At 63.0% G+C, this 111,068-nt stretch carries 113 protein-coding genes, 1 other RNA gene and 2 pseudogenes (2 of these 116 only partly in view); 54 read left to right on the top strand and 62 right to left on the bottom strand.

Annotated elements, in window-relative coordinates:
- The 5 genes from QM694_RS14710 to QM694_RS14690 form a co-directional block, all read right to left on the bottom strand.
- Positions 1–545, bottom strand: the 5' portion of a protein-coding gene (locus tag QM694_RS14710) for an ornithine cyclodeaminase family protein (protein WP_415007672.1). The gene continues 463 nt to the left of window position 1, outside the view; the window shows 545 of its 1,008 coding nt (coding positions 1–545); its start codon is at positions 543–545; its stop codon lies off the left edge, out of view.
- Positions 545–1,546 carry an SIS domain-containing protein gene (locus QM694_RS14705; RefSeq protein WP_415007671.1) on the bottom strand — a complete coding sequence of 334 codons (1,002 nt, stop codon included), beginning with the start codon at positions 1,544–1,546 and terminating at the stop codon, positions 545–547. Before QM694_RS14705 ends, QM694_RS14710 begins: the two co-directional genes overlap by 1 nt.
- Positions 1,543–2,535 (bottom strand): LLM class flavin-dependent oxidoreductase, encoded by a 993-nt coding sequence (locus QM694_RS14700; protein WP_415007670.1) that lies wholly within the window; start codon positions 2,533–2,535, stop codon positions 1,543–1,545. The genes QM694_RS14705 and QM694_RS14700 overlap by 4 nt, the downstream gene beginning before the upstream one ends.
- Positions 2,536–2,583: 48 nt before the next feature.
- Positions 2,584–4,035, bottom strand: a complete 1,452-nt coding sequence (locus QM694_RS14695; RefSeq protein WP_415007669.1) for an MDR family MFS transporter — start codon at positions 4,033–4,035, stop codon at positions 2,584–2,586.
- A gap of 82 nt (positions 4,036–4,117) precedes the next feature.
- Positions 4,118–4,759: a TetR/AcrR family transcriptional regulator gene (locus QM694_RS14690; RefSeq protein ID WP_415007668.1), complete on the bottom strand. Its 642-nt coding sequence runs from the start codon at positions 4,757–4,759 to the stop codon at positions 4,118–4,120.
- Between the two features lie 167 nt (positions 4,760–4,926).
- Here QM694_RS14690 and QM694_RS14685 point away from each other — a divergent pair, with 167 nt between their 5' ends.
- The 7 genes from QM694_RS14685 to QM694_RS14655 are packed head-to-tail and all read left to right on the top strand — an operon-like array spanning position 4,927 to position 11,562.
- Positions 4,927–6,090, top strand: a complete 1,164-nt coding sequence (locus QM694_RS14685; RefSeq protein ID WP_415007667.1) for an aromatic ring-hydroxylating oxygenase subunit alpha — start codon at positions 4,927–4,929, stop codon at positions 6,088–6,090.
- A complete protein-coding gene (locus QM694_RS14680; protein WP_415007666.1) occupies positions 6,087–7,292 on the top strand; it encodes an aromatic ring-hydroxylating oxygenase subunit alpha in 1,206 nt (401 codons plus the stop codon). Before QM694_RS14685 ends, QM694_RS14680 begins: the two co-directional genes overlap by 4 nt.
- Before the next feature lie 53 nt (positions 7,293–7,345).
- Positions 7,346–8,452, top strand: a complete 1,107-nt coding sequence (locus QM694_RS14675; RefSeq protein ID WP_415007665.1) for a polyamine ABC transporter substrate-binding protein — start codon at positions 7,346–7,348, stop codon at positions 8,450–8,452.
- A gap of 6 nt (positions 8,453–8,458) precedes the next feature.
- Entirely contained in the window at positions 8,459–9,568 is a 1,110-nt protein-coding gene (locus tag QM694_RS14670; RefSeq protein ID WP_415007664.1) for an ABC transporter ATP-binding protein, read from the top strand.
- 4 nt (positions 9,569–9,572) lie between these two features.
- A complete protein-coding gene (locus tag QM694_RS14665) occupies positions 9,573–10,508 on the top strand; it encodes an ABC transporter permease (protein WP_415007663.1) in 936 nt (311 codons plus the stop codon).
- Complete coding sequence (locus QM694_RS14660; RefSeq protein WP_415007662.1) at positions 10,505–11,344, top strand: ABC transporter permease subunit; 840 nt, start codon at positions 10,505–10,507, stop codon at positions 11,342–11,344. The genes QM694_RS14665 and QM694_RS14660 overlap by 4 nt, the downstream gene beginning before the upstream one ends.
- Positions 11,341–11,562: a hypothetical protein gene (locus tag QM694_RS14655; RefSeq protein WP_415007661.1), complete on the top strand. Its 222-nt coding sequence runs from the start codon at positions 11,341–11,343 to the stop codon at positions 11,560–11,562. Before QM694_RS14660 ends, QM694_RS14655 begins: the two co-directional genes overlap by 4 nt.
- Here QM694_RS14655 and QM694_RS14650 read toward each other — a convergent pair.
- Positions 11,551–12,834, bottom strand: coding sequence for an NAD(P)/FAD-dependent oxidoreductase (locus tag QM694_RS14650; RefSeq protein WP_415007660.1), 1,284 nt, complete (start codon positions 12,832–12,834; stop codon positions 11,551–11,553). The genes QM694_RS14655 and QM694_RS14650 overlap by 12 nt on opposite strands.
- 109 nt (positions 12,835–12,943) lie before the next feature.
- On the opposite strand from QM694_RS14650, the gene QM694_RS14645 reads away from it, so the two are divergent.
- Positions 12,944–13,825, top strand: a complete 882-nt coding sequence (locus QM694_RS14645; RefSeq protein ID WP_415007659.1) for a DMT family transporter — start codon at positions 12,944–12,946, stop codon at positions 13,823–13,825.
- The gene (locus tag QM694_RS14640) at positions 13,822–14,589 is read left to right on the top strand and encodes a protein dehydratase (RefSeq protein ID WP_415007658.1); all 768 of its coding nucleotides are present in this window, start codon (positions 13,822–13,824) and stop codon (positions 14,587–14,589) included. The genes QM694_RS14645 and QM694_RS14640 overlap by 4 nt, the downstream gene beginning before the upstream one ends.
- On the opposite strand, the gene QM694_RS14635 is transcribed toward QM694_RS14640, so the two are convergent.
- The 10 genes from QM694_RS14635 to QM694_RS14590 form a co-directional block, all read right to left on the bottom strand.
- Positions 14,567–15,160: an NUDIX domain-containing protein gene (locus QM694_RS14635; RefSeq protein WP_415007657.1), complete on the bottom strand. Its 594-nt coding sequence runs from the start codon at positions 15,158–15,160 to the stop codon at positions 14,567–14,569. The genes QM694_RS14640 and QM694_RS14635 overlap by 23 nt on opposite strands.
- Positions 15,157–18,954, bottom strand: coding sequence for a glycogen debranching protein GlgX (gene glgX / locus QM694_RS14630; RefSeq protein WP_415007656.1), 3,798 nt, complete (start codon positions 18,952–18,954; stop codon positions 15,157–15,159). The genes QM694_RS14635 and glgX overlap by 4 nt, the downstream gene beginning before the upstream one ends.
- An 11-nt stretch (positions 18,955–18,965) precedes the next feature.
- Positions 18,966–20,588 carry an alpha-D-glucose phosphate-specific phosphoglucomutase gene (locus tag QM694_RS14625; RefSeq protein ID WP_415007655.1) on the bottom strand — a complete coding sequence of 541 codons (1,623 nt, stop codon included), beginning with the start codon at positions 20,586–20,588 and terminating at the stop codon, positions 18,966–18,968.
- Between the two features lie 9 nt (positions 20,589–20,597).
- The gene (gene glgA / locus QM694_RS14620; protein ID WP_415007654.1) at positions 20,598–22,028 is read right to left on the bottom strand and encodes a glycogen synthase GlgA; all 1,431 of its coding nucleotides are present in this window, start codon (positions 22,026–22,028) and stop codon (positions 20,598–20,600) included.
- Complete coding sequence (glgC, locus tag QM694_RS14615) at positions 22,025–23,290, bottom strand: glucose-1-phosphate adenylyltransferase (RefSeq protein WP_415007653.1); 1,266 nt, start codon at positions 23,288–23,290, stop codon at positions 22,025–22,027. Before glgC ends, glgA begins: the two co-directional genes overlap by 4 nt.
- Positions 23,291–23,320: 30 nt before the next feature.
- Positions 23,321–25,516, bottom strand: a complete 2,196-nt coding sequence (glgB, locus tag QM694_RS14610; protein ID WP_415007652.1) for a 1,4-alpha-glucan branching protein GlgB — start codon at positions 25,514–25,516, stop codon at positions 23,321–23,323.
- A 9-nt stretch (positions 25,517–25,525) separates the two neighbouring features.
- Positions 25,526–27,979, bottom strand: coding sequence for a glycogen/starch/alpha-glucan phosphorylase (locus QM694_RS14605; RefSeq protein ID WP_415007651.1), 2,454 nt, complete (start codon positions 27,977–27,979; stop codon positions 25,526–25,528).
- A gap of 153 nt (positions 27,980–28,132) precedes the next feature.
- Positions 28,133–28,993 carry a DMT family transporter gene (locus tag QM694_RS14600; RefSeq protein WP_415007650.1) on the bottom strand — a complete coding sequence of 287 codons (861 nt, stop codon included), beginning with the start codon at positions 28,991–28,993 and terminating at the stop codon, positions 28,133–28,135.
- Between the two features lie 3 nt (positions 28,994–28,996).
- Positions 28,997–29,551, bottom strand: coding sequence for a HutD family protein (locus QM694_RS14595; RefSeq protein ID WP_415007649.1), 555 nt, complete (start codon positions 29,549–29,551; stop codon positions 28,997–28,999).
- A gap of 61 nt (positions 29,552–29,612) precedes the next feature.
- Positions 29,613–30,041: a sulfocyanin-like copper-binding protein gene (locus QM694_RS14590; RefSeq protein WP_415007648.1), complete on the bottom strand. Its 429-nt coding sequence runs from the start codon at positions 30,039–30,041 to the stop codon at positions 29,613–29,615.
- Between the two features lie 151 nt (positions 30,042–30,192).
- On the opposite strand from QM694_RS14590, the gene QM694_RS14585 reads away from it, so the two are divergent.
- Entirely contained in the window at positions 30,193–31,584 is a 1,392-nt protein-coding gene (locus QM694_RS14585; RefSeq protein ID WP_415007647.1) for an L-serine ammonia-lyase, read from the top strand.
- Positions 31,585–31,614: 30 nt separating this feature from the next.
- Entirely contained in the window at positions 31,615–33,390 is a 1,776-nt protein-coding gene (locus QM694_RS14580; protein ID WP_415007646.1) for an acyl-CoA dehydrogenase C-terminal domain-containing protein, read from the top strand.
- Between the two features lie 125 nt (positions 33,391–33,515).
- Here QM694_RS14580 and pgi read toward each other — a convergent pair whose 3' ends face one another.
- From pgi to QM694_RS14535, 9 genes are all read right to left on the bottom strand, one after another.
- Positions 33,516–35,138, bottom strand: a complete 1,623-nt coding sequence (gene pgi / locus QM694_RS14575) for a glucose-6-phosphate isomerase (RefSeq protein WP_415007645.1) — start codon at positions 35,136–35,138, stop codon at positions 33,516–33,518.
- Positions 35,139–35,296: 158 nt separating this feature from the next.
- Positions 35,297–37,687: a phenylalanine--tRNA ligase subunit beta gene (pheT, locus tag QM694_RS14570; protein WP_415007644.1), complete on the bottom strand. Its 2,391-nt coding sequence runs from the start codon at positions 37,685–37,687 to the stop codon at positions 35,297–35,299.
- Positions 37,684–38,106, bottom strand: coding sequence for an endonuclease domain-containing protein (locus tag QM694_RS14565; protein ID WP_415007643.1), 423 nt, complete (start codon positions 38,104–38,106; stop codon positions 37,684–37,686). Before QM694_RS14565 ends, pheT begins: the two co-directional genes overlap by 4 nt.
- Before the next feature lie 74 nt (positions 38,107–38,180).
- Positions 38,181–39,254, bottom strand: a complete 1,074-nt coding sequence (gene pheS / locus QM694_RS14560; RefSeq protein ID WP_415007642.1) for a phenylalanine--tRNA ligase subunit alpha — start codon at positions 39,252–39,254, stop codon at positions 38,181–38,183.
- 93 nt (positions 39,255–39,347) lie between these two features.
- The gene (gene rplT / locus QM694_RS14555; RefSeq protein WP_415007641.1) at positions 39,348–39,701 is read right to left on the bottom strand and encodes a 50S ribosomal protein L20; all 354 of its coding nucleotides are present in this window, start codon (positions 39,699–39,701) and stop codon (positions 39,348–39,350) included.
- 16 nt (positions 39,702–39,717) lie between these two features.
- Positions 39,718–39,921, bottom strand: coding sequence for a 50S ribosomal protein L35 (gene rpmI / locus QM694_RS14550; protein WP_415007640.1), 204 nt, complete (start codon positions 39,919–39,921; stop codon positions 39,718–39,720).
- A gap of 290 nt (positions 39,922–40,211) precedes the next feature.
- Positions 40,212–40,766 (bottom strand): translation initiation factor IF-3, encoded by a 555-nt coding sequence (gene infC, locus QM694_RS14545; protein WP_415008641.1) that lies wholly within the window; start codon positions 40,764–40,766, stop codon positions 40,212–40,214.
- A 121-nt stretch (positions 40,767–40,887) separates the two neighbouring features.
- A complete protein-coding gene (locus QM694_RS14540; RefSeq protein ID WP_415007639.1) occupies positions 40,888–41,892 on the bottom strand; it encodes a P1 family peptidase in 1,005 nt (334 codons plus the stop codon).
- Entirely contained in the window at positions 41,893–43,380 is a 1,488-nt protein-coding gene (locus QM694_RS14535) for an ATP-binding protein (protein WP_415007638.1), read from the bottom strand.
- 263 nt (positions 43,381–43,643) lie between these two features.
- Between QM694_RS14535 and rpmH the strand changes: the two genes are divergently transcribed.
- From rpmH to QM694_RS14505, 6 genes are all read left to right on the top strand, one after another.
- On the top strand, positions 43,644–43,778 hold the full coding sequence (gene rpmH / locus QM694_RS14530; RefSeq protein ID WP_111198758.1) for a 50S ribosomal protein L34: 135 nt from the start codon (positions 43,644–43,646) through the stop codon (positions 43,776–43,778).
- Between the two features lie 19 nt (positions 43,779–43,797).
- On the top strand, positions 43,798–44,154 hold the full coding sequence (gene rnpA / locus QM694_RS14525; protein ID WP_415007637.1) for a ribonuclease P protein component: 357 nt from the start codon (positions 43,798–43,800) through the stop codon (positions 44,152–44,154).
- Positions 44,151–45,938 (top strand): membrane protein insertase YidC, encoded by a 1,788-nt coding sequence (yidC, locus tag QM694_RS14520; RefSeq protein WP_415007636.1) that lies wholly within the window; start codon positions 44,151–44,153, stop codon positions 45,936–45,938. The genes rnpA and yidC overlap by 4 nt, the downstream gene beginning before the upstream one ends.
- Positions 45,935–46,567, top strand: coding sequence for a ribosome biogenesis GTP-binding protein YihA/YsxC (yihA, locus tag QM694_RS14515; RefSeq protein ID WP_415007635.1), 633 nt, complete (start codon positions 45,935–45,937; stop codon positions 46,565–46,567). Before yidC ends, yihA begins: the two co-directional genes overlap by 4 nt.
- 62 nt (positions 46,568–46,629) lie before the next feature.
- Positions 46,630–47,526, top strand: coding sequence for an acetylglutamate kinase (gene argB, locus QM694_RS14510; protein WP_415007634.1), 897 nt, complete (start codon positions 46,630–46,632; stop codon positions 47,524–47,526).
- On the top strand, positions 47,523–48,218 hold the full coding sequence (locus tag QM694_RS14505; protein ID WP_415007633.1) for a pyrimidine 5'-nucleotidase: 696 nt from the start codon (positions 47,523–47,525) through the stop codon (positions 48,216–48,218). The genes argB and QM694_RS14505 overlap by 4 nt, the downstream gene beginning before the upstream one ends.
- A gap of 427 nt (positions 48,219–48,645) precedes the next feature.
- Here the strand turns inward: QM694_RS14505 and QM694_RS14500 are convergent, their stop codons facing one another.
- Genes QM694_RS14500 through QM694_RS14485 form a run of 4 tightly spaced genes read right to left on the bottom strand, consistent with a single transcriptional unit; the run spans position 48,646 to position 51,444 of the window.
- Positions 48,646–49,014 (bottom strand): helix-turn-helix domain-containing protein, encoded by a 369-nt coding sequence (locus QM694_RS14500; protein ID WP_415007632.1) that lies wholly within the window; start codon positions 49,012–49,014, stop codon positions 48,646–48,648.
- Positions 49,011–49,571 carry a Smr/MutS family protein gene (locus QM694_RS14495; RefSeq protein WP_415007631.1) on the bottom strand — a complete coding sequence of 187 codons (561 nt, stop codon included), beginning with the start codon at positions 49,569–49,571 and terminating at the stop codon, positions 49,011–49,013. Before QM694_RS14495 ends, QM694_RS14500 begins: the two co-directional genes overlap by 4 nt.
- Complete coding sequence (locus QM694_RS14490) at positions 49,568–50,734, bottom strand: murein transglycosylase A (protein WP_415007630.1); 1,167 nt, start codon at positions 50,732–50,734, stop codon at positions 49,568–49,570. The genes QM694_RS14495 and QM694_RS14490 overlap by 4 nt, the downstream gene beginning before the upstream one ends.
- The gene (locus QM694_RS14485; protein ID WP_415007629.1) at positions 50,731–51,444 is read right to left on the bottom strand and encodes a Tim44/TimA family putative adaptor protein; all 714 of its coding nucleotides are present in this window, start codon (positions 51,442–51,444) and stop codon (positions 50,731–50,733) included. The genes QM694_RS14490 and QM694_RS14485 overlap by 4 nt, the downstream gene beginning before the upstream one ends.
- 121 nt (positions 51,445–51,565) lie before the next feature.
- Between QM694_RS14485 and QM694_RS14480 the strand changes: the two genes are divergently transcribed.
- From QM694_RS14480 to dapE, 5 genes are all read left to right on the top strand, one after another.
- On the top strand, positions 51,566–52,006 hold the full coding sequence (locus QM694_RS14480) for an FxsA family protein (RefSeq protein WP_415007628.1): 441 nt from the start codon (positions 51,566–51,568) through the stop codon (positions 52,004–52,006).
- A 128-nt stretch (positions 52,007–52,134) separates the two neighbouring features.
- Positions 52,135–52,632 (top strand): protein-export chaperone SecB, encoded by a 498-nt coding sequence (gene secB / locus QM694_RS14475; protein ID WP_415008640.1) that lies wholly within the window; start codon positions 52,135–52,137, stop codon positions 52,630–52,632.
- Between the two features lie 16 nt (positions 52,633–52,648).
- Positions 52,649–53,485, top strand: a complete 837-nt coding sequence (gene dapD, locus QM694_RS14470) for a 2,3,4,5-tetrahydropyridine-2,6-dicarboxylate N-succinyltransferase (RefSeq protein WP_415007627.1) — start codon at positions 52,649–52,651, stop codon at positions 53,483–53,485.
- A gap of 81 nt (positions 53,486–53,566) precedes the next feature.
- Positions 53,567–53,968, top strand: a complete 402-nt coding sequence (locus tag QM694_RS14465) for a DUF805 domain-containing protein (protein ID WP_415007626.1) — start codon at positions 53,567–53,569, stop codon at positions 53,966–53,968.
- Between the two features lie 66 nt (positions 53,969–54,034).
- Positions 54,035–55,210, top strand: coding sequence for a succinyl-diaminopimelate desuccinylase (gene dapE / locus QM694_RS14460; protein WP_415007625.1), 1,176 nt, complete (start codon positions 54,035–54,037; stop codon positions 55,208–55,210).
- On the opposite strand, the gene truA is transcribed toward dapE, so the two are convergent.
- The 4 genes from truA to QM694_RS14440 are packed head-to-tail and all read right to left on the bottom strand — an operon-like array spanning position 55,194 to position 57,811.
- Positions 55,194–55,931, bottom strand: coding sequence for a tRNA pseudouridine(38-40) synthase TruA (gene truA / locus QM694_RS14455; protein ID WP_415007624.1), 738 nt, complete (start codon positions 55,929–55,931; stop codon positions 55,194–55,196). The genes dapE and truA overlap by 17 nt on opposite strands.
- The gene (gene fmt, locus QM694_RS14450) at positions 55,931–56,833 is read right to left on the bottom strand and encodes a methionyl-tRNA formyltransferase (protein ID WP_415007623.1); all 903 of its coding nucleotides are present in this window, start codon (positions 56,831–56,833) and stop codon (positions 55,931–55,933) included. The genes truA and fmt overlap by 1 nt, the downstream gene beginning before the upstream one ends.
- 4 nt (positions 56,834–56,837) lie before the next feature.
- Entirely contained in the window at positions 56,838–57,353 is a 516-nt protein-coding gene (gene def, locus QM694_RS14445; RefSeq protein ID WP_415007622.1) for a peptide deformylase, read from the bottom strand.
- 47 nt (positions 57,354–57,400) lie between these two features.
- On the bottom strand, positions 57,401–57,811 hold the full coding sequence (locus QM694_RS14440; protein ID WP_415007621.1) for a hypothetical protein: 411 nt from the start codon (positions 57,809–57,811) through the stop codon (positions 57,401–57,403).
- A gap of 120 nt (positions 57,812–57,931) precedes the next feature.
- Between QM694_RS14440 and ffs the strand changes: the two genes are divergently transcribed.
- The 4 genes from ffs (at position 57,932) to recR (ending at position 60,677) form a co-directional block, all read left to right on the top strand.
- An RNA gene (ffs, locus tag QM694_RS14435) (signal recognition particle sRNA small type) lies at positions 57,932–58,028 on the top strand.
- A 24-nt stretch (positions 58,029–58,052) separates the two neighbouring features.
- Positions 58,053–59,765: a DNA polymerase III subunit gamma/tau gene (locus QM694_RS14430; RefSeq protein WP_415007620.1), complete on the top strand. Its 1,713-nt coding sequence runs from the start codon at positions 58,053–58,055 to the stop codon at positions 59,763–59,765.
- Positions 59,749–60,072, top strand: a complete 324-nt coding sequence (locus QM694_RS14425) for a YbaB/EbfC family nucleoid-associated protein (protein ID WP_415007619.1) — start codon at positions 59,749–59,751, stop codon at positions 60,070–60,072. The genes QM694_RS14430 and QM694_RS14425 overlap by 17 nt, the downstream gene beginning before the upstream one ends.
- Complete coding sequence (gene recR, locus QM694_RS14420; protein WP_415007618.1) at positions 60,072–60,677, top strand: recombination mediator RecR; 606 nt, start codon at positions 60,072–60,074, stop codon at positions 60,675–60,677. The genes QM694_RS14425 and recR overlap by 1 nt, the downstream gene beginning before the upstream one ends.
- A gap of 33 nt (positions 60,678–60,710) precedes the next feature.
- Here recR and QM694_RS14415 read toward each other — a convergent pair whose 3' ends face one another.
- Positions 60,711–60,899 carry a hypothetical protein gene (locus QM694_RS14415; RefSeq protein ID WP_415007617.1) on the bottom strand — a complete coding sequence of 63 codons (189 nt, stop codon included), beginning with the start codon at positions 60,897–60,899 and terminating at the stop codon, positions 60,711–60,713.
- Positions 60,900–61,049: 150 nt separating this feature from the next.
- On the opposite strand from QM694_RS14415, the gene QM694_RS14410 reads away from it, so the two are divergent.
- Positions 61,050–62,315, top strand: coding sequence for a vWA domain-containing protein (locus tag QM694_RS14410; RefSeq protein WP_415007616.1), 1,266 nt, complete (start codon positions 61,050–61,052; stop codon positions 62,313–62,315).
- Between the two features lie 6 nt (positions 62,316–62,321).
- Here QM694_RS14410 and QM694_RS14405 read toward each other — a convergent pair.
- Positions 62,322–63,047 (bottom strand): annotated as a pseudogene (locus tag QM694_RS14405) (DNA recombination protein RmuC).
- Here QM694_RS14405 and QM694_RS14400 point away from each other — a divergent pair.
- Both QM694_RS14400 and QM694_RS14395 read left to right on the top strand, forming a co-directional pair.
- Positions 63,037–63,282 carry a hypothetical protein gene (locus QM694_RS14400; RefSeq protein WP_415008673.1) on the top strand — a complete coding sequence of 82 codons (246 nt, stop codon included), beginning with the start codon at positions 63,037–63,039 and terminating at the stop codon, positions 63,280–63,282. The pseudogene QM694_RS14405 and the gene QM694_RS14400 sit on opposite strands and share 11 nt — an antisense overlap.
- 418 nt (positions 63,283–63,700) lie before the next feature.
- Positions 63,701–64,063, top strand: a complete 363-nt coding sequence (locus tag QM694_RS14395) for a hypothetical protein (protein WP_415007615.1) — start codon at positions 63,701–63,703, stop codon at positions 64,061–64,063.
- Here QM694_RS14395 and pip read toward each other — a convergent pair.
- Positions 64,045–65,012, bottom strand: a pseudogene (gene pip, locus QM694_RS14390) (prolyl aminopeptidase). The gene QM694_RS14395 and the pseudogene pip overlap by 19 nt on opposite strands.
- 141 nt (positions 65,013–65,153) lie before the next feature.
- On the opposite strand from pip, the gene mscL reads away from it, so the two are divergent.
- Together mscL and QM694_RS14380 are read left to right on the top strand one after the other, a co-directional pair.
- The gene (gene mscL, locus QM694_RS14385; protein ID WP_415007614.1) at positions 65,154–65,564 is read left to right on the top strand and encodes a large conductance mechanosensitive channel protein MscL; all 411 of its coding nucleotides are present in this window, start codon (positions 65,154–65,156) and stop codon (positions 65,562–65,564) included.
- A 73-nt stretch (positions 65,565–65,637) separates the two neighbouring features.
- The gene (locus QM694_RS14380; RefSeq protein ID WP_415007613.1) at positions 65,638–66,831 is read left to right on the top strand and encodes a pyridoxal phosphate-dependent aminotransferase; all 1,194 of its coding nucleotides are present in this window, start codon (positions 65,638–65,640) and stop codon (positions 66,829–66,831) included.
- A gap of 302 nt (positions 66,832–67,133) precedes the next feature.
- Here the strand turns inward: QM694_RS14380 and QM694_RS14375 are convergent, their stop codons facing one another.
- Genes QM694_RS14375 through rph form a run of 4 tightly spaced genes read right to left on the bottom strand, consistent with a single transcriptional unit; the run spans position 67,134 to position 70,244 of the window.
- Positions 67,134–67,763 carry a MarC family protein gene (locus QM694_RS14375; protein WP_415007612.1) on the bottom strand — a complete coding sequence of 210 codons (630 nt, stop codon included), beginning with the start codon at positions 67,761–67,763 and terminating at the stop codon, positions 67,134–67,136.
- 24 nt (positions 67,764–67,787) lie between these two features.
- On the bottom strand, positions 67,788–68,936 hold the full coding sequence (hemW, locus tag QM694_RS14370; protein WP_415007611.1) for a radical SAM family heme chaperone HemW: 1,149 nt from the start codon (positions 68,934–68,936) through the stop codon (positions 67,788–67,790).
- The gene (rdgB, locus tag QM694_RS14365) at positions 68,923–69,528 is read right to left on the bottom strand and encodes an RdgB/HAM1 family non-canonical purine NTP pyrophosphatase (RefSeq protein WP_415007610.1); all 606 of its coding nucleotides are present in this window, start codon (positions 69,526–69,528) and stop codon (positions 68,923–68,925) included. The genes hemW and rdgB overlap by 14 nt, the downstream gene beginning before the upstream one ends.
- Complete coding sequence (gene rph / locus QM694_RS14360) at positions 69,528–70,244, bottom strand: ribonuclease PH (RefSeq protein ID WP_415007609.1); 717 nt, start codon at positions 70,242–70,244, stop codon at positions 69,528–69,530. Before rph ends, rdgB begins: the two co-directional genes overlap by 1 nt.
- Before the next feature lie 78 nt (positions 70,245–70,322).
- Here rph and hrcA point away from each other — a divergent pair, with 78 nt between their 5' ends.
- Together hrcA and grpE are read left to right on the top strand one after the other, a co-directional pair.
- Complete coding sequence (gene hrcA, locus QM694_RS14355; protein WP_415007608.1) at positions 70,323–71,414, top strand: heat-inducible transcriptional repressor HrcA; 1,092 nt, start codon at positions 70,323–70,325, stop codon at positions 71,412–71,414.
- Positions 71,415–71,481: 67 nt separating this feature from the next.
- A complete protein-coding gene (grpE, locus tag QM694_RS14350) occupies positions 71,482–72,036 on the top strand; it encodes a nucleotide exchange factor GrpE (protein WP_415007607.1) in 555 nt (184 codons plus the stop codon).
- A 558-nt stretch (positions 72,037–72,594) separates the two neighbouring features.
- Here grpE and dnaJ read toward each other — a convergent pair.
- Positions 72,595–73,758 carry a molecular chaperone DnaJ gene (dnaJ, locus tag QM694_RS14345; protein WP_415007606.1) on the bottom strand — a complete coding sequence of 388 codons (1,164 nt, stop codon included), beginning with the start codon at positions 73,756–73,758 and terminating at the stop codon, positions 72,595–72,597.
- A 98-nt stretch (positions 73,759–73,856) separates the two neighbouring features.
- Complete coding sequence (dnaK, locus tag QM694_RS14340; protein ID WP_415007605.1) at positions 73,857–75,770, bottom strand: molecular chaperone DnaK; 1,914 nt, start codon at positions 75,768–75,770, stop codon at positions 73,857–73,859.
- 210 nt (positions 75,771–75,980) lie between these two features.
- Between dnaK and QM694_RS14335 the strand changes: the two genes are divergently transcribed.
- The 4 genes from QM694_RS14335 to QM694_RS14320 are packed head-to-tail and all read left to right on the top strand — an operon-like array spanning position 75,981 to position 78,944.
- Entirely contained in the window at positions 75,981–76,184 is a 204-nt protein-coding gene (locus QM694_RS14335; RefSeq protein ID WP_415007604.1) for a hypothetical protein, read from the top strand.
- A 4-nt stretch (positions 76,185–76,188) separates the two neighbouring features.
- Positions 76,189–76,812 carry an alpha-ketoglutarate-dependent dioxygenase AlkB family protein gene (locus QM694_RS14330; RefSeq protein WP_415007603.1) on the top strand — a complete coding sequence of 208 codons (624 nt, stop codon included), beginning with the start codon at positions 76,189–76,191 and terminating at the stop codon, positions 76,810–76,812.
- 49 nt (positions 76,813–76,861) lie between these two features.
- Positions 76,862–77,647: a Stf0 family sulfotransferase gene (locus QM694_RS14325; RefSeq protein WP_415007602.1), complete on the top strand. Its 786-nt coding sequence runs from the start codon at positions 76,862–76,864 to the stop codon at positions 77,645–77,647.
- 46 nt (positions 77,648–77,693) lie between these two features.
- Complete coding sequence (locus QM694_RS14320) at positions 77,694–78,944, top strand: flavin monoamine oxidase family protein (protein ID WP_415007601.1); 1,251 nt, start codon at positions 77,694–77,696, stop codon at positions 78,942–78,944.
- A gap of 3 nt (positions 78,945–78,947) precedes the next feature.
- Here QM694_RS14320 and QM694_RS14315 read toward each other — a convergent pair whose 3' ends face one another.
- On the bottom strand, positions 78,948–79,973 hold the full coding sequence (locus tag QM694_RS14315) for an aldo/keto reductase (protein WP_415007600.1): 1,026 nt from the start codon (positions 79,971–79,973) through the stop codon (positions 78,948–78,950).
- Positions 79,970–80,701, bottom strand: a complete 732-nt coding sequence (locus tag QM694_RS14310; protein ID WP_415007599.1) for a GntR family transcriptional regulator — start codon at positions 80,699–80,701, stop codon at positions 79,970–79,972. Before QM694_RS14310 ends, QM694_RS14315 begins: the two co-directional genes overlap by 4 nt.
- A gap of 53 nt (positions 80,702–80,754) precedes the next feature.
- Between QM694_RS14310 and QM694_RS14305 the strand changes: the two genes are divergently transcribed.
- Entirely contained in the window at positions 80,755–82,278 is a 1,524-nt protein-coding gene (locus QM694_RS14305) for a UxaA family hydrolase (protein WP_415007598.1), read from the top strand.
- A 129-nt stretch (positions 82,279–82,407) separates the two neighbouring features.
- Positions 82,408–84,516: a transglycosylase domain-containing protein gene (locus QM694_RS14300; RefSeq protein WP_415007597.1), complete on the top strand. Its 2,109-nt coding sequence runs from the start codon at positions 82,408–82,410 to the stop codon at positions 84,514–84,516.
- Here the strand turns inward: QM694_RS14300 and QM694_RS14295 are convergent, their stop codons facing one another.
- The 3 genes from QM694_RS14295 to QM694_RS14285 form a co-directional block, all read right to left on the bottom strand.
- Positions 84,517–85,266 carry a M48 family metallopeptidase gene (locus QM694_RS14295; RefSeq protein WP_415007596.1) on the bottom strand — a complete coding sequence of 250 codons (750 nt, stop codon included), beginning with the start codon at positions 85,264–85,266 and terminating at the stop codon, positions 84,517–84,519.
- On the bottom strand, positions 85,266–86,468 hold the full coding sequence (locus QM694_RS14290; protein WP_415007595.1) for a polyhydroxyalkanoate depolymerase: 1,203 nt from the start codon (positions 86,466–86,468) through the stop codon (positions 85,266–85,268). Before QM694_RS14290 ends, QM694_RS14295 begins: the two co-directional genes overlap by 1 nt.
- A 77-nt stretch (positions 86,469–86,545) precedes the next feature.
- Positions 86,546–87,148 (bottom strand): SCO family protein, encoded by a 603-nt coding sequence (locus tag QM694_RS14285; RefSeq protein ID WP_415007594.1) that lies wholly within the window; start codon positions 87,146–87,148, stop codon positions 86,546–86,548.
- A gap of 75 nt (positions 87,149–87,223) precedes the next feature.
- Between QM694_RS14285 and QM694_RS14280 the strand changes: the two genes are divergently transcribed.
- Positions 87,224–88,564, top strand: a complete 1,341-nt coding sequence (locus QM694_RS14280; RefSeq protein WP_415007593.1) for an ActS/PrrB/RegB family redox-sensitive histidine kinase — start codon at positions 87,224–87,226, stop codon at positions 88,562–88,564.
- 52 nt (positions 88,565–88,616) lie between these two features.
- Complete coding sequence (locus QM694_RS14275; RefSeq protein ID WP_415007592.1) at positions 88,617–89,195, top strand: ActR/PrrA/RegA family redox response regulator transcription factor; 579 nt, start codon at positions 88,617–88,619, stop codon at positions 89,193–89,195.
- 167 nt (positions 89,196–89,362) lie between these two features.
- On the opposite strand, the gene hslU is transcribed toward QM694_RS14275, so the two are convergent.
- From hslU to hslV, 3 genes are read right to left on the bottom strand one after another with little or no spacing between them, the layout of a single operon-like run.
- Complete coding sequence (gene hslU / locus QM694_RS14270) at positions 89,363–90,667, bottom strand: ATP-dependent protease ATPase subunit HslU (protein WP_415007591.1); 1,305 nt, start codon at positions 90,665–90,667, stop codon at positions 89,363–89,365.
- A 19-nt stretch (positions 90,668–90,686) separates the two neighbouring features.
- Positions 90,687–91,703 carry a hypothetical protein gene (locus tag QM694_RS14265; RefSeq protein WP_415007590.1) on the bottom strand — a complete coding sequence of 339 codons (1,017 nt, stop codon included), beginning with the start codon at positions 91,701–91,703 and terminating at the stop codon, positions 90,687–90,689.
- Positions 91,700–92,278 (bottom strand): ATP-dependent protease subunit HslV, encoded by a 579-nt coding sequence (hslV, locus tag QM694_RS14260; RefSeq protein ID WP_415007589.1) that lies wholly within the window; start codon positions 92,276–92,278, stop codon positions 91,700–91,702. Before hslV ends, QM694_RS14265 begins: the two co-directional genes overlap by 4 nt.
- Before the next feature lie 87 nt (positions 92,279–92,365).
- Here hslV and hisB point away from each other — a divergent pair, with 87 nt between their 5' ends.
- Genes hisB through coaA form a run of 8 tightly spaced genes read left to right on the top strand, consistent with a single transcriptional unit; the run spans position 92,366 to position 97,566 of the window.
- On the top strand, positions 92,366–92,959 hold the full coding sequence (gene hisB / locus QM694_RS14255; protein ID WP_415008639.1) for an imidazoleglycerol-phosphate dehydratase HisB: 594 nt from the start codon (positions 92,366–92,368) through the stop codon (positions 92,957–92,959).
- Positions 92,959–93,396: a DUF2628 domain-containing protein gene (locus tag QM694_RS14250; RefSeq protein WP_415007588.1), complete on the top strand. Its 438-nt coding sequence runs from the start codon at positions 92,959–92,961 to the stop codon at positions 93,394–93,396. The genes hisB and QM694_RS14250 overlap by 1 nt, the downstream gene beginning before the upstream one ends.
- A gap of 6 nt (positions 93,397–93,402) precedes the next feature.
- Positions 93,403–94,053, top strand: coding sequence for an imidazole glycerol phosphate synthase subunit HisH (gene hisH / locus QM694_RS14245; RefSeq protein ID WP_415007587.1), 651 nt, complete (start codon positions 93,403–93,405; stop codon positions 94,051–94,053).
- Entirely contained in the window at positions 94,050–94,784 is a 735-nt protein-coding gene (gene hisA / locus QM694_RS14240) for a 1-(5-phosphoribosyl)-5-[(5-phosphoribosylamino)methylideneamino]imidazole-4-carboxamide isomerase (RefSeq protein ID WP_415007586.1), read from the top strand. Before hisH ends, hisA begins: the two co-directional genes overlap by 4 nt.
- The gene (locus QM694_RS14235; protein WP_415007585.1) at positions 94,781–95,515 is read left to right on the top strand and encodes a glucose 1-dehydrogenase; all 735 of its coding nucleotides are present in this window, start codon (positions 94,781–94,783) and stop codon (positions 95,513–95,515) included. Before hisA ends, QM694_RS14235 begins: the two co-directional genes overlap by 4 nt.
- The gene (gene hisF, locus QM694_RS14230; protein ID WP_415007584.1) at positions 95,515–96,273 is read left to right on the top strand and encodes an imidazole glycerol phosphate synthase subunit HisF; all 759 of its coding nucleotides are present in this window, start codon (positions 95,515–95,517) and stop codon (positions 96,271–96,273) included. The genes QM694_RS14235 and hisF overlap by 1 nt, the downstream gene beginning before the upstream one ends.
- A 10-nt stretch (positions 96,274–96,283) precedes the next feature.
- On the top strand, positions 96,284–96,616 hold the full coding sequence (locus QM694_RS14225) for a phosphoribosyl-ATP diphosphatase (protein WP_415007583.1): 333 nt from the start codon (positions 96,284–96,286) through the stop codon (positions 96,614–96,616).
- Complete coding sequence (coaA, locus tag QM694_RS14220) at positions 96,616–97,566, top strand: type I pantothenate kinase (protein WP_415007582.1); 951 nt, start codon at positions 96,616–96,618, stop codon at positions 97,564–97,566. The genes QM694_RS14225 and coaA overlap by 1 nt, the downstream gene beginning before the upstream one ends.
- 94 nt (positions 97,567–97,660) lie before the next feature.
- Here coaA and QM694_RS14215 read toward each other — a convergent pair whose 3' ends face one another.
- Complete coding sequence (locus QM694_RS14215) at positions 97,661–98,656, bottom strand: adenosine kinase (protein ID WP_415007581.1); 996 nt, start codon at positions 98,654–98,656, stop codon at positions 97,661–97,663.
- Between the two features lie 80 nt (positions 98,657–98,736).
- Here QM694_RS14215 and QM694_RS14210 point away from each other — a divergent pair, with 80 nt between their 5' ends.
- Positions 98,737–99,399 carry an EI24 domain-containing protein gene (locus tag QM694_RS14210; RefSeq protein WP_415007580.1) on the top strand — a complete coding sequence of 221 codons (663 nt, stop codon included), beginning with the start codon at positions 98,737–98,739 and terminating at the stop codon, positions 99,397–99,399.
- Here the strand turns inward: QM694_RS14210 and nth are convergent.
- Positions 99,371–100,030, bottom strand: coding sequence for an endonuclease III (gene nth / locus QM694_RS14205; RefSeq protein WP_415007579.1), 660 nt, complete (start codon positions 100,028–100,030; stop codon positions 99,371–99,373). The two genes, QM694_RS14210 and nth, sit on opposite strands and share 29 nt — an antisense overlap.
- Before the next feature lie 39 nt (positions 100,031–100,069).
- Here nth and QM694_RS14200 point away from each other — a divergent pair, with 39 nt between their 5' ends.
- Both QM694_RS14200 and QM694_RS14195 read left to right on the top strand, forming a co-directional pair.
- The gene (locus QM694_RS14200; RefSeq protein ID WP_415007578.1) at positions 100,070–100,549 is read left to right on the top strand and encodes a DUF2244 domain-containing protein; all 480 of its coding nucleotides are present in this window, start codon (positions 100,070–100,072) and stop codon (positions 100,547–100,549) included.
- Positions 100,550–100,606: 57 nt separating this feature from the next.
- Complete coding sequence (locus QM694_RS14195) at positions 100,607–101,461, top strand: methylated-DNA--[protein]-cysteine S-methyltransferase (RefSeq protein WP_415007577.1); 855 nt, start codon at positions 100,607–100,609, stop codon at positions 101,459–101,461.
- Here QM694_RS14195 and QM694_RS14190 read toward each other — a convergent pair.
- The 4 genes from QM694_RS14190 to QM694_RS14175 all read right to left on the bottom strand — a co-directional run bounded on the left by QM694_RS14190 (position 101,458) and on the right by QM694_RS14175 (position 103,752).
- Positions 101,458–102,078: a 2,3-bisphosphoglycerate-dependent phosphoglycerate mutase gene (locus tag QM694_RS14190; protein WP_415007576.1), complete on the bottom strand. Its 621-nt coding sequence runs from the start codon at positions 102,076–102,078 to the stop codon at positions 101,458–101,460. The genes QM694_RS14195 and QM694_RS14190 overlap by 4 nt on opposite strands.
- A 2-nt stretch (positions 102,079–102,080) precedes the next feature.
- Positions 102,081–102,881, bottom strand: coding sequence for a 4-hydroxy-tetrahydrodipicolinate reductase (dapB, locus tag QM694_RS14185; RefSeq protein WP_415007575.1), 801 nt, complete (start codon positions 102,879–102,881; stop codon positions 102,081–102,083).
- A gap of 186 nt (positions 102,882–103,067) precedes the next feature.
- Positions 103,068–103,355: a DUF1330 domain-containing protein gene (locus QM694_RS14180; protein WP_415007574.1), complete on the bottom strand. Its 288-nt coding sequence runs from the start codon at positions 103,353–103,355 to the stop codon at positions 103,068–103,070.
- A gap of 82 nt (positions 103,356–103,437) precedes the next feature.
- Positions 103,438–103,752 carry a metalloregulator ArsR/SmtB family transcription factor gene (locus QM694_RS14175; protein WP_415007573.1) on the bottom strand — a complete coding sequence of 105 codons (315 nt, stop codon included), beginning with the start codon at positions 103,750–103,752 and terminating at the stop codon, positions 103,438–103,440.
- Positions 103,753–103,864: 112 nt separating this feature from the next.
- Between QM694_RS14175 and QM694_RS14170 the strand changes: the two genes are divergently transcribed.
- A complete protein-coding gene (locus QM694_RS14170) occupies positions 103,865–104,305 on the top strand; it encodes a hypothetical protein (protein WP_415007572.1) in 441 nt (146 codons plus the stop codon).
- 20 nt (positions 104,306–104,325) lie between these two features.
- Here the strand turns inward: QM694_RS14170 and QM694_RS14165 are convergent, their stop codons facing one another.
- The 6 genes from QM694_RS14165 to QM694_RS14140 all read right to left on the bottom strand — a co-directional run bounded on the left by QM694_RS14165 (position 104,326) and on the right by QM694_RS14140 (position 110,647).
- Positions 104,326–105,534: an alpha/beta fold hydrolase gene (locus tag QM694_RS14165; protein WP_415007571.1), complete on the bottom strand. Its 1,209-nt coding sequence runs from the start codon at positions 105,532–105,534 to the stop codon at positions 104,326–104,328.
- Positions 105,522–106,526, bottom strand: coding sequence for an alpha-ketoacid dehydrogenase subunit beta (locus tag QM694_RS14160; RefSeq protein ID WP_415007570.1), 1,005 nt, complete (start codon positions 106,524–106,526; stop codon positions 105,522–105,524). The genes QM694_RS14165 and QM694_RS14160 overlap by 13 nt, the downstream gene beginning before the upstream one ends.
- Positions 106,526–107,545, bottom strand: coding sequence for a thiamine pyrophosphate-dependent dehydrogenase E1 component subunit alpha (locus tag QM694_RS14155; RefSeq protein WP_415007569.1), 1,020 nt, complete (start codon positions 107,543–107,545; stop codon positions 106,526–106,528). The genes QM694_RS14160 and QM694_RS14155 overlap by 1 nt, the downstream gene beginning before the upstream one ends.
- 63 nt (positions 107,546–107,608) lie before the next feature.
- Entirely contained in the window at positions 107,609–108,391 is a 783-nt protein-coding gene (locus QM694_RS14150) for an ATP-binding cassette domain-containing protein (protein ID WP_415007568.1), read from the bottom strand.
- 13 nt (positions 108,392–108,404) lie between these two features.
- The gene (locus QM694_RS14145) at positions 108,405–109,466 is read right to left on the bottom strand and encodes an ABC transporter permease (protein ID WP_415007567.1); all 1,062 of its coding nucleotides are present in this window, start codon (positions 109,464–109,466) and stop codon (positions 108,405–108,407) included.
- Positions 109,467–109,591: 125 nt separating this feature from the next.
- A complete protein-coding gene (locus tag QM694_RS14140; RefSeq protein ID WP_415007566.1) occupies positions 109,592–110,647 on the bottom strand; it encodes a sugar ABC transporter substrate-binding protein in 1,056 nt (351 codons plus the stop codon).
- Positions 110,648–110,848: 201 nt separating this feature from the next.
- On the opposite strand from QM694_RS14140, the gene QM694_RS14135 reads away from it, so the two are divergent.
- Positions 110,849–111,068, top strand: the 5' portion of a protein-coding gene (locus QM694_RS14135; protein ID WP_415008638.1) for an ROK family transcriptional regulator. 1,004 nt of this gene lie beyond the right edge of the window; only the first 220 of its 1,224 coding nucleotides appear in the window; the start codon lies at positions 110,849–110,851; the stop codon falls past the right edge of the window.

Raw genomic sequence — 111,068 nt, 5'->3', positions numbered from 1 at the left:
TCGCGCGACAGACGTTCCGCGAAGGCATCGCGGCTTTCGGGCCTTCGGGAATGAACGCGGATTTCCTCGAAGTTGAAGAGATGATCGAGCAACCGGATGTTCCAGTAGGACGTGCCGCGCGTGCCGACATGGCCCAGAATTTTCGGATGGCGCGGCCCCAGCCATTTCGCGCCGAGCGCAGTTAGAGCGCCGGTGCGCATGTCGGTGATGCCGGAGGCATCAATCACCGCCTTCGGCGCCCCGGTGCGCGGACAGAAAAGATTGAGCAGCGCCAGTTCAGACGGCAGGCCCTGCCTGTAATTGTCAACATAGTCGCCAACGATCTTGACGCCGGCAAGCCCCAGCGGCGCAACATACCCCCTCAGCACATTGAAGTGGCCGTTGAAGGCGGGATCCGGTGTGAGATGCATGCGCGGTTCGATCACCGTCTGGCCGTTTCCGGCGGCGATCAGACCCAGTTCGATGGCGTCGAGAATCTCGTCATTGGTCAGCGCCAGCGCGTCGATTTCGGGCTTGCCCAGATATTCGATTTCCATGCGCGCCATTAAACCGTCTCCGTCACTTTTTTCAGGCGGCGCGGCTTGTCGGGGTCACGCCCGAGAGACCGCGCCAGCCTCTCGATGGCGAGATAGGCGGTGAGCGCCATGGAGAGGGGATCAAGCAGCGGATGGCCGGTGGCGGCAAAGGGAAGATCAGCCCCATCCACCAGATGCACCGCCGCTCCCGCCTCGCGCATTTTCGTCGCCGCCGCATGGGTGAGCCCCCGTGCAGCATCATCAGGGGCAAGCGCCAGCACGGGAAAACCGGCCTCCACCAGTTCCCACGGACCGTGCATCACTTCGGCGGGCGAATAGGCTTCGGCATGAAGCGCAGACGTCTCTTTCAGCTTCAGGGCAATTTCCTGTGCGACGGGATAGGACGGCCCGCGCCCCAGCACAAACAGCGAGCCGTCGCCGGCGAAAGTTTCAAAGCCCGGCCATTCGATGTCAGCCGCGTGCGACAGGGTTTCGGGCAAATTCCCGATTGCCTCAATCAGCCGTGTGTCATCGGCCCAATGCGCTGCGATGGCGGCCCCCGCCACGCAGGAGACGATGAAGGATTTGGTGGCGGCCACGCTGCGCTCGGCACCGGCGCAGAGCGGCAGAAACAGATCAGCTTCCCGCGCGGCGGGCGAGTCTTCCGCATTGACAAGCGCCACGGTGCGCGCACCGCCCTGTTTCGCACCCTCCTGCAAGGCCACGATGTCGGGGCTCTGGCCGGATTGCGAAATGGTGAGCGCCAGCGCAGCTCGGGCTTTGAGATGAGCGCCATAGACGGACACCACGGAGGCCCCCACCGATGCGCAGGGCACACCCAGCAAAATCTCGGTCAAATATTTGAAATAGCCCGCCGCATTGTCGGAGCTGCCGCGCGCGCAGGTGAGGATGACGGGCGGCGGGGTGCGGCGCAATTCAACGCCCAGTTCAGCAAGGGCTTCTGAGTTGCGGTTCAGGAAACGCGCCACGGCAGCGGGGGCTTCACGGGCTTCCGCCGCCATATGGGTCATGGTGTCTCCTGAAGGCCAAGGCCTGCCAACAGCTCATAGGATTTGAGCCGCGCCGCATGGTCATAGATTGCCGTCGCCACCATCAGCTCGTCAACGCCGGTGCGGGCGATGAAGGCCCCAAGCCCGCGCTTCACCGTCTCGGGCGATCCCACGAAAGAACAGGAGAGCATGGCCGAAGCCTGAGCCTTTTCCGCGGGGGTCCAATAGGTCTCGATGTCATCGATGGGCGGTTTCAGAAAGCCGCGCGCGCCGCGCACCATGTCGGCGAAACGCATCTGCAGGGACGAGAAAAGATAGCGCGCCTCTTCATCGGTCTCCGCCACGATCACATTCACCCCCGCCATGGCATAGGAGGATCGGTTGCGTTCGGAGGGCTCGAAGCGGTCGCGATATAAATAAAGCGCATCATCGAGCGCCGAGGGCGCGAAATGCGAGGCGAAGGCATAGGGCAGGCCCAGCAGCGCCGCCAGCTGCGCGCCATAAAGGCTCGAGCCCAGAATCCAGATCGGCACATTGGTATCGGTGCCGGGCACCGCCTGCACCTTCTGGCCTTCCTGCAGCGGTCCCAGCAGCGCCTGCAATTCCACCACATCCTGCGGGAATGTATCGGCGGGCGACATGTTGCGGCGAAGCGCCATCATGGTGCGCTGGTCGGTGCCGGGCGCCCGGCCCAGCCCCAGGTCGATGCGGCCGGGATAGAGCGTCTCCAGCGTGCCGAACTGTTCGGCGATCACCAGCGGCGCATGGTTGGGCAGCATGATGCCGCCTGCCCCCACGCGGATGGTCTTCGTATGTCCGGCGATGTTGCCGATCGCCACCGCCGTGGCAGCGCTGGCAATGCCCACCATGTTGTGGTGCTCGGCCATCCAGAATCGGGTGTAGCCCAGAGCCTCGGCATGGCGGGCCAGGCTCCGCGCATTCGCAAAGGCATCAGCGATGGTCTTGCCTTCGGACACGGGAACGAGGTCGAGAACGGAGAGTTTGGTCATGCGCGAAAAATGGGCGCTCGCGGGAGCGGCGGCAAGGCCCCGTCTCCCTCAGTCAACGATCACCGCCTCCGCCGCATGCCGGGCGCTGGAGCGCAGCGGCTGCTCCTTCATCCCCAGAATGAACAGGAAGGCGATGGCGAAGCCCGCCGACATGGTGAGGAACATATAGAAGAAGGCATCGGCCGGAATATCGGCAGGCGAAATGCCCGCTTCCGCGCTGCCGCCGCTCAGCAGGATCATGCCGAACACCGCGACGAGAATGGAACTGCCGAGCTGGCGGAAGAAATTCATCGTGCCGGTGACCGTGCCAAGCTGGTGCATCTCCACCGCGTTCTGGATCGCCACCGTGCTGGTGGGCAGCACGGTGCCAAGCCCGATGCTGATGATGCCGGTGACGAGTTCAAAGGCCACGAGGTTCATCTTGCCGCTGGCGAAGGTAAGAAGCAGCGCGCCGAGCGTCGAGACAAACAATCCCACCACGGGAATGCGCTTGTAATGCGTCATGCGGCCCATGAGCTGGCCGGAAATCGTCGCGCCCATCACCGTTCCCACCATGAAAGGGATCAGCGACAGCCCGGAGGCCGACGCGCTCAGGCCCCGCACAGACTGGAAATAGAGCGGCATATAGATCGAGATGGCGATATAGGTGCCCATGGCGAAGAAGGCGGCGCCGGTTCCCATCGAGACGACGGGATTGCGCAGGATCTCGAGCGGGATCAGCGGCTCCTCCGCCGACAGGATGCGCGCCACGAAGCCCACCCAGAAGATCAGCGAAAGACCGAAAAGGCCGAGGATCTGGGTGGAGCCCCAGGGATAATCTACGCCGCCCAGGTGCAGCGCCAGCATCAGGGTGATGGTGGCCACGACGATCAGCACCGCGCCCAGCACGTCGAGCTTGTGCGGGCGCTCATGGCGGGGCAGGCGCTTCAGCGCATTGTTGCTCATGAAAAACGCGGCGAGGCCAAGCGGCACGTTGATCCAGAAGATCAGCGTCCAGTGCAGGTGCTCGGCGAAAAAGCCGCCCAGCGTCGGCCCCAGCAGGCTGGCCAGCAGGAACACGCTGGCAAAATAGATCTGGTAGCGGCCGCGCTCCTTGGGCGCCACGATGTCGGCCACGATGGTCTGGGCCAGCGAGATCAGGCCGCCGCCGCCCAGCCCCTGAATGGCGCGCGCGGCGATCAGCACCAGCATGGAGGGCGCCAGCGCGCAGGCAATCGAGCCCACCACGAAGACGATGATGCCCATCAGCAGGGTGACGCGGCGGCCGTGAATGTCGCTGAACTTGCCGTAAAGCGGCGTCACCGCCGTGGCGGTCAAGAGATAGATGCTGGCCACCCAGGAGATGTTGCGGAAATCGCCGATCTCCCTGGCAATCGTCGGAAGCGCCGTGGCGATGATGGTCTGGTCCAGCGCGCCCAGAAACATGGCAACGCCCACGCCAATGACGATGACGCGGATATCGGAATGGGCCATCGGCCCTTTGGTCTGTTCTGTGCTCATGGGAAGAGGCGAGCCATGCCACCGCGGGGGATGAGAGAACAGCATGGAATGTGCATGGCCGCCATGCCTGTCTCTTGTGGAACTAAATCAGGCCGTTGTCATCGAAGTGGCGGGGGAACAGGGACGCCGTCGCGGCATAGACGGTTTTCAGCGCCTCATCCCGGCTATAGGGATCGACCATCGACATCATGTCGAGCCAGGTGCCTTCCGTCACCACGCGGATGATGCGGGCGGCACGCGCCGCATTGACGGCATAGCCGCCTTCCTCCGCCAGTTTCCGGCACAGGCCTTCCAGCATCTCGGCATAGGCATCGTCATTGGCGGCGCAGTTCTGCTGATAGAGCGGGCGGCTTTGCGATTCCCCCCAATAGGCGCACCAGGCGCTCAGGCGGTCGGGCGTGCAGATGCGGTCGTTGAAATCGGCGAGGATCAGGGCGTTGATGCGTTCCGCCGGGCTTTCCGGGGCTTTCTCCAGGGCCTCCCGCCAATTGGCCGTATATTCATCGGAGAGATAGAGCAGCGTATCGGTGAGGAGCTTCTCTTTGGTCTGGAAATGAAAGTTTACGAGACCGTGGGAAACGCCGGCAATCGCCGCCACATCCGTCATGGTGGTCTGGGAAAAGCCCTTGCGGGCCAGCGTCTCGATGGTCGCCTCGATCATTTGCTGGCGGCGGTGTTCGCGGCTGGCCTTGCGGGAGGGGGGCGGGCTGACCTTGCTGTCCATCGAATCAAACCTGTTCAAGCCATTGTTCTATAACACGTAATAACCGGAAACACGGCTTTGTGAGGCGGCTTACCGCCTCTTCCGACTCATTTTGATTGACACGTCAGTCAAAATCAAGCCAGATTTGGCCGCACGGCAGCGATACCCACCCACGGAAGGCATGCGCGATGAACGACATTTCGAGGCTTCCCGCCGGTTCGCCCTTGCTGGACCATTGCCCGGACACGCTGCCCGCCGCCTGGTATTATGACGAACGCCATTATGCCCAGGAGCTTCAGGCCATCTGGGCGCGCAACTGGATTTACGCCGGCCGCGCCAATGATCTGAAGCCGATGACGGTGCGCCGCCTCACCGTGGCGGGCCAGAACCTCATTCTCACCAAGGACCGCGACGGAACCATCGGCTGCTTCCACAACACCTGCCGCCATCGCGGGGCGGAACTCTGCGCAAGCGAAGAGACGCAGCTCAAAAGCCGCCTCATCACCTGCCCCTACCACGCCTGGTCCTATGATCTTCAGGGCAGGCTGGTGCGCACGCCCTTCGTGTCGGAGACGGCGGATTTCCGCAAGGAAGAGCATGGCCTTTTCCCCGTTCAGGTGAAGGAGTGGAACGGCTTTCTGTTTGTCTGCCTCAGCAGCGATGCGCCGGATTTCGATGGCGTGCCCGATCTCGGCTCCAACGCGCTCGACAACTGGCCCATGGCGGACCTCGTCACCGGCCACCGCATGGTGAAGGAGATTGCCTGCAACTGGAAAATCTTCTGGGAGAACTACAATGAATGCCTGCATTGCCCGGGCATTCATCCCTCGCTCTGCGACATGGTGCCGGTCTATGCCAAGGGATATATGGCGAGCAATGAGGCGCCGGACTGGCAACCCTCGCAGGAGGCGGGCACACATCTCCGCACCGGCGCCCGCACCTGGACGGTGAACGGCGCGCCCTGCGGCCCAATCTTCCGTGGACTGACGGAAGACGAAACGGCGCGCGGCCAGACCTTCGTCACCCTGCTCCCCACCATGTATGCCGTGGCGCATATCGACTATGTGCGCGCCGTGTCGCTCGAGCCCCTGGGGCCGGAACGCACGCGGCTCACGGCGGAATGGCTGTTCATGCCGGACACGCTGTCCGCCCCCGGCTTCGATCTCGCCAATGTCACCGATTTCGCCACCACCGTGATGGTGGAGGATGGTGCCGCCTGCGAGATGAACCAGCGCGGGCTCAAATCCTCCGCCTACACGTCCGGCCGCCTCATGCCGCAGGAATATGACGTTCACCGTTTTCAGAACTGGGTCCGCGCCCGCGCGGACAAAACCACAGGACACACCCCATGAAACTCGAAGACGCAAACCTCGCCGCCGCCAATGACTGGGACCGCCGCGGCCTCCCCGGCTGGACCTATCACAATGAGGCGCTGCTCAAGCTCGAGACGCAGGAACTGTTCCTGTCGCACTGGCAGATCGTGGGCCATGTGAACGACATCCCCAAGACGGGCGACTATCTCACCTTCGACATCGCCCATGAGCGCGCCGTGGTGATCCGCGGCGATGACGGCGTCATCCGCGGCTTCCATAACCTCTGCCGCCACCGCGGCTCGCGCGTCGTCGTGGGTGTCAGCGGCCATTGCAAGAATGCCATGGTCTGCCCGTTCCATGGCTGGGTCTATAATCTCGATGGCACGTTGCGCGGCGCGGCGCGGCCCAATTCCTATGTCGGCATGGACCGTTCGCAGTTCGGCCTGAAGCCGGTCGAAACGGACGTGTGGATGGGCTTCGTCTTCGTGCGCTTCCGCCCCGGCCCGCAGCCCGGCATGGCCGAATACATGAAGCCCTTCGCCGAGGAGATCGCCGCCTATCGCCCGGAGGAGATGGTGCCGACCGGAAAGATCTGGAGCACCACCCTTCCCGTCAACTGGAAGTCGGTGCGCGATGTCGACAATGAGGGCTATCACGTCCCCATGGCGCATCCGGGCCTGCAGGATCTTTATGGCGCCAGCTATGTGGACACGCTGCTGGACGATGGTCTCAACTGCGCCAAGGGCACATTCAATGCCCATGCCGGGCGCACGTGGAGCGTGCGGAACTATGTCAAGCTGGCGGGCGGGCCGGACTGGCTGCCGGAAAACCTGCGCCGCGTCTGGTCCTATTACGGGCTGTTCCCCAATGGCGTGATCGTGACGACGCCGGAAACCATCCAGTTCTATCAGGAATTGCCGAAGGGCCCGCAAAGCTCGGTCATCCGGTCGATGACCTATCGCCGCCCCGAGGAAACGCGCGAACAGAAGGTGGCCCGCTATCTCTCCTTCCGCATTGACCGCGACACCTACCAGGAAGATACTCAGCTTTCGATCTGGTCGAATGAATCCATGAAATCATCCGCCTTCGACAATTTCCATCTCTCTGACCTCGAGCGCGGGGTGCGCGCGCATCACGACCAGATGCGCAAGTTCCTGCCCATTCTCAATCTCGAGAAAGCGCCGAAGGATGATGAGATGGAGCAGGTCAACGCGGCATTGCGTGAAACTTCGGTAAATTGAAAAACAACAAGAAACCAAGCAAACAGGCAGGAAACGGACAGGAGTACGTTCAGATGAAGTTGACGAGACGATCAGCCCTCTTGAGTGCGGGCGCCGCGGTGGCGCTTGGAATGCCCTATGTTCGCCGCGCCAAGGCCGATGACGCCGTGGTCAATGTCTATAACTGGGCCGACTATATCGGCGAGACCACGCTGGAAGATTTCCAGAAGGCGACAGGCATCTCCGTCACCTACGACACCTACAGTTCATCCGAGGAAATGCAGGCGAAGATGCTGGCCGGCTCCACCGGCTATGACGCGGTGATCCAGGCCGGCCTCGACATGCCGCGCTTCATCAAGGCCGGCGTCTATGACAAGCTCGACAAGAGCAAGCTTCCCGGCTGGAAGAACCTCGACCCGGAAGTGCTTCGCATCCTCTCCGGCTGGGATGCCGGCAACGAATACGGCATTCCCTATATGTGGGGCTCGGTCGGCTTCACCTTCAATGTCGACATGGTGAAGCAGCGCATCCCCGATGCCGACATGTCGTCGCTGGATTTGATCTTCAAGCCGGAGAATGCGGCGAAGCTCGCCGACTGCGGCATTTCCATTCTCGACAGCCCGAGCGACATCGTTCCCGCCGTGCTGCGCTATCTCGGCAAGGATGGCGACACCACCAATGTCGCCGATTACGACGCAGTGGTCGCGGCCTTCAAGCCGATCCGCAAATACATCAAGACTTTCGACAACACCAATTACCTCAACGCCATTCCCAACAAGGAACTGTGCGTGGTCAACGACTGGTCGGGCGACTACGCCACCGCCAAGTCGCGCGCCAAGGACGCGGGCGTTGACATCAACCTCGCCTATTTCGTGCCGAAGACGGGCGCGCCCGCCTGGGTCGACAACTGGTGCATCCCGAAGGACGCTCCGCACAAGGAGAATGCCTACAAGTTCCTCGACTACATGCTGCAGCCGGAAGTGATCGCCAAGTGCACCAACTTCACTAATTATGCCAATGGCAATCTGGCGTCGAAGCCCTTCGTCGATCCGGCGGTCCTCGCCGATCCGGCCGTCTATCCTGATGCCGAGACGATCTCGCGCATGTGGGCGCCCAAGCCCTACAATGAAGAGCAGGACCGGGCCATCACCAAGGCCTGGCAGACGATCAAGTCAGGCTGACCGGGGATGCCCAGCGAGGGCGGCGCGGGGCCCCTGATCCGCATCGAAAACGTCAGCAAGTCGTTCGGCACCTTCAAGGCGGTGGACGATGTGAGCCTCAATATCGAGAAGGGCGAACTCTTCGCCCTTCTCGGCGGCTCCGGCTGCGGCAAGACCACGCTGCTCCGCATGCTGGCGGGGTTTGAAGCGCCGACGGCGGGAAAGATTTTCATCGACGGGCAGGACATGGCGGGCATTCCGCCCTATGACCGGCCCGTCAACATGATGTTCCAGTCCTACGCGCTGTTCCCGCACATGAGCGTGGAAAAGAACGTCGGCTACGGCCTCAAGCATGACGGCATGACCTCCGCCCAGCGCACCGACCGCGTGAAGCAGATGCTCGACCTCGTGAAGCTCACCGACTTCGCGGGCCGCAAGCCGCATCAATTGTCGGGCGGCCAGCGGCAGCGCGTGGCGCTGGCCCGCGCCCTCGCCAAGCAGCCGAAACTCCTGCTGCTCGATGAGCCGCTGGGCGCGCTCGACAAGAAGCTGCGCGAACACACGCAGTTCGAGATCATGTCCATCCAGGAGAAGACCGGCATCACCTTCGTGGTCGTCACCCATGACCAGGAAGAGGCGATGACGCTCGCCTCGCGCATCGCCGTCATGGATCATGGCAAGATCAAGCAGGTCGGCACGCCCACTGACATCTACGAATATCCCAACAGCACCTTCGTGGCCGGCTTCATCGGCTCCATCAACATGTTCGACGGCGAAGTCACCAAAACCTCCGGTGATGTGGCGACGGTGCAGATCGCGCAGCTCGGCGGCCCCATCATGGTGCCCGCCGCTGACTCGCTTTCTGCGGGCACCAAGATCTCAATTGCCGTGCGGCCCGAGAAAATCACCATTTCGCGTTCGCGCCCCAAAGGCCCCAACAGCTTTTCCGGCACGGTGAAGGACCTCGGCTATTTCGGCAAGGATTCGCTTTACCGGGTGAAGATGCCATCCGGCACGCTCGTCATGGTGAACAGCGTCAACGCCCGCCGCGCGGCGGAGAGCGAGCGGGTGGCGCAGTGGGAAGACGATGTGTGGATCAGCTTCGATCCCCAATCCGCCATCGCGCTGAAAGGCTGAGCCGGTGAGCGGATCATCCAGCGGCATGGGCTTCAAGGGCTGGTTCAACCGCAGCGGCTGGCGCAGCACCATCATCAATGTGCCCTATCTCTGGCTCATCGCCTTCTTCCTGGTGCCGTTCATCATCGTGTTCGGAATGAGCCTCGGCATCCGCACCAGCACGTCGCCACCGGTCGGCTATCTGCCGGACTGGCCCTATGTGACTCTCGAGAACTACGCGCGGCTGTTCCAGGATTCGATCTATATCCGCTCCTATTTCATTTCGCTGCGCAATGCGCTGACGGCCACGGTGCTGTGCCTGCTGGTCGGCTATCCCATGGCGCTCGGCATCACGCGGGTCAGCAAATCATGGCGCAACATCCTGCTGATGCTGGTCATCCTGCCGTTCTGGACGTCGTTCCTGCTGCGCGTCTATGCGTGGATGGGGCTGATGGGCAGCAACAGCTGGTTCAACCGCGGCCTCACCTCGCTTTATAATTCGATCGCGCCCATAGACTGGCAGCTCTCCTCCATTCCGATGATGAACACCAATTTCGCCGTGGTGCTCGTCATGGTCTATTCCTACCTGCCCTTCATGATCCTGCCGCTCTACGCCAATCTCGAAAAACTCGACACGACGCTGAACGAAGCGGCCATGGATCTGGGCTCAAGGCCCTGGCAGGTGTTCAAGGACGTGACGCTGCCGCTCTCCATTCCCGGCATCATCGCAGGCGGGCTCCTCGTGTTCATTCCGGCATCGGGCGAACTCATCATCCCCAGCCTCGTCGGCGACGCCTCCGACCCGATGATCGGCCGCGTGATCTCGGATGAATTCTCCTCCGCCCGGCATTGGCCCATGTCCTCCGCCGTCGCGGTGGCGCTGCTGCTGCTGCTCGTCGTGCCGCTGATGGTCTACAATCACTTTGAAGGAAAAGCCCAGGAAGGCGGAGGGGCGCGATGAACCGCAGGCCCATGTTCCTCATCACCTGCCTGTGCTTCGGGCTCGCCTTCTTCTATATCCCCATCCTGTCGATGATCGTCTATTCCTTCAACCGCTCGCGGCTGGCGACGGTATGGGGCGGCTTCTCGACGCAATGGTACGGCAAGCTGTTCCAGAACGACCAGATCATCAAGGCGGCGCTGCTGTCGCTTGAGATCGGCCTCATCAGCGCCACCTTCGCCACCATCCTCGGCACCATGGCGGGCCTGGCGCTGGCGCGGTTCAAGAAATTCCGTGGACGGACGTTATTTTCAGGCCTCGTCAGCGCGCCGCTCATCATGCCGGAGGTCATCACCGGCATTTCCTCGCTCATGCTGTTCATTCTCATGGCGTCATGGATCGGCTGGCCGGCGCAACGGGGCTTCACCACCATCACCATCGCCCACATCACCTTCTCGATGACCTATGTGGCCACCATCGTGCAATCGCGGCTTTCCTCCATGGACGCCTCTGTCGAGGAGGCGGCGCTCGATCTCGGCTCGCGGCCCTGGCAGGTGCTGAAGGACGTGACGCTGCCGATCATCTCGCCCGCCATCCTGTCGGGCTGGCTCCTGGCCTTCACGATTTCGCTTGATGATGTGGTGATCACCAACTTCACCTCCGGCCCCGGCTCCACCACCCTGCCGCTGCTCATCTGGAGCAAGGTGAAGCTTGGCGTCACGCCCGACATCAATGCGCTGGGCTCGCTCATCGTGCTGATCGTCGGCATTGGCGTCGCCATCGCCGGGCTGGTGCTGAACCGGGCGGAGAAGCGCCGCGACCGCGACATCCAGATGGCGATTGCGGCCAACACATGAAGCTCGCGCCGCAAACGCCGGAAGACCGCCTGCAATATGCGCTGTTGCAAACGCCGCCACAGACCGAGCAGGGCGGGCGGGTGCGCTACGCGGCGGCGATGTATTTCTACAACCGCGCCATGCTCGATGCCGAAACGCTGGAGGCCTTCCGCGTGGTGGCGAAGGAAGACAAGTGCTGGCCCGATGTGCTGCCCGGATTGCTTGGCTTAAAACCGTGAATCGACGAGATGCGCCAGTTGCGCGCCAACCTCGTAATAGGCTTCGCGGACAGCGGGAAATGACGGCCGCTCCGGCGCGGTGACGGCAAGCGGCAATCCTGCCTCATCGATCTCGCCCAGCACATGCTTTGCCAGCACGCGGCCCAGCACGGTTCCCGGCGCGATGCCCCTGCCGTTGTAGCCGCAGAAGCCCACCACATTGCGCGCCAGGCGGTGAAACTTCGGCAGATGATTGTCGGTCATGCCGATCATGCCGTACCATTCGGTTTCAAACGGCACATCGCCGATCTGCGGGAAGATGCGATGCATTGCCCGCCTGGCCCATGCCCGGTGAATGGCGGTGCCGGTGCCGCGCAGCGCGCCGACGCTGCCGAAAATCAGGCGGCCCGCCGCATCGAGGCGGAAGGAGCTCAACACTTCTTTCGTATCCCAGCAGCCTTCGCCGCCGGGCAGGATGCTTTTGCGGATGTTGTCGCTCAGGGGCGCTGTGGCGAGATTGAAATAGGGAAGATGAATCTGCTCGCGGCGGATTTCGCCCCAGGGCCCTTGCGTATAGGCATCGGTGGCGGCGATCACCCACGGTGCTTTCACAGACCCCGCCGCCGTGCGCACCCTCCATTGGCCTTGCGCGTCTTCGGTTGCGATCACCGGGCTTTGGGTGTGCAGCGTGACGCCGGCTTTCACCGCCGCATGGGCCAAGCCCCGCGCATAGGCCAGCGGCTGGATGGTGCCGGCGCGCAGATCAAGCAGCGCGCCTGCATAGGCCTTGCTGCCGATGCGGCGCGCGGCTTCATCGACGTCAAGAACTTCAACGGGCGCGCCCCAGGCCTTCCATTGCCGCTGCCGCTCGCGGATGTCGCTCAGGCCCTGCTCGCCCACCGCGCAATGCAGCGTGCCCTTGCGCACGTCCTCGCAGGCGATGTGATGCCTGTCGATCATCTCCCACACCAAGGCCGGGCCATTGCCCAGCAGTGCCAGCAGACGCTCGCCATGTTCCTTGCCGAGAACGCCGGGAAGATTTTCCGGCATCACCCACATGCCGGCATTGACGAGGCCGGAGTTCCGCCCCGATGCGCCGAAGCCCGCCTCAACGGCTTCCAGCACGGTCACCTTCACGCCCTTTTCCGCCAAATGGAGCGCGGCGGACAGGCCGGTGTAACCCGCGCCGACGATCACCACATCGGCGCGCGCATCGCCTTTGAGCGGGACGGTGACAGGCGGCGGCGGTGCTGTCTTTTCATACAACCCGTGCGAGCGCGGATCATTCTGCATTTCATTTTCTCCCGGCGCTGATGGGCCGCATTCACCTTCATATTGCCCAAGCGTCGCCGAAAGCGAAATGGTCTTGTGCGAAGGCCATCCGGCGTTTCATAGCTGTCATATGAATCGCACACTGCACCTGCCGCACTGGCTTCCCGCAGCGGCAGTCGCCGCGTGCGGCGCGATGTGGGGCCTGTTCTGGTTTCCGCTGCGCTGGATCGAAAGCCTTGGCGTGGGCGGCGGATGGGCGAGCGTGTTCCTGAACATCGCCGCCATGGCCGCCGCCGCGCCGTGGCTTCTCAGGCGCGAGGCATGGCGCGGCTTCAAGATGCAAAGCATCACCGGCCTGATGCTGGGCACCGCGTTCGCGCTTTACACGGTGAGCCTCGTTCTCACCGATGTGCTGCATGCCATCCTGCTCTTCTACATGACGCCGGTGTGGAGCACGCTCGCCACCTGGGCGTTTTTTGGCCATCGCCTCTCATGGTCGCGCATCGCGGCGCTTGTGCTGGGCTTCGCCGGGCTGGCGCTGATCCTCGGGCTCGGCGCGTCACTGCCACTCCCGCACAATGCCGGCGACTGGATTGCGCTGGTCAGCGGCATGATCTGGTCGGCGGGCACCATCCGCGCATCGAGGCTTCCGGCAACCGGCGTGGCGCTCACCTTCTTCAGCTTCGCAGCGGGAAGTTTTATCGCGTCGGTTGTTATTCTCATCATCGGCATGGCGCTGTCGGCGCCCTTCGCCGCGATGCAGCAGCTTCTCCCCGCGCTGCCATGGATAATATTGGTGGCGCTCACCGTTTATGTGCCGCCCACCGCCATGGTGCTGTGGGCAACGCAGCGCATCGATCCGGGCCGTGCCGGCATCCTGCTGATGACGGAGGTGGTGGTGGGCAGCATCAGTGCCGGGCTTCTGTCGGGGGAGACGTTCGGACTTCGCGAGATTGCCGGAACGCTGCTCATCATCGGCGCAGGGCTTGTTGAAGTGACCGCAAAGGAATGACCGACGATTTCGCCGCCTGGATTGGCCGCAGGGTCATACGCCAAGATGTGACGACGGCGCGCCTCACGCACGAATTCCGCGCCACGCTGTCCCCCTTCATTTTCAATGTCCCATGCCCGCCGGGACTGCACTGGGCGATTGCCCCGGCCATTCCACAGGAGACCGGGCCGGATGGCGCGGAAGCAATGGGGCTGTTCCTTCCGCCGCTTCCCTTTCACCGCCGCATGTGGGCGGGCGGCGAGATTGAAAGCGTGGCGCCTCTCGGCGTCGGCATGGCCGTCACGCGGCAGTCGGTCATCCGCGACATCAGGATGCGCGATACGCTGTGCATCATCTCCATTCAGCACAAGATCTCGGCGGAGGGCCGCCTGCTGATCCGCGAACGGCAGGATCTCGCCTTCACAAACGATCCGCCGAAGCCGGGCACAGCTTCACCGCAACGCATCGCGCCAAATTTCGTCCCCACGACGCCATTGCTGTTCCGTTTCTCCGCCCTCACCTTCAACGGCCACCGCATTCACTATGATGCGGATTATGCGATGGCCGAAGGCTATGCGGGGCCTGTCGTGCAGGGCGCATTGCAGGCGGCGCTGCTGTTCAATCTCGCGGCGGCAGAGCGCGGGCATATTCCCGGCCGCTTCACCTATCGCTGCCTTGCGCCGCTGATTGCCGGAACGCCTGCCGCGCTCACCATGCAAAACGGCGAGGGCGCCATTCAGACACAGGCAGGCGTCATCACCATCACGGCGTCGGCAGCGGACTGAGCTCCAATTCGCGTTGCAGGAACAGCAGCAGCATCACCGTCTTGGCATCGATGATGCGGCCATCGGTGGCCATCGCCAGCGCATCGGTAAACGGCATTTCCAGCACTTCGATGTCTTCGCCTTCATGGACCTGCCCGCCGCCTTCGCTCACCTTCATGCCTTCATCATAATCGGCGAGAAACAGCGTCAGCCGCTCGGTCACCGCACCGGGCGACATGAAGGTGCTGGCCACCTGCCTCAAATGTCGGAGCCGGTAACCCATCTCCTCTTCCGCCTCACGCATCGCGCAGGCCGCGGGATCAGGCTCGTCGAGAAGTCCCGCGCAGGCCTCGATCACATGGCCATCCTCGCCGCTCAAAAACACGGGCAGGCGGAACTGCCGCACCAGCAGCACAGTGCCACGCGCCGCATCATAGGGCAGTACCGCCGCGCCCGCGCCATGGTCATGCACCTCGCGCTTCAGCGTTTCCACCGTGCCGTCACGGCGCGTGTAGTCGATCGTATAAAGGCTCAGGTCGACGAAGCGCTTCGACAGCATTTCATGGGAGATGATTTTCACGCGCGTGCTCATGATGGCCGCTCCTGTGTCACGCGGGCGAGAATGGCTTTTGCCTCCACGCTCTCGCCGATCTCGTCAACTGGCACATGGATGCGCCGCCGCCAGTTCGGCCGTTCGCGGTCGGTGCCTGGCACGTTCAAAGGCTCCGTCTCGCCTGCCAGATCGTCGGCCTGCACCAGCATGATGCGCGACGGCATACCCGCTACGAAGCCATGTGCGGCGGGCGCTGCATCGGCCTCCGACGCGGCACCCGTTGTCCTGTCGAGCGCCGCGATCTCCGCCTTGCGCATGGCCTCGCGCGTTTTTGCTTGAGCTTCCGAAATCAAGCCAAGTTCCCTGTCGATGGCGATGTCGCGTCCCGCGCGCCAGCCCTTGAAGGTGGGGAGATCATGCGAGGCGAGGCAGGCGAGCGACAACGGCGGATAAGCCTCCCTGCTCTTGAAGCCCGCGCCGTTCCGCTCGAACCACAGCACGCGATAGGAGAGAACATCCGCCGCATCGAGCGCACCGCGCAAGCCATCAGGCACGGTGCCAAGGTCTTCACCGACCACAAGGCAACGCGCCCTTGTGCTTTCAATCGCGGTGACAGCAATCAGCGCGTCGAGCGGGAACCGAACGTAAGCCCCGAAGCGCCCTTCAGCTCCTTCCGGCACCCAGAACTGCCGCATGAAGCCCAGCACATGGTCGATCCGGAGCGCCGCGGCATGGCGCATGTTGGCGGAGAGAATGGTGCGCATCGGCGCGAAGCTCTGCTGCTCCAGCGCCAAGGGCGAAAACGGCGGCAGGTTCCATACCTGTCCCGCAGCGGAGAAGGGATCGGGCGGCGCGCCGATCGAAACGCCTTTCGCAAACAACTCCGGCGCATCGGCCATCTCGCCGCCATCGAAGGCGCAGCCCAGCGCCAGATCGCGATAGAGGCTGCGGGATTGCGCGGCGTCTCCCAGTTGCGTGTCGGCCAGCCATTGCAGGAAGGCGCGGTAGGAATGGCGCTTCGGATCGGCAGGCTCGCCCGCTGCCTTGGTTTCATAGGCACAGTGCCGCGCCAGAAGATCGCCGCCCGCCTTCACGAAGGCATTGAAGTCAGGCGTCGGTGAAAATTCGGCGAAGGCCTGTTCCAGCAGCTCACTCTTGGCCTTCCACACGGCGGTGTAATCGACATTGGAGAGTTTCTCGAGCGTTGCGAACGCGGCGCGCCGAGACGCTGCGCGTTTCGCCGTTTTCGGCAGAGGCAACGCGTCGAGCATCGCTGAGATGCTGATGTAGATGGGATCGATGAAGCGCCGGTCGGAGGGCTGATAGGGGCTGGCGCGCTCGCGGTCCTGCGGAAACAGATGATGCAGCGGATTGATGCCCGTGTATGCGCCCTGCAACGATGCTGTTTTCTCAGCAAAGCGCCGCAACGTCCCGAAATCGCCGATGCCGCCATCGCCGTCATGGCGGAGAGAGTAGAGATGCGCGGCGAGGCCGAAGCTTCGCGGGCGTTCGGGCAGGAAACAGGAATCCGGCGAGATGATGAGGCGGCGTAGCTCATCAGGCTGGTCTTCGGGGGACACTGTATAATAACCCGTGTCGAGCGACGCACGCGGCGTCTCGCCGGGCATCACGTCGATGAACTGCTGCGCGCCATCTTCACCGGTGATGACCATGCGCTGGCGCTGGGGCCGCGCGCCGCCAATCACGGCATCGGCCCCTTCCAGCCCCAGCAGCGGCGGCTTTCGTGATGCGAGATCGCGGAGCGACGCCTCCGCCTCATCGGCTGTGCCATGCGCGATGCGCAGCGCTGTGAGGAGGGCGCGCTGCGTGTCCGGCGTCACGGTATGATGCGTGCCATCCACCTCCCACCAGTCGCGCTCGATGCCGGCGGCATCGGCAAGCCGTGCCAGCGTGTCATCGGAAATGCCGGATGAGGCGCTGCGCTTCTCTTCAAAGAGCGCAACGGCCTTGGCGGGAACGCCATCCCCCGCCGCCGATGAAAACACCCGCGACCAGCGCCAGCCATCGCGCGGCGGCAGCACGGGCGTTAAAGGCTCGCTGCCGCCATTGATCACCACCGCAATGCGATGATCCGCCTTCGCCAGCACAAGGCCCAGCACGCGCGCGGCCGGGTTGTTCCAGTCCACATCCCTGCCGTCACCACCCACCCATTGCGCGTCGGCAAAGCGCCCATCCGCCGCCTGCCCGGTCAGAAAGCGATCATCCGTGAGCTGAGGATAGGCCTTGCGCAACGCGGATAGCGCCGACGTGAAGGCGATCAGCTCCTGATCGGCGTTCTTCCAGTCCAGCCAAGTGGTGGCGTTGTCCTGTGCATAGGCATTGTTGTTGCCCTTCTGGGTGCGGCCAAATTCATCGCCCGCCGTCAGCATCGGCGTGCCGCGCGAGAAAAACAGCGTGGCAAGCAGGGCGCGCGCATCGCCGCCAACCCATGTGGGTTCTCCCCCATTGCCGTCGCGGTTGTTCTCGCCATTGGCGAAATTGTTCTTCGCCGCATAGGTCACGCTGTCCTTCAGCGTGAAGCCGTCATGGGCGGAAAGAAAATTCACGCTGCAGGAGGGCCTGCGCGTGGAGCCAAACACATCCGACGATCCGGCAAGCCTGGTGGCGAGGCCGCCAATCATCCCCTGATCGCCACGCCAGAAGCGCCGCACGTCATCGCGGTAATGATCGTTCCACTCCCCCCATGCGGCGGGAAACTGCCCGAGGCGATAGCCACCCGGCCCCACGTCCCACGGCTCGGCAATCATGATGAGCTTAGACAGCACCGGGTCCTGCGCGATGGCGCCGAGCAGCGGCGCATCGGGTGTGAAGCCTTCCGCCGTCCGCCCCATCACGGGGGCGAGGTCGAAGCGGAAGCCGTCGATCCCCGTCTGGCTGGCCCACAAGCGCATGGCGTCCATCGCCATCTTCATCACCGGCGCGCGTTCCAGCGCCAGCGTATTGCCGCAGCCCGTGTCATTCACCGGCAGGCCATTGGCGTGGCGGTAATAGAGCGCATTGTCGAGACCGCGCAGCGACAGCGTCGATCCGCGCTCATCGCTTTCGCCGGTGTGGTTGAACACCACATCCAGCACCACGCGGATACCCGCCTCATGCAGCGCCGCCACAGCCGCGCGGATTTCGCCGAAGCCCCCGGGGGCGAGGCGCGGATCGGGCGCCATGAAGGTCACGGGGTTATAGCCCCAGGCGTTGCTGAGATTGAGCGCCGTCAGATGCCGCTCATCCATCCACGCCGCCAACGGCATCAGCTCCACGGTGTCAACGGCCAGTTTTTTCAGATGCGCGATGACGGAAGGATGCGCCAGCGCCGCCACGGTGCCGCGCTGCTGTTCAGGCACATCGGGATGGAGCTTGGTGAAGGCCTTCACCTGAATTTCGTAGATGAAGCCGGGCCGCGCGGGCGGAAGCGGCGCAGCCGCGGCAAACTCCGCCGTGACGATGCATTTGGGAACGATGAAGGCGGTGTCTTCGCCGCGCGCCAGAATTTCCGGAACATGCACGAAGGAGCGGTCAAGGGCGCGCGCGTAAGGATCGATCAGCAGCTTGGACGAATCGAAGCGGTGCGCCTCTGCCTCATCCCATGGCCCCTCGGCGCGCAGGCCATAGCGCGTGCCTGCCGTCAGCCCGCTGATAAAGCCATAATGCACGTCACCCAGCCGCTGGACCAGGGGAAAGCGGTAAAGCTCCTCCTCGCCCTCCTCATCGAAGATGCAAAAAAGGATGCGCGTGGCATGGCGGGAGACAACGGCCACATTGGCCCCGCCCTCGCCAAGCGTCACGCCCAGCGGAAACGGCGACCCCGCCCGTGTCACGGCATAGGCGCTCAGGTGATCACCGTCGGTTGGCTGCGCCCGGTGCGGCCATCGATATCGGCAAGGGAATGCGACAGCGTGATGAGCGGGGCGAGCGCCGTTTGCGTTTCGATGTGGAGCTTCGCCGGATCGGCTTCATAATGCTCGATATAGACGCGCAAGGTCGCGCCCTCGGTGCCGGTGCCCGAGAGGCGGTAGACGATGCGCCCGCCATTGTCGAACAGGATGCGGATGCCCTGCCCGGTGGTCGTGGATTTGTCGACGGGATCGTCATAGGCGAAATCATCCATGGCCTTGATGCCATGGGTGCCGGGGAATTTCCGGATGCTGTCGCGCAGATTGGCCATCAGCCCGTTCGCTGCGGCGGAGTCCACCGCCTCATAATCGTGGCGGGAATAATAGTTGCGGCCATAGTCGCGCCAGTGCTTGTCAACGATCGCCTCGACGCTCTCCTTGCGGCGGGCGAGGATGTTCAGCCAGAACAGCACCGCCCACACGCCATCCTTCTCGCGCACGTGGTTGGAGCCGGTGCCGGAGCTTTCCTCGCCGCAGATCGTCGCCAGCCCGGCATCGAGAAGATTGCCGAAGAACTTCCATCCCGTCGGCGTTTCATAGCATTTGATGCCGAGTTTCTCCGCCACGCGGTCCGCTGCGGCACTGGTCGGCATGGAGCGAGCGATGCCTGCCAGCCCGTCCTTGTAGGCAGGCACCAGCCGCGCATTGGCGGCGAGAAGGGCGAGTGAGTCGGATGGCGTCACGAAGCGGTTGCGGCCGATGATGAGATTGCGGTCACCATCGCCATCGGATGCGGCGCCGAGATCGGGCGCTTCCTTCGACATCAGTAGGTCATAGAGATCCTTGCAGTAGACGAGATTGGGATCGGGATGATGGCCGCCAAAATCAGGAAGCGGCGTGCCATTCACAACCGTGCCCTTTGGCGCGCCAAGAATGCCTTCGAGGATCGCCGTGGCATAGGGCCCGGTGATGGCGTGCATCGCATCGAAGCGCATGCGGAAGCCCGCCTTGAAACTCGCGGCGATCGCGTCGAAGTCGAACAGCGTCTGCATGAGCTGGGCATAGTCGGCGACGGGATCGATCACCTCGACAGTCATGCCGCCCAGTTTCGCCGTGCCGAGCTTTCCAATGTCGACGGTATCACCGGTCATGATCTTGTAGGCGGAGATGGTTTTCGTCCTGGCGAAAATCACATCGGTGATCTTTTCGGGCGCAGGGCCGCCGTTCGAGGCATTGTACTTGATGCCGAAATCGCCATCGGGGCCGCCGGGGTTATGGCTCGCCGAAAGAATGATGCCGCCGAAGGCCTTGTTCTTGCGGATGACATTGGAGGCGGCGGGCGTGGAGAGCAGCGCGTCCTTTCCCACCAGCACGCGGCCAAAGCCATTGGCGGCGGCGATGCGGATCACTTTCTCCGCCACCTCCTTGTTGAAGTAGCGGCCATCGCCGCCCAGCACCAATGTCTTCCCCGCGAAGCCGTCGAGCGAGTCGAAGATCGACTGGATGAAATTCTCCGCATAATGCGGCTGCTGGAACACCGGCACTTTCTTGCGAAGGCCCGAGGTGCCGGGCTTCTGGTCCTGAAAGGGTGTGGTGGAAACGGTTTCGATCTTGGCCATGGCGGAGACTCACGCGGTCAGGAGATTGCGGTAAAGGGCGGCATAGGCTTTGGCCGAGCGCGTCCACGACACGTCAGACGCCATGCCGCGCTGCTGGATGCCGGCCCAGGCTGAGGGATCGGCGAAGGCGCGCGACACGCGGCCCAATGTGTAGTCGAGACTCGGGCCATCGACGGGCGAGAATTGAAAACCGGTGGCGACGCCCGCTGCAAGTGCCGCGTCATTGGCGTCGATCACCGTGTCGGCGAGGCCGCCGGTGCGCGCCACCACCGGCACGCAGCCATAGCGGAGGCCATAAAGCTGCGTCAGCCCGCAGGGCTCGAAGCGCGACGGGACGAGGATCGTGTCCGCCCCCGCCTGCAAGAGATGCGAGAGCTTTTCGTCATAGCCGATCACCACGCCGATGCGTCCGGGATGGCGGCGCGAGGCATTGTGAAAGGCCTGCTCCATCTGGGGTTCCCCGGTGCCGATCAGCGCCAGCCGCGCGCCGGACTCAACCAGCGTGTCGAGCGAGGCCGAAAGAATATCCATGCCCTTCTGCCAGGTCAGGCGGCTCACCACCGCATGCAGAAGGCCGTCGCCCGCCTCGAGCCCAAATTCCTTTTCCACCGCGCGCTTGTTGGCCTTGCGGCGGGCCAGCGTCTTCGCCGTGTAGGTGGAGGCGGCAGCCTTGTCTCCTTCAGGGTTCCACACGTCGGTGTCGATGCCGTTGACGATGCCCGACACCACATCGCGCCGTGCACGGAGCAATCCGTCCAGCCCCATGCCGAAGTCGGGTGTGCAGATTTCATTGGCATAGCTCGGCGACACGGTGGTGATCGCATCGGCGGAAGCCAAGCCTCCTTTCAGATAACCGATGCTGCCATAATATTCGAGGCCGTCGATCGCAAAGGCGGCGGGCGGCAAATCGAGCGACGCAAAAATCGACGCCGGGAAGACGCCCTGAAAGGCAATGTTGTGAACCGTCAGCACGGTGGGCGGGCCGCCGCCGAAGCGCACATGCACGGCGGCCAGCGCCGCCTGCCAGTCATGGAGATGCAGCACATCGGGCGCATAGCCCTGAACGGCGCCGCGACCCACATCGACGGCGGCGCGTGCGAGGGCGGCGAAGCGCTGGGCATTGTCGGCCCAGTCCTTTCCGTCCGGCCCCAGATAGGGATTGCCCGCGCGCGTAAAGAGATGCGGCGCATCCACGGCGATGATGTCGAGGCCCTTCGCCGTGCCGGAGATCAGCCGCGCCTCGCCGCCGAACAAGGTGTCATAGCGGTAGACGGCGGTTCCCTTTTCCAGCGCCGCCATCACGGCGGGATAGCCCGGCACCATGGTGCGGGTTTCAACGCCAAGCGGCTTCAGCGCGGCAGGCAACGCGCCCACCACATCGGCCAGGCCGCCGGTCTTCACCAGCGGATAGATTTCGGAGGTGACGGCGAGAATCTTCATGAAGAGAGCTTGTCGATCATCGGCTGGGTGATGAGGCAGACGCCGTTGGCGGTGCGGCGGAAGCGCTTGCCGTCCAGCAGCGGGTCCTCGCCCACCACAAGGCCTTCGGGAATATTCACGTCGGTGTCGATCACCACCTTGCTCAGCCGCGCATGGCGGCCGATTTGCACACGCGGCAGGATCACCGCCTCCTCGACATTGGCGAAGGAGTTGATGCGAACGCCGGTGAACAGCAGCGAGCGCCGCAACCCCGCGCCTGACACGATGCAGCCGCCGGAGACCAGCGAGGATGCGGCCTGCCCGCGGCGGCCTTCCTCGTCATGCACGAATTTGGCGGGTGGCGTCACTTCGCTGTAGGTCCAGATTGGCCAGTTGTTGTCATAAAGGTCGAGCGCCGGCGTCACGTCGGTCAAGTCGATGTTGGCTTCCCAATAGGCATCCACCGTTCCCACGTCGCGCCAATAGGCCTGCGGCTCGAAATCAGAGCGCACGCAGGATTGCGTGAAGCGGTGCGCCACCGCCTTTCCGTTCTTCACGATGTGCGGAATGATGTCCTTGCCGAAATCACGGCTGGAGTTTTTATCCGCCGCATCGCGGCGCAGCTGGTCGGCGAGGAAAGCCATTTCAAAAACATAAATGCCCATCGAGGCCAGCGCCATTTCGGGCTTGCCGGGAATGCCCGGCGGGTCTTTCGGCTTTTCGAGAAAATCGGTGATGACGTCCTTGCCGTCCACAGCCATTACGCCGAAGCCCGTGGCCTCCATGCGCGGCACCTCGAGGCAGCCGATGGTCACGTCGGCGCCGGTGTCCACATGCTGCTGCAGCATCTGCTCGTAGTCCATCTTGTAGATGTGGTCACCCGCCAGCAACACGATATATTTGGGGTCATAGCCTTCGATGATGTCGAGGTTCTGATACACGGCATCGGCGGTGCCCGCATACCACTGGTCTTCCGAGACGCGCTGCGAGGCGGGGAGAATATCGAAGCTCTCATTGCGCTCGGGGCGCAGGAAGTTCCAGCCGCGCTGCAGATGGCGGATCAGGCTGTGCGCCTTGTATTGGGTGGCGACGCCGATGCGGCGGATGCCGGAGTTCAACGCATTGGAGAGCGCGAAATCGATAATGCGCGATTTGCCGCCGAAGGGCACGGCAGGTTTGGCGCGGCGGTCGGTCAGCTCCAGAAGCCTGCTGCCGCGCCCGCCCGCCAGCACATAGGCCATGGCGTCACGCGCGAGAGGGGCATTTCTCCGATGGTCGTTCATGTCCAGGCACTCCCCATTGACTCAATGTTTTTATTGTTCAGACAGAAAGTAAAGCGTTCCCAGCGGCGGCACGGTGATCAGCGCAGAGGCAGGCTTGCCATGCGAGGGCCCGGAGGAAGCCGATACGCCGCCCATGTTGCCCTTGCCGCTGCCGCCATAAATCTCCGCATCGGTGTTGAGAATTTCCCGCCATTGGCCGCCGCGCGGCAGGGGCAGCACATAGCCCTCGCGCGGCACCGGCGTGAAATTGCTCACTACAACAACAATCGCGCCGCCCTCGCCCGAGTGCCTCGCCCAGGCATAGACGGAATTGGCCTCGTCATCGGCGATCAGCCATTCAAAGCCTTCCGGTTCGCAGTCACGCGCATGAAGGGCGGGATGGCTGCGATAGAGCGTGTTGAGATCGCGCACCAGCCGCTGCATCCCGGCATGCGGGGCGTGTTCGAGCAGATGCCAGTCGAGGCTGCGGCTCTCCGTCCATTCCATCCAGGGCGCCATTTCCTGGCCCATGAACAGGAGCTTCTTTCCCGGATAGCCCCACATGAATCCGTAATAGGCACGGAGATTGGCGAATTTCTGCCAGTCATCGCCCGCCATCTTGGCCAAAAGCGATCCCTTGCCGTGCACCACCTCGTCATGGGAGAGCGGCAGCACGAAATTTTCCGAAAAGGCATAGAGCAGGCCAAAGGTCAGCTCGTGGTGATGATGCCTGCGGTGCACGGGATCGCGTTTCAGATATTCCAGCGTATCGTGCATGAAGCCCATGTTCCACTTGAAGCCGAAGCCCAGCCCGCCGGTGTGCGTCGGTTTCGACACGCCGGGAAAGGCGGTCGACTCTTCGGCAATCGTCACCGCGCCCGGCGAATGGCCATAGGCCTCATGGTTCATGCGCTGCAGAAAGGCGATGGCCTCGAGATTTTCGCGGCCGCCGAACTGATTGGGAATCCACTCGCCTTCCTTGCGGGAGTAATCGAGATAAAGCATCGAGGCCACGGCATCGACGCGCAGCCCATCGAGGTGATAACGCTCCAGCCAGAACAGCGCGTTGTTGATGAGATAGCTCTGCACCTCGCGGCGGCCAAAATTATAGATCGCCGTGTTCCAGTCGGGATGATAGCCCTGCCGTGGATCGGCGTGCTCATAAAGCGCCGTGCCGTCGAAGCGTGAAAGCCCGTGCTCATCGGTCGGGAAATGGGCGGGCACCCAATCAAGAATGACGCCGACCCCTGCCTTGTGCGCGGCATCGACGAAGCGCGCGAAGCCGTGCGGATCGCCAAAGCGCGAGGTCGGCGCGAAGAGGCCTGTCGGCTGATAGCCCCATGAGGGATCGAAGGGGTGCTCGGTGATGGGCAGCAGTTCGATATGGGTGAAGCCCATCCACACCACATAGGGGATCAGGTCCGCCGCCAGATCATCATAAGTCAGGAACGTGTTGCCATCCTTGCGCTTCCATGAGCCCAGATGCACTTCATAGACGGACATGGGCGAACGGCGCGGATCGCGGCCAGCGCGGGCTTTCAGATAGGGTTCATCGCTCCAGTAAAAATTATCGGTGCGCGCCACGCGCGACGCGGTGTTGGGCCGAAGTTCGGAAAAGAAGCCATAAGGATCGGCTTTCAGCGGCAGCAGGGCGCCGCCCGGTCCCAGCAGCTCGAACTTGTAGCCCTGCCCCTCGGCAGCGCCGGGGATGAAGATTTCCCACACGCCGATGTCCATGCGCTTCCGCATCACATGGCGGCGGCCGTCCCAGTTGTTGAAGTCGCCGATCACCGACACGCGCTCGGCATTGGGCGCCCAGACGGCGAAGTGAACGCCCTCCGCCCCCTCATGCGTCATGGGATGGGCGCCCATCTTGTCATAGAGTCTCAGGTGCGTGCCTTCGGCGAGGAAATAATCATCCATCGGCCCCAGCACAGGGCCCAGCACATAAGGATCGATCAGCTGCCAGCGGTCCTTCCCACGCGCCGCTTCATAGCGGATGGTCTCGCGGTCCTTGAGCTTCAGAGCACCTTCAAAGAACCCCGCCTCATGGCGGCGCTCCAGTTCGCCCAAGGGCTTGCCATCCAGTGTCGTGGCGGACAACGTTTCAGCGCCCGGCACGAAGGCGCGGGCAATCCAGCTCCTGCCGGATTTATGAAGGCCAAGCCGCTTGAACGGATCGCCGTGGCGCCCCTCGACAATCGCCGCGATTTCTGCGCCATCGGTTGTCCACGGCGTCTTGGCCATCACCGTCTCCTAGGCTGAGGGCACATTCCAGATATCGCGGGCATATTCCCGGATTGTCCGGTCGGACGAGAACCAGCCCATGTTCACCGTATTGAGGATTGCCTTTGCCGTCCAGTCCCCCGGATTGCGCCAGATCGCATCCACATCGCGCTGTGTCTTTGCATAGGCCTCGAAGTCGGACGCCACCATGAACCAGTCACCGTGATAAAGACTGTCCACAATCGGGCGGTAGCGGCCATTGTCGCCGGGCGACCAGAGACCGGAGGACAGCGCATCCACCACGCCCTTGAGGTCGGTTGAGGCGGAAATCACCGCGCCCGCGTCCACGCCCTGGCGGCGGCGGTCTTCCACCTCCTGGGCGGTCAATCCGAAGATCATGATGTTGTCCTTGCCGACATGCTCGAGCATTTCGACATTGGCGCCGTCCAGCGTGCCGATGGTCAACGCGCCATTGAGGCCGAACTTCATGTTGCCGGTGCCGGAGGCTTCCATGCCGGCGGTCGAAATCTGCTCGGAGAGATCGGCGGCGGGCACGATCATCTCGGCCAGGCTCACATTGTAGTTGGGGATGAAGGCCACCTTCAGCAGGTCGCCGATATCGGGATCGCTGTTGACGATTTTCGCCACGTCATTGATGAGCTTGATGATGAGCTTGGCCTGCGCATAGCTCGGCGCCGCCTTGCCGGCGAAAATCTTGACGCGCGGCACCCATGGCCTGTCGGGGTGGGCGCGCATGGAATTGTAGAGCGCGATCGTTTCGAGAATGTTCAGAAGCTGACGCTTGTATTCATGGATGCGCTTCACCTGCACGTCGAACATGGCGGAGGGATCGACCTTGATGCCCATGCGCTCATTGATGAGATTGGCCAGCGCCACCTTGTTCTCGCGCTTGATGGCGGCGAATTTTTCCTTGAACACCGCGTCATTCGCGAAGGGCTGAGCCTCGGTCAGCAGTTCGGCATTGTCGAGAACCTTCGCGCCGATCGCGCCGCACAGAAGATCGGCGAGCTTCGGATTGATATCGAGCAGCCAGCGCCTCGGCGTGATGCCGTTGGTCTTGTTGTTGATGCGGCCGGGATAGAGCATGTTCAGGTCGTGGAACACGCTCTCCTTCATCAGCGAGGTGTGAAGGGCCGAGACGCCGTTGATCGAATGCGAGCCCACGAAGGCGAGCTGCCCCATGCGCACGCGGCGGCCGCTGTTCTCATCGATAAGCGACACGGAGGAGAGAAATTCCGGCGTGCAGGCCGGCAAGGCCTGCGCATCGGCAATCAGCGCGGCGTTGATGGCGTAGACGATCTGCATGTGGCGCGGCAGAAGCTGCTCGAAGAGATGCACGGGCCAGCTTTCCAGCGCCTCGGGCAGCAGCGTGTGGTTGGTGTAGGAGATGACGCCCTGGGTGATCGCCCAGGCATCCTTCCACACCAGCCCGTGCACATCCATGAGCAGGCGCATCAGTTCGGCCACGGCGATCGAGGGGTGAGTGTCGTTCAACTGCACCGAAACTTTTTCCGCCAGGTTGCGCACGTCCTTATATTGCTGGATGTGGCGGCGGAGAATGTCCTGCAGCGAGGCAGAGGTGAAGAAGAACTCCTGCCTGAGGCGCAGTTCCTGCCCCGCCGGCGTTGAATCCGATGGGTAAAGCACATTGGTGATGACGTCGGCCTTGTTGGCGGCGGACAGGGCCGCGCCATAGTCGCCGCTGTTGAAGGCATCGAGGCGGATGGGATCGAGCGCGCGGGCCATCCACAGGCGGAGCGTGTTCACGCGCTTGCCGCGCCAGCCGACCATCGGCGTGTCGCAGGCCACCGCCATCAGCTTTTCAGCCGGGTTCCAGCTGCGCCGCTGCTTGCCGTCGGGCGCCGTCTCAAGCGAAACCTGGCCGCCGAAACCGATTTCATAGGCGGCTTCGCGGCGCGGGAATTCCCAGGCATTGCCGTTTTCCAGCCAGTCCTCGGGCAATTCCATCTGCCAGCCATCGACGATCTTCTGGCGGAACAGGCCGTGGTCATAGCGGATGCCATAGCCGTAAGCGGGAATATCGAGGCTCGCCATGCTCTCCATGAAACAGGCGGCGAGGCGGCCCAGGCCGCCATTGCCGAGCGCCGCATCGGGCTCGAGCAATTCCACCAGGTCGAGCTTCACGCCCAGATTGGCGAGGGCCTGCTGGAAGGCATCGGTGAGCCTCAGATTGCTCAGCGCATCGCGCAAGAGCCTGCCGATCAGGAATTCCAGCGAGAGATAATAGACGCGCTTCACCTGCGCCTGATAGGCGGCGCGGGTCGAACTCATCCAGTGATCGATGATGCGGTCGCGCAGCGCCAGGATGGTGGCGTTCAGCCAGTCATGATCCTTGGCGACAATCGGATCCTTGCCGATCGCATAGGCGAGCTTTTCGAGAATTTCGGCCTGGATGGTGGCGGCATCGCTGCCGCGCGGGGCGGGCTGTGACAGGCGTGGCATGGCTTGGCTCTCCAAATCGGAACCCCTGACGGTTTCGGGGGTCATCGGCTTCATCATGGTCACGTCATCCTTCACAATTTTGACAGTTTCGGCCAGTCCGAATAATTTGTCAATCCGCGTGATTTATTGCAAAATCTGCCTGATATTTCAGCGTCACGCCGGGAAGGCGAGCAATGCCACGCCGCCGACGATCAGGAAGATGCCGAGCCATTGCGGCAGCGACACCTGCTCCTTGAGAAACTGCCGCGACAGCAGCACGGCAATCGCCCCGTAAGCTGCGATGCCGACGGCGGCGAAGGCCTTGTCCGGCAGAAGCCCCGCGGCATTCACCACCACCAGCGCCGCCACATCGAGCACCGCCATGATGCAGAGGCCCAGCCAGTGGCGGGGCGCCATGGCGCCGCCCGGCTTCTCGCGCGCGCAGAAGGGCAGCAGTGCCAGAAACGCCAGCGGGCGCGAAATCCACGCCGTCTCGGTTTCGCCCAGAGCGGTAGCCGTGGCCTGCCCGGCGATCACCGCCGCCGCGAGGCCGAAGGCGGAGAGCGCGCAGAAGAAAAAGAACGGCAGCACATTCGCCCTCTCGATCTCGGCAAAGCCGTCCTCTTCGCCGCCCCGCGCCACCACCGCCGCGCCGCCGATCACCAGCGCGGTGCCGAGAAGCTGGACGAGACTCGGCGTCACGCCTGTTACGACCGCCCACAGGAACACCAGCAGCGGATAGGTCGAGGTGAGCGGCGCCACCAGCGAGATCGGCCCCAGGCTGAAGGCGCGGAACAAGGCCCCCACGCCAATGCCATAGGCAAGGCCGCCCAGCCCCGCGAGCAGCATCTGATCGCGCGGCAGGCCGGTGGGCCAGCCTTTCGCCGCCACGACAATGGTGAGCAGCACCGTTCCGATCGCCATCACCCAGGCCGCCATGCGGAATGGCCCGACGCGCGCCGCGAGGCTCCGTGCGAAGAGATCGTGGGTCGACCAGAAGACGGCGGCGATCACGCCATAGAAGACAGACGGCATGCGTCAGGCTCCCGCAGGCGAAAGATCAGCCACATAGAGAAGGCCATCGCCTTCAGCACGCGAAGACCCATGGAGCAAAGCGGCATCGCCCGCATGCAATTTCAAGCCATCGACGAGGGTTTCGCCCTTCAGCGCAAACAGCAGCGATAAGCCCTGATGTGTAATCGGCGTGCCTCCACGATGCACGCTCACGACGGCGGTCCATTTTCCCCGCGCGAGGAACAGGTTCAGCGCCCGGCACGGGCCGCCGCGCAGCGTGCAATGGGTTGGCGCATCGCCGGGAAAGCGCACCGGCCGGTTCGCCTCACCCACCGCAATCCGCCCATGGCCCGCGACATCGAGATCAAGCCCGTCGCCGTCGAGCAGCATGAAAACCCGGTCTACCTTCTCATAGGCCGAGAAGGGCACATCGCTGTCGATGCGCGCGATGGCGAAACGCCAGTTGAAATCATGGAATCCCGCTCCGTGCGGATCGCTGGCAATATCCCAGGACACGCCAAGGCCATTCAGCCAGCGTCCCTCGCGAAAGCCTTGTGCAGGCAGAACAGTCAGCGCCATTGAGATCCCCCGGCTCGGGTGATCGCAGACTTCCAGCCCCGTTACAAGCAGGCGGAAAGCGTTATTTGGCGACCGTGAACTTCGTATACATGCCCGCCTCGAAATGCCCCTTTATATTGCACAGGAGCATATAGCTGCCGGGCGTCAGTGTGGCTTTCAATTCACCCGATGCGCCGGGCTTGAGGTGGGACACTTCACCGAGCGATTTCAGCTTCGATTCGTCGATCCGGTGTTTGCCGGGCACCACGGCGATCTGCTGGTCAGCCGACTTCAGATGCACCAGAACCATTTCATGCGTCTCGGTCATCGCGTCATTGGTGACCTTGAACACTACAGACCCCGCCGGCAGTTCCGTCTTGTCCATCTCGATCTTCATGGCGCCACCGCCTTCGCCCAATTCCTTCACCGTCACCACGGTGGGCGTTGCGGCGAAAGCGAGGCCGGAGGTAAGCGTCAGGACAAACAGGGCAGGCGCAAAAAGGCGGTTCATGGATTGAGTCTCCTGATGAAAGCGGCAGTCCAGCCGAATACGCCCGCGCGGAACAGTTAATTCCCGGTCATGCGCTTTTCTGCATCCGCATGCCGCTCCGGTATTTTGGACTATGGGGCGGAACAGGCTAGTGTGCGGTTCGAGGCAACCCATGTTTCTTTCCGTTTTCGACCTGTTCAAGATCGGCATCGGCCCGTCCAGTTCGCACACCGTGGGCCCCATGGTGGCGGCGCGGCGGTTTCTGGAGCTGGCGGGCAATCATTCCTTTCCCGATACCGGCCGCCTCACCGCCACGCTGCATGGCTCGCTGGCCTTCACCGGCAAGGGCCACGGCACCGACCGCGCCGTGGTGCTGGGGCTGGCGGGCGAGACGCCGGATGGCATCGATCCGGCGCGCGTCGAAGCCATTGGCCGCGAGATGGCGGAGCGCGGCCATGTCACGCTCGCCAATGGCCATGCCATCGCCTTCGATCCGGCGCGCGATGTGATCTTCGATTTTGGCCCCGCCCTTCCCGGCCATGCCAATGCACTGGTGTTCCGCATTCTCGATGACGACAACAACACGCTTCTGTTAGAAACCTATTATTCGATCGGCGGCGGCTTCGTGCAGAACGAGGCGGAGCGGCTTGCGGCGCTGGCCGACGACAAGAAAGCCGCCACGCCACACCTCAACGTGCCCTATCCGTTTTCGAGCGCCGCCGAGATGCTGGCGATGGGCAGCGCCTCCCAACTCACCATCGCGCAGATGAAGCGCGCCAATGAATCGCACGCCATGCCGGAAGCCACGCTCGACCAGCGGCTTGACCGCGTCTGGTCGGCGATGAACGCCTGCATGGAACGCGGCCTCACCATCGGCGGCACGCTGCCCGGCGGCTTGAAGATCAAGCGCCGCGCGCCGGAGATCCTGCGCAAGCTGAAAGAGGAACAGGGCGGCAATGCCATCCAGCCGCATAGGGTGATGGACTGGCTCTCCGTCTATGCCATGGCGGTGAACGAGGAGAATGCGGCGGGCGGCAAGGTCGTCACCGCGCCCACCAATGGCGCGGCCGGCGTCATGCCCGCCACCATCCGCTATTATCTCGATCATTGCGTGGGGGCGGACCAGGCGGGCATCCGCACCTTCCTGCTCGCCTCGGCGGCGATCGGCGGCATCATCAAGCACAATGCCTCGATCTCGGGCGCCGAAGTGGGCTGCCAGGGCGAAGTCGGTTCCGCGTCGGCCATGGCGGCGGCGGGCCTCTGCGCAGCACTTGGCGGCACCAATGAGCAGGTTGAAAACGCCGCCGAGATCGCGCTCGAGCATCATCTCGGCATGACCTGCGATCCGGTCGGCGGCCTCGTGCAGGTGCCCTGCATCGAGCGCAATGCGTTCGGCGCGGTAAAGGCCGTCACGGCGGCCTCGCTGGCGCTTCGCGGTGACGGCGCGCATTTCGTGCCGCTCGACAATTGCGTCGAGACCATGCGGCAGACCGGCATCGACATGAGCGAACGCTACAAGGAAACCTCCACCGGCGGGCTTGCCGTCAATGTGGTGGAGTGCTGAACTCCCATTTTTCACGCCGGACCCTCGCCCATGCCCTCCTATGCCGCACCGCTCCGCGATTATGAATTCTGCCTCTATGAGCTTCTCGATTTCGAAAGCCATCGCGCGCTGCCGGGTTTTGAGGAGTTTTCGCCCGATGTGGTGAAGCCGGTGCTGGAGCAGGCGGCGAAGTTCACCTCCGATGTGCTCTATCCCTTGAACCGCGTGGGAGACGAGGAAGGCTGCACGCTGAACGGCGGCAAGGTCACCACGCCCAAGGGGTTCAAGGAGGCTTACAGGCTTCTGTGCGAAGGCGGCTGGCCTTCGCTCACCTGCGATCCGCAGGATGGCGGTGCGGGCATGCCGCACATGGTCAATTTCCTGTTCGAGGAAATGATGTGCGCCGCCTCTCTTTCCTTCGGTCTGTTTCCGGGTCTCACGCGCGGCGCCTATGTGGCGGTTCGTCAATTCGGTTCGCACGCGCAGCGCGCCCTCTATGCGCCGAAGCTGGCGAGCGGCGAATGGGCGGGCTCCATGTGCCTCACCGAAGCCCATGCCGGCACCGATCTCGGCCTTCTTAAAACGCAAGCGGTCCCCAAGGCCGATGGCGCTTATGCGATCACCGGCACCAAGATTTTCATTTCGGCGGGCGAGCATGATTTCACGCCCAACATCATCTACCTCGTGCTGGCGCGGCTCCCCGATGCGCCAAAGGGCACAAAGGGCATCAGCCTCTTCCTCGTTCCCAAAGTGCTGGTCAATGCCGATGGTTCGCTGGGCGCGCGCAACGCCGTGTCGTGCGGCGCGCTGGAAGAGAAGATGGGCATTCACGGCTGCCCCACCTGCGTGATGAATTTCGATGGCGCCATCGGCTGGCTGGTGGGCGAGCCGCATCAGGGACTCAAAGCGATGTTCGCGATGATGAATGCCGAGCGCATCGCGGTGGGCATTCAGGGCCTCGCCATTGCGGAGGCCTCCTATCAAAACGCCGTCGCCTATGCGCGCGAGCGGTTGCAGGGCCGGGCACCCGGCGCAGCGCGCGATGCGGCAGGCCCCGCCGATCCGATTCTCGTTCATCCCGATGTGCGGCGCATGCTGCTCACGCAACGGGCGTTGATCGAAAGCTGCCGCATGCTGGCACTCGCCACCGCGCAATGGCTTGACCGCGCGGACCATGGCACGACGGCTGACGCGCGCGCGGAGGCCGAAGCGCGCATGGCGCTCCTGACCCCCATCGTCAAGGCCTTCCTCACCGATTGCGGCAGCGAGGCCGCCAACCTTGGCATGCAGGTGCTGGGCGGCCACGGCTTCATCCGCGCCAACGGGCAGGAGCAATATGTGCGGGATGCCCGCATCACGCAGATCTATGAAGGCACCAATGGCGTGCAGGCCATGGATCTTCTGGGCCGCAAGATCCTGGCCGACGGCGGCGTCACGCTGAAAGCCGTGCTGCAGCCACTCGAAGCCGACGCGCTCACAAAAAGCGTTGACCCGCGCCTCGCCGAATTTGCCAAGCCCGCGCTCGCCGCGCTCAATCTCCTGCAATCGGTCACGGCCCGGATCATCGAGCGCGCCAAAACCGATCCCGCCGCCACGGGCGCTGCCGCCGTGCCCTATCTCAAGCTCCTCGCGCTCACACTGTGCGCCGGCCACTGGCTGCGGGCGGTGGAAATGTCCCTGCCGCGCGGCAACGAGGAATTCTACCGCGCCAAGATCGCCACGGCGCGCTTCTTCATGACATCGATCCTGCCGCAAACCCAGGCGCTGGCCGAGGTGATCGCCGCAGGCTCAGCGCCCGTCATGGATTTCGAAGACGCGGCGTTTTGAGCCCACTCAATGTCCGTCACCCCCGCGCAGGCGGGGGCCCCGCTTTACTTGGTAGATTGCGGAACATCGCAGCGGGTTTCCCGCCTGCGCGGGAATGACGGATGTTGAGTCAAACCTTCAGAAAATCACCGCAGCCCGTTCAAATAATCCACCAGCCCCGCCGTCGAGGCATCAAGGCGTTCGGTTCCGGTCTTGCCTTCGATCACCGGCTGCAGTGCGGTCGCCAATTCCTTGCCAAGCTCCACGCCCCACTGGTCGAAGGAGTTGATGTCCCACACCACGCCTTCGGTGAAGACGCGATGTTCGTAGAGCGCGATCAGCCGTCCCAGCGTGAAGGGATCGAGCTGCCGGTAGGCGATCGTCAGCGTCGGGCGGTTGCCGGTGAAGACGCGGTGCGGCGCGAGGCGTTCAACCTCCGCCTTGCTCTTGCCCATCGACAGAAGCTGCGCCTTCGCCTCCTTCAGCGTGCGGCCGCGCATGAAGGCCTGCGATTGCGCCACGCAATTGGCGAGAAGCAGCGTCTGGTGAATGGGCATGTTGGTTTCATGCGGCACGGCGCCGATCAGCAGTTCCAGCGGAATCACATTGGTGCCCTGGTGCAGAAGCTGGAAGAAGGCATGCTGGCCATTGGTGCCGGGCTCGCCCCATACGATGGGGCCGGTGGCGAGCTTCGATTCTTCGCCGTCTTTCCGCACATGCTTGCCGTTCGATTCCATGTCGAGCTGCTGCAGATAGGCAGGAAAGCGCGACATGCGCTGGTCATAGGGAATGATGGCGCGCGAGGGATAATTGCAGATGTTCCGGTGCCAGATGCCGATCAAGCCCATCAGCATCGGCAGGTTTTCGAGAACCGGGGCTTCGCGGAAATGCCTGTCCATCGCGAAACCGCCTTCGAGGAAGCGGATGAAATTCTGCGGGCCAATGGCGATCATCAGCGGCAGGCCGATCGCCGACCAGATGGAATAGCGCCCGCCCACCCAGTCCCAGAAGCCAAAGATACGGTCTTCCGAAATGCCGAAGGCCTTCACCTTGTCGATGGCCGTCGAGATCGCCGCGAAGTGGCGGCCCACATGCTCCTCGCCCAGCTTCTCCGCGATCCACGCCCGCGCGGTGCGCGCATTGGTCATCGTCTCGATGGTGGTGAAGGTTTTCGAGGCGATGAGGAACAGCGTGGTTTCGGGATTGAGCGTTTTGATGGTGTCGGCGATATGCGCGCCGTCGACGTTCGACACATAATGGGCGCGCGGGCCATCGTGATAGGGGGCGAGCGCCAGCGTCGTCATGGCGGGCCCCAGATCCGAGCCGCCAATGCCGATGTTCACGATATCGGTGATGGCGCTGGCACGGATTTCATCGGCAAAGCGGGCCATGGCGGCCAGCACCGCATTCACCTCCGGCATCACGTCCTTGCCGTCCACCAGCACCGGCGTATTGGCACGGTTGCGGAGTGCGGTGTGCAGCACGGCGCGATGTTCGGTGGTGTTGATGATGGCGCCCGCGAACATCTTATCGCGCATCTCCTCGACGCGCGCGGCTTTCGCAAGTTCCGCCAACAGCTTCATGGTGCGGGCATTAATGGCGCATTTCGAATAATCGAGCAGCAGGTCGTCAAGCCTGGCCGAGAAGGATTGAAAACGCTTGGGGTCCTTGGTGAAGGCCTGCCGCATGTCGGCGGGCGCGCCCTTCTTGCGGTGCGCCGCCAGTTCACGAAGGGCCTTGCCGACATCCGCCTTGACTGCCTTGGCCATGCTCACACCTCTTGTTCCGCCATCATTACATCCTTCTCCCCCTGCGGGAGAAGGTGCCCCGCGAGGGGCGGATGAGGGGTCGCGCTGGCGTCTGCCGCCCACCCCCTCATCCGGCGCTTCGCGCCACCTTCCCCCGCGAGGGGGGAAGGGCAGTCTCATCAGCTTCTCAATGTTGCGCCGGTTGCCTTCTTCACCATCTCGACAATCCTTGACGATACTGCGTCGATCTCGGCGTCCGTCAAGGTTTTCTCGCGGGGGCTGAGCGTCACCTCAAGAGCCAGAGACGTCTTGCCGCCCTCCAGCCTGAACACGTCGAACACCGCCGCATCGCTGATCAGCGCCTTGTCCGCGCCCTTGGCCGCCTTCACCAGCTTGTCGGCCTCGACGGCATCATCAACCACGAAGGCGAAATCGCGCGTCAGCGGCATCAGGCCTGAGGCATTCAGCGCCGCGCGGGTGGCGCTCTTGGCCTTGGAGCCGGGAATGGCGTTCAGCACCACCTCGAAGGCAACGAGCGGGCCTTTCACATCGAGTGCCGCCAGAATGCGCGGATGAATTTCACCGAAATGCGCGAGCTGATTCTTCGGCCCCATCTGGATGGTGCCGGAGCGGCCGGGGTGATACCAGGCGGGCGCACCGCTCACCACCTGCACCGTGGCGACGGGCGCACCCGCCGCCTCCAGCACCGCCAGCGCATCGGCCTTGGCGTCGAAGGCATCGACAGGCCTCGCTCCGCCCAGCCAGTTGCGCGGCACGGCATCGCCCCGGCGGATGCCTCCGGCCCTCAGCGTTTCATCCTGCGGACGGTCGCCCGCATAGGCATGTCCCACTTCGCAAAGCTGCAGGTCGCCGAAACCGCGCGCCATATTGCGCCCCGCCGCCGTGATGAGATTGGGCAGCAAGGAGGGCCGCATGTCGCTCAATTCAGACGAAATCGGATTAGCGAGGCGCAATGCCTCCTGCCCGCCTCCGAAGAGTTCGGCCTGAAAGTGCGGCAGGAACGACCATGTCACCGCCTCGTTGAAGCCCCGCGCGGCGAGCGTGCGCCGCGCCGCCAGCATGCGCTTCTGCAGCGGGTTCAGCACCGGCTTCGCCACCGGATTGGCGCGTTCCATGGGCGCTTCGGGAATGGTGTCGAGGCCAATGATGCGGCACACCTCTTCCACGAGATCGGCCTCGCCGTTGACATCGGGACGCCAGCTTGGCACGGCGCAGGAAAGTCCCGCCGCCGTTTCGGTGACGCCGAAGCCCAGGGCTTCGAGAATGCGCTTTTGCTCCGTCAACGGAACATCAACGCCGCCCAGCGATTTCACCCGCGAGGATCTCAGCGTGAAGCTCCGCGCCATGTCGGGGGCCTTGCCGGCGATCACCAGATCGGAGGCCTCGCCACCGCAGAGATCGAGAATCATGCGCGTGGCAATTTCCGCGCCGATTGCCGTGAAGGCCGGATCGACGCCGCGCTCGAAGCGGTAGCGCGCATCGGAGGTGATGCCGAGCTTGCGGCCCGTCGCCGCCGTGCGCAGCGGATCGAAATAGGCGGCTTCGAGGAACACGTCGGCCGTCCCCTCGGAACAGCCCGAGGCCTCGCCGCCCATGATGCCGGCAATGCCTTCAGCTTCCGCGTCATCGGCGATCACCGTCATGGCAGAGGTGAGCGTGTAGGACTTGCCGTCCAGCGCCAGGATGGTTTCACCGTCCTTCGCCATGCGGGCATGGATATTGCCCTTCACCTTCGCCGCGTCGAAAACATGCAGCGGACGATTGTAAGTAAAGGTCATATAGTTGGTGATGTCGACCAGCGCCGAAATGGGCCTGAGGCCAATCGCCTTCAGCCGCCGCTTCAGCCATTCGGGCGAGGGGCCGTTCTTCACGCCCCTGATGTAGCGCCCCACGAACAGCGGGCACGGCGCATTGTCACCGCCGAAATCAAGCGACACCGTGATGGGCGAGGCGAAGCCGCCCTTCACCGGCGCGGCGTCATAGGGCTTGAGCGTGCCCAGCCCCTTGGCCGCCAGATCACGGGCAATGCCGTGAATGCCCAGCGCATCGGGGCGGTTCGGCGTCACCTTCACATAGATCATCGGATCGTCGAGGCCCAAGGCCACCACGGCGGGCGTGCCCACCGGCCATTTTTCATCCACCTCGATGATGCCATTGTGCTCGTCGGAGATCAGCAATTCGCGCTCCGAACACAGCATGCCTTGTGATTCAGAACCCCGGATCACGCCCTTTTCCAGCGTGATCTTCGTTCCGGGAATGAAGGCGCCGGGCAGCGCGATGATGCCCTTGATGCCAGTGCGCGCATTGGGAGCGCCGCACACCACCTGGATTTCGCCACCTTCGGTTTCGACGCGGCAGAGCCTCAGCTTGTCGGCATTGGGATGCTTCACGGCCTCGATGACATAGCCCACCTTGAAGGGGGCCAGCGCCTTGGTGCTGTCGGACACCTCCTCCACTTCGAGGCCAACGCCAACCAGCCCCTCGGTGATCTCATCGAGCGAGGCGGTGGTGTCGAGATGATCCTTGAGCCAGGACAGGGTGAATTTCATGATGTTCTCCTAAGTCCTCTCCCGCCTGCGGGAGAGGAGGGGGACCCGCCGTCAGGCGGGGAAGGTGAGGGGCCTTGGCCGAGGGCCAGGTGAATGAGCGTCAGCACTTCGTCCATGCCGTGCAGAACTTCCTCATTGCCAAAGCGCATGACGCGATAGCCCAGCTGCCCAAGCTTCTGCGTCCGCGCGGCGTCATAGTTCACTTCGGCTGCGGTTGAATGCGTCTCGCCATCAACCTCGATGACCAGCCCGTTTTCACGGCACACAAAATCAACGATGAAGGGATCGAGAGGCTGCCGTCTCACGAACTTGAAGCCGCCAAGCCGCCGTCCCCGCAACTGTTCCCACAGGCGTTTTTCAGCAGGCGATTCTGCTTGCCGGAGCTTCCGGGCAAATGTCGTCTTCGCACCTTCACGCATGCTTCCACGGCCCCTCACCTCCCCCATTGCCATGCAATGGAGCCCCTTCCTCTCCCGCAAGCGGGAGAGGACATTCACGACAACCCTCCCACCAGCGTCGGCACCTGCAGGGCGCGGAAGCCGTAATGCCTCAGCCAGCGGAGATCGGCCTCGAAGAAGGCGCGCAAATCGGGGATGCCGTATTTCAGCATGGCGATGCGGTCGAGGCCCATGCCGAAGGCATAGCCCTGCACATGATCGGGATCGAGGCCGCCAGCGCGGATCACATTGGGATGCACCATGCCGGAGCCCAGGATCTCGAGCCATGAATTGCCCTGGCCGATCTTCACCTGGCCGCCTTCCCACGAGCAGTTGATGTCCACTTCCATCGATGGCTCGGTGAAAGGGAAGTGCGAGGCGCGGAAGCGCATCTTCACGTCATCCACCTCGAAGAAGCTCCGGCAGAATTCGGTGAGCACCCATTTGAGATTGCCGAGATGCGTCGTGCCGTCGAGCACCAGCCCCTCGATCTGGTTGAACATCGGCGTATGCGTCATGTCCGAGTCGCAGCGGTAGGTGCGGCCCGGCGCGATGATGCGGATGGGCGGCTTCGACGACAGCATGGTGCGGATCTGCACCGGGCTCGTGTGGGTGCGCAGCACCATGCGCGAGCCATCGGGCTTCTCGTTGAAATAGAACGTGTCGTGTTCCTGCCGTGCGGGATGTTCGGGCGGAATGTTCAGCGCCGTGAAGTTGTGGAAGTCATCCTCGATGTGCGGGCCCTCCGCCACCGAGAAGCCGAGGTCGCCGAAAATCTGCACCACCTCTTCCCACACCTGAGACACGGGATGCACCGTGCCCTGAGCTTGCGGGCGGACGGGAAGCGTCACATCGATCTTCTCGGAGGCGAGGCGCTGCTCCAGCGCCTGTTCCTGCAGATAGGTCTTGCGCACCGAGATGGCCTCGGCCACGCGGTCCTTCAGCACGTTCAGCGCCGCGCCCGCTTCCTTGCGCTCCTCGGGGCTCATGGCGCCCAGCGATTTCATGCGCTCGGAGATCGAGCCCTTCTTGCCAAGTGCTGAAACGCGCACGGCCTCCAGCTGCGGCTCGTCGGCGGCGGCAGCCACCTCAGCCAGAATCTCCTGCGCGAGCGTTGACAAACTCATCATGTCCTCGGGGATTGAAAAGGCCGGGCGCAAGGTGCGTTGTGACACCTGTTGCGGCCCGGCCAGGAAGATCGGAACGTGTAACGATACCAGCCCTTACTGGGCGGCCTTCGCCTTCTCGACGAGAGCGGAGAAGCCTGCGGGATCGTTCACGGCGAGATCGGCGAGAACCTTACGGTCCACTTCGATTCCGGCCTTGCCGAGCCCGAAGATAAATCGGCCATAGGTCAGGCCCTGCTCGCGGGTGGCGGCATTGATGCGCTGGATCCAGAGAGCGCGGAAATTGCGCTTCTTGGTGCGGCGGTCACGATAGGCATATTGCTCCGCCTTCTCCACCGCCTGCACGGCGACGCGGAAAATGTTCTTGCGGCGGCTGAAATAGCCCTTGGCGGCCTTGATGACCTTCTTGTGCGATTTGCGGGCGACGGTGCCGCCCTTTGAACGTGGCATGTCTCAAGCCTCCCAGTTACTTGGCAACGTATGGCATGTGGATCTTCACCAGGCGTTCGTCGCCCGGCGCCAGAACCATCGTGCCGCGCTGGTTGCGGATCTGCTTGTTGGTGCGCTTGATCATGCCATGGCGCTTGCCGGCCTGACCCGCCTTGAGCTTGCCGGAAGCGGTCACCTTGAACCGCTTCTTGGCCGAGGACTTGGTCTTCATCTTGGGCATTTTGGCTTATCCTTTCAAAGCATAACGAAGCCGCCATGGCATGCCCTTTACAGGCCAGGCGGCTTGGAACGGCGGGGTTTAAGCAAACTCCGGCGGGAAATGCAAGGTGGGCACCCCACTTTCCGTCATTCCCGCGACGGCGGGAATCCCGCTTCTTTATCACGCACCTTGCCGCCTGAAAGCGGGGCTTCCGCCGTCGCGGGAGGGACGGCGGAAGGGTTGGCAAAATCCGGTGCGCACAAAAAAGGCGGCAGGTTCGCTGCCGCCTTCAACCTCAAACAAACCGCCCCTCACCTCGGCGCCAGCACCATGACGATCTGGCGGCCTTCGAAGCGGGGTTCGGATTCGACCTTGGCGGCTTCCGCCGTGTCGGCCTTCACCCTGTTCAGCAATTGCTGGCCCAGTTCCTGGTGGGCCATTTCGCGGCCACGGAAGCGCAGGGTGATCTTCACCTTGTCGCCTTCCTCGAAGAACCGCCGGATCGCCTTCATCTTCACGTCGTAATCGTGATCGTCGATCATCGGGCGCATCTTGATCTCCTTGATCTCGATGACCTTCTGGTTCTTGCGGGCCTCGTTGGCCTTTTTCTGTTCCTGATATTTGAACTTGCCGTAGTCGAGAATCTTGGCGACCGGCGGCTTGGCGTCGGGCGAAACCTCGACCAGATCGAGATTGGCCTCCTCGGCCATCATCATCGCCTGGCGGATCGGCACGACGCCGATGTTCTGTCCGTCAGCACCGATGAGGCGCACTTCGCGCGCGTCGATGCGGTGGTTGATCCTGTGTCCTTCTTCCTTTTGCGGGGGGGCGGCTCCGCGGCTTAACGTTGGCCTCCTGGGGGGTATGCTCAAGTGTAGGTCTTCTCCTGTTGCGGGCGGGCGGACTCAATCTCCGCCGCCTCTGGTTTGCGCACGCCATAGACATTGAAATCGCCCCTGCCGTCAAGCGGCGTCCGGGGGCTTTTGATTAACGCTGTGCAAGGCTGCGGTAGCTGGTGAGGGCGCCGATGGCTTGAGCCTCCCATATGGCCCGGCCGATGGCGCGTGCAAGGGTTGTTGCCGCCGCCGCCCCCAGCCTGGCCAGCATCAGCGCCCGGTCGCCTTCGATCACCCGTTGCGCCGTCGAGATGGCGAAGACGCTGTCGCCGTCGAAGGGCGTGTGGGCGGGGCGGATGGCAATGCCAAACCCGTCCGCCGCCATGATGGCCAGCCGCTTGGCTTCGGATTTGGTGAGCGTGGCGTCGGTTGCCACCGCCGCGATGGTGGTGTTGGCCCCGGGGCGCGCCGCCGCCATCAGGGCATCGAGCTTGCTGCGGTGGATGGCAGGCGGGATGCCGGCGAGCGGCGTGACAGGTCCCATCTCGTCATTTTCCGCATGGTCAATGGCCCACAGAAGCCCGGTGCGCGGATTGATGCAGGAGCCCAAGCTGTTGACCGCCACGATGGCCCCCACCGTGAAGCCTTCGATCGTGGCAGACGCGCTGCCGAGGCCGCCCTTCAGCGCGCCAGCCGTCGCCCCCATGCCCGCCCCGGCATTGCCGAGCCTCATATCCTTGCCCACGCGGGCGAAGGCCTCGCGCGCCAGCCTGCGGTAGGGCGGCTCCTCTCCCCACGCCTTGTTGCCGCCATTCATCAGGTCGAACAGCACGGCGGCGGGCACCACCGGGCAGGGCCACGCCTGATCGCCGAATTTGAAGCCTAAGCCCTTACGGGCCAGCAGCACGGCAAGTTCCGATGCGGCGTCGAGGCCGAACACCGATCCTCCCGTCAGCACCAGCCCATGCACCTGCTCGACGAGGTTTTCCGGCTTCAGCGCCTCCGTCTCGCGGGTGCCCGGCGCCCCGCCCCGGATATCGCAGGCCATCACCATTGCCCCCACATCGGGAAGAAGAATGGTGGTGCCCGTCACGCCCGCTGCATCCTCCGCCTGCCCCACGGAAAGCCCCGGCACATCGGTAATGAGATTGCGCATCTAGGCCTCCGCGCGGCGCTCGCCGCGGCGGCCGCCGCGCAGTTCAGCCACCGTGTCGGGCACCGTCACCACGAAGGAAGTGCCATCGCTTCCGGTTGATTGCAGCATGATGTCGCCGCCATGGGCGCGCGCCAGTTCGGCGGCGATCGCCAGCCCCAGCCCGGTGCCGCCCGGCCTTGCGGCGCTCTGGAAGGCCTCGAACAGTTTCGGCCGCACGCGCTCGGGGATGCCCGGCCCATTGTCCTTCACCTCGATGGTGACGACCGAGCCCGAGCGGTTGCCCCTGATGGTGACAGCGCCCTCCTTCGCCGCCTCGCCATCGGCCTCTTTCGCTTCCAGCGCCTGAATGGCGTTCCGCAGCAAATTCGTCAGGATACGGATCAAATGTTCGCGGTCGGCGTCGATCATCAGGCTCGATGGCACGGTGTTGTAGATCACGATGTGGCTTGAGGCCTGCACCACCGCGCCGTCCACCACCTCTTCGGCGATGTCATGCAGCGGCAGCCGCTGGCGGTCGGGCGGGCTTTCCTGCGCCGAGCCGAATTTCAGCGTGCGGGTGAGGAAGTCGATGGCGCGGTCGAGCGAGTCGATGAGCTTGGGCGTGAAGCGCTTCACCGTCGGGTCTTCCACCATGCCCAGGCGGTCGGAGATCAGATGCGCCGAGGTCAGCATGTTGCGCAAATCATGGCTCACCTTGGACACGGCGAGGCCCAGCGCCGCCAGCCGGTTCTTCTGCTGCAGCATGGCGAGGAGTTCCGTCTGCATGTCGTGCAGCTCATGTTCGGCGATGCCGATTTCATCCCGGCGGTTCGAGGGCTGGATGATGCGCTTGGGGTCTTCCGGATTCATGCCGAAGGCCACCATGGTGTCGGTCAGCCGCTTCATCGGGCGCACCAGCACGCGGTTCAGCACCGCGAAGACGAGGCCCGCCACCAGCAGCGACAGCAGCACCGAGACGATCAGGATATTGAACGCGAAGCTATACATCGCCTTCTGCAGCGGCTGCTCGTCGAGCGCCACCTCGATCAGGTCACCCGACATGTTGGGCGGCTTGTCGGTGATGCTGATGATGCGCGGCTCCCCGGCCATCATCGCCATGAAGGCATCGGCGATGTCGGGCAGCAGCATGGAATTGCGGAGATCATAGCTGGCGTCGATCATCTGGTCGCCGTCACTCCGGAGCACCAGTTGCCGCCGGCCTTCCTTGGTGAGCGAGACGACCCGCACCCCCGCGCCATTCAGGATTTCGGTGCGGAGGTCATTGGAGAGGATGCGGTCGGGCGCCGCTTCGGCGGCAAGGGCTGCGATCTCGGCCTGGGCGATCCGGCCTTTCAGCCACTGGATGCGGTAATTGGCGATGGTGGGCAGGAAGATCAGCAATTCGCCGATCATCACGAAGGCCACCGTCAGGGCCAGCACCTTGCCCGACAGGCCGGTGAACAAACCCGGCCGCCAGCGCGCCGCCCCTTTTGTGCTGTCTTCCGCCATCCGGCTGTTCTAGCTGATTATTGCCGCCCTACCATGCCTAACGTGGGAAGCGGCCTTCAAGGTTGCAAAGGCCGGGATGAAATTTCCGCGCCGCCCTGCCCTGCCCGGCGGATCGTTGACTTTCCCGGCCATTTCCCGCATAAGCCCGGCCCAATTCCTGAAACCTCGGATAAAACCTTTCAGGGCGCGCCTCCCGGAGGTTCCCATCACTGGGCTATGTTCTTGAAAACATTGGCGCCTGAAGCAGAATACGGAGACTGAACGTGAAGCGCACCTACCAGCCCTCGAAACTCGTCCGCAAGCGCCGTCACGGCTTCCGCGCCCGCATGGCCACGGTCGGCGGCCGCAATGTCCTCGCCCGCCGCCGCGCCAAGGGCCGCAAGCGCCTCTCGGCCTAAGGGCCGGACGCCTTCTGACATGCAACGCCTCACGCGCCGGCAGGATTTCGTTGCCGCCGCCAAGGCGTCCTATGCGGCCATGCCCGGCATGGTGGTGCAGGCGCGCGACCGCGCCGATGAGCTTGAGGCCCGTGTCGGCTTTACCGCCACCAAAAAGCTTGGCAATGCCGTGGTGAGAAACCGCATCAAGCGCCGCCTGCGCGAAATCGCCCGGCTCTATCTCACGCAAGACGCGCGCCCCGGTTACGATTATGTGCTGATCGGCCGGTCTCCGGCGCTCACGCGGCCTTTCGCCGATCTCCATAAAGACCTCATTTCCGCCTTGAAGCGACTGCACCGCGGGCCACATGTGCCCTCCGACAAGGGACGCCCATGAACTACGACAGCAAGAATTTCATCCTCGCCATCGTTCTCTCCATGGCCATCATTTTCGGCTGGCAGTATTTCTATGCGGGGCCGCAGGCGGAGAAGCAGGCGAAGCTGGCAGAACAGCATCAGGCCAACACCGCCACGCCGTCCGCGGGCCAAGCCACCGCCACGGGTCAGGTGCCCGGCGCCACGGCCACCAATGTCAAGGCGCGCGACGAGGTTCTCACCGCCACCCAGCGCCTTCCCATCCAGAGCGATTATGTGACGGGCTCGATCAATCTGCAGGGCGCGCAGATCGATGACCTTCATCTGGTGAAGTACCAGGAAACCATTGACCCCAAGAGCCCCACCATCACCTGGCTGTCGCCCTCGGGCACCGCAGGCGCGCTGTTCGCCGAACAGGGCGTGGTGCCCGCCGATGGCGCGAAGGTGAAGGTTCCCGATTCCAAGACGGTGTGGACCGCCCCGGCCGGTGCCGTCCTGTCACAGGGAAAGCCCGTGACGCTGACGTGGGACAATGGCGAAGGCCTTGTCTTCAACCGCACCATCACGCTTGATGACGAATATCTCTTCACCATCTCGCAGAGCATCACCAACAACTCGCAGGCCGAAGTGAAGCTCCTGCCCTACGCGCGCATCCAGCGCCAGGACGTGCCGCATATTTCGGGCTATTGGGTCTTCTATGAAGGCATGCTCGGCGTCTCGGGCTCAAGCCTCACGGAAGTGAAATACAAGGACGCCATCGGCGCGGCGGAACCCACCAAGGTCGAAGGCACCGGCGGCTGGGCCGGCTTCACCGACAAATACTGGGCGGCGGCGATGATCCCCGACCAGACGCGCGACGTGGTGACCACCTACACGCACCAGAACCAGAACGGCCGCGACATTTTCCAGACCGATTATCTCGCCAAGATTCCGCTCGCCATCGCGCCCGGCGCCACGGCGACCTCCACCGACATGCTGTTCGCGGGCGCCAAAGTGGTGAAAACCATCAACGCCATCGGCGAGAAATACAAGATCGACCGCTTCGACCTGATGATCGACTGGGGCTGGTTCTATTTCCTCACCAAGCCGATGTTCTATCTCCTCGAGTGGCTCAAAAACCTGTTCGGCAGCTTCGCCCTCGCCATTCTGGCGGCCACTGTGCTCGTCAAGCTGGCGGTGTTCCCGCTCGCCAACAAGTCCTATGCCTCGATGAGCAAGATGAAGAAGCTGCAGCCGGAAATGCAGAAGCTGAAGGAGCTTTATCCCGACGACCGGATGAAGCAGCAGCAGGGCATGATGGAGCTTTACAAGCGCGAGAAGGTATCGCCGCTGTCGGGCTGCCTGCCGCCGCTCGTGCAAGCGCCGATCTTCTTCTCGCTCTACAAGGTGATCCTCACCTCGATCGAGCTCCGCCACGCGCCGTTCTTCGGCTGGATTCACGATCTCTCGGCGCCCGATCCCACGAGCTTCGCCAATCTCTTCGGGCTTCTCCCCTTCACGCCGCCCGCCATGCTGATGATTGGCGCATGGCCGCTCATCATGGGCATCACCATGTGGGTGCAGATGCGGCTGAACCCCACGCCGCCCGATCCGGTGCAGGCCAGCCTCTTCAACTGGATGCCGGTGATGTTCACCTTCATGCTCGGCACCTTCCCGGTGGGCCTCGTCATCTACTGGGCATGGAGCAACACGCTGTCGATCATCCAGCAGAGCTTCATCATGAAGCGCCATGGCACGCCCGTCGATCTCTTCGGCAACATCAAGGGCAGCCTGCCGGGCTTCAAGAAGAAACCCGAGACGCCGTGAGCGCGGAGTTCACCACAGACCAGATCGATGCGGGCCGCCGGCTGTTCGGCGGCCCGAGCCTTTTCATGCTGGGCGTCGCCAAGCTGGAGCAGCTGCCCGAGGTGAAGGGCGTCGAGATCGCCTTCGCCGGGCGCTCCAATGTCGGCAAGTCCTCGCTCATCAATGCGCTGACCGGCGTCAAGGATCTGGCGCGCGCCTCCAACACGCCGGGGCGGACGCGCGAGCTCAACTTCTTCAACATCGCCGACCGCCTCACGCTGGTTGATATGCCAGGCTATGGCTATGCGAAGGCGTCAAAGAAAGAGGTCAAGCAATGGCAGGCGGTGCTGCGCGGCTATCTGCGCGGCCGCCCCGGCCTCACCCGCGCCTTCGTGCTGATCGACTCGCGCCATGGCGTGCTCGACGCCGACCGCGAGACGTTTGAGCTTCTCAACGAAAGCGCCGTGGCCTTCCAGCTCGTCCTCACCAAGACCGACAAGATCAAGCCCGCCGAACTCGACAAGGTGAAGGCGGAGACGGAAGCCGAAGCGAAAAAGCAGGCCGCCGCCTTCCCCTTGATCCACGCCACCTCCAGCGACAAGGGCTGGGGCCTGCCGGAACTCCGCGCCAGAATCGCCGACCTCCTGTAATAGGCTTGGCACATCCCGCCAATAACGATATGGCAGCCACATCCTCACCGGACACATCATCCATGACCGATCTTTCCAGCACCGAGACGGCCCGCATCCTTTCCGAGGCGCTGCCCTTCCTGCAGCGTTATGACGACCAGATCATCGTGGTGAAATATGGCGGCCACGCCATGGTGGACCCGGCGCTGGCGCAGCAATTCGCGCGCGACATGGTGATGCTCAAGGTCTGCGGCCTCAATCCCATCGTGGTGCATGGCGGCGGCCCGCAGATCAACAAAATGCTCGACAAGCTCGCCGTCAAGGCCACCTTCCGCGAGGGCCTCAGGGTCACCGATCCCGAAACCATGAGCGTCGTCGAAATGGTGCTGGCGGGCTCCATTAACAAATCCATCGTCGCCTCGATCCAGCAGGCGGGCGGCCGGGCGGTCGGCATTTCCGGCAAGGACGGCAACCTGCTGGTGGCCGAGCGTTACGTGAAGCGCAAGACCGATCCCGCCACCGGCAAGGTGGAGGAGATCGACTTCGGCTTCGTGGGCGAACCGGCGCGCGTCAACACCGAAATCCTGAACGTCATCATGAAGAGCGACGCCATTCCGGTCATCGCCCCCATCGGCGTGGGCTGGGAGGGCGAGACCTTCAACGTCAACGCCGATACGGCGGCGGGCGCCATCGCCACCGCCACCCAGGCCAAGCGCCTGTTGCTCCTCACCGACGTGGCGGGCGTGCTCGACAAGGACAAGAACCTCATCAGTGAACTGAAGATCGGCGACATCCCCGCCCTCATCGAAAACGGCACCATCACCGGCGGCATGATACCCAAGGTCGAAAGCGCCGTGGCGGTAGTCGAATCGGGCGTCGAGGGCGTCATCATTCTCGATGGCCGGGTGCCGCATTCGGTGCTGCTCGAACTGCTCACGCCCCACGGCGTCGGCACGCGCGTTTCGCGGATGGGCGTATGAGGGGATTTTCCCACGTCGACACCTGGGTGTTCGATCTCGACAACACGCTTTATCCCGCTTCCTGCCGCCTGTTCGACCAGATCGACGTCAGGATGGGCGAGTTCGTATCACGCCTGCTCGGCACATCCTACGAGGACGCGAAAAAATATCAGAAGACGCTGTTCCACAAATACGGCACGACGCTCCGTGGGCTGATGGTCGATCACGGCGTCAACCCCGATGGCTTCCTCGACTATGTGCATGACATCGACCACACACCGGTGCCCGCCAACACGCGGATGGACGCAGCACTTCATGCGCTGCCCGGCCGCAAGCTGATCTTCACCAACGGCACGGTGGCGCATGCGGAGAAAGTGCTGGCGCGTCTCGGCATCACCCATCATTTCGGCGACATCTTCGACATCGTGCATTCGGACTTCATCCCCAAGCCCGAACGCCCGCCCTACGCCAAGTTCATCGCCCAGACCGGCATCACCCCGCAGAACTCCGCCATGTTCGAGGACATCGCCCGCAACCTCGAAGCCCCGCACGCGCTGGGCATGACCACCGTTCTCGTGACCTCGCCCGAAAACCACGACGCGCAGATCGTCAATTCAACGAGCGGCGGCATCGCGCAGCCGCATATCCATCACGTCACCGATGACTTGACCGGATTTCTGGAAAACATCGTCAAAAGCCGGAGCGGGTCCTGAACTTTTCCGTCTTCGCCCCGCGAACGGGGAGAGGACGGCCTTCCTTCTCCCTCCTCGCGTTGAGGGCCGGGGTGGGGCGGCGAGGTAGAGGATCATTCTGAACCTCTCACACACCTGTCATTCCGGCGAACGCCGGAAGCCAGACGTTCAACCCGCACGCTTCCGGCCAAGTCTGGGTCCCGGCTTACCGCCGGGATGACAAAGAGAGGGACTCGTCTCGCGTCCTCGGCCTGCGCCAGCGGAGGCGGCGGCGAAATTGACAGAGTCAATTTGGATGGCCTCAATTTGGCAACTTAAATGCAGCTTACACCTACGAAAAAAACACCCCGCACCAACCATTTTCACACCAAAACGCATCAAAAATCGTGCAAAAACAGGCCTAGGAAATGTTTCACACGAAACATCGTTCCGCAATTTTTCCGATGCCTCAGGGCGATTTTTTCCGCTTCGTTTCCAGCACCGCCAGCAGTTCGCCTAGCGCAGCGTCATCCAGCCGGTGAATGTCATCGGCCAGCCGGTTGGCGAGTTCGGTGGCCTGCGGCGACAAGCCCGCCGTGTCGATGGTGATCCGGGGGTGCGAGATGCGCGCCAGCCGCACCACCTCCTCGGCCTCGTCCCAGATGATGTTGAAATAGGCGAGGATGCGCTGGATCAGGTGCCAGCCGGGCCTTCCGCGCTTGCCATGTTCCAGCGCCGAGAGATAGGCGGGCGACACGCCCAAAGCCTCGGCCATATCCTTGAGGCTCACATGGCGCTCCTCCCTGAGCTTCCGCATCCGCTCGCCGAAGGGCGTCATCGCGCCCGCCTCAGCCGCACATAGAAGGCCCCGCCGCCGCCATGCCGGGGATGGGCCGGCTGGAAGCCCGACACCAGCGCGCGGAATTCGCTTTCATGCAGCCAGTCCGGCACCAGCCGCCGGAGCCGCCCCAGCCGTTCCGGCGAATGAAAATGCCCCGCCCCATGCAAGGTATGGCGCGAAAAGGGAGATTCGCCCTTGCCGGTGATCACCAGCACGGTGCGGGCACCTTCCGCATGCGCCTCGCGCAGGAAGCCCATCAGATGCACCCGCGCCATCTCGATGCCGATGCCGTGGAGGTCCAGCCGCCGCTCGATCTCCACGTTGCCGCGCGTCATCTTCTGCGTGGTGCGCCGGTCGAAGCCCGAAAGCGGCGGCGGTGAAGCAGGATGAACCGGCGTCCGCACCTTCACCTCGGCCGCGGGAGCGGGAGGAGCCGCCTTTTTTGGCAGCGGCTTCACAGCCGTCACCGCCTTGGCGGCCCTTGTCTTCCGCAACGGCTTCACCGAGCGCGCCACCTCGTCCCACAGCTCGAAATCCGGCGGCTTGCGGCTCATGGGCGGGCCAGAAGCCTCGCCGCCAGCGGTTTGGGCAGCAGTACGGTGAAGGTGCCGGGGCTTTTCATCAGCCCCGCCGTCTCCGCCGCATGTTCCCCAGCGCCCCAGAACACATCCCCCCGCGCATGGCCCCTGATGGCCGTGCCGGTATCCTGCGCGATCAAGAGATGATGGAAAGATTCAAGAGCGCCGCTCTTGCCCGATGGCGTCTGGGTTTCAAGAAACACCGGCGCTCCGAACATCCACAGGCTGCGGTCAACCGCAAGGCTGCGGCGCGGGGTCAGGGCAACACCCTGTGCGCCCGGCGGCCCCAGCTTTGGATCATCGCCATCCACCTCGCGGAAGAACACGAAAGACTTGTTCTCCCACATCAATTGCCGCGCCGCCTGATCGTCTTTCGCCATCCAGGCCCTAAGCGCCTGCATCGACATCTCCTCACGGTTGAACACGCCACGTTCCACCAGAACGCCGCCGATCGCCGTATAGGGCTGGCCTGTCTTGCCCGCATAGGCGAGATGGATCACCGACCCATCCTCAAGCCGGATACGCCCCGACCCCTGCACCTGAATGAAGAAGGCATCCACAAAGGATGAAAGCCACACGATTTCCAGTCCCCGGCCCTGCAGCGCGCCCTGCTCGATCTCCCGGCGGGTGAAATAGCCCTGCGGGGCTCCATCCGCCACGCGGCCATATTTGAGGCCAAGCCGTTTCTGCGCTGCCTCATCCAGCATCACGAGATCGGCTGGCTTGCGGTAGATGGCGGCGGGAAAGCGTGCCGAAGGAGTCCGGCTGCCCAGCGCCTCTGGCTCATAATAGCCGGTGAACAGCCCTTCGGGCCTCAGCGGGTCATGCACCCGCAGCGCCTGAAACCGTGTCTCGAAAAACCCCTTCGCATCTGCAGCCATCATGGCGGCCTCGCATGCGGGTAGCCAGTCGGCGCGCTCACCGCCAAATGCCACCGGCCTTGAGAAGGCTCTCCCGCTGTCGATGATCTCGCGGCAGGAGCGGCGGAAGGCGGCAAGGGCCTCGGCGTGATTGTCTTCAGCCCAGCCATGTAGCTGGGTGAAAGGAACGGCCTCGAGAATCGGCGGGGAAGCGGCGCGCATGTCCTTGCGCATGGCCCACAGTGCCGCCGGAGACAAGAGGAGAGAGCGACGCTTCACGCCGGGCTTTGCGTCGCCGTCAGCTTCCAGTTGGGATCGGCGGAGGTGACGTCGCGCGCGAAAGTCCAGATATCGTCCACGGTGCGGATCGCCTTTTCGTCACCTTCGACCAGCGATCCGTCACGGGCCTTGGTGGCGGAAATGATCTCGCTTTCAAACTCAACCGTCAGCAGCGCACGCTTGCCCTGAACATCGGCAGACGCAAGGTTAGCCTTGTTGATTCCCACGAAGCGCTGTTCCACCTTGTGCCCCTGCGCCGCCCGCGCATCAATGGCGGAAGCAAAGCTCGCGAAGACATCAGGGGCCAGCAAGTCTTTCAGCGTTGCCTTGTCGCCGGAAGCAAAGCTTTCAATGATCGCCTCATAGGCAGCCTTGGCACCGGCCAGAAACGGCTTGGGGGCAAAGCTCTTGTCGGCGGCCGCAAGCTTTTCCAGACCCAGCGCCAGCGGAGAACCTTCCGGAGCATAGCCCGTCCACACGGGCGCAGCCGGTTCAGGCGGCGGAAGCGCGGGTGCTTCGACCGCCCCGCCATCGCGCGGCGGCAGCTGGATCACCGTGCCATTGCCAGTCTCGGGCTTTTCGCGCCTTGCCGTATAGGGATCGAACGGCGGCCTCTCGCTGCCCGTCCGCGTGCCCAGAACGCCGCGCAACCGCCAGAAAATGAAGATGGCGATGGCCAGCAGCAGCAGGTTGAGCGGGTCGAGAAGCATGATCCTCCAGTCGGAAAGCATCGGCGCGCCATGGTGCGGCGCGAAACCTCGCCCTATATATAGGCCGCGAGGCTTCCAAGTCCATCAAAAGGGAGCCGGAAAGGTAACCCTGCTGCGTTTCATGCCCTTGCTGGTCCTGCTCGGCTTTTTCCTCGAACTCGGTGTGATGATCGAGGTGGGCCGGTGGATCGGCGTGATTCCGGTTCTGCTGCTCATCATTGCGGGTTTCACCATCGGCGGCGCGCTCATCAAGCAGGCGGGGATCGGCATGTTCCAGCGCCTCCGGCGGCCTGAACTGGCGCAGGGTTTCACGTCGCGCGATGCCGCTTCGCATTTCCTGCTGATGCTGGCAGGCCTTCTTTTCATCCTGCCGGGCTTCGTGTCGGATGTCCTGGGCTTGCTGCTTCTGATAAAACCGTTGCGTGACCATCTGGCCGCCCGCCTCATGCCGAAGATCGAGATCAAGGGCGCAGCCTGGCCGCAAGACCCACAGTCCAGGGGGCCGGTGATCGAGGGCGAAGCGGTGGTGATCGAAGGCGAAATCCTGCCGCCGGAGCGCTGAGCCTTTCCTTGCGGGGGGCTGCCCCCCGTGTTACGAGCCAGCCGATTCACAACGAGGCATGCCCCATGGCCAAATCATCCAAGTCAACTCCCGCCAAGCCAGCAAAGGCCGCTGCCGCCGCTCCGGCTGTGGCACCCGCCCCGGCGGAGACTATCGAGATTCCGGCGGCGGAGCCGGGCGCCCAGCCCTTCCTGCGCATCCTCGGCCAATACCTCAAGGACTTGAGCTTCGAGAACCCGAATGCGCCGCAATCTCTGGCGCCGCAAACCACCCAGCCCGACATCAATGTCTCGGTGAATGTCAACGCCCGCAACCTCGCGCCCAATGACTACGAGGTGGAGTTGCAGCTCGAGGCCAAGGCCATGGCGCAGGGCAAGGTGATGTTCGCGGCGGAAGTACGCTATGCAGGCGCGTTCCGGCTGGAAAATTTCCCCCAGCAGCTGACCCATGCCGCCGTTCTCATCGAATGCCCGCGCATGTTGTTCCCTTTCGCGCGGCAAATCCTCGCCGAGGCGACCCGCAATGGCGGCTTCCCTCCGCTGATGCTGGATCCCATTGATTTCGCCGCCATGTATCAGCAGCGCATCAAGGCCCAGCAGGGTGCCGCGCCCAATCTCACGAACTGAACGCCCAGGATCGTCAATGAGCAATCTGCAGCCGGTGATCGAACAGGCCTGGGAAGGCCGCGACAAGGTCAATCTCCAGACCACGGGCGACGTCCGCGACGCCGTCAACGAGGCGCTAAACCTCCTCGACAGCGGCAAGGCGCGGGTCGCCGAGAAGGTGAACGGCGAGTGGCAGGTCAACCAGTGGCTCAAGAAAGCCGTGCTGCTGTCATTCCGCCTGAACGACATGGCGATGATTTCCGGCGGCCCCGGCGGATCGGCCTGGTGGGATAAAGTGCCATCCAAGTTCGACAATTGGGGCGAGACGGAGTTCCGCGCCGCTGGCTTCCGCTCGGTGCCCAACTGCATCGTGCGCAAATCCGCCTATATCGCGCCGGGCGCCATCCTCATGCCGTCTTTCGTCAATCTCGGGGCCTATGTGGATACCGGCACCATGGTGGATACATGGGTTACCGTTGGCTCCTGCGCGCAGATCGGCAAGAATGTGCATCTCTCAGGCGGCGTCGGTATCGGCGGAGTGTTAGAGCCGATGCAGGCAGGCCCGACCATCATCGAGGACAATTGCTTCATTGGCGCCCGCTCGGAAATCGTCGAAGGCGTGGTTGTCGGCGAAGGATCGGTGATCTCCATGGGCGTGTTCATCGGCCAGTCCACCAAGATCATCGAGCGCGACACGGGCAAGGTCCACATGGGCCGCGTGCCGCCCTATTCGGTGGTCGTGTCAGGCTCCCTGCCGCAGAAACCCTATGCCGACGGCACGCCGTCGCCCTCCCTTTACTGCGCGGTAATCGTCAAGCGCGTGGATGAGAAAACCCGCTCCAAGACGTCGATCAACGACCTTCTGCGTGATTGAAGTCTTCCCTTCGCACCCGCTTTGGAGAATATTCCCCTTGGGGGCTGTTCCGATTCACCAAAGAGCGGGAGGGCATATGGCATGAGCAGAGATTTGTTTTTGTCGTTTGAAGGCCGTATTGGCCGGCAAGCGTTCTGGCTGGGATTGATAGCGTTATTGGTTATCGAATGGATCGTGTTTTTCCTGGTCCTGACACTGTTTGGCGGCAGCTTGACTGTCGCAGTAGATGGCGGCGACTCGCAGGCGGCGATGGCCGCCATGTATAGCCTGACGGGACCTGCCGCTCTTGTGTCCCTGATCTTTCTGTGGCCTGCACTCGCGATTCAGATCAAGCGCTGGCACGACAGGAACAAGTCAGGCTGGTGGGTTCTGATTGCCTTTCTTCCGATTATCGGGGGGCTTTGGGTCCTGATTGAATGCGGCTTCCTGCGGGGAACGGTTGGTCCCAATGCATACGGGCCCGATCCTGTTGCGGCGGGATGAGGTGAGTTGCACTTTTGTGAGCCCGGCCCTGTGGCCGGGCTTTTTGTTTGCCGCTATCATCCTGGCATGACGAAAAACACTTCCACCGATCCCGTTCCACTTTTGCAGGACCTTGTCCGTTGCCGTTCCGTGACGCCCGATGAAGGCGGTGCACTCACGCTTCTGGAGAATCTCCTGTCGACGCATGGCTTCACCTGTCACCGGCTGATCTTCAAGGCGGAGGGGACGCCGGATGTGGAAAATCTGTTCGCCCGCATCGGCACCACCGGTCCGCATCTTTGTTTTGCCGGCCACACCGATGTCGTCCCGCCGGGGCGCGAGGAGGATTGGTCGCATCCGCCCTTCGCCGCCGATATAGACGGCGATTTTCTCTACGGCCGTGGCGCAACAGACATGAAAGGCTCGGTCGCGGCCTTCGCCGCCGCCGTGATTGATCACTTAAAAAGCACCGGCAAACCTGGGGGCTCGATGTCATTCCTTATCACGGGCGATGAGGAAGGCCCTGCCATCAACGGTACGGTGAAAGTGCTGGAGTGGATGAGGGCCAATGGCCATATGCCCGATCATTGCCTCGTCGGTGAACCAAGCTGCGTGGAGAAGCTGGGCGACACCATCAAGATCGGGCGGCGCGGCTCGCTGAGTTTCGTCGTCACGGCCGAGGGCAGGCAGGGCCATGTTGCCTATCCGCACAAGGCGGATAATCCCATTCCCAAGATGGCGCGATTGATCACCCGGATTTCGGAAGCCACACTCGACAGCGGCAATGCGCATTTTGATCCCTCCACACTGGCTGTCACCACCATCGATGTGGGAAACCCGGCAGGCAATGTGATCCCCTCACGCGTCACGGCAAAATTCAATATCCGTTTCAACACCGAGCATTCGCATCAGTCGTTGCGGGATTGGGTGTCGTCGGAAATTGAAGCTGTTAAGGCAGAGCAGGGCGGCATCTGGTCAGTGACATCACATGAAGGCGCCGACGCATTTTTGACAGAGCCCGGCGCGTTTGTCGGCCTTGTGCAGGATGCGGTGGCGCGGGAAACCGGCATCCTTCCCAGGCTTTCGACTTCTGGCGGGACATCGGATGCGCGCTTCATCAAGGACTATTGCCCAGTTCTTGAATTCGGCCCCACCAATGCCACCATCCACATGACGGACGAGCGCATTTCGGTGGAGGAACTGCGCGCCACAAAAGCCATTTATGGCGCGATCCTTGAGGCCTATTTCAATAATCAACCTTGAGAAGATAAAGTCCTTCGGGCGGCGACACCGGGCCGCAGCGCGCGCGGTCTTTCGCCACAAGCGCCGCCTTGACCTCTCGGGCCCTCCACTTTCCTTCTCCCACAAGCTTCAGCGTGCCAACCATGGAGCGTACCTGATTGTGCAGGAAAGAGCGCGCATCGGCGCGGATTTCAATCAGCTCGCCGTAGCGCGCCACATCCAGCCGGTCGAGTGTCTTGACGGGCGATTGCGCTTGGCATTGCGCAGCGCGAAAGGTGGTGAAATCATGCTTGCCAATGAGATGCTGCGCCGCCTCGTGCATCGCCCCAGCATCAAGGTCCATCGGCAACCACCACACCTTGCCCTTGTCGAGCGCTGGCGGGCTGCGGCGGTTAAGGATGCGATAGAGATAGTGTCGTCGCATTGCCGAGAAGCGGGCATGAAAATCTTCAGCGCATGGCACAGCTTCAAGCACGCTCACAGGATGGGGACGCACATTGGCATTGATTGCGTTCCTGAGCGTGAAAGGATCCCAGTTCTTGCTCAGGTCCACATGCGCTACCTGTGCCAGCGCATGCACGCCCGCATCGGTGCGCCCCGCCCCTTGAACGGTTGACGGCTGGCCATTGATGCGCGCCACGGCGGCTTCGAGAACACCCTGAACGGTTGACGCATCGGCTTGATATTGCCAGCCCGCGAAAGGCGCACCGTCATACTCAATGGTCAGCCTGAAACGCGGCATCAGATTTTTGTGCCAGCAGAGATTGGAAATCCGCGCAGGAAATCGCTTGCTTCCATAGCGCCTTTTCCCTCACGCTGCAGTTTCAGCAGGCGGATGGCGCCGGTACCGCACGACACCATCAGTCGATCATCGAGAAACTGCCCCGCCTCGCCATCGTGATCGACAGTTTCGCACAACAGCGCCTTGATGCGTGTGCCGTTCACCGTGAACCAAGCTCCCGGAAAGGGCGATAGCCCATGAATATGATTCCGGACCTCCGGGGCCGGGCGCATAAAATCGATCCGTGCCTCTGCCTTGTCGATCTTTTTGGCATAGGTCACGCCTTCTACAGGTTGCGGCACGCAATCGATAGTGTCGCGCGCCAGCACCTCCACCATCAAGTTTGCTCCGGCTGCCGCCAGCGTGTCATGCAGGTTGCCAGCAGTTGAAGTCGGCAGGATCGGCACATGTGCCGTTGCGCACATGGGCCCCGTGTCGAGTCCTTCTTCCATGCGCATGATGGTCACGCCGGTTTCCTTGTCACCCGACATGATGGCCCGTTGAATGGGGGCGGCCCCCCGCCAGCGCGGCAACAGCGAAGCATGCACGTTGAAGCAACCCAGCCTTGGCGCCTCGAGCACAGGCTTGGGCAGCAGCAATCCATACGCCACCACCACAGCGGCATCGGCCCCAAGCGAGGCAAACTTCTCCTGTTCAGCCCAACTCTTGAGCGACAACGGCGTTCTCATCTCAATCTTCTGAGTTTCGGCAAAAACCTGCACTGGCGAAGGCCGTTCCGCCATTCCACGGCCCGCAGGGCGCGGTGGCTGCGCGTAAACACAAACAATCTCGTGCCCCGCCGTCACCAGAGCCTTCAGTACTGTCACGGCGAAATCGGGCGTCCCCATGAAGACAAGGCGCATGGCGCTAGAGCTTGCCCAGCTTTTGCGCCTTGGCGAATTTCTTGATCACCCGCTCGCGTTTGAGCCGCGAGATATGATCGATGAACAGCACGCCATTCAGATGGTCGATCTCATGCTGCAGGCAGGTGGCAAGAAGGCCCGTCGCATGGAGTTCCTGCGCCTCGCCCTGCCAACCGACATAGCTGAGTTTGATCTCCGAAGGACGGCTTACCATTTCATAGAACTCGGGAATCGAGAGGCAGCCTTCTTCGTAATCGCTCTGCGCCTCGCTCGACCATGTGATGAGGGGGTTGGCAACGAACAGGGGTTTCCGCTCCTCGCCTTCCTTGGCGAGATCGACGATCAGCATGCGCGTGGGCACGCCTACCTGAACGGCGGCGAGGCCGATGCCCGGCGCATCATACATGGTTTCCAGCATGTCATCCCACAGCTTGCGCGCCTCGGAATCGACGCGCTCCACCGGCTTCGACACCTGCCGAAGCACAGGATCAGGCAAAGTAACAATATCGCGCAGGCTCATGGCCCGTCACATAGGCTGGCGGCGAAAATGCGTCAATCCAAGGGGGTTCAGTAAGTGGTCTCGACGTGCAGATGATCCTGGTCCAGGCACCACGGCCCATAGGGCGAATGCTTGTGCGCCACGGCGGCCACGGGCTTCTTCACAATCACCTTGGACGTATCCTTCACGGCCGGAGCTGTAGCGCTCACCCGGCGTTTCCAGACCTTCTTCTCGGAATAAACATAGGAATCGGCATGCCAGCGCGGGATGCCATACCAGTAACTTGGCGGTGGCGAGAGCGCGAGGTTCTGGCCCGGCACGTAATGCATGTAGGAGCGGCAGCGCAGATTGGCTTCATTGCAGGCTGTTTCCACGAGATAGGGCCGGCAGAACCGCCCGCAGTCATGGGCCAGGACAGGGGCCGCAAAACCCGTCACGCTCATCGCCGTTACCATCACGGAAAGAAGCTTTTTGCGCATCTGGGCCATCCCGCCTGTAAATCAGTTACCTCCGGCGGACTGTGCAGTGATTGCCGGGACTTGGCAAGCCAGCCCTGTTTTTTCTTGAGTTTCCGCCTGAGACCGCCGATATACCCATCGGGAGGTTGGCGGCGGACGTGCCGCTCGCCAACCGGGTCAGGTCCGGAAGGAAGCAGCCCCAACGAGTCCGGAACGGGTTGCCCGTCCAGCCTCCCACCTTTACATATGAGCCGGAACCGCCATGACTGAGATCAGCAGCGGCGCGAACGTTCCGGGATACCGCGTTCTCGCCCGTAAATACCGTCCCCGCACCTTTCCTGACCTGATTGGCCAGGAAGCGATGGTGCGCACACTCACCAATGCCTTCAGTCTCGGGCGCATCGCCCAGGGCTTCATGCTGACTGGTGTCCGGGGTATCGGCAAAACCACGACCGCGCGCCTGATCGCCCGCGCCATTAACTATCCCTCCCGGCCTACCGTCGATATGCCGGAGATGACGCCGCAATGTGAGGCGATCCTCGAATCCCGCCATATGGACGTGATCGAGATGGACGCCGCCTCAAACACCGGCGTCGACGATGTGCGCGAGATCATCGACAGCGTGCGCTATGCGCCCATCGAACTGCGCTACAAGGTCTATATCATCGACGAAGTGCACATGTTGTCCAAGAACGCCTTCAACGCGCTGTTGAAGACGCTCGAGGAGCCGCCGCCGCATGTGAAATTCATCTTTGCCACCACCGAGATCAACAAGGTTCCGGTGACCATCCTGTCGCGCTGCCAGCGTTTCGATCTCAAGCGCCTGGATGCGGCCGTTCTCGCAACCCACTATGCCGGCATTGCCGAAAAAGAAGGCGTTACCGCCGAGCCGGATGCCTTGGCGATGATTGCCCGCGCCGCCGAAGGATCGGTGCGCGATGGCCTGTCGCTTCTCGATCAGGCGATTGCCTATGGCAGCGATCAGGTGAAGGCCTCCGATGTTGCCGTCATGCTCGGCCAGATGGACCGCACACGCATCATCGATCTCTTCGATGCAGTAATGGCGGGCGATGCCGCGAAAGCTCTGGCCGAGATTGAGGACCAATATCGCAACAGCGGCGATCCGCGAACGATTTTGGCTGATGTTGCCGATTACGTGCACTGGGTCACCCGTCTCAAGGTGGTGAAGGGACAGGCGCTCTCCGACACTTCACGCACCGAAGTGGAAAAGACGCGCGGGCAGGATCATGCCGCACGCCTTGGCATGGCGCATCTGACGCGTGCTTGGTCCATGCTGCTGAAGGGCCTGCGCGAGGTCGAGTATCATTCCAATCCGTTGATGGCGGCAGAAATGCTGCTGATCCGCCTGGCCCATGCGGCTGACTTTCCGCCGGCGGAGGAATTGGTAAAATCAATCAAGCAATCCCCGCCGGCGGAACGTCTGGCGCCGCCACCCGCCGCCCAGCTTTTGAAACGCGATGATCCCATGCCGCCCACCCAGGGGCCGCTGGCGGTGAAATCGGTTCCGTCTCCATCTGCTCTGCCGCCTGTCATAACAGAGACACGGGCCTTTTCCAGTTTTACCGATCTCCTCGCGTTGGCGGGCGAAAAGCGTGACATCAAGCTGAAGTCTGATCTCGAGCGGCTTGTGAGGCCCATCCGCGTCAGTCCCGGTCAATTTGAGATGTCGCTGGAGCCTTCGGCTCCGCCCGGCCTCGCCAATGAGATTTCCCGCAAGCTTGAGGCCTTTACCGGTATGCGCTGGATGGTGCTGGTGGCGAAGGAAGGTGGTGACTTGCCGGTCGCCGCGCGCCAGCGCGAAACCCGCGACAGCCTCTTCCGCATGGCGCGCGAAAATCCGGATGTACAGGAGGCGCTCAAGCGCTTTCCCGGCGCTGAAATCCTGAATGTCCGTGCACCCGATAAATCCCTTGAACCCTTGAATATGAGTGAGCCCGATGAAGAATCTCGGTGAAATGATGAAGCAGGTGCAGGCCATGCAGGAGCGCATGGCCGAAATGCAGTCGAAACTCGATCAGACGGCCGTGGCCGGCCAGTCGGGCGGCGGGCTGGTCAAGGTCACGCTCAATGGCAAGGGCGCCATGGTGAGCGTTTCCATTGATCCCTCGCTGCTGAAGCCTGAAGAGAAGGAAATCGTCGAAGATCTCATCGCTGCCGCGCATGCCGATGCGAAGGGCAAGGCCGAAGCGATGATGGCCGATGAAATGAAATCTATGACGGGCGGCATCGCGCTGCCGCCGGGATTCAAGCTGCCCTTCTGATGGTCAAGCGCACCACTGGACCGGAAATCGAGCGGCTGATCCAGCTGCTGGCCAAGCTGCCGGGGCTTGGACCCCGCTCTGCCAGGCGCGCGGCCCTTCATCTCATCAAAAATCGCGAGCGGCTTCTGCATCCGCTTATGGTTGCCATGGAAGATGCGCACGACAAGGTCACCGTGTGCTCGCTCTGCGGTAATGTGGACACCATCGATCCGTGTACGCTCTGCACCGACCCCCGCCGTGACCGTTCGGTCATTTGTGTGGTCGAGGATGTTGGGGATCTCTGGGCGCTGGAACGTGCCAACGCGTGGAACGGCCTTTACCATGTTCTGGGGGGAACGCTGTCGGCCATCGAGGGTATTCGCCCGGAAGACCTTTCCATCGGGCAGTTGATCGAACGGGCTGCCGATGAGCAGGTGCAGGAGATCGTGCTGGCCGTAAATGCCACAATCGAGGGCCAGACGACGGCGCACTACATCATCGAACGGCTCAAGGGCCTGAATGTCGCCACCTCCCGTCTTGCGCATGGCGTTCCGGTGGGCGGTGAACTCGATTATCTCGACGAAGGCACGATTACCCAGGCCATGAAAGCGCGCCGCCCGTTCTGAGGCGGCGCGTCAAAATAAGTAAAGTCAAACAGGTTAAGAATGCGGCGTGGCGTCATCCGCACCGTGGCCATGCCGCACATGGCCCGCCGCATCATCAGCTCCGCGTCCATGCCGCTGGTGGCCCGCCGGATCGTCGGCACCTCTTTTTGCGAAGGCACTTGAGGCTGGAAGCGCCGCCATAACGGCAAGCGCAATCATGGCACAGGTGAATTTCGATTTCATGTGGTGCTCCTCTGTTGATTCCGCTGTTTCCTACGCCGGCGCAGCGTGTTCATTCCTGTCAGCGTGAAAGCATTTCTGCGTTGGCTCGGCCCTTGCTCTTTCGGTTTCCGAACTATTGAGACTGTTCCACAGTGGAACAAGGAGCCAGAAATGAACCTGCGCACGGCCACTTTCCATCTGATCCGCCGCTTTGCAGAGAGCCAGCGGGGAACGACCGCCGTCACCTTCGCCATCGCGATCGTACCCGTACTCTTGGCGGTGGGTGTGGCGATTGACTATGTTCGGTATTCAACAGCCCAGACGCAGCTGCAAGCGGCACTCGACGGCGGTGCCCTGTCTGCTGCATCGGCCTCCACCTTGACGGATGCCAACCGCGTGGAGGCGGCTGAAGCGACTTTCAATGCCAATATCGCTGCGGCAGGCTTGGCGGGAAATGGGGTCGAGAGCAAGTTCGATATTTCCGATAGCAAGGTAGCCGCCACGGCTTCACTTGTTTTGCCTACAGTCTTGATGCAGATCGCGGGCTATCAAAGCATGTCGGTCAGCGTTTCATCCGAAATTGAAATTCCTCCCAAGAAAAAGGCCGAAGTCGCTCTTGTCCTCGACTATTCGGGATCGATGAAGGATGTGCTCGGCGGACAGGTGAAATACATCGCAATGAAGACAGCCGCCCGCAAGCTGGTCGATGATCTGGCAGCCGCCGCTCCAAATGATTTCAAGGTTGGGCTGGTGCCGTTTTCCCATCACGTATGGGTAAGCCTGCCGAAATCGATGGTGCTCGGCCAGTCGGGCGGTGGCACATGGACAGGATGCACGCAGGACAGGAAGTATCCTTATAATCTCACGGATGATACTCCGACCTCCAACAATGCCACAAAGTGGGGCCAACCAAATTCGACAATGCACGCCTCCAGTACCTGCGCTGCCTACGTTCCTAACGACCTGATCGTCCGCCCGCTGACCGATGATTTTGCAGCGGTGGACGCGCAACTCGATGACATGGTACCCTATGCCTACACCCACATTGCTTTGGGCGCGGAATTCGGCTTTCACCTTCTGTCAGGACAGGCGCCTTTTCCAGAAGGAGCGCCTTACTCCGACACCACCACAAAGAAATATCTCGTGCTTCTCACAGATGGCGAGCAGACCGAACCGGCCTTTGGTCCGGGCACGACCCGTACGGTAAACCAGGGTGAAGCCAATCTCACAAGCATCTGCGCCAATGCCAAGGCCAAAGGCATTACGGTTATCACGATTGCCTACAACATTGATGACACTGATACCGTAAAGCGGCTCAGCGACTGCACCACCGATGCTGATACTGATTTCTTCAGCATCGACGCCAGCAATAATGTGGCAAGCGCATTCGAGGAGATCAAGAAGCAGATCACCGCGCAGGTGCAAATCGGAAAATAGAAAAGATCAGCCACGCTCGACAAGGCGTGGCTTCATTTCGGGTTTGGGTTCTTCGAGCTCAAGGCTTTCAATCCTAAGTCCGCGTTTCACAACCTTGTCAGCGGAGATGCCCAGTTTTTCAAGATCTGAGCTGGCATTGCCGAAATGCTTCTGAAGATCACCCATGCGGTCGCGCATGCGCCCTACATCTTCAAGCAACCGGGACACCTCGATCTTGATAAGTCCGGCCTGTTCGCGCATCGCCGCATCCTTGAACACCGCCTGCAGCGTCTGCACCAACAGCATCAGAATATTGGGTGAGGCGACGATCACCCTTTGCCGGTGCGCTTTCTAAATCACATCCTCGAAGTGTTCGTATAAGTCGGCATATATCGCTTCAGACGGAACGAACATGATGGCTGTCTCATGCGTTTCGCCAGCAATCAGGTATTTTTCCGAAATATCTTTCACATGTTTCAATACATCGGAACGCAGGCGCTGCTCCGCCGACCTCTGACCCTCTTCGCCACGCGTGGCTTTGAGCGCGTTGAAGGCCTCGAGCGGAAACTTGGCGTCGATAACGAGGCGCAGTTCAAAATCGGGTAGCTTGATCAGGCAATCCGGCCGGTTGCCGTTGGAAAGCGTGCTTTGAAAGGAGTAGGCATTGGTTTGCAAGCCGTCGCGGATGATGGCTTCCATGCGGCCTTGCCCGTAAGCGCCGCGCGCCTGTTTGTTGGACAGGATGTCCTTCAAGCTCACCATTTCGCTCGAGAGCGCGGTGGAGATTCTTTTGAGCACTATCGATGACCGCCAGACGCTCATAGAGTTGGGTCAGCGATGCGCTTGTCCTATCGGCTTGCGTCGTAAGCCCCATTCCCAGCCGTTCACTGACTTGATCAAGCCGTTCATCCAATGTGCGGGCGAGCTGCGCGTGGCTTCCCTGATTTTGTTCTGCCACGCCACGCAAATGGCCGGTGAGTTCAGCTAGCCGGAATTCCAGATCGGCTGTTCTGCGCGCGGCGTCCATGCTTCCTGTTCTGTTTTGCGATTGCGCCCGCCACGCAAAAACCACCGCCGCGATCAGCAGCAGCAAGGCAAAGACTGTCGCAAATACGATGAAGTCCGATAGGGTTATCGGAAAGCTGCCGAGGCGAAGCAATATGGTGTCGGTTGGCATGCGCGGAAGTTTACCGCGATTCGCGAGGGGTGGCCCGTCCATCTCGACAGAGACGGACGGGCCCTTGACCCCAACAACTCGGGACGGCGACAGGAGCCGTTCGGGCCAACTCGATGCAGCAATGGGATGAGTTCAGGAAAGTTCCAGACCTTCCATTCACCATTCGCAGGGCCTCACGCCGCTGCGAACCCCCGCTGGTTCGGCAACGAAGGTGCGCTGGGATCGTGGCTTGAAGGCGGAGCAAACACGGCAATTTGTTGGCGCTGGCATTACCGCTTTGTTAGAAATGGAAACGCCCCGCAGCAAGGCTGCGGGGCGACATCGAACAAGAAAGAGTTTAGCGGGCGCTGCGGCGGGCCGCGCGCGGATCAAAAGCCCGCGCAGTATGGTCGTTCCGTTCGGTGAAGTAGAGCGACAGGCCACGGCTCAGGCCGTCAGCGAAATCGCGGAATGCATTCAGGATGATCATGGTTGCCTCAAGAGGAAAGAAAAGGTTTCGTTTTTGCTTGAGGCCTATATGGGCTGCAATTATGTACGAAATGTAGCTTTTGGCGCATTGTGGCGCGGTGTCAGCTATGCAATGCCCGCATGACGAAACTTGTCGGTGGCCCGGATCATGGCATCCCGAATGCCTGCTTCCGTTCCTGTATGCCCAGCATCTGGCACCAGCACAAATTCCAATTCCGGCCAAGCCCGGTGAAGGGCCCATGCCGTGTCCATCGGCGTGACCACATCATATCGGCCCTGGATGATGACGCCTGGAATATGGCAGAATCGTACCGGCATCCGCCAGAAGCTGGCCGTCCTGCGCGAAAAAGCCCTTGTTGATGAAATAATGACATTCGATCCGCGCGAAGGCGAGGGCAAAGAGTTCGGCGCTGAAATCCGCCACTCGGCTAGGATCGGGCAGAAGGGAAAGCGTCTCTGCTTCCCACCGCGTCCAGGCCCGGGCGCAGACAGTGCGTTCTGCTGAGGCGGGGCCAGACAAGCGGCGGTAATAGGCTTCAACCATGCTGCCCCGCTCTTGACTCTGGAATCGTGGCCTGATACTCTTCCCAGACATCTGGGAACATCATGGATGCGCCGTGCTGGTAGAACCAGTCCACCTCCGACTGCCTGAGCGTGAAGATACCCCGGATCACCAATTCGGTCACTTTGTCCGGATGTGTTTCCGCGTAGGCGAGGGCAAGGGTCGAGCCCCATGAGCCACCGGCTACCTGCCATCTGGCGATGCCCAGATGCTGGCGCAGCTTCTCCATGTCTTCCACGAGATCCCACGTCGTATTCTCCCGAAGTTCGGCATGGGGCGTCGACTGCCCGCAGCCCCGCTGGTCGAACAGGATAATGCGGTAGTGCGCGGGGTCATGCATTTGCCGGAGGAAAGGCGATATGCCGCCGCCAGGCCCTCCATGCAGCACAACGGCGGGCTTGCCTTGTGGATTGCCAGCCTCCTCGTAATAGATTTCATGCAGGTCCGAGACCTTCAGGCGGCCCCAGGCATAAGGCTGAAGGTCGGGGTAAAAGGGACGGCGCTCGTTCATGTGGATAAGCTTTCCCCGATTTTGGATTTCAAATCCACCCCGGCAACTTTGCACTTGGTTCAACCCAGACTTGCGGTTAACCTTTTGATGTGGGGCAAATCAGCCCGCATGTGTAGTCTTGAGAGACGGGGGTATCGGTTCATGTGGAAAGAGTTCAAGGAATTTGCCTTCAAGGGCAATGCGTTTGATCTGGCGATCGCCGTCATCATCGGCGCCGCGTTCAACAATATCGTGCAAGGCATCGTCAATCTGATCATCATGCCGATTATCGGCGCAGCCACTGGCGGGCTGAACTTTGACAACTATTTTCTGCCCCTGTCTTCAGCCGTCACGGCGACTAATCTCGCCGATGCGCAGAAACAGGGCGCGGTGATCGGCTATGGGGCTTTTATCACCATTCTCATCAACTTCCTCATCGTGGCATTTGTGCTGTTCCAGCTCGTCAAGGCGGCCAACCGCTTCAAGAAGGCAGAGCCTCCACCCGCTCCCGCCGGGCCGTCCAGCACCGATGTGCTGCTCACCGAAATCCGTGATCTGCTGAAAAAGAAGTAAGCAGCGGAAACATATCAGCCGCGAGGCCCGGGTGCTGGACATCCGGGCCTCTTTTTTGCGATGAGGCAAAGCCATGACTCCTGACCAGCTTCTCGCTTCCATCACGCCGCAAGCCCGCAATGAGCCCGACAGCGGCATCGTCAAGGCCGCAATGTATGGCTTTGGCAGGCCGGACGTGATCCCTTTGTGGACCGGGGAAGGCAACCTGCCCACGCCCGAGGTATTTTCCAATGCCGCGATCGACAGCCTGCGCCGCGGCGAAACCTTCTACACATGGCAGCGCGGCATTCCGGAATTGCGCGAAGCACTGGCGCGCTATCATGAGGCGCAGTTTGGCCGCAGCTTCAGTTTTGAGAATTTCTTTGTCACTTCTGGCGGCATGCAATCGATCCAGACCGCCATCCAGATGATCGCCGGCGAAGGCGACGAGATCATCCTGCCGACCCCGGCCTGGCCCAATTACGCCGGCCCGCTCCGCATCCAGGGCTCTGTTCCTGTCGAAGTGCCGATGGAATTTCGCAACGGCCGCTGGACGCTTGATCTTGACCGTCTGTTCGATGCCGTAACACCGCGCACAAGGGCAATCGCGCTCAACTCCCCGTCCAACCCGATCGGCTGGACGGCCACACGCGATGAACTGGTCGCCGTCCGGAATTTCTGCCGCAAGCATGGGCTGTGGATCTTCGGAGATGAAGTCTATTCGCGCTTCTATTACGGAGCGCGCGGAGAGACGCGCGCGCCTTCATTCCTCGACATCTGCGACGATGAGGAGCGCCTTCTCCTCGCCAACACGTTCTCCAAGAACTGGGCCATGACGGGCTGGCGCGTGGGTTGGCTGCAGGCACCGCGCGCACTCGCGCCGGAGATAGAACGCATCATCCAATATAACACCAGCGGCACCCCAGCCTTCTTGCAAAAGGGCTGTGTTGCGGCGCTCGATCTGGGGGAGGAGTTCATCCGGGCCCAAGTGGCCAAGGCGCGCGCCAATCGCGACCTGGTGGTGAAGCTGCTGGGGAATCAGTCGCGTCTGCGCTTCGAGGTGCCCGAAGGTGCCTTTTATCTCTTCTTCGGCATTGAGGGGATGACAAACTCCACCGCAACCACACTTAGGATTATCGACGAAGCCAAGGTTGGCTTCGCGCCTGGCGCCACTTTCGGACCGGGTGGAGAGGGGCATCTGCGTATGTGTTATCTCCGAGATCCTGCAAAAATCGAAGACGCTCTCGGGCAATTCACGGATTGGCTGAAAACCGCCCAGATAAACTAAGATGCTGCCTTTTTAGGCATCGCATTGCACAATCCACACCCAAACCTATTTGACCTGACGAAAAAGCCTCAATCCCGTAGAAATTTATTTCCAAGTAATTTCAATGGATTAAAAATAATTTCAACCCCCGAAGCAAATTGGCATTGCCTTTGCTATGTATGTTGCATCGCACACGTCTGCCTTGGGTCCTCCCATTCTCAATGTCAAAGTCCTCGTGTCGTGCCAAGGTTCGCGGTCTCCTCGGGAATCCTTGGTGAAAAGGGGTGAATGGAGTTGGTTGCTGCCGTTCACCCCTTATTTTTTTATGGGTTCAACAGCTTCGTCACGCCATCGATCACGAATTGCACGGCCAATGCGGCAAGGATGATGCCCAGCAGGCGTGAAAGCACTGCGCGTCCGGTTACGCCCATGGTGACTGAAATGCGCTCGGCCAACCGGAATGCCACGTAACAGGCGATAATGATGATCGCCACCACGGCCAGCAAGGCGGCGAGATAGTCGACACGGTTCTCGGCACGCCCTGCCAGCAGGATCATGGCGGTGATCGCGCCGGGGCCTGCCATCAAGGGAATGGCCAGTGGGAAGGCGGCGACATTCTTGACGTGATCAACGGTGATCGCCGTTTTGGCGGCATCCGCGCGGCGCTGGCTGCGGTGGTCGAACACCATTTCTGCCGCGGACCACAACAACAGGAGGCCACCTGCGATCCGGAAAGCGGAAAGCGAAATCCCGAGCAGCGTCAAAAGCTGCGCGCCCATCAAGCCCGCCACAACCAGAATGCCAAACGCGATGGCGCTGGCTCGGAAAGCCACTTCCCGCCGGTGTTCATCGGACATGCCGGTTGTCACGCCGAGGAACAGCGCGGACAGGAATATCGGGTCCACCATCACCAGAAGGGTGGCAAAGGCCGAAGCGATGTAGCTACCGAGCATGAGGCGAGAGTAGCAGGCCCGGCGTCAGACGGCGAGTTCTCCGATAATGGCATTGAGCAGGCGGCGCCCATCCGCCGTGGCGCTCAGGCGGTTGCCGTTGCGCTTGACCAGCCCCATGGATTTGAGCCCAGCGAGTTTTGACGAGTCCATTGGCCGCCCCGCCAGAGATTCAAAGCGGTCGAGGTCGATGCCTTCGGAAATGCGCAAGCCCATCAGCAGATATTCGGCGGATTGCTCGCATGGCGATACGCGGGTTTCCTCGGTGACGCCGGAACCCTGCTCCAGAACCTGGGCGCGCCATGTCTCGGGGTGTTTTTCGGCAACCAGAGCCAATCGCGTTTCGCCATCCGCCAGCCGGCTGTGCGCGCCAGGCCCCACGCCCGCATATTCGCCATAGCGCCAGTAGAGAAGATTGTGCCGCGACTCCTGGCCCGAAACAGCATGGTTCGAGATCTCATAGGCATTGAGCCCCGCCGCTGCCGTCAATTCCTGTGTTACGTCGAAAAGATCCACCGCGCGATCTTCCGGCGGCACGGCGAGCGCCCCTTTGGCGTGAAGATCGAAATAGGCTGTGCCCGGTTCGATGGTGAGCTGATAGAGCGACATGTGCCCCTGCTGTTCCGCAAGAGCGCGTGCAAGTTCTTCACGCCATGCTGCAACAGTCTGGTTTGGTCGCGCGTAGATCATGTCGAAGGACACGCGCGGAAAAACCTTTGCCGCCATCCGGAAGGCTGCCAGCGCTTCCTCAGCCGTATGCTGCCGTCCCAGCGCCTTGAGATCATGATCGTTCAGCGCCTGAACGCCTACCGACACACGATTTATGCCTGCCGCGCGATAGCCGCGAAAATTCCCGGCCTCGATGGACGTGGGGTTGGCCTCGAGAGTCGTTTCCACCTCTGGCGAAACCGGCCACAGGCCGCCGATGGCATCCAGAACATGGCCGACTGCTTGCGGCGGCATCAGCGACGGCGTGCCGCCGCCGAAGAAGATCGACGTGACGGTGCGGCCCGGCGTCCGCTGCCGCATCCAGCGCAGTTCCGCCGCCAGCGCTTCGGCAAAGGACATGGCATCGACGGGCTGGTGGCGGACATGCGAATTGAAGTCGCAATAGGGGCATTTGGCCTTGCAGAACGGCCAGTGCACATAGATGCCGAAGGCCTCAGAAGAGGTCACGGACCAGCGCCTCCAGCGCCCGCGCGCGATGCGAAATAGCGTTTTTTGCTTCGGGTTCCATCTCGGCGAAAGTCAGGGACTGCCCTTCGGGCACGAACATCGGGTCATAGCCATGGCCCAATTGCCCACGCGGTGGCCAGACCAGCGTGCCAGGCGCACGGCCTTCGTAAATCCGCTCCGCGCCATTGGGCCACATCACGCAGAGTGTGCACATGAAGGTGGCGCGCCGTTGCGCGGGCGCGGTTGCCCCTTTCGCCTCGAGCTTTTCCTCAACCAGCCGCATGGCCTGGTTCCAGTCGCGGGATGGCCCAGCCCAGTCGGCGGTGTAGACCCCCGGCGCGCCGTCCAACGCGTTAACGCACAAGCCAGAATCATCGGCGATGGCGATGAGGCCTGAAGCCTCGACCGCGGCCTTCGCCTTGATCCGTGCATTGCCGATGAAGGTGGTTTCGGTTTCCGCAGGCTCGGCAAGCCCGAGTTCACCCGCCGAAACGGCCGAGACACCATGGGGCTTCAGCAACGCTGCAAACTCCGCAAGCTTGCCCTTGTTGTGGGTGGCGATGACAACCCGCTGGTTCGTCAGCCTGGGCATTATCCCGCCAGCGCCTGCTTCTGCAGGGAAACCAGTTCGCCGATACCTTTGCGCGCCAAAGCGAGCAATTCCAGAAGGTTGTCCTGCGAGAAGGGTTCGCCCTCCGCCGTGCCCTGGATTTCCACAATGCCGCCAGAGCCCGTCATCACGAAATTGGCATCGGTGCCCGCTGTCGAATCTTCCGCATAATCGAGATCGAGCACCGGCGTGCCGCCATGGATGCCGCAGGAGATCGCCGCCACATGGTCTTTCAGCGGCCAGGCGTTGAACATCGACCGCGCCTTCATCCACGTCAGGCAGTCATGAAGCGCCACGAAGCTGCCGGTGATCGCCGCCGTGCGGGTGCCGCCATCGGCCTGCAGCACATCGCAGTCGAGCGTGATCTGCTTCTCGCCCAGCGCCACGAGATCGACGACGGCGCGCAGGCTCCGGCCAACAAGGCGCTGGATTTCCTGAGTGCGGCCGGATTGCTTGCCGGCCGTGGCTTCGCGCCGTGTGCGGTCATTGGTGGCGCGGGGCAGCATGCCATATTCCGCCGTCACCCAGCCCTTGCCGCCGCCCTTGAGCCAAGGCGGCACCCGCTCCTCAAGCGAGGCGGTGCACAGCACATGGGTATCGCCGAAGCGGACGAGGCACGAGCCTTCGGCATGTTTCGTAAAGCCGCGCGTGAAGCTCACGGCGCGCAACTGGTCGGGGAGGCGGCCCGATGGACGCATGATGTCATTTCCTTTCGTGAAGCGGGGGTTCTAGCCGCTCGATTGACCCCAGCCAATGGGATTTCTACATTGTCTTCCATGACCATCATCCCGCCCCGTTCCCCGCTTGATGACAGGCTTTCCGGCGTTCCGGGCCTCGACCAGCGGTCGCGCGAGATTTTCCGCCGCCTTGTCGACACCTATCTCGAAACCGGCGAGCCTGTGGGTTCGCGCACCATCTCGCGCATCCTGCCGTCGGGCCTTTCCGCGGCGTCTGTCCGCAATGTGATGATGGACCTTGAGGATGCGGGGCTGATCTTCTCGCCCCATACCAGTGCCGGCCGCGTGCCGACGCAGACGGGACTGCGCTTCTTCGTCGATGCGCTGATGGAAGTGGGGGCGATGAATGCCGATGAGCGCGCCCGCATCGATGCGCAGGTGGCGGCCTCCAACCGCCCGCGCCGCATCGAGGATGTGCTGGGTGAGGCGACGACCATGCTCTCCGGCCTCTCGCACTACGCGGGCGTGGTGATGGCGCCCAAGATGAATGCCAGGCTGAAGCATATCGAGTTCGTGAACCTGGGGCCGGGCCGGGCGCTGGTGATCCTGGTGGGCGAGGATGGCGGCGTCGAGAACCGGGTGATCGACGTGCCGCCGGGCCTGCCGCCCTCGGTTTTCGTCAAGGCCACCAACTATCTGTCCAGCCGCTTCCAGGGCAAGACCATCGACGAGGTGCAGCGCACCGTGCGGGCCGAGATGGAGAATTTGCGCCGCGAGCTGGATGATGTGTCTGCCCGCATTGTCGAAACGGGGATCGCCCAGTGGTCGGGCGACAGCGATCCCGACGCCAAGACGCTGATCGTCAGGGGGCAGGCCAACCTGATCGAGAATGCCGCCGCATCAGCCGATCTCGACCGCATCCGCAAGCTGTTCGACGACATCGAGAACAAGAAGGAGCTGGTGCAGCTTCTGGGCGCGGCAGAAGGCGGCGAAGGGGTGCGCATCTTCATCGGCTCGGAAAACCGGCTGTTTTCGCTGTCGGGGTCCTCGCTTGTGGTGGCGCCTTACCGGAACAGCGAGGAGAAGATCGTCGGCGTGCTCGGCATCATCGGGCCGACCCGCATGAACTATGCCAGGATCATACCGATGGTCGATTATACGGCCAAGGTGGTGGGCCGTTTGCTGACTTGATTTTCCAGCCGATCCAGCCGATATGCGGCCCAACCCCCTGATGTTTTGGCGATTGTGAGAGCGTGTCATGGCGAAGCAAGAACACCTGAATGATGACGAGCCGGTGGAGATCGAATCCCCCATCGCCGAAGCGCCGGAAGACGAGCGCGATGTGGAAATCGCCAGCCTCAGGGACGAGATCGCGGCGCTGAAGGACCGCATGCTGCGCTTCGCCGCCGAGGCCGACAACACCAAGAAGCGGCTGGAGCGCGAGAAGGCGGAGGCCGCCCTTTATGCCGCCACCAATTTCGCCAAGGATTTGCTGAGCGTCACCGACAACATGGGCCGGGCGCTGGCCGCCGTGTCGCCGGAAGAGCGCGCGGCGGGCGACCAGGCGCTGGACAACCTTCTGGCCGGCGTGGAACTCACCGAGCGCGAACTGCTGAACACCTTCCAGCGCCACGGCATCCGCAGGCTCGAGACGGTGGGGCAGAAGTTCGACCCCAACATGCAGCAGGCGCTGTTCGAGGTGCCGACCACCGACTACCCGCCGGGCACAGTGGTGCAGGAGATGCAGTCCGGCTTCGCCATCGGCGACCGCTGCCTGAGGCCCGCCATGGTGGGTGTCGCCAAGGCGCCTTGACACCTGCTCACGGGCAAAAATGCGCAAATAAAGGCATCGGAAATTTTCGCTGGAAATGTTTCATGTGAAACATTTCCTAGGCCTGTTTTTGCACGCTTTTTGATGCGTTTTGGCGTGAAAACGCGTGGTGCGGGGTGTTTTTTCGTAGGTGTAAGCTGCATTTAAGTTGCCAAATTGAGGCCACCCAAATTGACTCTGTCAATTTCGCCGCCGCCTCCGCTGGCGCAGCGTGAGGACGCAAGACGAATCCCTCTCTTTGTCATCCCGGCGGTAAGCCGGGACCCAGACTTGGCCGGAAGCGTGCGGGTTGAACGTCTGGTTTCCGGCGTTCGCCGGAATGACAGGTGAGGGGTGTCCTCGCACCGCGACAGCGGGGAGAGGGCGAGCCCTTGCGAGCGCCGCTCAGCGGCCGGGTGGGGCCTGTTGCAAAGCAACGGGGAGGAGAGGGGCAAACGGATGTTCTGACAAAGAGACCGGGTGCCCCTCATCTCCCCCATCGCAAGAGCGATGGGTCCCCTTCTTCTCCCCGCTCGCGCGGGGCGAAGACAACAGAATGCTTTACGAGCCGAAGCTGTCCCAGAAGCTCTTGGCCTTGGCGAAGAAGCCTTCGGACTCAGGGCTGTTGTTGCGGGCTTCCTGATCGAACTCTTTCAGAAGCTCGCGCTGCTTGCGGCTGAGGTTGACGGGGGTTTCGACCGCAACCTGAATATACATGTCGCCATGCTGGGAGGAGCGCAGCACCGGCATGCCCTTGCCCTTGAGGCGGAACTGCTTGCCGGCCTGCGTGCCCTCGGGCACCGGCACGCGGGCCTTCTTGCCGTCGATGGTGGGCACCTCGATGTCACCGCCCAAGGACGCCACCGTCATCGACACCGGCACCTTGCAGAAGAGATCGGCGCCATCGCGCTGGAAGAATTCATGCGGGCGCACCGAGAGGAAAATATAGAGATCGCCCGACGGGCCGCCGCGCAACCCCGCCTCGCCTTCATTCGCCAGCCTGATGCGCGTGCCGTCCTCGACGCCCGCCGGAATGTTGACGGAGAGTGTCCGCTCTTTCTGCACGCGGCCCTGGCCGCCGCAATTGCTGCACGGATCGGAGATCACCTGTCCCCGGCCCTGGCAGGTGGGGCAGGTGCGCTCCACCGTGAAGAAGCCGGACTGCGAGCGCACCGACCCCTGCCCGTTGCAGGTGGTGCAGGTTTTAGGCGTGGTGCCGGGCTTGGCGCCGGAGCCATGGCAGACCTCGCAGGCTACCGAAGAGGGCACGCGGATTTGCGCCGTCTTGCCGCTGAAGGCTTCGGTGAGCGAGATTTCCATGTTGTAGCGGAGATCGGAGCCGCGCGTGGCGCCCGAGCCGCCGCGGCCTCGCCCGCCCCTCTGGCCGCCGCGCTGACCGCCCATGAAATCGCCGAACAGGTCCTCGAAAATATCCGACATGGAGGAATTGAATTCAGGCCCGAAGCCCGCGCCGCCGCCGCGCCCGCCGCCCATGCCGCCTTCGAACGCCTGATGGCCGAACCGGTCATAGGCGGCGCGCTTCTGCCCGTCCTTCAGGACGTCATAGGCTTCGTTCAGTTCCTTGAACTTGGCTTCCAGCGCCTTGTCGCCCGGATTGGCATCGGGGTGATATTGCTTGGCGAGCTTGCGGTAGGCGTTCTTGAGTTCTTTGTCGTCGGCCGTCTTGCCGACGCCAAGAATCTCGTAATAGTCGCGCTTGGCCATGTTTTTCGTGTCACCGCTGGCGGGAAGAGGATTGACCTATAGCAGACCCCGCGCCCGGGCGTTCAATCCCGGGCGCGGGTATCCACCAGCATCTTGCATCAGGCCTTCTTGTCTTCGTCGTCGACTTCGGTGAAGTCGGCATCGAGGACGTCGTCGTCCTGCGGGCCGCCGGCGCCAGCGGCGGCATCGGGCGCCTCGCCGGCTGCCGCCTGCGCCTTGTAGAGCGCCTCGCCCAGCTTCATCGCGGCCTGGGCCAGCGTGTTGGTCTTGGCCTTGATGTCCTCGGCATCCTCGCCCTCCATCACGCCCTTGAGGTCGGCGATGGCGGCGTCGATGGCCGACTTGTCGGCGGCGGGCACCTTGTCGCCTGATTCCGCCATCGACTTGGTGGTCGTGTGGATCAGGGCTTCGGCGTGGTTCTTGGCTTCCACCAGATCCTTGCGCTTCTTGTCCTCGGCGGCATTGGCCTCCGCTTCCTTGACCATCTTCTCGATCTCCTTGTCGGAGAGACCGCCCGAGGCCTGGATGCGGATCTGCTGCTCCTTGTTCGTCGCCTTGTCCTTGGCGGACACGTTGACGATGCCGTTGGCGTCGATGTCGAAGGTGACCTCGATCTGCGGCACGCCGCGCGGCGCCATGGGCAGGCCCATCAGGTCGAACTGGCCGAGCATCTTGTTGTCGGCGGCCATTTCACGCTCGCCCTGGAAGACCCGGATCGTCACCGCCGTCTGGTTGTCGTCGGCGGTGGAGAAGACCTGGCTCTTCTTGGTGGGGATCGTGGTGTTGCGGTCGATCAAGCGCGTGAACACGCCGCCCAGCGTTTCGATGCCGAGCGACAGCGGCGTCACGTCGAGGAGCAGCACGTCCTTGACTTCGCCCTTGAGCACGCCCGCCTGGATGGCGGCGCCGATGGCGACCACCTCATCCGGGTTGACGCCCTTGTGCGGCTCCTTGCCGAAGAACTGCTTCACCACCTCGATGACCTTGGGCATGCGCGTCATGCCGCCGACGAGAACGACCTCGTCGATCTGGCCGGCCGTCACGCCCGCATCCTTGAGCGCGGCGCGGCAGGGCTCGATGGTCTTCTGGATGAGATCATCCACCAGCGCTTCGAGCTTGGCGCGCGTGAGCTTGAGGGTGAGATGCTTGGGGCCGGACGCATCCGCCGTGATGAAGGGCAGGTTGATTTCGGTCTGCGTCGAGGACGACAGCTCGATCTTGGCCTTCTCCGCGGCTTCCTTGAGGCGCTGGAGGGCCAGCTTGTCCTTGCGGAGGTCGATGCCCTGTTCCTTCTTGAACTCATCGGCGAGGTAATCGACGATGCGCATGTCGAAGTCTTCACCGCCCAAGAAGGTGTCGCCGTTGGTCGACTTCACCTCGAACACGCCGTCGCCGATTTCGAGAACCGAGACGTCGAAGGTGCCGCCGCCAAGGTCATAGACGGCGATCGTGCCGGCCTCGCGCTTGTCGAGGCCATAGGCGAGCGCCGCGGCGGTCGGCTCGTTGATGATGCGCAGCACTTCAAGGCCGGCGATCTTGCCGGCATCCTTGGTAGCCTGGCGCTGCGAGTCGTTGAAATAGGCGGGAACCGTGATGACGGCCTGGGTAACGGGTTCGCCCAGATAGCGCTCGGCGGTTTCCTTCATCTTGGTGAGGGTGAAGGCGGAAATCTGCGAGGGCGAATATTTCTTACCGCGCGATTCAACCCACGCGTCGCCGTTGTCGGCCTTCACGATGTTATAGGGAACGAGCTTCTTGTCCTTGGCCACCATGGGATCGTCCATGCGGCGGCCAATCAGGCGCTTGATGGCGAAGAAGGTGTTCTCGGGATTTGTGACCGCCTGGCGCTTGGCCGGCTGGCCGACGAGCGTCTCGCCATCCGCGGTGAAGGCGACGATCGACGGGGTGGTGCGGGCACCCTCGGCGTTTTCGATCACCTTGGGGTTCTTGCCTTCCATGACCGCGACGCAGCTGTTGGTGGTGCCGAGGTCGATACCGATTACTTTAGCCATATATGTCCTCCTGTGGCAGGCAAAGCGGGGAACCTTCTGGCGAAGCATTCCCTTCCCCCTATCCGGGGCCAGCCTCCGTGCTGTGATATGGGAACGGGGCCCTGTTTTACCAAGCCCCCGTCTTACGTTCGTCGCGGTATATAGGCGGGGGTTTTCTGGCTATCAAGCGGGGAAACCCGTTTACCATGGCTAATGGCTTGGGGTTCGGAAATGGGTGAAATGGACGGTTACAGGGCGATGTATCTTTTCTTGAACAGCAAGTTTGAGCAGCGATGGGAAAATCTTGCAGAGCTGCTGGGCAGCATGCAGTTGTCCGAAGACGAGCTTCCGTTCGACCCTGCCTTCCGTGACGATTGGAAAGATGCAGTTGCAAGGGCGAAAGATTGGACAATCGAGCGGCAGCAAGGCGGTTGAAGCGATGCCTTCCGGCCTCCGCCATCTCCCCGGCTTTCTGGACCGCCCCGCGCAGGAGGCGCTGGTGGGGAAATTGCGGGCGCTGGTTGCCGAAGCGCCGTTCTTCACGCCCGTCATGCCACGGACAGGCAGGCCCTTCACGGTTGCGATGACCAATCTGGGGAGCCTCGGCTGGGTGTCGGACCGGGCGGGCTACCGTTACCAGCCCACCCACCCCGACACGGGGAATCCTTGGCCCACCATCCCGGAGGCGGTGCTCGCGGTGTGGCGGGAGGTTTCAGCCTATCCGCATCCGCCCGAGGCCTGCCTCGTCAACCATTACCGCGAGGGCGCGAAGATGGGCCTGCACCGGGATGAGGACGAGGAGGAGTTCGCGGCCCCCGTCGTCTCGATTTCGCTGGGCGACACGGCGGTGTTCCGCATCGGGGGAACGGAGCGCGGCGGCAAGACCGAAACGCTGAAACTTTCATCGGGCGACGTGCTGGTGATGGGCGGCGAGTCCCGCCTCTGCTATCACGGCATCGACCGCGTGCTCTCCGGCACCTCAACACTTCTCAGGGACGGCGGCCGTATCAACCTGACGCTCCGCCGGGTGACAAAGCCGGAAACGCCATCGCAGCGCCGGTGAACCGCTGCCATGATTGACCGGCTGTGCCGCGGGCGATAGGGGAAGGCGCATGAATGGCGCTTTCCCGGAACGAAATCCCGCATTTGACGGATATATCATCTGCGGCACACCGCGCACCGGCAGCACGCTTCTGTGCGGCCTGTTGAAAATGGCGAAGGCCGGTGCGCCCCATTCGTTCTACCGGCGGCAGAACATTGCGGAATGGGCGGAATCATGGGGCGTACCCGCCCCCGGCACGGTGAGCGGGGCCGAATTCGACACAGCCTATCTTCAGGCGGCAATCCGCGCCGGCAGGGGCGGCACGGACATCTTCGGGATGCGGCTGATGAAGGAAAATCTTGGCGAAGTGTCGGGCATTCTCGACCGGATGTTCCCGGGATTGCCATCGGACAAGGCCCGCCTCGAACGCGCCTTTGGCCAGATCGCCTATCTTCATCTTTCCCGCGAGGACAAGCTGGCGCAGGCCGTCTCGCTCATCAAGGCGCAGCAGACCGGCCTCTGGCATGTGGCGCCCGATGGTACCGAGATCGAGCGCGTGGCGCCGCCGCAGGAGCTGCAATATGATTCAGGCCGCATCGCCCGCGAACTGGCGGCGCTGGAAGGCTATGATGCGGCCTGGAACACATGGTTCGCCACGCAGGGGATCAACCCCATCCGCATCGGCTATCAAGCCCTTGCTGCCGCTCCGGCTGCAACGCTGTCCACCATCTGCGGCAAATTGGGGCTCCCCGCACCCGCACTTCACGATGTGAAGCCGGAGGTCGCGATACTCGCCGACGCGACGAGCCTCGACTGGATGCGCCGCTTCCGCGCCGAACGTCAGGCAATGGCATGACCGCCGGACAGCCGAGTGAACAGACAAGAACGATCCGGAATTGACCATGAGTGACTATGACATCGCTGTTATCGGCGCCGGGGCGGCGGGGCTGGCCGCCGGGCTGACGCTGCAGAAAAGCGGCCTGCGCTTCGTGGTGCTGGAGGCGCGGAGCCGCATCGGCGGCAGGGCCTTCACCGACACCACAAGCTTTCCCGGCATTCCCTTCGACCATGGCGGCCACTGGCTGCATGCGGCGGCGCAGAATCCCTTCACGAAGATCGCCGGCAGGCTGGGCTTCCGCTACAAATCCGATATCGACTGGTCGCATCGCGTGCTGCTGCTGCGGGGCGGCGGGCGGGGCTCACAGGCGCTGATGCGCGAGGCCGGCACGGCGCTGATGACGGCGGTGGACCGGATTCTCGAGGCGGGCCATGCGCGCCGCGACGTGGCCTATTCCGATGTGATCGACAGGAGCGATCCGTGGTTTCCGCTGACGCGGCGCACGCTGAACCAGATTACCTCGCATGAGCCCGAAGATTGTTCGACGCTCGACTTCGCCAGCTATGTGGAGGATGGCGGCGATTATCCGGTGGAGAATGGTTATGGCGCGCTGGTTGAGGCCAATGCGGCGGGCTTGCCCGTTTCGCTCAACACCCCTGTCACGCGCATCGGCTGGAGGGGCAAGGGTGTCGGGATCGAGACGCCGCAGGGCACGGTGACGGCGCGGGCCGCCATCGTGGCGCTGCCGGTGAATGTGCTGGCTTCGGCCTTAAGCTTCGATCCCGTGCTGCCGCCGGATATGCTGGAGGCCATCGCCAAATGCCCGATGGGCCATGCCGAGAAGATCGCCCTGCTGCTCGACCGCCCGCTGGAAGGCTTCGGCCATGTCTATGGCGACATCGTCGATGCGCCGCCGATGAGCGTTCCGCCTTTCAACCTGCATATCAATCCTTTCGGCAGGCCGATCGTCGTGTCGCATCTCGCCGGCAACGAGGCGCGCGATCTCGAACGGCATGGCGAGGCTGCGATGGTCGCACTCGCCACCGAGCGGATGGTGGATGCGTTCGGCAGCGCCATCCGCACGCGCATCCTGAAGGGCGTCGCCACGCACTGGGCCTCGGAGCCTTTCACGCTGGGCGGCTATTCGCATTGCGCGCCGGGGCAGGCGCATGTGCGCAAGGCCTTCCGGCAGCCCGTGGCGGAGCGGCTGTTCTTCGCAGGCGAACAGTGTTCGGAACGGTTCTGGTCGACCATCCACGGCGCGCATCTCTCAGGGATCAGCGCCGCGGAACAGGCGATCAAGTCTCTCAAGTAGATTTTACTTGGGAACCGGCGCGTCCTGACGCAGCAGGCCCTGGGCTTTCAGATCCTTCCACAGGGCTTTGGGGATTTTCACATCCATGGTCTTGACGTTGAGCTGCACTTCCTTCGGGTTCTGGGCGCCGGGAATGACCGAGACGACGGACGGGTGGGTGAGCGGAAAGCGCAGCGCCGCCTGCGGCAGCTTCACCTTGTGCGCGGCGCACACCGCCTCGATCTTCTTGACGCGGTCGAGAATGTCCTTGGGCGCCTTGAAGTAATTATACCACGCGCCGGGCCTGGGGCCGGTGGCGAGGATGCCGGAATTGTACGGTCCGCCCAGCACGATGCCGATGCCGCGTTCCTCCGTGAGCGGAAGAAAGGACTGAAGCGCTTCCTGCTCGAGAAGCGTATAGCGCCCGGCCAGCAGGAAAATGTCGAAATCGCCCTGCCTGGCCAGCGTTTCCGCCACCTGCCATTCATTGATGCCGGCGCCGAAGGCCTTGATGACCTTCTGGTCGCGGAGTTCGCGGAGCGCTTTGTAGCCGCCGCCCATGAACTCGGCCACGTAGTGATCGCGCGCCGCCTCGGAGCCGTGGGTATAGACGTCGAGGTCATGGCCATAGACGACATCGATCGAATCGATGCCGAGGCGTTCGAGCGAGGCGTCGAGCGAGCGCATCACCCCGTCATAGGAATAGTCATAGACCTGCACGCGCGACGGCGTGTCGAAGAATTTGCCGATGCCGGTGCGCTCGTTGGGCGGGCAGACTTTCAGGAGCCGCCCCACCTTGGTGGAGAGCACATAATCCTTCCGCTTCTTGCCGCGCAGGAAATGGTTGAGGCGGGTTTCCGACAGTCCGAGGCCATAGAGGGGGGCTGTGTCGTAGTAGCGCATGCCGGCTTTCCACGCGGCATTGAGGGTTCCCTGCGCATCCTCTTCGCTCACCGCGCGGTAGAGATTGCCGAGCGGTGCGGTGCCGCAGCCCAGTTCGGTGAATTTGATGGTGGCGCCCGAAGGGGCCTTGAAGCTGCGGGATTTCATGACACGTCTCCGGTTGCTGTCAGGTCGGCGAAAAGGTCGGGCCGCTCGCGGGCGAGCAGTTCAAGTTCGGTCATCACGGCGGCGAGATGGTCTTCCATGGCTTTTGCCGCCGCATCGCCATCGCGCGCCGTGATGGCGTCAAGGATGCGGCGGTGTTCGTCAAGGGTGAAATGCGGGGCGCGCCTGGTGTTGAGGAGGCGGCGCACCCGTTCAAGCCCGAGGCGGGCCGATTGCGCGGCGGCGCGCACCCGCTGGAATCCGAGAGCATCCAGCAGCACCTCGTGGAAATCGACATCGAAGCGGTAGAAACCATCGCGGTCATCGCTCTTGGCCGCCGCCTCCTGATAAAGCACTGCCTGTTTCATGGCTGAGATGGCGGACGGATCGAGTGTGTGGGTCAGGGCGCGGAGCGCCTCCGTCTCGATGGCGCGGCGGAGGAACATGTTCTCCCGCGCGTCGGACAGGCGGATCAGCGCCACCCGGCTGCCGCTCTGCGGCATGATTTCGACCAGCCCTTCCGCGGCGAGCCGCCCCAGCGCCTCGCCCACCGGAAAACGGGAGACCCCCATCCGCTGGGCGATGGCATGCTTGTCGAGCAGGCTGCCGGGCTTGAGCTCCAGACGGACGATGGCATCCCGCAAGGCCGCCTGCACCCGCTGCGTCGCTCCGCCGCGCTGGAGCACGGGGGCCGCATCAAGAAAATCATAGGTGACTGTGGCCACTGACATGCTAACATGTTAGTCAGAACTTCGAGCCCTTTTCAACCCCGGATGACATCGCCATGAGCAAAATCCCCCGCATGCTTCGCCTGAGCCCCGCCGACAATGTGCTGGTGGCGATCGACGTGGTGGACAAGGGGGCGACCGCGCCGGAGCAGGTGGTGGCGCTCGACAAGATCATGAAGGGCCACAAGATGGCCTCAGGGCCAATCGCCAAGGACGAGCCGATCCGCAAGTTCGGGCAGATCATCGGCTTTGCCAAGAAAGACATTGCGCGCGGCGAATGGGTGCATGAGCACAACACCGGCATGCATGACTTTGCCCGCGACTATGCCTTCTCGAAGGACGCGAAACAGGAAATCATCCTGCCGCCCGAAGAGCGCGCCACCTTCGAGGGCTATCGCCGCGCCAACGGAAAGGTGGGCACCCGCAACTATATCGGCATCATGACCAGCGTGAACTGCTCGGCCACCGTGGCGGGCTTCATCGCCAAGGAACTGAACGACAGCGGCGTCCTGAAGGACTATCCCAACATCGACGGCGTGGTGGCGCTGAAGCTCGACAATGGCTGCGTGATCGATTACCGCGGCGTGATCTTCGACATCCTGAAGCGTACCTCCTGGGGCTATGCCACCAACCCCAACATGGGCGGCGTGCTGATGGTGGGGCTGGGCTGCGAGGGCTTCCAGATTCCCCGCTTCAAGGAAGCCTATCACGTCACCGAAAACGACACCTTCCGCTCGATGACCATTCAGGAAACCGGCGGCACGCGGAAGACCGTGGCGGCGGGCGTCCAGGCGGTGATCGACATGCTGCCGCACGCCAACAACGTGAAGCGCGAAACCTGCCTTGCCTCCGACCTCGTGGTGGCGCTGCAATGCGGCGGCTCCGACGGCTATTCCGGCATCACCGCCAACCCGTCACTGGGGGCGGCTGTGGACATTCTGGTGCAGCACGGTGGCACGGCGATTCTCTCCGAGACACCGGAGATCTATGGCGCCGAACATCTCCTCACCCGCCGCGCCGCCACGCAGGAGGTGGGCGAGAAGCTGGTCGACATCATCAAGTGGTGGGAAGACTACACAAAGCGCAATCTCATGGAGATGAACAACAACCCCTCGCCCGGCAACAAGCTGGGTGGCCTCACCACCATTCTGGAAAAATCGCTCGGCGCGGCCGCCAAGGGCGGCACCACCACGCTCACCAATGTCTACCGCTATGCCGAGCCCGTGACGGGCAAGGGCTTCGTGTTCATGGATACGCCGGGCTATGATCCTGTCTCGGCGACGGGACAGGTGGCGGGCGGCGCGAACCTGTTGTGCTTCACCACGGGCCGTGGCTCGGCCTATGGCAACAAGCCAGTGCCCTCGATCAAGCTCGCCACCAACAGCGACATCTATCACCGCATGATCGACGACATGGACATCAATTGCGGCGATGTGCTGGACGGCGTGCCGATCACCGAGAAGGGCAAGGAAATCTTTGCCAAAATGCTGAATGTGGCCTCGGGCGAGCGCAGCAAGTCGGAAATCCTGGGCTATGGCGACAATGAATTCGTGCCCTGGCATGTCGGCGCAATGATGTAAGCCTCGCCCCAGCGGGGGCCATGATCGGGCCATGATTCCCGCCCAGATATCCGGCTTTCCCTGCCCCTTCTTCACGCTCTCTCAAGGCGCATTTGCTAGGAGCGGACCAAGGGGCAGAGCGGAGCCTAAATGGGTTTGTTCAGATCGGGCGGCAAGACGAAGCGGAAAGGGCGGATCGAACCGCAGCTTTTTGACAGCCGTTCCCGTGGCGGCAAGCCTCAAAAGCGCACCGCCCCGCGCCGCCGCCGCACCTTCGCGGGCTATGTCTTCCGCTTTGTCTTCTTCTGCGCATTCTGGGGCCTGATCGCCGGCGGCGCCGTGTTCGGCTATGTCTGGATGTCGCTCGACCAGAAGGGCCTGCTGCAGATCCCCGACCGGGAACCGGGCGTGATGGTGCTGGCCGATGACGGCACGCAGCTTGCCCAGCAGGGCGCGTTCTTCGGCGACGAGGTGAGCCTCGCCGAATTGCCTGATTATGTGCCGAATGCGGTGATCGCCATCGAGGACCGCCGCTTCTATTCGCATTATGGCGTCGATCCCTTTGGCCTGCTGCGCGCCGTGGTGACCAATCTGCGCTCAGGGCACGTGGTGCAGGGCGGCTCGACTCTCACGCAGCAGCTTGCCAAGAACCTGTTTCTCAATCCCGACCGCACCATGGAGCGCAAGCTCCAGGAGGTGGTGCTGGCGGTGTGGCTGGAAACCAAGTTCAGCAAGGAAGAGATTCTGCAGCTTTACTTGAACCGCGTCTATTATGGCGCGGGCGCCTATGGCATCGAGAAGGCGGCGCAGGCCTATTATCACAAATCCGCCCGCGATCTGACCATCGCCGAGGCGGCGACGCTGGCGGGGCTTCTGAAAGCGCCCTCCACCTATTCGCCGCTGCTGCACCCCGAAGCCGCAGCCGAGCGCAGCAAGCTCGTCATCAACGCCATGGTGGAGACAGGGGCCATCACGGCGGGCGACGCGCAGCTTGCCATCGCCGCCCCCGCCGAAGCGCGGCCATCGGACTATATTCCCGCCACGCAATATATCGCCGACTGGGTGAACGACCAGCTTCCCGAACTGGTCAAGAACAACAAGGACTCGATCGTCGTCGAAACCACAATCGATCCCGGCCTGCAGGAAATCGCCGAGAAATCCCTCCGTACACGGTTGAATAGCGAGGGTGCGAAGCTGCATGTCTCGCAAGGGGCTTTCGTGATGATGGATACGGGCGGCGCCATCAAGGCCATGGTGGGCGGCAAGTCCTACAAGAGGAGCCAGTTCAACCGGGTGACCAAGGCGAAGCGCCAGCCCGGCTCCTCCTTCAAGCCGTTCCTCTATCTGGCGGCGCTGGAACAGGGATACACCCCGCAATCGGTGGAAGTGGACGAGCCGATCCAGCTCGGCAGCTGGACGCCCGAAAACTACAAGCAGAAATATATGGGGCCGGTGACGCTGACCACGGCGCTGGCCTATTCGCTGAATGTGATCGCCGTGAAGCTGATCTCGGCCATCGGGCCTGACTCGGTGATCGAGGTGGCGCACCGGCTGGGCATTACCTCCGACCTGGGCCGCGATGATTCACTCGCACTCGGCACCTCCGAGGTGACGCCGCTCGAGATGACGGCGGCCTTCGTGCCCTTCGCCAATGGCGGCACGCCTGTCGTTCCCTTCGCCATCACCCGCATTACGACGCGCGACGGCCATGTGCTCTACCAGCGCCAGCCGGGCGGCATGCAATCGGTGATCTCGCCTGTGAACTTGGGCGAACTCAATTCCATGATGCGCGCCGTCGTCACCGAAGGCACCGGCAAGAAGGCGCAGTTCGGCAACTTCGAAATCGCCGGCAAGACCGGCACCAGCCAGGATTACCGCGATGCCTGGTTCATCGGCTATACCGCGCAATTCGTGGCGGGCGTGTGGGTGGGCAATGATGACAATTCGCCGACCACGCGGGTGACCGGCGGCACCATCCCCACGGAAATCTGGCATGACGTGATGGCGGCCGCGCATCAGGGCCTGCCGCCCGAACCGCTGCCCGGCGACACCAGCCAGCCCGAACCCGGCGATGGCGGTGTGATGGCCCAGATTCCGGGTGAGGATGGCAGCGGGCAGCCCGCCGTGGATGATGATGGCGGCGGATTCTTCGATGGCATCGGCAATCTGTTCGGCGGCGGCAACGGCCAACCCCGCAAGAAGAGCGGCAACAGCCCAACCGCCTTCGAGCGGCTGAACCGCACGCGCGAAAACAAATGATCAGGTGCTGATGCGGTGAACGCTGTGGCCGTGCGCCTTCAGCCATTTCTTGGCGCGCGATGCGTCCCGGCAATGGCTGAGCACCAGACGCCAGAAGGCGGGGCCGTGGTTCATGTGCTTCAGATGCGCCACCTCATGGGCGGCCACATAGTCCAGCACATAGGGCGGCGTGAGGATGAGCCGCCAGGAATAGGACAGCTCGCCGCTTGCGGAACAGGAGCCCCAGCGGCTCCGCTGGTCGCGCACGGTGATGCGGCGGAAGCTCACCCCCATGGCGCGGGCATATTTGTCCGACGCCGCTGCGAGTTCGGCCTTGGCCGCCTTCTTCAGCCAGTCGGTGAGGCGGCGCGGAACGTGCGGCAAGTCTCCCGGCACATGGATGATGCGCGCCACCGGGTCGAAGGTGACAGCGCCACGGCGCGAGGCGATGTGGCGTATCTCATGATCCTCGCCATGCAGCGGAATGAGGCTTCCGGCCTTGAGCGGGATCGGCGTGCCGCGCTGGGCAATGCGGGTTACCAGCCAGGCTTCCGAGCGTTGCGCGAAATCGAGCGCGGCTGAGCGCGAGACGCCCTTGGGCACGGTGACGATGGCGGCAGTGCCTTCCGGGTTGAGCCTTAAGACCAGTCGGCGGGCGCTGGCATGGCGGCGGAAGATCACCTCGATCCGCGTTTCGCCCAGCAGCAATTCCGCCGGCGGAATCGGTTTCGGCGCCAGAAGGCGGCGGAGCGTCGTCAGGGCTGGAGCCATCAGGCTTTGGCGTTGGCGTTCACGAAAGACACGATGCGCGGCACGATTTCCTTGCGGAAGCGCGAGCCGTTGAACACGCCGTAATGGCCAACGCCGGGCTGCAGGTAATGCAGCTTCTTGGACGCGGCAAGCGACGTGCAGAGATCATGCGAGGCTTCGGTCTGGCCGACGCCCGAAATATCGTCACGCTCGCCTTCCACCGTCATCAGCGCCGTTTCGGTGATGGCCGAGGGATCGACCTTCTGGTTGCGGTGCGTGAAGGTGCCGCGCGGCAGGTCGTGGTTCACGAACACCTTTTCCACCGTCTGCAGGTAGAATTCGGCGGTGAGGTCCATGACCGACATATATTCATCGTAGAACTCGGTCTGCTTTTCGGCGGAGTCGCCATCGCCCTCGACGAGATGCCAGAAGAGTTCGCGGTGCGCGTCGATGTGGCGGTCGAGATTCATGGTCATGAAGCCGCCAAGCTGCAGGAAGCCGGGATAAACTTCGCGCATGAAGCCGGGATTGGGCGGCGGCACCTTCATGATGACATTGCTGCGGAACCAGTCGACGCCCTTTTCCCGGGCGAGGCGGTTGACGGCGGTGGGATTGCGCCTGGTGTCGATGGGGCCGCCCATCAGGATCATGGCGGCGGGCGTCATGGGATCCTTGGCCGCATTCATCAGCGACACGGCGGCGAGCACCGGCACCGAGGGCTGGCACACCGCCATCAGGCTGGTGCTGCGGCCGATGAAGCGCACGAACTCCATCACATAGTCGATGTAATCATCGAGATCGAAGGAGCCGGACGCGACCGGCACGGCGCGGGCGTCCACCCAGTCGGTGATATAGACGTCGCAATGATCGAGCATCGCATCGACGGTGCCGCGCAGCAGCGTGGCGTAATGGCCCGACATGGGGGCGACGATCAGCAGCTTGCGGGCATCGGCGGGCGCGCCATCGCGGGTGAAATGCAGGAGATTGCAGAAGGGCTTTGCGAGCACCACTTCCTCGGTGACATCCGGCCCCAGGTCGAAGGCGGGCTTGCCGTAGCGCCTGGTTCCGCGCTCGAACATTTCCAGCGACGCCGCCATGGAGCGGCCCATCTGCGTGGAGGACAGCGGATTGGCGGGGTTCTTCCAGAAATTCAGTCCGGCATCCGCGGCCGCCCGCCAGGGCGCCAGCGCGGCGTGGTTCATTTCATAGAGATAATAGAGCATTGCGGGCAGAATCCCTTATCCCCGAACATGGGCGGCAAACGTAACGAGTCCGTTTACGCGCGGCAACCTTTGATTTGTCATGAAGATGACGCAGCGGTGGCCTGCGACAGCCGCTGGGCCAGCGCCTTGGGGTCGGTGGTGTAGTCGAAATAGGTCACGAATTTCCCGTCTGGCCCCATCAGATACATGAGGCTGGTGTGGTCCATCTTGTAATCCGCGCCCGTGCCCGTCTTGGCGTAAAAGACGCGGTAGGCCTTGGCCACGCCCGCAATCTCGTCAGCACTTCCGGTCAGCCCTACGAACTGCGCGCCAAAATTTTCGACATAGGCTTTCATCACCTCCGGCGTGTCGCGCCCCGGATCGATGCTGATGAACACCGGCGTGATCTTTGCGGCCGCAGGCCCCATCTCTTCCAGTGCGGCGGCCAGCACCTGCAATTGCGTGGGGCACACATCGGGGCAATAGGTATAGCCGAAATAAACGAGCGTATAGCGGCCGAGGAAATCCTTCTCCGTCACCTGCTTGCCGTCCTGATTGGTGAGGGTGAAGGGCCCGCCCACCAATGCGACGCCAGTGCCGCTCCGTGTGAGACCAGGCGACAGCAGCCACGCCGTGGCGCCGATCATCGCGGCCACCACGAGCATCAGGGCGGCGAACAGCAGGGTGCGTTTTTGCGGCATGGGGTTTCCTTCCGGTCCGCGCTCAAATAGGACTTATGCCGCCGGGCGGCAAGTTGGCGCCCCGCGAAAGGACCGATGGCCGACATTACCGCCAGCACATTGTTGCCGCAGTCCCATGAGGCGGGGCTGGGCGTGTTGCGCCTGCGCACGCTGGTGCGGCTGCGCTGGCTGGCGGTGGTTGGGCAGACGGCGGCGGTGCTGACCGTCAACCTGCTGCTGGGCTTTCCACTGCCCTTGGGACTATGCCTCGGCGCCATCGCGCTGAGCGCCTGGCTCAACATCTTTCTGTCCATCCGCTGGCGGAAGACCGCGCGGGTGCAGCCGCTCCACGCGGGGCTGCTGCTTGCTTATGACATCTGCCAGCTTGCCATGCTGCTGTTCCTGACCGGTGGGCTGGAAAATCCCTTCGCCTTCCTGTTCCTCGTGCCGGTGACGATTTCGGCCACGTCGCTGTCGCTCCGCTGGACGCTGTGGCTGAGCGCGCTCGCCTCGCTGTTCGCCACGCTGCTGGCTTTTCATCATTTTCCGCTGCCGTGGAACGAGGTGAGCCGCCCGGTGCTGCCCAACGCCTATATCGGCGGCATGTGGGCGGCGATCGCCTGCGGCGTGGTGTTCTCGGCGATCTATGCCAGGCGCATCGCCGAGGAGGCGCGGCAGATGCAGGCGGCGCTGGCCGCCACCGAAATGGTGCTGGCGCGCGAGCAAAGGCTGTCGGCGCTCGACGGCCTTGCCGCCGCCGCCGCCCATGAACTCGGCACGCCGCTCGCCACCATCGCGCTGGTGGCCAAGGAGTTGAAGCGCGAGCTTCCGAAGGACAGTCCGTATACGGACGATATTGACCTTCTCATCAGCCAGTCCGGCCGCTGCCGTGAAATCCTGACACGTCTTGCCACCCATGATTCCGACGATGACGAGGTCTACCAGCGCACCACGCTGCAGGTGATGCTGGAGGATCTGATCGCGCCCTTGCGCGGCAGTGACGTGAGCATCGACGTGTCTTCGGCGGATGACGGCAGCGCCGAGCCGGTGTTCCGCCGCAACCCGGCCATCGCCTATGGCCTCGCCAATCTGCTCGAGAATGCCGTCGACTTCGCGCAATCGCGGGTGACGGTGGATGTGCGCTGGACCTCCGCCACCGTGACGGTGGTGGTGAGCGATGACGGCCCCGGCTTCCATCAGGACATTTTCGACCGCCTCGGCGATCCTTACGTGACCACCAGGCCCGGCTATGACGATGGCGGCGAGCGCGAGGGAACGAGCGGCCACGAGGGCATGGGGCTTGGCTTCTTCATCGCCAAGACGCTGCTGGAGCGCTCGGGCGCCGCCGTGTCGCTCGCCAACCGCGCGCCACCCGGACATGGGGCGATGGTGCAGGTGGTGTGGCCCCGGGGCGCCGTCGATATCGGCAAGCTGTAAACCCTTGCTTCCCGCTGTTGATCGCCACTCCCAAAAGAACTAGATAGGCGCCATGGAAACCCCTCTGCCCGGCAGCCTGCAGGATACGGACGAACTGGCGCTTCCCGCCGACAAGACGCTTCTGCTCGTTGATGATGACAAACCTTTCGTGACCCGCCTGGCCCGCGCCATGGAAGCGCGCGGCTTCGAAGTGCGGACCGCCGAGTCGGTGGAAGAAGGCGTCATCCAGGTGCGGAAATCAGCGCCGGGCTATGCGGTGGTCGATCTCAGGCTCGCCGACGGCAACGGCCTCGACGTGATTGAGGCGCTGCATCATGCGCGCTCCGATGCCCGCGTGGTGGTGCTCACCGGCTATGGCAATATCGCCACCGCCGTGACGGCGGTGAAGCTCGGGGCCATCGACTATCTGGCCAAGCCCGCCGATGCCGATGCCGTCTATGGCGCGCTGGTGGGCGACAAGGACAACCGCGCGGCACTCCCCGACAATCCCATGTCCGCCGACCGGGTGCGCTGGGAGCACATCCAGCGCGTCTATGAACTCTGCGGGCGCAACGTCTCCGAAACCGCACGGCGGCTCAACATGCACCGCCGCACCCTGCAGCGCATCCTCGCCAAACGCGCCCCGAAGTAGGAGGGCCTTTCCGTGCTCGCCCCGCGTCAGCGCGGAGGAGAAGACATATGGCGCGCATTGTTCCAGTCCGCCATTCTGGCAGAGGCCAGGATCCCGCTTTAACCGCCAGCAAGCGGGGCCCTGATTGTCATCAGGGTGACGTCTAAGGTGCGCGGGGCCAAGATGATTTACAGAATGAACTTCGACAAGTCGGTGTTGCGCGCCAGGTCGCCGACGTGTTTTTCGACATAGGCAGCGTCGATGATGATGTTTTCGCCAGCGCGGTCGGTGGCGCCGAAGCTGATCTCGTCGAGGACGCGCTCGAGGATGGTTTGCAGCCGCCTTGCGCCGATGTTTTCGATGGCCGCGTTGGTTTCGGCGGCGATGCGGGCGATGGCGTCGATGCCGTCTTCGGTAAAGGACAGGTCCACGCCTTCGGTTTTCAGCAGCGCCACATATTGCCTGATGAGGCTCGCCTCGGGCTCGGTGAGGATGCGGCGGAAATCGGCGCGGTCGAGCGCCTTCAACTCAACGCGGATGGGCAGGCGGCCCTGCAGTTCCGGCAGAAGGTCGGACGGCTTGGCGATGTGAAAGGCGCCTGAGGCAATAAACAGGATATGATCTGTTTTGACCGGCCCATGCTTCGTTGAGACGGTGGTGCCTTCGATCAGCGGCAGGAGATCCCGCTGCACGCCCTCGCGGCTGACATCGGCCCCGGCGCGCTCGGACCTGGCGCAGATCTTGTCGACCTCATCCAGGAAAACGATGCCGTTGTTCTCGACGGAATCAATCGCCTCCTGCACGATCTGGTCCTGATCGAGAAGCTTGTCGCTTTCTTCCGCCATCAGCAGATCATGGCTGGCCTTGACGGTGGTGCGGCGGGCCTTGGTGCGGCCGCCGAAGGCCTTGCCCAGCATGTCCGACAGGTTGATGACGGACGCCGAGGAGCCGGGCATGCCGGGAATATCGAAGGACGGCATGCCGCCCGTATCGGCGACCTGGATTTCGATCTCGCGGTCATCAAGCTCACCGGCGCGGAGCTTCTTGCGGAAGGAGTCACGCGTGGCTTCGGAGGCATTGGAACCGACCAGCGCATCCAGCACGCGGGCTTCGGCATTGAGCTGCGCCTGTGCTTCCACACCTTTACGCCGCGCCGCGCGGGCCATGGCGATGCCGCTTTCCACGAGATCGCGGACGATCTGGTCGACGTCGCGGCCGACGTAGCCCACTTCGGTGAATTTCGTGGCCTCGACCTTCAGGAACGGCGCATTGGCGAGGCGGGCGAGCCTGCGCGCGATTTCCGTCTTGCCGACCCCGGTGGGGCCGATCATCAGGATGTTCTTGGGCATCACCTCTTCGCGCATCTGGCCTTCCAGCTGCTTCCTGCGCCAGCGGTTGCGAAGCGCAATGGCAACCGCGCGCTTGGCATCGGCCTGGCCGACGATGTGGCGATCAAGTTCGGAAACGATTTCGCGCGGCGAAAAATCAGTCATGGCAATCCTTGAGAGAATTTCACGCGGCGGGCGGAACCGCGGCGGTGATCCTGGAGGGGAGAAGGCTGAGCAGCGCGGCGCGCAAGGGCCGCCACGCCACCGACAGCGTGAGCACGATGGCGCCGACGACGAGAACGGCAACGGCATAGGCCGATGTTTCAAACCCGGCCTTGACGATCAGGCTGCCCGCCGCATAGGCGAGATAAGAGAGCGAGGAGACGAGCAGCGCGCGGCGATCCACCACCAGCGCCACGAAGCCCAACACCAGAAACAGGCCGATGATGAGGGCGGCCGAGGGCAAATCCATTTCGCCGAGATGCACGGTGCCCCATACGACAGGATGAACGATCAATGGCGCTGCAAGGAGATGCAGCCAGAAGGCAATATCGGTGCGCCGCGTGAGGCGCAGGCGGTCCGACATGTCAAAGCGCATGGCGAGCGCGAAGGCGGCAAGGCCAATGGGCAGGAAGACCGGCAGCGGATGATCACTGATGGCATCGGGCCATTGCACCGAGAGCGCCGCGATGACCGAGGCCGCAAGGGCTGCAAAGCCCGCCGCCACGGTGATCGGAACATGGAACCTTTGCCAGTGCGCCCATGCCGCAGCCGTGGCCACCAGCCCCGCGATGACGGCGGAGGCGGGATGATCGCCCAGCGTGGCAGACGAGCCCGCGATGGCGAGCACCAGCCAGAAGATTGACGAGACGAAGACGGCGAGCAGCGCGATGCTGGGCAGCGCCATGCGGCGCTGGCGGGTGAAGATTTCAGCCAGCCCCCAGGAGGCCACGGCGACGCCTGCCGAGGCTAGCCAGGGCGAGGCCATGGTGAGCAGCCAGCTCAGCGCGCCCAAAAACAGGGCGAGGCCAATGGTGACGAAAATATCGTTGAAGCCGGTGAGCAGGCGGAAATGCTCTTCATCGGGCCTTGCCGTGATGCGGCTGGCGGTGAAGGCCTGAAGGCGCTGCAAGGTGGCGCGGTCGATGACGCCCGCCGTCACCGCGGCCTCGAGATCGGCGGCGCTCAGCTCGCCCGTCACAGGCTCAGGCTTTCGACGGTGAGATTGCCATTGGTATAGACGCAGATCTCGGCGGCGATGGCCATGGATTTGCGGGCGATGGTTTCGGCATCCATGCCCGTGTCGATCAGCGCGCGGGCGGCGGCCAGCGCATAATTGCCGCCGGAGCCAATGGCGATGACGCCGTTCTCGGGCTCCAGCACGTCACCCGTGCCTGTGAGGACGAGGCTGACGCTGCGGTCCGCGACGATCATCATGGCTTCGAGGCGGCGGAGATAACGGTCGGTGCGCCAGTCCTTCGCCATATCAACGCAGGCCCTCGTGAGTTGCGAGGGATATTGTTCGAGCTTTCCTTCCAGCCGCTCGAACAACGTCATGGCATCGGCGGTGGCGCCGGCAAATCCAGCGATCACCTGCCCGCCAGCGCCAAGCGGCCTGACTTTCCGCGCATTGCCCTTGATGATGGTCTGGCCGAGGCTCACCTGCCCGTCACCGGCGATCACCACCCTGCCGCCCTTGCGGACGGTGAGAATTGTCGTGCCATGCCATTGCACGGGCTCGGCCATGAGGCTTTCCTTTGCTGTGTCCCGCCCCATGTAGGCCCGGAAACCACGAAAGAAAAGGCACCCTTGGCCATTTCTTGCCGCATCTGCTAAACGCCCGCCCCAAGAGGATGAGACGTGATGCGCAAGGCCACGATTGAACGCCAGACCACCGAGACCCAACTGACCGCCACGCTCGACGTGGACGGCACCGGGGCCTATGACATCAAGACCGGCGTGGGCTTTCTCGACCACATGCTGGAACAATTGGCGCGCCATTCGCTGGCCGACATCACGCTCCGCGCCAAGGGCGACCTGCATATCGACTTTCATCACACCACGGAAGATTCCGGCATCGCGCTGGGGCAGGCTTTCGCCAAGGCTTTGGGAGACCGCAAGGGCATCCGCCGCTATGCGAGCCTCGACCTAGCGATGGACGAGACGCTGGTGCGCGCCGCCATCGACGTGTCGGGCAGGCCTTATCTTGTGTGGAACGTGAATTTCACGCGGGATAAGATCGGCGACTTCGACACCGAGCTGGTGCGCGAATGGTTCCAGGCCTTCGCCATGAATGCCGGCGTGACGCTGCATGTGGGCCTGCTGCATGGCGAGAACAATCATCACATCGCCGAGGCCTGCTTCAAGGCGCTGGCGCGTGTGTTGCGCGAGGCGACGGAGATCGATCCCCGGCAGAAGGACCGCATTCCCTCCACCAAGGGATCGCTGGCGGGCTGATGGCGATTTACGCGGTTCATAGCCCCATTGGCGGCGCGCCCGACAAGGTGGCGTTTGTGCGCGAGGGATTTTCGTGGAGCGCTTTCGCGCTGGGCTGGATGTGGGCGCTGGCGCACCGCCTGTGGGTGTCCGCCGCCATTCTGTTCACGCTCGATGCGCTGCTGGCGCTGGGCGCGGCTGTCCTTGGCGTGATCGTGACGGCGGCGATCGGCGTGGCAATCAACCTGATCTTCGGATTCGGGGCGCGTGACCTGCAGGCGAACGCCCTGACGCGGCGCGGGATGCCCGAGGTTGGCCTCTCGGAAGGGCAATCGCTGGAAGAGGCGGAGCTGCGCTATTTTCACGGGGTTGGCGCGCGCATGGCGGTGCCTGCTCCGGCGCGGGCAGCACCCTATGCGCCGCATGCCGATCCGCTCGGCCTGTTCGGCAACGGTTGAGTTCAAATGTCTGTCGCCATCATCGATTACGGCTCCGGCAATCTTCATTCCGCTGCCAAGGCCTTCGAGCGCGCGGCGCGCGATGGCGGAACCAACATGGCCGTTCGCGTGACCAATGACCCCTCTGTGGTGCGGGCCGCCGGACGGATCGTGCTGCCGGGCGTTGGCGCCTACAAGGATTGCCGCGAGGGCCTTCGCGCCGTGCCCGGCATGTGGGAAACGCTCGACGAAGAGGTGACGAAGAAAGGCAAGCCCTTTCTCGGCATCTGCGTGGGCATGCAACTGATGGCCACGCGCGGGCTGGAGCATGATGTATCGCAAGGTTTCGGCTGGATTTCAGGCGACGTGGTGCTGATGAAGCCTGCCGATCCCGCACTCAAGATTCCGCACATGGGCTGGAACACGCTGGATGTGCAGCGCCCGCATGCGCTGCTGGAGGGCATGGCGCTTGGCTCTCGGGGCCTCCACGCCTATTTCGTGCATTCCTATCATCTCGAGGCCAGAAATCCCGATGAGGTGATCGCCACCGCGCCCTATGGCATGGCCGTGACGGCGATGGTGGGACGCGCCAACATGGCGGGCACGCAGTTTCACCCCGAGAAAAGCCAGGCGCTGGGCCTGCAGCTGATCGCCAATTTCCTCAGGTGGCGGCCATGATCCTGTTTCCCGCCATCGATCTGAAAGACGGACAATGCGTGCGGCTGAAGCTGGGCGACATGCAGCAGGCCACCGTCTTCAATGATGACCCCGCGGCGCAGGCCCAAGCCTTCGAGACCCAGGGCTTCAAGTGGCTGCATCTCGTCGATCTCAACGGCGCTTTTGCCGGGCAGCCGGTGAATGGCGCGGCGGTGGAGAACATTCTCTCGTCCATCAAGATCCCCGTGCAGCTTGGCGGCGGCATCCGCTCGCTGGGGCAGGTCGAGGACTGGCTGGCGCGTGGCATCAGGCGGGTGATCCTCGGCACGGTGGCGCTGAAGAACCCGGAGATCGTGCGCGAAGCGTGCCGGCACTTTCCCGGCGCCATCGTGGTGGGGATCGACGCGCGGGGCGGCCGCGTGGCGGTGGAAGGCTGGGCCGAAACGTCCGACCTGACGGTGGCCGAGCTGGCGCGGCGCTTCGAGGATGCGGGCGTCTCCGCCATCATCTTCACCGACATCGACCGGGACGGCGTGCTGAAAGGCTTGAACATCGAATCCACGCTGGCGCTGGCGCAGGCGACCTCGATCAAGGTGATCGCTTCGGGCGGCCTTGCCTCCATCGATGACGTGAAGCGGCTGCTTCAGCCCGATTGCAAGATTCTCGAAGGAGCGATTTCCGGGCGCGCCCTTTATGATGGCCGCCTCGATGCGAACGCGGCGCTGCGGCTGATCCGGGAGCATGGGGCATGAGCAAGGTTCTTCTGGTGACCGGCGGCGGGCGCGGCATTGGCGCTGCGGTGGCGCGCAAGGCGGCGGCGGATGGCTACAAGGTCGCGGTCAATTATGTGAGCGACACGGCGGCGGCGGAGGCGCTGGTAACGGAAATCACCGCGCTAGGCGGCGATGCCTTCGCCATTGCCGGTGACGTAAGCCGCGACGCCGATGTTGTGCGCATGTTCGATGCCACGGAACAGCGCTTCGGTACGATCACCCATCTCGTCAACAATGCCGGGATCACCGGGCGGAGCAGCAGGCTGGACAAGGCTTCGGTCGACACCATCCGCAGCTGCGTCGACATCAATGTGACGGGGGCGATCCTGGTGGCGCGCGAGGCCGTGAAACGAATGACGGCGGGCGGGGCCATCGTCAATATTTCATCCGCCGCCTCGACGCTGGGCAGTCCCGGCGAATATGTGTGGTATGCGGCGACCAAGGGGGCGGTTGAAAGCTTCACCCTCGGACTGGCGCGCGAAGTGGCGGAGAATGGCATCCGCGTCAACGCCGTGGCGCCGGGCCTGACGGACACCGAAATCCACGAACGCTCGACCCATGATGCGGCGCGCATGGAGCGCCTGAGGCCGATGATTCCGCTGAAGCGGGTGGGCAAGCCGGACGAGATCGCCGATGCGATCATGTATCTTCTCGGCGATCACGCCACCTATATCACCGGCGCGATTTTGCGCGTGACGGGCGGGCGCTGATGCTGAAGGCGCGCCTGATCCCCTGCCTCGACGTGAAGGATGGCCGCGTCGTCAAGGGCGTGAACTTCGTGAGCCTGCGCGATGCGGGCGATCCCGTGGAAATCGCCAAGGCCTATGACGCGGCGGGCGCGGATGAGCTGTGCTTCCTCGACATCACCGCCACGCATGAGAATCGCGGCATCCTGTTCGATGTGGTGTCGCGCACGGCGGAAGCCTGCTTCATGCCGCTGACGGTGGGTGGCGGCGTGCGGACGCTCGAGGACATCCGCAAGCTGCTGCTGGCGGGGGCCGACAAGGTGTCGATCAACTCCGCGGCGGTCGCGAACCGCGCCTTCGTGAAAGAGGCGGCGGAGAAATTCGGCGCGCAATGCGTGGTCGTGGCGATCGATGCCAAATCGGTTGCACCGGGGCGGTGGGAGATTTTCACCCATGGCGGGCGCAAGGCGACGGGCATCGACGCCATTGCCTTCGCGCGCGAGGTGACGGCGCTGGGGGCGGGCGAAATCCTGCTCACCTCCATGGACCGCGACGGCACCGGACAGGGATTCGACCTTGCGCTCGTGCGGAGCGTCGCCGATGCCGTTCATGTGCCGGTGATCGCATCGGGCGGCGTGGGCACGCTGCAGCATCTGGCGGATGGCATTCTCGAGGGCCATGCCACGGCGGTGCTGGCGGCGTCGATCTTTCATTTCGGCACCTTTTCCATTGCCGAGGCCAAGCACTATCTCGCCGCCCATGGCGTGCCCATGCGGGTGTGAAGGAGGCAACATGACCGGTCACGATCTCGGCGTTCTGGCTGATCTCGCGGATGAGATCGCCGCGCGCAAAGGGGCTTCGCCCGAGACGTCCTACACCGCCAAGCTCTTTTCGCAGGGCATGGAGAAATGCGCCAAGAAGCTGGGCGAGGAGGCGGTGGAAGCCGCGCTCGCCGCCGTGCTTGGCGGCAAGGCGCATCTGACCTCTGAGGCGGCGGATGTGCTCTATCATCTTCTCGTCGTGCTCGCCGCCGCCGATGTGCCGCTTGAAAACGTGATGGCTGAACTCAAACGCCGCCGGGGCACGAGCGGGCTCGCCGAAAAGGCGGCGCGGGGACAGGGCTGATGGAAGAACTCGTCAAGGAGGTTTCGCCGTTCCGCCGCTTCTCGCGCGAGGAGTGGGCGGCGCTGCGCGCCGACACGCCGATGACGCTGACACAGGCCGACCTCGACGAATTGCGCGGCCTCAACGATCAGATCAATCTCGCGGAGGTCGAAGCAATCTACCTGCCGCTGTCGCGCCTGCTCAGCCTCTATGTGGCGGCGACGCAGGGGCTGTTCCGCGCCACCAACAATTTCCTCCACACCAATGAGCGCAAGGTGCCCTATGTGATCGGCATGGCGGGCAGCGTGGCGGCGGGAAAAAGCACCACGGCGCGCATCCTGCAGCGGCTCCTGGCGCGCTGGCCGAAGCATCCGAAGGTCGATCTCGTCACCACAGACGGCTTCCTGATGCCCAATGCGGTGCTGGAGCGCGAGGGTTTGATGGCGCGCAAGGGCTTTCCCGAAAGCTATGACCTGCCGGCCATCCTGCGCTTTCTCTCCGACATCAAGGCGGGCAAGCCGCATGTGACGGCGCCGCTCTATTCGCACTTGACCTATGACGTGCTGAAGGACCGGCGGCAGAGCGTGGACCAGCCCGATGTGCTGATCGTCGAGGGTGTGAATGTGCTGCAGACGGGGCGGCCGCCGCGCGACGGGCGCGGCATTCCCAATGCCTCTGACTTCTTCGACTTCTCGATCTATGTCGACGCCGAGGAAGAGGATCTGCGCAAATGGTATGTGGCGCGCTTCTTCAAGCTGAGGGACAGCGCCTTCCGCGATCCCAAATCCTACTTTCACCGCTATGCCCAGCTCTCCGACAGGGAGGCGCAGGAGACCGCGACGCGACTGTGGGAGACGATCAACCTCGTGAACCTGCGCGAGAACCTGCTGCCGACGCGCCCCCGCGCCGACCTGGTGCTCAGGAAGGGAAACAATCACTTCATCCGCAGCGTGTTTCTGAGAAGGCTGTGAGCGCGCAGGGCTGGCACTGGCCTGCTGCCCCTCATCTTCCCCATCGCTTGCGCGACGGGTCCCCTTCTTCCCCGCTGACGCGGAGGGGAAGACACTAGAGCAATCCCACGGCGCGGGCGTGGGCGTTGAGTTTGACTTCGGGCCTCGCGCCGATGTGGGAGATGACTTCGGACGCGGCGAGTGCGCCGAGTTGGGCGCAGGCGGGGAGCGGCATCTGGCGGGTGAAGCCGAAGAGGAAACCGGCGGCGAAAAGATCGCCGGCGCCCGTGACATCAACCACCTTCGCCACCGGGAAGGCGGGGAGCGCGTGGGTTTCATCGCCCTTGACCACCACGCAGCCGTGCTCCGAGCGCGTCAGCACGGCGATGGCGCAATCCTTGCGGATGGCTTGCAGCGCGCCATCGAAGCTCTGCGTCTTATAGAGTGACTTGATCTCCGATTCATTGGCGAAGACGATGTCGATGCCGTTGCGGATCAAGTCGAGGAAGCTGTCGCGGTGGCGCTCGACGCAGAAGGAATCGGAGAGCGTGATCGAGGTGCGTCGCTTCTGCGCGTGCGACATCTTCGCGGCGAGCTTGAAGGCTTCCTTTGCCTCCGGCCTGTCCCACAGATAGCCTTCCATATAGGTGACGGCGGCATCGCCCACCGTCTGTTCGTCAATGTCGGCTGTCGTGAGATTGACGCAGGCGCCGAGATAGGTGTTCATCGTGCGCTCGCCTTCCGGCGTGACGAGGATGAAGGAGCGCGCGGTGGCGGGGCCTTCGGTGGCGGCGATGGACTCGAATTTGACGCCCTGCGAACGCATGTCGTGGCGGTAGATCACGCCCAGCTGATCGGCCTTCACCTTGCCGAAATAGGCGGCCTTGCCGCCGAAGGAGGCAACGCCCGCCGCCGTATTGCCCGCCGAGCCGCCCGAGACCTCGATCGCCTGGCCCATGTCGGCATAGAGGCTTTCGGCGCGCGCCTCGTCGATCAGGTTCATGGAGCCTTTGACGAGGCCGTGGCGGGCGACAAAACTGTCCTCGACCCTGGCGATCACATCAACGATGGCGTTGCCGATGCAGAGGACATCAATGGGGCTTTGGCTCATGGGCACTCCGGATTTTCCGCCTTGAGGCGTTAGCGGATGGGCCTTGCGCAGGCAAGCACCCGCCATTAGCTGATAGGCCCATGATCAGAGCCTGGTATCTCGCCTTTGGCGACCTGTTTTCGCCGCCGTTCCGCGCCGTGCTTTTCAAAGCCGTGGGGCTGACGCTGGCGCTGTTCATCGCGGTGTTCCTGGCGGTTGAATTTTTAATCACCACGCTGACTCTGCTGCCGTGGCCATGGGCGGAAACGCTGCTGGCGGTGGGCACCGGCCTTGCGCTGTTCGTGATGTTCTTCTTCCTGATGGCGCCGGTGACGGCACTGTTCGCCGGATTTTTTCTCGACGACATCGCGGCGCGCGTGGAAGCGCAGCATTATCCGCGCGACGTTCCCGGCGAACCGCTTGGCCTTGCGCAGGCGCTGGCGACCTCAGCACAGTTCGCGCTGATCGTGCTGGCGGTGAATCTGCTGGCGCTGCCGATGATCTTCTTCGCCATTGGTGCTGTGGTGATGGTGACGGCCAATGCCTATCTGATCAGCCGCGAATATTTCGAGATGGCGGCGATGCGGCACATGGCCATCGCCGACGCCAAGGCGCTGCGCAAGGAGAATGCCGCTGACGTGTTCATGGCGGGATTCATCCCGGCTTTGCTGGCGCTCATTCCCTTCGCCAATCTTCTGGTGCCGCTGTTCGCCACCGCCTATTTCGTGCACATCTTCAAATCGGTGCGGGCGTCTTCGCGGTGAATTTGCACAAGTCCTCGATGGGGCAGCGCCAGCATTCAGGCTTGCGCGCCTTGCAGAGATAGCGGCCATGCAGGATGAGCCAGTGATGGGCGTGCAGCAGATATTTCTGCGGCACAATTTTCAAGAGCCCCTTCTCGACCTCGAGCGGCGTCTTGCCGGGAGCAAGCCCGGTGCGGTTGGCGACGCGGAACAAATGCGTATCGACGGCGATGGTGGGTTCGCCAAATGCGATGTTGAGCACCACATTCGCCGTCTTGCGGCCGACGCCGGGCAAGGCCTCCAGCGCCTCGCGGGTGCCGGGCACTTTTGAAGCGTGCTGATGGATGAGCGCTTCCGAGAGCGCGATGACGTTCTTCGCCTTGGTGCGGTAAAGCCCGATGGTGCGGATGTAGGGTTCGAGCTTCGCCACGCCCAGCGCCGCCATTTTCTCGGGCGTATCGGCCACCCTGAACAGGGCGCGGGTGGCCTTGTTCACGCCCGCATCGGTGGCCTGTGCGGAGAGCACCACGGCGACCAGAAGCGTGAAGGTGTTGACGGATTCAAGCTCGCCCTTGGGCTCAGGGTCAAGGGACTGGAAGCGGCGGAACACCTCTTCCGCCTCTTTCGGCGTCATGCGCCTTGCTCTTGCCATCGCCTGCCTCTTATCCTCGGGCCAAAGGGGTAAGGCAGGATGGACGAGGCGCGCAACCCGAAAAACTGGACGGCGGTGCTGACCCCGCACCGCTCATTGTCGCGGCAGGGCTTCCTGACGGTGATGGGGCTGATCGCGGGCGTAAACTTTGTGGCGGGGCTCGTGTTCTATCATCTCGGCGCCTGGCCGGTGGTGGGATTCTGCGGGCTGGACGTGCTGCTGATGTATCTCGCCTTCCGGCGCAATTTCGCCGATGCGCGGCGGGCCGAGCGGATCGAGATTACCGAAGCGGAAGTAATCCTCGACCGGCTGGCGGAGGGCAAGGCGCCGCAGCAGCAGCGCTTCATCCGCAACTGGGTGCGGGTCTCGCTCGAGGAGGATGTGGAGCGCGAACTCATCGGGGCGCTCTATCTGACCTCGCATGGCAGGCGGACGGAGATCGCGTCATTCCTGGCGCCGTTCGAGAAAAAGGAACTGGCGAAGGCCCTGAAGGCGGCGCTGGTTTCGCCTTACCGGTAAAAAAGACACGTCCGGAATCGGGTGGCAAAGGCGGGCGGGCCGCCCTAGGTTCGGGGCATGACACAGACATCCCCACAGGACTACGAGCTGGTGCGGCAGAGCCTCGCCTTTCTCACCGAAAACTGGCGCGAGCAGCCGTCGCTGGAGCAACTGGCGTCGAAAAGCGGCATGAACCCGCAGTATCTGCAGCGGGTGTTCACGCGCTGGGCGGGGCTTAGCCCCAAAGCCTTCCTGCAGGCCATCACCATCGACCATGCGCGGGAGATGCTGCGCAACTCCGCCTCGGTGCTGGATACGGCCTATGAGGTGGGGCTTTCCGGGCCCGGGCGGCTGCATGACCTGTTCGTGACCCATGAGGGCATGACGCCGGGCTTCTACAAGGCGAAGGGCAAGGGCCTCACCATCCGCTGGGGGTTCCATGACTGCCCGTTCGGGCGGGCGCTGGTGATGGTGACGGAGATGGGGCTGTGCGGGCTGGCCTTCGCCGACCATGGCACGGAACGCGCAGCGCTGGCCGACATGATGAAGCGCTGGCCGGAAGCGGACTATGTCGAAGACACGCGCGCCACAGGCCCGGTGGCGCAGCGCATTTTCGAGACCGGCAACTGGCAGCCGGAGCAGCCGCTCCGCGTGGTGTTCATCGGCTCCGATTTTGAAATCCGCGTGTGGGAGACGCTGCTGCGGATTCCCTTAGGCGCAGCCACCACCTATTCCGACATCGCCGCGCATCTGGGCAAGCCATCGGCGGCGCGGGCGGTGGGAACGGCAGTGGGGAAGAATCCCATCTCCTTTGTGGTGCCGTGCCACCGCGTGCTGGGCAAGAGCGGGAGCCTTTGCGGCTATCACTGGGGCCTGACGCGCAAGCGCGCCATCCTCGGCTGGGAAGCGGGTGTTTCGGCGCGGGCGGCTTAAGCGGTGAGCGTCTCCACCGACAGGGGGCGCGAGTCAGGCCCCAGGCGGTAGACGACGGGCACGCCGGTTTCGAGTTCGCGCTTCAGAATCTGTTCGGGCGTGAGACCCTCGATGGCCATGATCAGTGAACGGATGGAATTGCCGTGGGCGGCCACCAGAACATGCCGGCCCGAAAGCACCAGCGGCTGGATGCGGTGCATGTAATAGGGGAGCGAGCGGGCGAGCGTGTCTTTCAGGCTTTCGCCGCCCGGCGGCGGCACGTCATAGGAGCGCCGCCAGATTTGCACCTGCTCCTCGCCCCATTTCTTGCGGGCATCATCCTTGTTGAGGCCGGTCAGGTCGCCATAGTCGCGCTCGTTCAAGGCCTGATCGCGGATGGTCTCAAGGCCGGTCTGGCCCAGTTCGGCGAGCATGAGCTTCAGCGTGTGCTGGGCGCGGGTCAACGCCGAGGTGAAGGCGATATCGAAATGCAGGCCTTTGGCCTTGAGACGCTGGCCCGCTGCTTTTGCCTCGGCGACCCCTTGCGGCGTCAGGTCAGGGTCTTTCCAGCCGGTGAAGAGGTTCTTGAGATTCCATTCGCTCTGTCCATGGCGGACGAGGACCAGCAGGCGTTCCATGTTCACTCCACTCCCAAAACATCGGCCATGGTGTAATAGCCTTCCTTCTTGCCAAAGGCCCACAGCGCCGCTTTCACGGCACCCCTCGCGAAGATGTCGCGGCTCTCGGCCTTGTGGCTCAATTCGATGCGCTCGGACGCGCCGGCGAAGATGACCGTGTGATCGCCTACCACCGAGCCGCCGCGCAATGTGGCAAAGCCGATGTCGCCCACAGGCCTTGCGCCCGTGTGGCCATCGCGCGCGCGGACCGAACGCTCCTTCAGCGAAATGTTGCGGCCTTCGGCTGCCGCCTGCCCCAGCATCAAGGCGGTGCCCGAGGGCGCATCGATCTTGTGGCGGTGGTGCATTTCCAGGACTTCAATGTCGAAATCCTCGCCCAGCGTGGCGGCGGCGCGCTTCACCAGGGCGGCGAGCAGGTTGACGCCGAGACTCATGTTGCCGGACTTGACGATGCGAGCATGGCGGGCGGCGGCGCGGATCGCGGCCTCGCCCTTCTCGTCAATGCCCGTGGTGCCGATGACATGCACGACGCGGGCCTGCGCTGCCAGCGCCGCGAGTTCCAGCGTGGCTTTCGGGATTGTGAAATCGATGATGCCATCGACCCTGGTCAACAGCGCGAGGGGATCGGAGGTGACCTCTATGCCAAGCGGCCCGATGCCGGCCAGCGTGCCCATGTCGGCTCCCAGATGGGGCGAGCCTTCATGCTCAAGCCCGCCCGCGACGGCGGCGCCTTCTGTTTCATGGATGATGCGGGTGAGCACGCGGCCCATGCGGCCGGCGGCGCCTGCGATGGCGAGTTTCATTGGTGTTGTCCTTCTGCCGCTTCTCCTAGCAACAGCGGGCGGGGATGGAAAGCGTCAGACGCCCAATGCTGGAATTCCAAAATTCCGTCACCTCCGCGAAGGCGAAGGCCCGCTTTTACGGAGGTGATGCGCGGGAAAGAAGCGGGGTTCCCGCCTGCGCGGGAAAGACGGGTTTGAAGATATATCCTAGACGCCTTCGACCAGCACGATGGAGGCGATGCCGGCATTGGCGCGGTTGGCTTTGGCGGATTGATATTCAGGCGAGTTGTAGCAGTCGATGGCGGCTTGCAGCGATGGAAATTCGATCACCACGTTGCGGGGCACGGGCTCGCCTTCCATCTGCTGATACGCGCCGCCGCGCGCCAGAATGGTGGCGCCATATTTCTTGAAGGCCTCGGGCGCAGCATTGGCATAGAGCTTGTACTGCTCGGGATCGGTGACGGTGACGTGGGCGATCCAGTATCCCTTGGGCATGGCGGCGGTTCCTGATTGCTTCCGTTCGAACATAGAGACAGGCGTGCGAGGACGGCAAGCCAAAGGCTTGCGGCTTGCAAGGCTACTCGCGGGAGGTTTTCCTGGCGAGCGCCTGGCTTTCCTTCTTGATCGGCCGCGAGACCGGGCAGACCTCCTGCACGAAGCCGTTCAGCGTGTTGACCAGGCTTTCGCGCACGAGGCTGTAGTGAATGAACTGCCCGCGCTTTTCGGCCTGAATGAGCCCGGCCTGTTCAAGGATGGACAAATGTTTCGAGATCGACGGCTTTGAAATATCAAACCGCTCGGCGATCTGGCCAGCCGTCAGGCTGGGGCCGGACAAATAGGCCAGGATCTTCCGGCGGACACCGGAAGAGAGCGCTTCAAACACACGGTCCATGCAGTCTTAACCTCATTATATTTCGCCTATTGCCTAATTATCTATTTTTCAATATGCCTATAATTCGTCAATTGGCTAATTACGCAAATAACATGAAAGAGGACATACCGCAATGATGATCGCCACCTATCTGATCTATGTCGCCTTGAGCCTCGGCATCACCTATTGGGTGGGCCGCACGCTGCACACCAATGGCCGGATTTTCCTGATCGAGAACTTCGCCGGCAGGGAGGACGTGGCCGACGCCATCAACAATCTGCTGCTTGTAGGGTTCTATCTCGTCAACGTAGGCTTCATTTCGCTGGCGCTGCGCTTTGGCGAAAAACCCGTTGACGCAACCGGCGCTCTCGAATTCCTGAGCATGAAGATCGGGGCCGCTGTGGTCGTTCTTGGCCTGCTGCATTTCTTCAATATGATCATGCTGGTCAAATTCCGCAATTCGCGGGTGTTCGGCGCCGCCGCCAAAGCCGCCGTGCCGAAGCATGACATGCCGCTTGTGACCGCCGCTGCAGAACCGCACAGCAGCGCCGCATGGGATGCCGCGAAGGCCTGATGACGCCTTATGCCCGCCCGCTACAGCGCCGCACAGACGAGGCCCGCGACCAGATCAGGGTCTCGCCAGTGCGGCATGTGGCTCATGCCGGGGATGAAGCGGGCGCTGACGTTGGGCGGCAGGTTGAGCGCGTGGGACGCGGGGATGATGGCGTCATCGCGCTGGTAGACGGCGGTGACGGGAATGTTCAAGGCGGCGAGGCTGGCGAGGATCGAGACGGCCTGATGCCCTTCATCCGCCAAAGATGCGGCGATGGCGCGAAGCTGTATGCCGTGGGCCTTGAGGTGATTTTCCAGTGCTGTGCGCGACTCGGGCGGGATGGATTCACCCAGCAGCGGCAATGCGTCATCGAGTTTTGCGCCAAGCATCTTTGAGATGAAGGCCCGGTTGATTTCCTCGCCCGTGCCGGCGGGCGACAGGAGAGTGAGGCTCGCCGCGCGATCGGCAAGGCGCGTAGCGATGATTGCACCGAAGGAATGGCCGATGAGGTGAACGGCACCGGGCGGCAGCACGGCGCGGATGGCCTGCACGATGTCATCAATCGAGGTTGCGGACGAGACGGTTTCGCCATGGCCGGGCAGATCGGCGGCGAGCGTGCGCAATCCCTTGGCCGCAAGCTTGCGGGCCAGCGTGCCGAAACTTTGCGAGTCCGAGAAGAGACCGTGGATCAGCAATGCCGTGCCGCGCTCTTTGCCCTGCGCGGGCCAGTCGCGCATGAAGATGCGGCCCTGCGGCGTTTCCACATGGTAGGTGCTGCGCCGGGGTTTGGCTGACGACGCGAGATCAGCGCGGGTGATGCGGCCATTGCGGCCGGTGCCGGTGAGCGTTGCCAGATCGACGCCCTGCCTGCGCGCCAGCGCGCGGGCGGCGGTTGAGGCGCGAGGGCGCATGCCTGTGGCGTGTTGCACCGATACATGGGCAGCGCGCGGTGCTGCAGACGCTTGCGGCGCGGCTTTTATCTGTTTCGCTTCGGCCACCGCCTCGCCTTCGATCTCGATCATGGCGATGGCGCTTTCGACCGGCACCATCTGGTCGGAGCCGACCAGCCATTCGACCAGCACGCCATCCTGAAGGGCGGGCACTTCGACTGTAGTCTTGTCGCTCTCGACCTCGAGCAGGGTTTCGCCGCGGCGGAATTTTTCGCCCGGCGATTTCAACAAGAGGCCGATGCGGCCCTCCTCCATCGTCTCCCCCAAGCGGGGGAGCGGCATGGCGATCAGGCGGCCCATGACGGCGCCACCCGCTTGACGAGCCACAGGGCGGATTCGGCGATCAGCTGCGGCGATGGCACAGCGCCACGCTCCAGCGCCGGAGACACGGGGATCGGAATATCCTCGCCCGCCACGCGGATGACCGGCTCTTCGAGAAATTCAAAGCAGCGTTCGGAAATGCGGGCGGAGAGTTCGGCGGAGAAGCCGCCGGTCATCACCGCTTCCGTCACCACCATGGCACGGCCGGTCTTTCTTACCAATTCGAAGACGGTTTCATCATCGAGCGGGTTGAGCGTGCGGATATCGATGACCTCGGCCTCAACGCCTTCGGCACTCAGCGTTTCGGCGGCGGCCAATGCTTCGAACAGCATCTTCGAATAGGCCACGATGGTGAGATCGTTCCCGACGCGGCGCACCAGCGATTTGCCCCACGGGCCATCGGGGTTTTCCACATCGAGATCGCCCTTCCGCACATAAAGGCCCTTGTGCTCGATGAAGATGACGGGATCAGGCGAGGTGAGCGCCATGCGGAGGAGATGATAGGCGTCGTTGACCGTGGCCGGCATGGCGACGCGGAGGCCCGGCACATGGGTGAACCAGGCTTCGAGCGATTGCGAATGCTGGGCCGCCGCCGAGCGGCCGGTGCCCCCTTGGGTGCGCAACACCATGGGCACGCCGATCTGGCCGCCGAACATGTAGCGGCTCTTGGCCGCCTGATTGGCCACCTGGTCCATGGTCATGCCGGCGAAATCGACATACATGAGTTCGGCGACGGGGCGCGATCCGGTCATCGCCGCGCCCACCGCGGCGCCGATGATGCCGGGTTCGGAAATCGGCGTATCGACGACGCGGTTCTCGCCGAACATCTGCAGCAGGCCCTTGGTGACGCCATAGGCGCCACCGTAGCGGCCCACCTCCTCGCCCATCACGAAGATGGAGGGGTCTTCGTTCATCGCATCAATGAGCGCCTGACGAAGCGCATCGCGGTAGGTCGATTCGATCACGGCCATCACACGGCCTCCCCGAGAATGGCCGAGAGATGATCGCGTAGGGGCTTCGGCTTAGGCTCACTCCCGGCATAGACATCGCGGAACATGGTGCTGACATCGGGCGGCGTTGAGGCAATGGCATGTTCAACGGCGGCGTTCATTTCCGCGTCAACCGCAGCGTCGATCTCATCGAGATCGGCGGATGACGCTGTGCTGCGCGCCATCAATTTGGCGCGGGCATTGGCGAGCGGATCCTTCTTGCGGCCTTCAGCCTCCTCCACCTCGTCACGATAGGGGCTCTTGTCGAGGCGGGCATGGCCATAGAAGCGGTAGCAGGAGAAGGTGATGAAGCCGGGCTTGCCTGCGCGGGCTTCGGCGAAGACCGGCCCTGCGCCATCGAAGACGCCTTCGACATCGCCGCCATCGAGCGACACGCCGTTCAACCCGAAGGCAATGGCGCGCTCATGCAGGTTGGGGTTGGCGGCGGCGCGGTCAATGCGGGTGCCCATGCCATACTGGTTGTTGATGCAGCAGAAGACGACCGGCAGCTTCCACAGCGCCGCCATGTTCATCGCCTCATAGAGAATGCCCTGCTGGGCCGCGCCATCGCCGAAGAAGGCGACGGCCACTTTCTTCTCGCCGCAATTCCTGTAGGACATGCCCGCCCCCACGACATGGGGAATGCCGCCGCCGACAATCGCATTGGCGCCGAGATGGCCTAGCCCCATGTCGGCGATGTGCATGGAACCGCCCTTGCCGGAACAATAGCCATCGGCCTTGCCGGCGATTTCCGACATCATGCGGTTGGGCTCAGCACCCCTTGCGATGAAGATGCCATGGCCCCGGTGATGGGTGGTGAAGGTGTCGCCCGGCTGCATGGCCTTGCAGACGCCCGCGACCGCCTCCTCGCCGATCGACATGTGCAGCATGGAGCCCGCCGACTGGCCGCGCACGAAGAGTTCGTTGACGCGCTCCTCGAAGGTGCGGATGCGCCGCATGGTGCGGTAGAAATCCTGAAGAAGATCGTTGCTGCGCGACATGAAAACCGCCCGTGAAATGACACGGGGCGGTTTATGCAGGATCAGGTGGCGCGAGGCAACGGTTCAGGCGGCGGCGCGGTCTTCCGGCGGCGCCTTGGCGCCGGTCATGAAGGCCACCGCATCCGACATCGTATAGTCCTTGGGATTGATGACGGTGAGCCTTTTGCCGAGCCTGTGAATGTGGATGCGGTCCGCCACTTCAAACACATGCGGCATGTTGTGCGAGATGAGGACGATGGGAAGGCCACGGCGCTTGACGTCGAGGATCAGCTCCAGCACGCGGCGCGATTCCTTCACGCCCAGCGCCGCCGTGGGTTCGTCCATGATGACGACCTTGGAGCCGAAAGCGGCGGCGCGCGCCACCGCCACGCCCTGGCGCTGGCCGCCCGAGAGGGTTTCCACCGCCTGGTTGATGTTCTGGATGGTCATGAGGCCGAGCTCCGTGAGCTTGGCGCGAGCCACCTTTTCCATGGCGCCGCGATCCAGCATGCGGAAGACGGAGCCGAGCGGCCCCGGCATCCTGATCTCGCGGCCCATGAACATGTTGTCGCCGATCGACAGGGCCGGAGACAAAGCCAGGTTCTGATACACCGTCTCGATGCCGACATCGCGGGCCTGCATCGGGTTGGTGAAGTGGACGGACTTGCCCTCGAGTTTGATCTCGCCCTCATCCGGCGTGATGGCGCCGCACAGCGCCTTGATGAGGGAGGACTTGCCCGCGCCGTTGTCGCCGATCACCGCCAGGATTTCGCCGGGGTAGAGATCGAAGTCGGCATTGTCGAGGGCGGTGACGCGGCCATAGCGCTTCACCAGTCCGCGGGCCTGCAGGATGGGTTCCTTTGCCATGATGATCTCTCCCTTAGCCCGATACCTTACGGATCCACTGGTCAACGGCGACGGCGCCGATGATGAGCAGGCCGGTGAACAGCACCTTCCATTGCGGATCGGCGCCCAGCATGTTGAGGCCCATCGACATGACGCCGACGATCAGCGCGCCGAACAGCGTGCCGAGGATCGAGCCCCGGCCGCCGAACAGCGAGATGCCGCCGATCACCGCGGCGGTGATGGCCTGCAGATTATAGTCGGTGGTGACCGAGGACGGGCTGATCGAGCCGTTGCGGCCGATCGACACCCAGGCGGCGAGGCCGGCGATGAGACCGGCGATGGCATAGGTCGAGACCAGCACCTTGTTGACCTGGATGCCGGAGAGCTGGGCGGCATCGGGATCATCGCCCACCGCATAGAGATGGCGGCCCCAGGCGGTGTGGTTCAGCACGTACCAGAGGAAGGCATAGAGGGCCAGCATCACCAGCACGCCCAGCGTGACGACGGCGGGGCCGATCTTGAAACTGATGCCGAACACATGAAGCCATGAGGTGGCGGCAGTGAGATCAGCCTCGCGCAGCGTTTCATTGGCGGAGTAGATGAGGTTGATCGCCATGACGATCTGCCACATGCCGAGGGTGACGATGAAGGGCGGTAGTTTGAGCCGGGCGACAAGGAAGCCGCTGACATAGCCGCAGGCCGTGGCCACCAGCGCGCCCGCTGCAATCGCCAGCGGGCCCGGCAGGTGATAGGCCAGAACCGCATTGCCCATCACCACGAAGGAAAAGACCATGATGACGCCGATGGCAAGATCAATGCCGGCGGTGAGGATGACCAGTGACTGCGCGGCGCCGAGGATGCCGACGACGGCGATCTGCTGCATGATGAGCGTGAGGGTGTAGCCGGAGAAAAACCGCTGGCCCTTCAGAATGCCGAAGATGATGACGAGGCCGATCAGCACGATCAGCGGCACCATCGAGGGATTGGAATGCAGGAAGTGCTGGAAGCGGCGAAGCCCCGAAGGCTTGTCCTCGAAAGAGGCAACGGCGGTGCTGCTCTGGTCGAGAACCTTTTCGAATTCCTGGGCTGACGCCATGGATATTCCTCCCTCTTGACGCAAAGATTGCGCCCCTACCCTTTGGTGTTCTTCTTATGGAAAAGGCGGCCCCAAGGGACCGCCTTCCTTGTTGGTGCGGATGATGAAACGAAACCGCTAGGGGATCAACCCCAGCACTTGGCGGTGCCTTCCTTGGTGTCGATCGAGGGCACGCCCGCCGCCGGCTTGTCGGTGACGAGGTTCACGCCCGTGTCGAAGAAGGCCTTGCCCGGCGTGGGCTTGGGCTTCTCGCCCGTATCGGCCCATTTCTTGATCGCCTCGACGCCATAGGCGGCCATCATCAGCGGATATTGCTGTGACGTTGCGCCGATCACGCCTTCGGCCACCGACTTCACGCCCGGGCAGCCGCCGTCCACCGAGACGATCAGCACCTGGCCTTCCTTGCCCACGGCCTTGAGGGCTTGATAGGCGCCGACGGCGGCGGGCTCGTTGATGGTGTGGATCACGTTGATGTCGGGATCCTTCTGGAGGAGGTTTTCCATGGCCTTGCGGCCGCCTTCCTCGTTGCCGTTAGTAACATCATGGCCGACGATGCGCGGATCATCCTCGTCGCCGATCTTGTTCGGGTCCTTGGGATCGATGCCGAAGCCGATCATGAAGCCCTGGTCGCGCAGCACATCCACCGTCGGCTGCGAGGGGGTCAGGTCAAGGAAGCCGATCTTGGCCGTCTTGGCGCCATCGCCCATGGTGGCGGCAGCCCAGGCGCCGATCAGCTTGCCGGCCTGGAGGTTGTCGGTGGCGAAGGTGGCGTCAGCGGCGTCCGGGGGATCGAGCGGGGTGTCGAGGGCGATCACCACCATGCCGGCGGCCTGCGCCTTCTTCACCGAGTCCACGATGGCCTTGGTGTCGGAGGCGGCAATCAGGATGCCCTTGGCGCCGTCGGCAATGCAGGATTCAATGGCCGCCACCTGGCTGTCATGGTCGCCATCGACCTTGCCGGCGTAGGTCTTGAGGTCAACACCCAGTTCCTTGGCCTTGGCGAGCGCGCCTTCCTTCATCTTGACGAAGAAGGGGTTGGTGTCGGTCTTGGTGATGAGGCAGGCGCCCACGGCGGCCTCTGCCTGCGCGGTGCCGAACAGCGCCATTGCGGCGGCGCCAAGAAGAGCTGCTTTGAATACGGATTTCACGTCGGTCCTCCCATGGAAAGTAACGTCCCTCATCAGGAACATGCTGACAAAAGTTTTTGGCCTTCAAGGTGCGCGCGCGGTGTTGGCCCCGGCTTCACACTCGGGGCGATCTAAAGCCCAACTCTTTCCCCGAGTCAATATGTAAATCGGAATGATTTATTCATTGACAGGCGGGGCGGCGTGGATGAAGCTCCGATCTTCCATCGAAACAACGCCTTGGCGGCGCGAAGGCAATTGATCGTGACAGGCGAAACCGGCAGCCAGGCCTATCCCCCCGCTCTTTCGCGCGGCACCACGCAATCGGGCGTGAGGCTTTATAACGAGCGGCTTGCGCTCTCCCTGATCCGGCGGCACGGGGCGCTGCCCAAAGCCGAAATCGCGCGGCTGACGGGGCTTTCGGCGCAGACCGTGTCGGTCATCGTGCGGCAGCTTGAAGGAGACGGGCTGCTGCTCC

This window comes from Aestuariivirga sp., assembly GCF_047602625.1.
Lineage (GTDB): Bacteria > Pseudomonadota > Alphaproteobacteria > Rhizobiales > Aestuariivirgaceae > Aestuariivirga.
This window is presented reverse-complemented; position numbering and strand designations above follow the sequence as displayed.

Bases quoted from the DNA above. Each gene is read 5' to 3' on its own strand.
- QM694_RS14705 (WP_415007671.1), bottom strand. From the start codon at position 1,546: ATGACCCATATGGCGGCGGAAGCCCGTGAAGCCCCCGCTGCCGTGGCG.
- QM694_RS14700 (WP_415007670.1), bottom strand. From the start codon at position 2,535: ATGACCAAACTCTCCGTTCTCGACCTCGTTCCCGTGTCCGAAGGCAAG.
- QM694_RS14695 (WP_415007669.1), bottom strand. From the start codon at position 4,035: ATGAGCACAGAACAGACCAAAGGGCCGATGGCCCATTCCGATATCCGC.
- QM694_RS14690 (WP_415007668.1), bottom strand. From the start codon at position 4,759: ATGGACAGCAAGGTCAGCCCGCCCCCCTCCCGCAAGGCCAGCCGCGAA.
- QM694_RS14685 (WP_415007667.1), top strand. From the start codon at position 4,927: ATGAACGACATTTCGAGGCTTCCCGCCGGTTCGCCCTTGCTGGACCAT.
- QM694_RS14680 (WP_415007666.1), top strand. From the start codon at position 6,087: ATGAAACTCGAAGACGCAAACCTCGCCGCCGCCAATGACTGGGACCGC.
- QM694_RS14675 (WP_415007665.1), top strand. From the start codon at position 7,346: ATGAAGTTGACGAGACGATCAGCCCTCTTGAGTGCGGGCGCCGCGGTG.
- QM694_RS14670 (WP_415007664.1), top strand. From the start codon at position 8,459: ATGCCCAGCGAGGGCGGCGCGGGGCCCCTGATCCGCATCGAAAACGTC.
- QM694_RS14660 (WP_415007662.1), top strand. From the start codon at position 10,505: ATGAACCGCAGGCCCATGTTCCTCATCACCTGCCTGTGCTTCGGGCTC.
- QM694_RS14655 (WP_415007661.1), top strand. From the start codon at position 11,341: ATGAAGCTCGCGCCGCAAACGCCGGAAGACCGCCTGCAATATGCGCTG.
- QM694_RS14650 (WP_415007660.1), bottom strand. From the start codon at position 12,834: ATGCAGAATGATCCGCGCTCGCACGGGTTGTATGAAAAGACAGCACCG.
- QM694_RS14645 (WP_415007659.1), top strand. From the start codon at position 12,944: ATGAATCGCACACTGCACCTGCCGCACTGGCTTCCCGCAGCGGCAGTC.
- QM694_RS14640 (WP_415007658.1), top strand. From the start codon at position 13,822: ATGACCGACGATTTCGCCGCCTGGATTGGCCGCAGGGTCATACGCCAA.
- QM694_RS14635 (WP_415007657.1), bottom strand. From the start codon at position 15,160: ATGAGCACGCGCGTGAAAATCATCTCCCATGAAATGCTGTCGAAGCGC.
- QM694_RS14625 (WP_415007655.1), bottom strand. From the start codon at position 20,588: ATGGCCAAGATCGAAACCGTTTCCACCACACCCTTTCAGGACCAGAAG.
- glgA (WP_415007654.1), bottom strand. From the start codon at position 22,028: ATGAAGATTCTCGCCGTCACCTCCGAAATCTATCCGCTGGTGAAGACC.
- glgC (WP_415007653.1), bottom strand. From the start codon at position 23,290: ATGAACGACCATCGGAGAAATGCCCCTCTCGCGCGTGACGCCATGGCC.
- glgB (WP_415007652.1), bottom strand. From the start codon at position 25,516: ATGGCCAAGACGCCGTGGACAACCGATGGCGCAGAAATCGCGGCGATT.
- QM694_RS14605 (WP_415007651.1), bottom strand. From the start codon at position 27,979: ATGCCACGCCTGTCACAGCCCGCCCCGCGCGGCAGCGATGCCGCCACC.
- QM694_RS14600 (WP_415007650.1), bottom strand. From the start codon at position 28,993: ATGCCGTCTGTCTTCTATGGCGTGATCGCCGCCGTCTTCTGGTCGACC.
- QM694_RS14595 (WP_415007649.1), bottom strand. From the start codon at position 29,551: ATGGCGCTGACTGTTCTGCCTGCACAAGGCTTTCGCGAGGGACGCTGG.
- QM694_RS14590 (WP_415007648.1), bottom strand. From the start codon at position 30,041: ATGAACCGCCTTTTTGCGCCTGCCCTGTTTGTCCTGACGCTTACCTCC.
- QM694_RS14585 (WP_415007647.1), top strand. From the start codon at position 30,193: ATGTTTCTTTCCGTTTTCGACCTGTTCAAGATCGGCATCGGCCCGTCC.
- QM694_RS14580 (WP_415007646.1), top strand. From the start codon at position 31,615: ATGCCCTCCTATGCCGCACCGCTCCGCGATTATGAATTCTGCCTCTAT.
- pgi (WP_415007645.1), bottom strand. From the start codon at position 35,138: ATGGCCAAGGCAGTCAAGGCGGATGTCGGCAAGGCCCTTCGTGAACTG.
- pheT (WP_415007644.1), bottom strand. From the start codon at position 37,687: ATGAAATTCACCCTGTCCTGGCTCAAGGATCATCTCGACACCACCGCC.
- QM694_RS14565 (WP_415007643.1), bottom strand. From the start codon at position 38,106: ATGCGTGAAGGTGCGAAGACGACATTTGCCCGGAAGCTCCGGCAAGCA.
- pheS (WP_415007642.1), bottom strand. From the start codon at position 39,254: ATGATGAGTTTGTCAACGCTCGCGCAGGAGATTCTGGCTGAGGTGGCT.
- rplT (WP_415007641.1), bottom strand. From the start codon at position 39,701: ATGCCACGTTCAAAGGGCGGCACCGTCGCCCGCAAATCGCACAAGAAG.
- rpmI (WP_415007640.1), bottom strand. From the start codon at position 39,921: ATGCCCAAGATGAAGACCAAGTCCTCGGCCAAGAAGCGGTTCAAGGTG.
- QM694_RS14540 (WP_415007639.1), bottom strand. From the start codon at position 41,892: ATGCGCAATCTCATTACCGATGTGCCGGGGCTTTCCGTGGGGCAGGCG.
- QM694_RS14535 (WP_415007638.1), bottom strand. From the start codon at position 43,380: ATGGCGGAAGACAGCACAAAAGGGGCGGCGCGCTGGCGGCCGGGTTTG.
- rnpA (WP_415007637.1), top strand. From the start codon at position 43,798: ATGCAACGCCTCACGCGCCGGCAGGATTTCGTTGCCGCCGCCAAGGCG.
- yidC (WP_415007636.1), top strand. From the start codon at position 44,151: ATGAACTACGACAGCAAGAATTTCATCCTCGCCATCGTTCTCTCCATG.
- argB (WP_415007634.1), top strand. From the start codon at position 46,630: ATGACCGATCTTTCCAGCACCGAGACGGCCCGCATCCTTTCCGAGGCG.
- QM694_RS14505 (WP_415007633.1), top strand. From the start codon at position 47,523: ATGAGGGGATTTTCCCACGTCGACACCTGGGTGTTCGATCTCGACAAC.
- QM694_RS14500 (WP_415007632.1), bottom strand. From the start codon at position 49,014: ATGACGCCCTTCGGCGAGCGGATGCGGAAGCTCAGGGAGGAGCGCCAT.
- QM694_RS14495 (WP_415007631.1), bottom strand. From the start codon at position 49,571: ATGAGCCGCAAGCCGCCGGATTTCGAGCTGTGGGACGAGGTGGCGCGC.
- QM694_RS14485 (WP_415007629.1), bottom strand. From the start codon at position 51,444: ATGCTTCTCGACCCGCTCAACCTGCTGCTGCTGGCCATCGCCATCTTC.
- QM694_RS14480 (WP_415007628.1), top strand. From the start codon at position 51,566: ATGCCCTTGCTGGTCCTGCTCGGCTTTTTCCTCGAACTCGGTGTGATG.
- dapD (WP_415007627.1), top strand. From the start codon at position 52,649: ATGAGCAATCTGCAGCCGGTGATCGAACAGGCCTGGGAAGGCCGCGAC.
- QM694_RS14465 (WP_415007626.1), top strand. From the start codon at position 53,567: ATGAGCAGAGATTTGTTTTTGTCGTTTGAAGGCCGTATTGGCCGGCAA.
- dapE (WP_415007625.1), top strand. From the start codon at position 54,035: ATGACGAAAAACACTTCCACCGATCCCGTTCCACTTTTGCAGGACCTT.
- truA (WP_415007624.1), bottom strand. From the start codon at position 55,931: ATGCCGCGTTTCAGGCTGACCATTGAGTATGACGGTGCGCCTTTCGCG.
- fmt (WP_415007623.1), bottom strand. From the start codon at position 56,833: ATGCGCCTTGTCTTCATGGGGACGCCCGATTTCGCCGTGACAGTACTG.
- def (WP_415007622.1), bottom strand. From the start codon at position 57,353: ATGAGCCTGCGCGATATTGTTACTTTGCCTGATCCTGTGCTTCGGCAG.
- QM694_RS14440 (WP_415007621.1), bottom strand. From the start codon at position 57,811: ATGCGCAAAAAGCTTCTTTCCGTGATGGTAACGGCGATGAGCGTGACG.
- QM694_RS14430 (WP_415007620.1), top strand. From the start codon at position 58,053: ATGACTGAGATCAGCAGCGGCGCGAACGTTCCGGGATACCGCGTTCTC.
- QM694_RS14425 (WP_415007619.1), top strand. From the start codon at position 59,749: ATGAAGAATCTCGGTGAAATGATGAAGCAGGTGCAGGCCATGCAGGAG.
- recR (WP_415007618.1), top strand. From the start codon at position 60,072: ATGGTCAAGCGCACCACTGGACCGGAAATCGAGCGGCTGATCCAGCTG.
- QM694_RS14415 (WP_415007617.1), bottom strand. From the start codon at position 60,899: ATGAAATCGAAATTCACCTGTGCCATGATTGCGCTTGCCGTTATGGCG.
- QM694_RS14410 (WP_415007616.1), top strand. From the start codon at position 61,050: ATGAACCTGCGCACGGCCACTTTCCATCTGATCCGCCGCTTTGCAGAG.
- QM694_RS14400 (WP_415008673.1), top strand. From the start codon at position 63,037: ATGTCCTTCAAGCTCACCATTTCGCTCGAGAGCGCGGTGGAGATTCTT.
- mscL (WP_415007614.1), top strand. From the start codon at position 65,154: ATGTGGAAAGAGTTCAAGGAATTTGCCTTCAAGGGCAATGCGTTTGAT.
- QM694_RS14380 (WP_415007613.1), top strand. From the start codon at position 65,638: ATGACTCCTGACCAGCTTCTCGCTTCCATCACGCCGCAAGCCCGCAAT.
- QM694_RS14375 (WP_415007612.1), bottom strand. From the start codon at position 67,763: ATGCTCGGTAGCTACATCGCTTCGGCCTTTGCCACCCTTCTGGTGATG.
- rdgB (WP_415007610.1), bottom strand. From the start codon at position 69,528: ATGCCCAGGCTGACGAACCAGCGGGTTGTCATCGCCACCCACAACAAG.
- rph (WP_415007609.1), bottom strand. From the start codon at position 70,244: ATGCGTCCATCGGGCCGCCTCCCCGACCAGTTGCGCGCCGTGAGCTTC.
- hrcA (WP_415007608.1), top strand. From the start codon at position 70,323: ATGACCATCATCCCGCCCCGTTCCCCGCTTGATGACAGGCTTTCCGGC.
- grpE (WP_415007607.1), top strand. From the start codon at position 71,482: ATGGCGAAGCAAGAACACCTGAATGATGACGAGCCGGTGGAGATCGAA.
- dnaJ (WP_415007606.1), bottom strand. From the start codon at position 73,758: ATGGCCAAGCGCGACTATTACGAGATTCTTGGCGTCGGCAAGACGGCC.
- dnaK (WP_415007605.1), bottom strand. From the start codon at position 75,770: ATGGCTAAAGTAATCGGTATCGACCTCGGCACCACCAACAGCTGCGTC.
- QM694_RS14335 (WP_415007604.1), top strand. From the start codon at position 75,981: ATGGGTGAAATGGACGGTTACAGGGCGATGTATCTTTTCTTGAACAGC.
- QM694_RS14330 (WP_415007603.1), top strand. From the start codon at position 76,189: ATGCCTTCCGGCCTCCGCCATCTCCCCGGCTTTCTGGACCGCCCCGCG.
- QM694_RS14325 (WP_415007602.1), top strand. From the start codon at position 76,862: ATGAATGGCGCTTTCCCGGAACGAAATCCCGCATTTGACGGATATATC.
- QM694_RS14320 (WP_415007601.1), top strand. From the start codon at position 77,694: ATGAGTGACTATGACATCGCTGTTATCGGCGCCGGGGCGGCGGGGCTG.
- QM694_RS14315 (WP_415007600.1), bottom strand. From the start codon at position 79,973: ATGAAATCCCGCAGCTTCAAGGCCCCTTCGGGCGCCACCATCAAATTC.
- QM694_RS14310 (WP_415007599.1), bottom strand. From the start codon at position 80,701: ATGTCAGTGGCCACAGTCACCTATGATTTTCTTGATGCGGCCCCCGTG.
- QM694_RS14305 (WP_415007598.1), top strand. From the start codon at position 80,755: ATGAGCAAAATCCCCCGCATGCTTCGCCTGAGCCCCGCCGACAATGTG.
- QM694_RS14300 (WP_415007597.1), top strand. From the start codon at position 82,408: ATGGGTTTGTTCAGATCGGGCGGCAAGACGAAGCGGAAAGGGCGGATC.
- QM694_RS14295 (WP_415007596.1), bottom strand. From the start codon at position 85,266: ATGGCTCCAGCCCTGACGACGCTCCGCCGCCTTCTGGCGCCGAAACCG.
- QM694_RS14290 (WP_415007595.1), bottom strand. From the start codon at position 86,468: ATGCTCTATTATCTCTATGAAATGAACCACGCCGCGCTGGCGCCCTGG.
- QM694_RS14285 (WP_415007594.1), bottom strand. From the start codon at position 87,148: ATGCCGCAAAAACGCACCCTGCTGTTCGCCGCCCTGATGCTCGTGGTG.
- QM694_RS14280 (WP_415007593.1), top strand. From the start codon at position 87,224: ATGGCCGACATTACCGCCAGCACATTGTTGCCGCAGTCCCATGAGGCG.
- QM694_RS14275 (WP_415007592.1), top strand. From the start codon at position 88,617: ATGGAAACCCCTCTGCCCGGCAGCCTGCAGGATACGGACGAACTGGCG.
- hslU (WP_415007591.1), bottom strand. From the start codon at position 90,667: ATGACTGATTTTTCGCCGCGCGAAATCGTTTCCGAACTTGATCGCCAC.
- hslV (WP_415007589.1), bottom strand. From the start codon at position 92,278: ATGGGGCGGGACACAGCAAAGGAAAGCCTCATGGCCGAGCCCGTGCAA.
- hisB (WP_415008639.1), top strand. From the start codon at position 92,366: ATGCGCAAGGCCACGATTGAACGCCAGACCACCGAGACCCAACTGACC.
- QM694_RS14250 (WP_415007588.1), top strand. From the start codon at position 92,959: ATGGCGATTTACGCGGTTCATAGCCCCATTGGCGGCGCGCCCGACAAG.
- hisH (WP_415007587.1), top strand. From the start codon at position 93,403: ATGTCTGTCGCCATCATCGATTACGGCTCCGGCAATCTTCATTCCGCT.
- hisA (WP_415007586.1), top strand. From the start codon at position 94,050: ATGATCCTGTTTCCCGCCATCGATCTGAAAGACGGACAATGCGTGCGG.
- QM694_RS14235 (WP_415007585.1), top strand. From the start codon at position 94,781: ATGAGCAAGGTTCTTCTGGTGACCGGCGGCGGGCGCGGCATTGGCGCT.
- hisF (WP_415007584.1), top strand. From the start codon at position 95,515: ATGCTGAAGGCGCGCCTGATCCCCTGCCTCGACGTGAAGGATGGCCGC.
- QM694_RS14225 (WP_415007583.1), top strand. From the start codon at position 96,284: ATGACCGGTCACGATCTCGGCGTTCTGGCTGATCTCGCGGATGAGATC.
- coaA (WP_415007582.1), top strand. From the start codon at position 96,616: ATGGAAGAACTCGTCAAGGAGGTTTCGCCGTTCCGCCGCTTCTCGCGC.
- QM694_RS14215 (WP_415007581.1), bottom strand. From the start codon at position 98,656: ATGAGCCAAAGCCCCATTGATGTCCTCTGCATCGGCAACGCCATCGTT.
- QM694_RS14210 (WP_415007580.1), top strand. From the start codon at position 98,737: ATGATCAGAGCCTGGTATCTCGCCTTTGGCGACCTGTTTTCGCCGCCG.
- nth (WP_415007579.1), bottom strand. From the start codon at position 100,030: ATGGCAAGAGCAAGGCGCATGACGCCGAAAGAGGCGGAAGAGGTGTTC.
- QM694_RS14200 (WP_415007578.1), top strand. From the start codon at position 100,070: ATGGACGAGGCGCGCAACCCGAAAAACTGGACGGCGGTGCTGACCCCG.
- QM694_RS14195 (WP_415007577.1), top strand. From the start codon at position 100,607: ATGACACAGACATCCCCACAGGACTACGAGCTGGTGCGGCAGAGCCTC.
- QM694_RS14190 (WP_415007576.1), bottom strand. From the start codon at position 102,078: ATGGAACGCCTGCTGGTCCTCGTCCGCCATGGACAGAGCGAATGGAAT.
- dapB (WP_415007575.1), bottom strand. From the start codon at position 102,881: ATGAAACTCGCCATCGCAGGCGCCGCCGGCCGCATGGGCCGCGTGCTC.
- QM694_RS14180 (WP_415007574.1), bottom strand. From the start codon at position 103,355: ATGCCCAAGGGATACTGGATCGCCCACGTCACCGTCACCGATCCCGAG.
- QM694_RS14175 (WP_415007573.1), bottom strand. From the start codon at position 103,752: ATGGACCGTGTGTTTGAAGCGCTCTCTTCCGGTGTCCGCCGGAAGATC.
- QM694_RS14170 (WP_415007572.1), top strand. From the start codon at position 103,865: ATGATGATCGCCACCTATCTGATCTATGTCGCCTTGAGCCTCGGCATC.
- QM694_RS14165 (WP_415007571.1), bottom strand. From the start codon at position 105,534: ATGGGCCGCCTGATCGCCATGCCGCTCCCCCGCTTGGGGGAGACGATG.
- QM694_RS14160 (WP_415007570.1), bottom strand. From the start codon at position 106,526: ATGGCCGTGATCGAATCGACCTACCGCGATGCGCTTCGTCAGGCGCTC.
- QM694_RS14155 (WP_415007569.1), bottom strand. From the start codon at position 107,545: ATGTCGCGCAGCAACGATCTTCTTCAGGATTTCTACCGCACCATGCGG.
- QM694_RS14150 (WP_415007568.1), bottom strand. From the start codon at position 108,391: ATGGCAAAGGAACCCATCCTGCAGGCCCGCGGACTGGTGAAGCGCTAT.
- QM694_RS14145 (WP_415007567.1), bottom strand. From the start codon at position 109,466: ATGGCGTCAGCCCAGGAATTCGAAAAGGTTCTCGACCAGAGCAGCACC.
- QM694_RS14140 (WP_415007566.1), bottom strand. From the start codon at position 110,647: ATGAGGGACGTTACTTTCCATGGGAGGACCGACGTGAAATCCGTATTC.